This window comes from Bradyrhizobium sp. USDA 4341 (genome assembly GCF_054063755.1).
The window spans coordinates 6,662,844-6,774,092 of the sequence record NZ_JBSSGO010000002.1 but is presented as its reverse complement, the minus strand read 5'-3'; the positions used below and the strand labels follow the sequence as shown (position 1 = coordinate 6,774,092).

Genomic DNA, 111,249 nt, shown 5'->3' with positions numbered 1-111,249 from the left:
TTGCGCCGCGCCTCGGCCGAGGCGATGATCCCCTGCAGATCCTCGCGCTGATCTCGCAGCGCCTCGATCCGCTTGTCGATCTCGGGCAGGTTCGCCGGCTCCACCGGGCGCGGCGGCCGCGCGTCGATGGCCCCGATCGTCAGCCTGCCGCCCGCCTCGCCCTCCACGCGGAGCGAAGACGGATCGAGCCCCATCGGGAAATCCTTCGCGACGAGCGTGTTATCGCCGGCGGGCAGATCCAGCGTGATGACGCGGGTGACGCTCGCGCCATCGGGATAGACCGTCACGGCGTCGACCTGCGACGCCGCATCGAGATTGGCCGCATGGAGCGGCCCGGCAACCAGCGCACCCACCAGCACCAGGCTAGTGGTCACAAGACAGTTCGCAATCTTTCGCATCACATCCCTCCGGGAAACATTGCATCGCGCGAGACGAACGGCGCGGCCGACTCAGAGGCACGCCGTTTCTCGTGGTGAGACGCAGCGAGGAACGGACTGGTTCGATTGAGGTTTCCTTGCGGCGCGACCGTGGCGCGCTCGCGGCTGCCGGATGGCGCAGCGACGGCTTACACCCGTTAGCGGTCCGCCTTGCGCCGGATGAACAGGTAACTCGGCACGAAACCGGCAATCGTGATGGCGATCAGGATCCACCAGCCGCGCTGAAACGCCGCGATCCGGTCGGCCATCGAGACCGGCGTTGCAAGGATCGCGATAAAGATCGCGACGCCGATCGCAAGCGCGGCCTGCCGGATCATGTTGATGACACCGGAGCCGGTGGCGAACGACGACGGCGGCAGCGAACCGGCACCGACGCCCATCAGGGTCGGAAAGGTCAGCCCGACGCCGATGCCAGTGAACATCATCCCGACCACAAAGGCAGGCATGTCGGGGTCAACCCCAAGCAACGTTGCCCAGATCGCAAGACCGCCCGCGAACGACGCGATCCCGGCGGACACGACGGCCGCGGCGCCAAATCGCGCGATCAGGCGGCGGGCAAACAACAGCGAGGTGAACGGGACAAGCAGCGGACCCGGCGCGATCGCAAGGCCGGTCTTCAGCGCCGACCAGCCCCACACCGTTTGCTCCCACAACGCCACCGACAGCAGCATCGCGCCGAAGGCCGCCGAGTATGGCGCCATCACAAACGTCGCCCCGGTGAACGGCCGCACCTTGAACAACGTAGGATCGACGAAGGGATTCTTCGAGTTGAGGCAGTGCCACGTAAAGGCAGCGAGCGAGACGGCTGCGATGGCAAAGCCAAGCACGACGCCGCGCGACCCCCATCCCCAGTCATTGGCCTTCACGATCGCAAGGGTGAGCGCACCGATGCCGCAGGTGACCAGTAGCGCCGCCCATGAACTCGGACGCGGCACGTCATGGCCGGGCACTTCCGGCAGTTTCAGCCATCCGATGATCAGTGCGACGATGCCGATCGGGACATTGACGATGAAGATCCAGCGCCAGTCGAAGGTGACGAGCACGCCGCCCGCCAATGGCCCGAGCGCGGCGGCAAGGCCGCCGATCGCCGTCCAGGTCCGCACCGCGCCGGGACGCTGCTCGGGCGGGAACGACGCCAGCAGCAGGCCGATCGAGGTCGGGGTCATCAATGCTGCACCGGCGGCCTGCGCGATGCGGGCGACGACCAGCAATTCGACGTTGGGCGCGAGCGCACAGGCCGCCGACGCGGCCGTGAACAGCGCAACGCCGAGCAGGAAGCTCAGATTGCGGCTGTGGCGTTCGGCGAGCCGGCCGAAAAACACCAGCAGGGCCGCATAGACGATCGCGTAGCCATTGAGGATCCAGGACAAATCCTCCAGCGAGGCGCCGCGGAATTCCTGCGCGATGTTCGGCAACCCGACATTGACGATGAACAGGTCGAGGTTTGCGAGGCAGATGCCCACCGATACGATCGCGAGCACCTGGCGCGGCGTTGCTACGCGGGACCGCGGCCGCGCGTCAGTTCCGATAGCCAGCCCGATCGTCTCCGCCTCGATCTCCGACATCACACCCTCCAAATATGTGCATATGCATCTATTGCCATTAGGTGCATATGCATGTATCTGTCAAGCCTAGTTTGGAGGCAGCGATGGTGAAAACGGAACCCAGCCGGTGCAATCTCACGGCGTTGCGCAAGGCGACGCGGCGCGTGTCGCAGCTCTACGATCAGGTCCTGGCGACATCCGGCCTGCGCGGCACGCAACGCGCCATTCTGGTCCACATCAGACGTTCGGGCGCGCCGACGATTGGCGAGCTGGCCGCTGCGCTGGTGCTCGACCGCACCGCGCTCAACCACAACCTCAAGCCGCTGGAGCGCGACGGCCTTTTGACCATCGCCGTCGACAAGAATGACCGGCGCAGCCGCCTGGTTCGGCTGACCAAACGCGGCGAAGCCCGGCTTGACGAGTCGCAGGCCGCTTGGCGTGAGGCGCAGGAGCGCTTCGAGACCGCCTTTGGCACGAAACAGGCGGCCGATCTGAGGCAGACGCTCGAACTGATTTCCACGCTCGAGTTCGGCGAACGCGCGGCGGATTTGCCGGCAACATAACCGGCTTCAAACGGAAGTGGCCCGGCGTTACCGCCGGGCCACTCGTTCTGACACGATCAGGATCGATCGCGCTTAGCTGTAGATCTCGAACAGGCCTGCGCCGCCCTGACCACCGCCGATGCACATGGTCACGACGCCCCACTTGGCCTTGCGGCGACGGCCTTCCTGCAGCAGATGGCCGGTGAGCCGGGCGCCGGTCATGCCGAAGGGATGGCCGATCGCGATCGAGCCGCCGTTGACGTTGTACTTCTCGGGATCGATGCCGAGCTGGTCGCGCGAATAGAGGCACTGGCTGGCGAACGCCTCGTTGAGCTCCCAAAGATCGATGTCGTCGATCTTCAGGCCGTGGCGCTTGAGCAGCTTCGGCACGGCGAAGACCGGACCGATGCCCATCTCGTCGGGCTCGCAGCCGGCCGAGGCCCAGGCCACGAAGCGGCCCAGCGGGTTGAGGCCGCGCTTCTCGGCGTCCTTGGCTTCCATCAGCACCACGGCAGCGGCGCCGTCGGACAGCTGGCTGGCATTGCCGGCGGTGACGAACTTGCCCGGGCCCTTGACCGGCTCGAGCTTGGCAAGGCCTTCCAGCGTGGTTTCGGGGCGGTTGCACTCGTCGCGATCGACCACATAGTCGACGATCGACTCGGCCTTGGTCGCCTTGTCGACCACCTTCATCTTGGTCTTCATCGGGACGATTTCGTCCTTGAACTTGTTGGCTTGCTGCGCGGCTGCCATGCGGCGCTGCGACTCCAGCGAATACTCGTCCTGATATTCGCGGCTGAGCTTGTAGCGCTCGGCGACGATGTCGGCGGTATCGATCATCGCCATGAAGATGGCGGGCGCGGTCTTGAGCAGGTCGGGATCGATCGATTCCTTCGGCGAGCCGCCGCCGGGAATCGAGATGCTCTCGACGCCGCCGGCGACGATGCAATCGGAGCCGTCGGAGCGGATCGAGTTTGCAGCCATCGCGATGGTCTGCAGGCCCGACGAGCAGAAGCGGTTCACCGAGACACCGGCGGTCGACTTCGGCAGGCCGGCGAGCAGCGCCGCCTGGCGGCCGATGTTCGGCGCGCCATGCGCGCAATTGCCGAGATAGCAATCCTCGACATAGTCCTTGTCGACGCCGGCGCGCTCGACCGCGTGCTTGATGGCGTGCCCGGCCAGCGACATCGGCGGGGTGATGTTGAATCCGCCACGGCCGGACTTCGCCAGGCCAGTGCGCGCGTAGGAAACGATTACGGCTTCACGCATTGTTTTCTCCCTCTGAGATCGCCGGATAGTGGCGTGTCTTGACGCCTTCGTACACATATTTTGGACGCTGCAACAGGAATACCAGACGCCCCGGAACGGCAAACGCCGCCTCCGGGGCCGGAGACGGCGCCATGTTCCGCAGATCGGAATTTGGATTTGCTTGAACGAGATCCGGTGGTGACCACGAGTTCGCTTTGCCCCCTCTCCCGCTAGCGGCGGAGGGCTGGGGTGGGGGTTTTCCGCAATCGAGAGTCTTGGTTAGGAGAAAGCCCCCCACCCGGATCGCATCTATCGTTGCGATCCGACCTAAGAGCGAGCTTTGCTCGTCTCGACCCCGCAAGCGGGAGAGGTGAAGCGAGTGTGCGGACAAACCACCGATCGCAAAAACTAGAACGTCAGCGCCTTGGCCTGCTTCACCTGCGGCAGCGATTGCACCTTGGCGAGCAGATCCGCCGGCACCGCGCCGTCGACCTCGACCAGCGCGATGGCGTCGCCGCCCTGCTTGACGCGACCGAGATGGAAGGTCGCAATGTTGATCTTGGCATCGCCGAGCAGGCTTGCGAACGCGCCGATGAAGCCCGGCTTGTCCTCGTTGGTGACGTAGATCATCGACTTGCCGAACTCGGCGTCGACGCGGATGCCCTTGATGTCGACGAGGCGCGGCTTGCCGTCGGCGTAGACGGTGCCGGACACCGAACGCTCCTGGCGCTCGGTGGCGACGGTGACCGTGATCAGGCTTTCATAGTCGCTCTGCGCCGCGCGGACGACCTCGTCCACCACCATGCCGCGCTCCTTGGCAACGACAGGCGCCGACACCACGTTGACCTCGCCCAGCATCGGCCGCAGCAGGCCGGACAGCACCGCCGAGGTGATCGCCTTGATCTTCATCTCGGCGACGTGGCCCTCATAGGTGATCGTGGTCTTGAGGATGCCGCTCTCGGTGAGCTGGCCGGCGAACGAGCCAAGCTTCTCGGCGAGCTCGATGAACGGCCTCAGCTTCGGCGCCTCTTCCGCCGTGATCGAGGGGAAGTTGACCGCGTTCGAGATCGCGCCCGACAGCAGATAGTCCGACATCTGCTCGGCGACCTGCAGCGCGACGTTCTCCTGCGCCTCGGTGGTGGAGGCGCCGAGATGCGGGGTGCAGATCACGTTGGGATGGCCGAACAGCACGTTCGAGGTCGCCGGCTCCTCGACGAACACGTCGAAGGCGGCGCCCGCGACATGCTTGGAATTCAGCGCATCGACCAGCGCCTGCTCGTCGACCAGACCGCCCCGCGCGCAGTTGATGATGCGCACGCCCTTCTTCATCTTGGCGATCGCGGCCGCGTCGATCACGTTGCGGGTTTTCTCGGTCAGCGGCGTGTGCAGCGTGATGAAATCGGCGCGCTTGAGCAGATCGTCGAGCTCGACCTTCTCGACGCCGATGTCCTTGGCGCGCTCCGGCGACAGGAACGGATCGAACGCGATCACCTTCATGCGCAGGCCGAGCGCGCGGTCGGCGACGATTGAGCCGATATTGCCGCAGCCGATCACCCCGAGCGTCTTGGCGGTGATCTCGACGCCCATGAAGCGGTTCTTCTCCCACTTGCCGGCCTGGGTCGAGGCGTCGGCCTGCGGGATCTCGCGCGCCAGCGCCAGCATCAAGGTGATGGCGTGCTCGGCGGTCGTGATCGAATTGCCGAACGGCGTGTTCATCACGATGATGCCCTTGGCGGTCGCGGCCGGAATCTCGACATTGTCGACGCCGATGCCGGCGCGGCCGATCACCTTCAGCTTCGTCGCCTTCTCGATGATTTTGGCGGTCGCCTTGGTGGCCGAGCGGATCGCAAGGCCATCATAGTTGCCGATGATCTCGGCGAGCTTGTCCTTGTCCTTGCCGAGATTGGGCTGGAAATCGACCTCGACGCCGCGATCCTTGAAGATCTGCACGGCGGCGGGAGACAGCGCGTCGGAAATCAGAACCTTGGGTTTTGTCATGTGACTGTTCCTCTGCCCTGCAGCGGGCGGGTCTCTTGGACCAATGTGGTGAAGTCTCTGATCACTTCTCCCTCTCCCCGTTCTTGCGGGGAGAGGGTTGGGCTGAGGGGCAGCCACGGGCGAGGAACAAGCCGAGAAGGCCCCTCACCCGGATCGCTGCGCAATCCGACCTCTCCCCGTAAGAACGGGGAGAGGTGACAAGAGAAAGCTCATGCCGCCTTGGGCAGCGCTGCCTTGGTTTCGGCGAAGGCCCAGTCGATCCACTGCGTCAGCAGCTCGACGTCCTTTGCCTCGACGGTGGCGCCGCACCAGATCCGCAGGCCGGCCGGCGCATCGCGGTAATACGCGAAGTCGAAGCCGGCGTTCTCCTTCTCGACCAGCGCGACCAACTTCTTGCAGAAGTCGGCCTGGGCGTCTGACGGAAGCGAGGTGATCGCGGGATCGGTGAACTTCAGGCACACCGAGGTGTTGGAGCGGATCGCGGGATCCTTGGCCAGGAAGTCGATCCAGGGCGTTCGCGCCTTCCAGTCGGCGAGCGCCTTGGTGTTGGCATCGGCGCGCGCGATCAGCGCCTTCAGGCCGCCGATCGACTTCGCCCAGTTCAACGCGTCAAGATAATCCTCGACGCAGAGCATCGACGGCGTGTTGATGGTCTCGCCCTCGAAGATGCCCTGGTTGAGCTTGCCGCCCTTGGTGAGGCGGAAGATCTTCGGCAGCGGCCAGGCCGGCTTGTAGGTCTCGAGCCGTTCCACCGCACGCGGCGACAGGATCAGCATGCCGTGTGCCGCCTCGCCGCCGAGCGCCTTCTGCCAGGAGAAGGTGACGACGTCGAGCTTGGCGAAATCGAGCGGCTGCGCGAAGGCGGCCGAGGTCGCGTCGCAAATCGTGAGGCCTTCACGGGTTGCGCTGATCCAGTCGGCGTTCGGCACGCGCACGCCGGAAGTGGTGCCGTTCCAGGTGAAGACGACGTCGGACGCGGGGTCGACCTTGGCGAGATCGGGGATTTCACCGTAAGCCGCGTTCAGCTTGGTGACGTCCTTCAGCTTCAATTCCTTGACGATGTCGCTGACCCAGCCCTCGCCGAAGGATTCCCAGGCGAGCGTGGTGACGGGCCGCGCGCCGAGCAGCGACCACAGCGCCATCTCGACCGCGCCGGTGTCCGACGCCGGCACGATGCCGATCTTGTAGTCCGCAGGCACCTCGAGCACTTCGCGCGTCAGTTCGATCGCGAGCTTGAGCTTGGCCTTGCCGACCTTCGCACGATGCGAGCGGCCGAGGGCGGCGTCCTTGAGATTGTTGGGGTTCCAGCCGGGGCGCTTGGCGCAGGGGCCGGAGGAGAAATGCGGCACATTGGGCCGCGAAGCGGGCTTCGCTGCAGTCATAATCTACCCTTCCAGATAGCTGCCTCTCGGTGGGGAGAGGTTTCCCGCCGTCGGAAATAGTGGAAGGGCACCAAAACGTCAAGGAAGTTCCGACTTTTCCGGGACAGTCGGGGGATCACGGCTGATTGATGGGGCGTCCTCGACCTGCTGCATCGTCTCCTGATCGAGCAAATCCGCCGCGAGAGTCATGATCTTAACTGCCCTGCGCCGGCTCGATATTTTCAAAATGCTCTTATCGCCGGCCTGCACGATGTACTCGTTGCCGACCCGCACGATCGAATAGTCCGACATTCAAATCCCCAGTTGCCCGCCGCCCCGTGGGAGACGCCCGACATACCGGACTCGTTCCGACCCGTAAATTCACGGAGACCGGCTTAGTTTATTGGCTGTTAACCGGATCGCGCAGCAGCGGCTACCGCAGGCATTGTCGTGTGTGCGGCACAACTCGCGCAGGTCAGAAGCGAAGCGTCATGCCGACATGGCTGCGCGCGAATCCGAGCCGCTCATAGAAGCGCTGCGCATCGACGCGCGTGTGATACGTCAGCAACTCGACCAGCATGCAGCCTTGCGCGCGCGCCTCCGCGACCGCCCACTGCACGAGCAGCTCGCCAATGCCGCGGCTGCGGCAGTGTGTTGCGACGCGGACGTCCTCGAGCAGGCCGCGCGAAGAGCCCTGCGAGCTGATACCCGGCAGCACCGCGAGCTGCAGGCAGCCGATGACGGCGCCCTCCCCGTCGACGGCGACGACAAGCTGCAGGTTCGGATCACGCTCGACCCGCGCGAAGGCGTCGTAGTAGCTTGGCGGCAGCGGATCCGCGATCCGCTCGCGCGCACGGCCGAGCGGATCGTCCGCCAGCATGCCGACGATGGCGGCGACATCCTCGCGGCGAGCGCGGCGGATCGTGATCGATGAAGCTTCACGCATGGCGAGGTTTACCCGAGATCAGCGGACCGGCGGCAGAGCGAGCACATGCTCCGCGTCGGCGATCCAGCGGCGGGTCATGGGATAGCGCGCGAGCGCGAGGCCGCCATCCTCCGCCATGCGCGTATAGGCAAGCAGCGAGACGTCGGCGAGCGAGAACGCATCGCCGACCAGGAATTGCGCGCCGGCGAGATGCCGCTCCAAATGATCGAGCGCCACATAGCCGCGCTTGATGAGGTTCGGATCGATCTCCGACACGGCCTTGCCGAGATACACGGCCTGAAAGCGGCAGACGGCAACATAGGGCTCATGGCTGTTCTGCTCCCAGAACATCCAGGCATCCATCTGCGCCGCGCGATAGGGATCGCCGGGGATCAGATCGCTTCCGCGCGCGAGGTAGCGGATGATGGCGTCGGATTGCGCGAGCGTGCGGCCGTCATCCAGCTCGACCGTCGGCACCTGACCCCAACCGTTCAGCTTGAGGAATTCCGCCGTCCGGCTGCCGCCCTTCATGGTGTCGATCTCGACCCACGTGTAAGGCAGCGCCAGTTTGTCGCACACCCATTTCACCTTCAGGCAATTGCCCGAATTGGCGTCGCCGTAGATTTTCATCTGAGGTCGCTCCGCTTGCGGAGCAACATCGGATCAGCCGCACATTGCAGTGTCAAGCGACGCGGCGTGCGTCAGAACTTGTAGCCGATGGCGGCGCGTACGCTGTTCTGCGTGACCGACGTGTTCTTGACCGGGCTGAACTTGACGTATTCCCACTCGCCGCGCACGAAAACACAATTCCACAGCATGTATTCCAGGCCGAGACCAGCGGTCCAGCCGGCAACGTAGGCGTCCGTTTTCGCATCCGTCGCGGTTTGGGCAAACTGCGGGAGCGCAAAGGTGGTCGAACTTCCGTCAGCAAAGTTGATCGTTCTGTTCACGGAGCTTGTGACCGTGCGCGAAACGTCCATTCGGCCGACTGCAAGGCCGCCGAAGACGTAAGGCAGAAAGTCACCGGTTGCCCAACCTGCGCGGCCGCGGAATGTCATCTCGTCCTTGAGCTTCAGCGCAGCGCTTCCATTCAGCGACACGCCGTCGGCGGCAGACGCGCCGGCCGGCAGGACCAAGTTTGGCTGAGCGACTTGAATCGGACCCAGACTTCCGGAGGTCGTTGTCGTCAGCCCGGACCAATAGGTATAGTTTGCTTCGACACCCACCACGACGTCGTCAAACTGATAGTTGCGTCCGACAAACGCTCCGAAGCCCGAGCTTTGCGCATTGACCCGGCCCAGCAAATTAAATTGGGACGTCGGCCCCTGCAGCGTGGTGTTGCGGAAGATGGAATTGGTCAGGGAAGCAACGCTGCCCCCGAAGTCGGTGTTGATCCATGTCTGGCCGACCTGACCGCCGGCATACCAGCCGTCCCAGTTTCTGGTTGGCGCGCTGGAAGCGGGAAGACTGCCGCGAAGGAAATCAGGCATGTCGGCCGCCTGTGCGCCGGTCACCGCCCCGAACATCATCGCCGCCAGCAAGAACCTACGCATTGCAACGCTCCATCCCACTCACCGAATGCGCGTTGATCATCGCCTGTTAACCTTAACCAATCGTTGTCGCCGGCCGCTTTCGACCACTCAAGTTGCAGAAGCTCGCGACATGACACGGCAAAGAAAAACGGCGCGGGGTGATCCCGCGCCGTTTCAATCGTTAACCGAGAAGGCCCGAAATTAACCCTTGCGGATCAGCGGGGGCGGCGGCGGCGGGGGCAGCACGTCGCAGCAGGGCAAGGCGAAGCGCACGCCGAGCTTCACGTCCTGCGAGGTCATGTCGCGGAACTGGAAGCTCGAGGGACCGGCCGGCGTGCCGTCGAAGAAGTGACCCTGGCCGTGGCCGGCGGTGCCCATGTCGAGGTAGCGATAGGCCAGTTCAACCGTGAAGTTGTTGGTGACCTTGTAGGCGACACCGGCATGCAGCGCCCAGGCGAAGTTGGTCTTGGTCGCGCCGTCGGCGACGAAGGAACTGGTCAGGCCGGAGCCGCTCGGGAACGTGGCGACGTCGGAGAAGGCCGAGGTCTTGATCACCGCGGCACCGACACCGGCACCGATGAACGGGGTCAGGCAACCCCAGGTGCCGAGATCGGCGTAGATGTTCGCGAGGCCGACCCAGCTCTGGACGCCGCCATGATAGGTGTCGCCCAAAGAGCTCGGCCCGGGGAACGTGAAGAAGTCGGTGCCGTTGAAGCTCACCTTCGAGCGATACTCACCGGTGATGTCGGCGCGGAACCAGCTGTTGAACTGATAGCCGACGCCGACGCCGAACAGCATGCCGCTGTCGAAGCCGGTGCCGAACTGACTGAACGCGGTGCCGGGCGGCAGCGTGTCGTAGGCATTGGCGTGCAGCTTCGCCCGGGTGTTTGTCATGCCGATGTCGCCGCGCAGATACCAGCCGCCGAAGTCCTGGACCGGCGGAGGAGCATACGCCATCGGGGGCGGCGGCATGATCGGCATGTCGGCAGCGAACGCCACCGAAGACAGCAGGGATGCCGCGCCTGCGGCAATCAGGGTCGTTACGCTACGCATTGGCTTCGTCCTTTTGGGCCAGTGAGGCGACACGACAGCCCCACGTCTGAAACTCACGGGCCGGACGATGCCAGCAAATGTTTAAGCGGCACTTAACCCTAATTTTTAAGGTTGATTTTCTCTCACCTTTTGCTGCGGCTGGTGCTTATGGGTCCATAGAAGCGCGCGTGCGGCGGCGAAAGATGGCGATCTCGCCACAGGTGCTAATGAAGCGTTGACGCAGGCCCGCGGTTTGCAGCGCACGCGAGCGCTGAGTGTTAGCGATTGCTTAATGTGGAGCGGCGCCCTCGCCGCGCACGTTCAGCGAACGGCCTTCGGCATCTTCGGCAGGAACACCGCGAGCAGGCCGATCGCCGGCAGGAATGCGCACAGCTGATAGACGAAGGCGATCGAGGTGTGGCCCAGCACCGCGGCGCCGAGACCGCCGATGCCGAAGGCGACGCCGAAGAACACACCGGAGATCATGCCGAAGCGAAAAATGCCTCCGTGTCGTACGACACGGCGGTAGGGCAAACCAGTTGCATTAGCTAATGGCAGCGATGCGCTGTGGAGTTCTCATCGACGACCCGTCATCCTGAGGAGCGGCCGCTTGGCCGCGTCTCGAAGGATGAATCGGCCACCAGCCGGGCCGTGCATCCTTCGAGACGCGCGCAAGAGCGCGCTCCTCCAGCGACAAAGGCGAAGCCTTTGCGCGGGGATGACGGGACCGGCAGATGCGAGATTGGAATCAGCAGCCCTAAGCCGCCGCGGCGTGGCCGAGTGCGCTGACGATGTTGTCGACGACCTCTTCCACCAGGATGCGATCGTCGCCCTCGCCCATGACGCGGATCACCGGCTCGGTGCCGGAGGGGCGGATCAGCAGGCGGCCATGGCCGTTGAGGCGCTTCTCGCCGTCGGTGATCGCGGACTTGACCTCGGCGTCGTCGAGCGGCTTGCCGCTGCGATAGCGCACGTTCTTCAGTATTTGCGGCAACGGATCAAAGCGCCGGCAGATCTCCGACACCGGGCGGCGCAGCTTCTGCACCACGGCCAGTACCTGCAACGCAGCGACGAAGCCGTCGCCGGTGGTCGAATAGTCCGACATGATGATGTGGCCGGACGGCTCGCCGCCGAGATTGTAGCCGCCGCTCAGCATCTGCTCGAGCACATAGCGGTCGCCGACCGGGGTGCGGACCATCGAAATTCCGTGGCCCTGCAGGAAGCGCTCCAGTCCGAGATTGGACATCACGGTCGTGACGATGCCGGGCTTGGCGAGGCGCCCCTCTTCCTTCCAGCTCTGCGCGATCACCGCGAGCAGCTGGTCGCCGTCGACGATGTGGCCGCGCTCGTCGACCAGGATGACGCGATCGGCATCGCCATCGAGCGCTATGCCGATGTCGGCGCGCATCTCGCGCACCTTCCGCGACAGCGCTTCCGGCGAGGTCGAGCCGCATTCCTTGTTGATGTTGAAGCCGTCGGGTTCGACCCCGATCGGCACCACATCGGCGCCGAGCTCCCACAGCGCTTCCGGCACCACCTTGTAGGCGGCGCCATTGGCGCAATCGACCACGACGCGCAGGCCGTCGAGCGAGAGGTCGCGCGGCAGGGTGCGCTTGGCGAATTCGATGTAGCGGTCGTGGACGCCGTCGATGCGGCGGGCCCGGCCGAGGCTCGCGCTCTGCGCCAGGCGGCGGTCCAGCGATTCGTCGAGCAGCTGCTCGATCTGCTTCTCGACATCGTCGGAGAGCTTGAAGCCCTGCGGGCCGAACAGCTTGATGCCGTTGTCCTCGAAAAGATTATGCGACGCCGAGATCATGACGCCGAGATCGGCGCGCATCGACTTGGTCAGCATCGCGATCGCCGGCGTCGGCATCGGGCCGACCAGCAGCACGTCCATGCCGACCGAGGTGAAGCCTGCGACCATGGCGTATTCGATCATGTAGCCGGACAGCCGCGTGTCCTTGCCGATCACGACGCGATGGCGATGGTCGCCACGCTGAAACACCAACCCTGCGGCCTGCCCCACCTTGAGCGCGAGCTCCGGCGTAATCAGCCCATTGGCGCGGCCCCGAATTCCATCGGTCCCGAAATATTTGCGGCTCATGATACCCCCAACACGGACCTCTCGAACCACCCGGCGAGAGAGTCCTGAACGCCTACCAGTGTAGCGTGCATCGGCCTTATAGACTGCCAGGCGCTAAAATGACTTCAAAAAATATGATGAATCATTACCGCGGCTGAACCGCATTTTTCGGCATTAAGGCGCTGAAAAATATAACATTATGGCGCTTCAGGCAATCCCCGGGAACGAGTGCTGTCCCCTACCTCTTGCCGACTCGCTTGACGTGCTGGTCGCCCTTGCTGGGGGCCGGCTGGGTGACATTGACGGGGTCGGAACCGGGAAACGTCTCCTCCAGGCCCTCTTCCAGGGCCTCGTCGAGCCGGCGCTTTTCGGCATTGTCGTCTGGCTTCGGCTTGGAGCCTGATTGCGTCATCGTCCTCTCCCATCCGTCTTCAGATTTGGCGGGCCATCCAACCATGCTAGATGACGGCAAGACCGAACACCCGCAAGACGTCTGCATCGAACTTGCGACCAAGAAGAAGGGCCGGGAACGTCCATGAAGCACATTACCTGCATCGAAGACCTGCGCCAGCTGCACAAGCGCCGGGTGCCGAAGGCGTTTTTCGATTATGCGGACCGCGGCTCCTACACCGAGGACACGCTGCGAGCCAACACCGAGGACCTGCAGCAGATCAAGTTCCGCCAGCGCATCCTGGTCGATGTGTCCAAGCGCAGCCTGGCGACCACGATCCTCGGCGAGCCCTCGGCGATGCCGCTGATCCTGGCGCCGGTCGGCCTGCTCGGCATGCAGCATGGCGACGGCGAGATCTACGCCTGCCGCGCGGCGCAGGCGGCCGGCATCCCGTTCACCCAGAGCACGATGTCGATCTGCTCGATCGAGGACATCGCGGCCGCCGTCGACAAGCCGTTCTGGTTCCAGCTCTACGTCATGAAGGACCGCGGCTTCATCAAGTCGCTGATCGAGCGCGCCATCGCGGCGAAATGCTCGGCGCTGGTGTTGACCGTCGACCTGCAGGTGATCGGCCAGCGTCACCAGGACATCAAGAACGGCATGACGGTGCCGCCGGAGTGGTCGCTGTCGAAGCTGATCGACTTCGCGAGCAAGCCGTCATGGGTCGCCGGCGTGCTGCGCGGCAAGCGCCGCAGCTTCGGTAACATCGTCGGTCACGTCAAAGGCACCGAGGATCTGACCAAGCTGTCGGAATGGACCGCCTCGCAGTTCGACACCACGCTGAACTGGAAGGACATCGACTGGATCCGCAGCATCTGGCCGGGCAAGCTGATCCTCAAGGGCATCCTCGATGTCGAGGACGCCGAGCTCGCCGCCAAGACCGGCGCGCAGGCGATCGTGGTGTCCAACCATGGCGGCCGCCAGCTCGACGGCGCACCGTCCTCGATCGAGGTGCTGCCGGAGATCGTCGACGAGGTCGGCTCGAAGCTCGAGATCATGTTCGACGGCGGCATCCGCACCGGCATGGACATCATGCGCGCGCTCGCACTCGGCGCGAAGTCCTGCATGATCGGCCGCGCCTATGCCTACGGCCTCGGCGCCGGCGGCCAGGAAGGCGTCGCCAAGGCGCTCGACATCCTCGGCAAGGAGCTCACCACCACGATGGGGCTGTGCGGCGTCAACACCATCGCCGAGATCGACGACAAGGTGCTGGCGGTTTAGCGCGGCTACACACTCCCCGTCGTCCCGGGCAAGCGAAGCGCGACCCGGGATCCATAACCACAGCCGTGCAAGATTTGGACGGCTGTGGCCACAACACTGTTCAACAATGATGATCGGTGGTTATGGGTCCCGCTTTCGCCGGGACGACGTGTTGAAAGAGCTTCGCTTCGCGTCACATCGGCGGTGCGATGCCGTCGCGGCCGACATTGACGCGGTTGGCTTCCAGCGTGCCGTCGTCCTTCTTCACCGCGCCGAAGATGATGATCTTGGCGCCCGGCTTCAGCTCCGACTTGTCGCCGGAAACGAAGGTGACGACCGGGGTTCCCGGCGGCACCACGACCTTCTTCTCACCGTCCTTGTATTTCACCAGGATGTTCTGGCCGTTGGTGCCCTCCACCGTCTCGGCGACGGTGGCGTTGGTCATGGTCGAGTTGGCACGCAGGTCCCAGGGACGAAAACCTTCGGCGGCGCCGCGCTGGTCTTCCGGGAAGATGTGAACCGCGATCGCCTTCTGGGTTCCGTCCGGCTCGGGCATGGCGGTGACGCCGATATAGGAACCGGCCTTGATCTCCGACAGATCGGTCTTGGCGACGCCGAACACCGCGACGTTTTCGGTGGTGCGTACCTTCATATCGTCGCCGTCGCGCGACTTGATCGACAGCATCGCGCCATCGACGGCCTCGATGGTGCCGCGGATGCGCACCGTCGGCGGCTGCTGCGCCGATGCGGCCGAGGTGAAGGCAACGAGAAGCAATGCGGCGAACAGCGTCGATTTCGGCATGGTGTCCCTCATGGGTTTGGCTGGCGAATCAGGGAACACCGGGGAGTTGCAGGTATTCCGTGCGGCTACCTCCCCTTCGCAGGAGAAGTGACTCGCATGGCAACTACGGACCGGATGAGGGGGCCGTTACGGCGATAACGGACAGGTGATGCGCGTGAGTGTGCATGACCGCCGTGGCCAGATAGTCTTCGTCGTCCCGGGCAAGCCAACGGGTCGGCGCGAAGCGCCGCCCGATGACAGGCTCCGCGCGAGCCGGGACCCATAACCACGCCCCTACGAGATTTGGCGCGCTGTGGCTCCAGCTCTTCTCAACAATTATCATCGGTGGTTATGATACCGGCTCCCGTGTGCAATTGCGCACTAGGCTGGGGCGACGTGTTGAGAGACTGGCGTTCGCGTCACATCGGCGGCGTGAGGCCGTCGCGGCCGACGCTGACGCGGTCGGTTTCGAGCGAGCCGTCGGGCAACTTCTTCAAGAAGGCGATGACCTTGGCGCCGGCCTTCAGATCCGCCTTGTCGCCGGGAACATAGGTCACGACAGGTGTGTCGGGCGTGACCTGCACCTTCTTCTCGCCGTCCTTGTACTTGACCAGCAATGTATCACCGTCATTGCCGACGACTGATTCCGCGACGGTGGCGTTGGTCATGCTGCTGTTCGGCTTCAGATCATACGGCCGCGAGCCTTCGCCGGTGCCGCGCATGTTTTCGGGGAAGACGTGCACCTCGACCGCCTTCGGCACGCCGTCGGGCCCCGGCACCGTGGTCGTACCAATGAAGGAACCGACCTTGATGTCGGACAGTGCGATCTTGGTGAGGCCGAGCACCACCATATTGCCCGCCATGTGCAGCTTGACGTCCTCGCCGCTGCGCGACTTCACCGCTAGCGTATCGCCATCGACGCTCTCGACGGTTCCACGCACCCGCGTCGGCGTCGGCGGCTGCTGGGCAAGCGCGTAGAGCGTGGATGCCGTCACCATCGCGAGCGCAATGAACGGACGAGTGAAGTGGGAACGGCTGGCAGGCATGGTGATCTCCGGGAAGGAACGCGGGGGACTAACACGAGACACCGCTCCGGAGACGCTATTCCAGGCCTCAAGTCTTTGTGAGATCGGCTTCGACAAGCGCACGCAGCTCCGGCGTGACGTGCGGGCGCTGGCCGAACCACAGCTCGAAACCGCGAACCGCCTGGTGCAGCAGCATGCCGAGCCCGTCGGCGGTCTTCAGCCCCCGCGCCGCTGCCGCGGCAAGCAACGGCGTCACCAGCGGCACATAGACAAGATCGGAAACAACCGCGCTCTGCGGCAACAACGCGACATCGATCTCGAGCGCGGGCTGGCCATGCATGCCGAGCGACGTCGTGTTCACCAGCAAACCTGCGCGCGGCAAGAGCTCGCCGACCGTGTCCCACGTCGCCGGATGAACGCGCGCGCCGAACTGCTCTGCGAGCGCGCGGGCGCGGGCGATGGTGCGGTTGACCAGGTGCACGCGCGCAATCCCGCGCTCGATCAGGCCGAACACCACCGCACGCGCCGCGCCGCCGGCGCCGAGCACCAGCGCGTCCTCCGTCTTGTCCCAACCGGGCGCGCAGGCGTCTAGATTGTTGATGAAGCCTTCGACATCGGTGTTGGTCGAGCGCAGCTCGCCGTCGGCGAACCACAACGTGTTGGCGGCACCGACGGCGCGGGCGCGCGCGTCCGGTGCAGAGAGAGCCAGCGCGCGCTCCTTGTGCGGAATGGTGACGTTGGCGCCGACGAAGCCGCGCAACGACAGGCGGAACAGGAAATCCTTGAAATCCTCCGGCGGCACGGCCTCGATCACATAGCCGCCCTCGATGCCGAGCGTGCGCAGCCAGTAATGATGGATCAGCGGCGAGCGGGAATGCGCCGCCGGCCAGCCGATCAGGCACGCGGCGCGGGTATTGGCTTGGGGGTTGCCTTGGGTGTGGCCTTGGGTGTTGCCTTGGGATGTCATGGCCGTGACATCGGCCAAGGCAGCCGCGCTGTCAATCCATCCGCTTCGCGGTTGCGGCAACCAGCGCGCTGAGGGCGAACGCGGTGCCCGCGGCAAACCAGATCGCACCGAGATTGATCGAGCGGTAGGCAAGTGCCCCGAGCAGAGCGCCCGCGACCAGCGCCGCCCACAGCAATAGGTTCGGCAGCCAGGCCCACGGCGCACCGCCGGTCAGCGCGGCGGCGATCAGCTGCCCGGCCTTCACCAGCGCTCCCGTGACATAGGTTAGGCCAAGCCCGGCCCCGCCTTCGAGCTGGAACACGGCGTTCTCGAGCCCCATCGCCAGCACGATGGCGGCGACCGCCGTGTTCGGCACGCCGTAGGCATAGGCGATCGCCGCCGCCATCAGCAGCAGCGCCTCGACCAGCAGGATCAGGGGCTGGCGATGTGCGATGCGGCTGAGCACGACCAGGCTGCCGGTCGCAGCACCGGCGACGAACAGCACGATGAGCTCCAGCGCTTCCAGCGCATGCTGCCAGTGCCCCTCGGCCAAGATCACGCCAAGCCGCGTCGAGTTGCCGCTCATGAAGGACACGAACAGCCCGCCGAGATGCAGATAGCCGATGCCGTCGACATAGCCGGCCAGCGCGCTGAGCGCGCAGGCCAGCGCCAGGTTACGGCGGGATTCAAGCATGATGTCGTTGCGCCCCCATCAGGGACACAAGCTAGCGGCCTCCGGCCAACCTGCCAACGATCACGCCCGCGCGGGGCGTGATCGCAGCAGCAGTCTCACGCCGCGTCGCGATGCGCGGCGATGATCTGGTCGGCGGCGCGGCCCGTCACTTCGGCCATGCGGTCGAACTGGCGGGTGAACGTGCCGGCGCCGGCGGTGGCGGAGCGCAGCTCGACGATGAGGTCGCCGATCTCGGATTCCGGCATCGTGGCACGGACGCAGTCCCAGCCGCTCCAGCCCTCGCGGGTGTCGAAGCCGAGGATCTGGCCGCGGCGCGCCGACAGGATCGCGTTGACCTTGGCGGTCGCCTCGGTCGGGCAGACGATCTCCACCATATGGATCGGCTCCAGCAGCACCGGCTGGCACTGCGGCAGCGCCTCGCTGACGCCGGCCCGCGCCGCGGTACGGAACGCCAGGTCGGAGGAGTCGACGCTGTGATAGGAGCCGTCGGTCAGCGTGACGTCGACATCGATCACGGGAAAGCCGAGCGGCCCGCGGACCAGCGCGTCGACCACGCCCTCCTCCACCGCGCCGATATAGTTGCGCGGCACCGCGCCGCCGACCACCTTCTCGTGGAATTCGAAGCCGCTTCCGCGCGGCTTCGGCTTGATGTCGAGCACGACGTCGCCGAACTGACCGTGGCCGCCGGACTGCTTCTTGTGCCGTCCGCGCTGGGTGACGGCCTTGCGGATGGTCTCCTGATAGCCGATCGCCGGCGGATGCGATTTGACGTTGACGCCGTAGCGGTCCTTCAGCCGCTCCTGCGCGACGCGCAGATGCATCTCGCCCTGCCCCCACAGCACGGTGTCGTGGGTGCGTGGGTTCTGGATCATCGTCAGCGAGGGATCCTCCTCGTTCAACCGCAGCAGTGCCTGGCCGAGCTTGACGTCGTCCTTGCGGTCGGTCGCGGCGATCGAGATCGACAGCACCGCCGCCACCGGCTCGATCTTGACCAGCGAAGCCGGGGCGGTCTTGCCGCTCGAGACCGTATCGCCGGTCTTGATCGCATCGAGCTTGCCGAGCGCGACCGCGTCGCCGGCTTCGGCCTGCGGCCGCTTGCTGTCATGCGTACCCGAGACCGCGAGGATGCCGGAAACCCGCCCGCTCTCGCCGCTTGAGGATTGCAGCGTCGCGCCGTCGTCAAGCCGGCCTGCGAGCACGCGCGCCAGCGACAGCTTGCCGCCGTGCTGCAGATGCACGGTCTTGAACACATAGGCCAGCGCGTCCTTCTGGTCCTTGATGCCGAGCCGCGCGGCGGTCTCAGTAACGCCTGGCGCCTCGTGGCGCAGCGCCTTCATCAGGCGGAGCACGCCGTTCTCGCGGCTCGCCGCACCAAGCAGCACCGGACAGATCAGCCCTTCGCGCAGTTCGCGCGCGAGATCGTCGAACACGGCATCGCGCGGCGGCTGGATATCCTCCAGCAACTGCTCCATCAACGCATCGTCGTGATCGGCGAGCTTCTCCAGCATCGAGAAGCGCGCTTCCTTCTCGCGATCGAGATTGCCGCCTTCCAGCGCCATCACCTCCGACGGCTTGTGCTCGCGATAGACGAAGGCGCGCTCCAGCGCGAGATCGACGAAGCCTTCGATCAGATCGCCGTTCCAGATCGGGATCTGGCGCAGCACCAGCGGCACGCGCGAGGCCGGCTGCAGCGTCGCAAGCGTCTCGCGGACGCGCTTGTTGGCACGGTCGATCTTGTTCAGGAACAGAAAACGGGGAATCCCGAGCTCCTCGAGCTCACGCAGGATGATCTGCAGCTGCGGCAACTTCTTCTCGTCAGCCTCGCAGACCACGACCGCGGCATCGACTGCCGGCAACGCGGCACGCATGTCGTGCGCGAACTCGATCGAGCCGGGGCAATCGATAAAGGTGTAGCTGTCCCCCATAAAGGTGGTGGTCGCGGCCGTCAGGCCTACGCCCATCTTGTGTTGACGTGCCTCGGGGCTGGCATCGCCGACGGAGGTTCCGGCATCGACGCTGCCGGCAGTCTTGATGGCGCCAGTGCGCGCCAGGATCGCTTCCAGAAGTGTGGTTTTACCGCTTTGGAAAGGGCCCACCAGCGCGATGCACCGTGGACCTCGGGGACTTCTGACGTCTTGTCCCATTGCCGCCTCCTCGTGTTGGAGCTCGGCCCATGATTGGGTCGGCGACCGTTTATGGTCTGCCCGTCTCAGGATTTTGGCAAGCTGGAAAACTCGCTGCGGTGCGGCGGCAGCACGGCGCGCGGCGTAGAGCCGCGCGCGGATCGCTTAAGCCCGCTACCGTCCTTACCGCCCTGGACGCAGCTCCAGGCTCTCGAGACCGGCGGCGATGTTGACGCCGACCTGGCCCTGCACGCTGAGCGGCTGCAGGGCGATCGTGTTGTCGGAGCCGCCGACCAACACATTGCCGCCGACGCCGACACCGAGAGTCGCACTGCCTTGCGCGCCGGCGTAATTGCCGGACAGCGCACCCGGCCCGAGCCGCTCCACCGGTGCATAGACGCCCCAGGCCAGCGCCGATTCCTGGGTGATGCCGAGATCGATGCCGACCTTTTGGATGGTCGCGATGTAGCGATCCTCAGGCAGGCCATTGGCACGCAGCACGCAACCGAGATGGGTCACGGAGCCGACGATGAAGCCGACGCTCGCGCCACCGCGGCATTCCAGGACGCCGACCTGAACGCGCTGGCTCGGCTGTTGGGCGTCCGCGCCAACGATTGCGGTCAGCGTGGCGATGGCGGCACCGGCGAGGAGAGTGAAGCGACGCATGATGGGGAGTCTCCGGCTGAGAGGCATGACGCGAGCAGAGAGCAGAACGGCGCGGTGTCTGTGGCGCCTTTCGCATCCTATGCCACAACATCGATTGTGCAGCCAGAATTGCGGTGCTCGGCCACCGATTGTTAGGAGATGTTGCGGCGCTGCTATCCTCCTCCGGGCCTGCCGATTTGGTCGAGCAACGGACAGCAAACAGCAGACAACAAAAAAAGAGGCCCGCTTTCGCGGGCCTCTTTGATCGAACACCGACCGGCTTAGTGGTGGTGATGATGACGATGGTGACGATGATGCCGGCGAGGACCAGCGGTGCGGATCGGCTCGAGATCGATCCCGGCGATGCCGGCCGCAACGTTGAGGCCGGTCTGGCCCTGCACGCTGATCGGCTGCAGTGCATAGGCGTTGTTCGGGCCGCCGAACAGGAAGTTGCCGCCGGCACCGAGGCCGACCGACGCGTTGAGGCCGACGCCGCCGTAGCTACCGGCAAGCGCACCACGCGGAAGCTGCGTGGTCGGCGCGCTGACGGCCCAGGCGAGCTGGGTCGTCGCGGTGACACCGAGGTCGACGCCGATCCGCTTCACGGTCGCAACATAAGGCTCGGGACGGCGGCCGCCGCTCTGGAACACGCACTCGAGGCGGGCAACAGAGCCGACGACGAAGCCGACGTTCTCGCCGCCCTGGCATTGCAGAACCCCGGCCTGAACCTGCTGGGGTGCCGCGTTGGCGGTGGCGAACGGCGCCAGCAACGCAAGCGCTGCAAGGGTGAGAGTCGAAAGTCGCATTATCTGTCTCCGCAAGGTGAACTGAACTGAATTTGTGCGGCGGACAGAATGCAAGGGTCGTGTCCAAAACAAGGCAGTTCGCAAAGAGGCCGTAAAAACTTCCAGCGTGTGGCATCGATGTTCGTACACACACGCGTGACATGAGCGTGATGTGATTTGACTCACCAATTTTACCGCCGCGCGATCTCAGCACATAAAAGGAAACGCTCCCGCACCAGGTGCGGGAGCGTTTCTTGGTTTCTTAGTTCAGAACCGATTACCGCAGATTACCGCAGAAGCGCTGGATGCGCTTGCAGGCATCCTCGAGATCCGAGGTCTTGGTGGCGTACGAGATGCGGAACGCCGGTCCGAGACCGAACGCCGACCCCTGCACGACGGCGACGCCTTCGCTCTCGAGCAGCTCGGTGACGAACGCCTCGTCGTTGTCGATCACCTTGCCCGAGGGCGCCTTCTTGCCGATCGTGCCGGCGCAGGACGGATAGACGTAGAACGCGCCTTCCGGCCGCGGGCACTCGATGCCGTTCGCCTGGTTGAGCATCGACACCACGAGGTCGCGGCGCTCCTTGAACACCTTGTTGTTCGCGGCGATGAAGTCCTGCGGACCGTTGAGCGCCTCGACCGACGCCCACTGCGCGATCGACGACGGGTTCGAGGTCGACTGCGACTGGATCGTCGCCATCGCCTTGATCAGCTGCGCCGGGCCGCCGGCATAGCCGATGCGCCAGCCGGTCATGCAGTAGGCCTTCGACACGCCGTTCACGGTCAGCGTGCGCTCGTAAAGGCTCGGCTCGACCTGCGCCGCGGTGGTGAAGACGAAGTCGTCATAGACGAGGTGCTCGTACATGTCGTCGGTCATCACCCAGACATGCGGATGCCTGACCAGCACGTCGGTGATCGCCTTGAGCTCGCTCCTGGTATAGGCCGAGCCGGTCGGGTTCGACGGCGAGCACAGGATCACCCACTTGGTCTTCGGCGTGATCGCCTTCTCGAGATCTTCCGGGCGCAGCTTGAAGCCGGTCGAGGCGGGGCAAACCACCGGCACCGACTCGCCGCCGGCGAGCGCGACCATCTCGGGATAGCTGACCCAATACGGCGCCGGGATGATCACCTCGTCGCCCGGATTGATGGTCGCCATCAGCGCATTGTAGAGCACCTGCTTGCCGCCGGTGCCGACGATGATCTGGTTCGGCTTGTAGCTCAGGCCGTTCTCGCGCGAGAACTTGTTGATGATGGCTTCCTTGAGCTCCGGAATGCCGCCGACATCGGTGTACTTGGTCTTGCCGGCCTCGATCGCGTGGATCGCAGCCAGCTTGATGTTGGCAGGCGTGTCGAAGTCAGGCTCGCCGGCGCCGAGGCCGATGACGTTGCGGCCCGCGGCTTTCAGCGCGCGTGCTTTGTCCGTGACCGCGATCGTCGCGGACGGCTTCACACGGTCGAGCGCAGCGGACAGGAAGGCCATTATCATCTCCTGGCAAACGTCGTGAGCCGTTCGGCCACGACTTGATTTGAATGGGATCGCGGCACCCTAGGCCTGTCGCCGCTGCATCGCAAGAAGCTTGGCGATAAAGCACGAAAACTTTCCCTCATGGCTCGCAACATGCGCAATTTTCCGCAAGTTCCGGCCCCAAATGACTCATATCCGGCAAGCGCAGCTGCGGCCGCTCGAGCCTTGCCGGCAAGGCCTGCGGCCGTGTGCGCCAGCGCGGATTGCTCCGAGGACAATCGCCGCGCCGCGCGTGCCTGATGGTGCCGACGGAAGGCGGTCTCGTGCGGCCGCCGACGGACAGTCGCGCGATCGGGATGGCGCGTTAACGTTTGTGAATTACGGCGTGTCGGCCGCAGCATCGATGCCGTCGACCGGCACCGTGCACAGCGTCGCGCAGCCGTGATCCGAGTTGTTCTGCCGTGTTGATGGAATCGTTCTGCACGCGTGCAGTGCGGTAGACGTTTCGACTTTTTCCACGTTCCAGGGCTTGCGACGCACCCCTGTCGGCATCATTGTTTAGCGGCATTGCGGTGTGACAGGCCGCGCAATTTTCAAGCGTACCGTCTCAGACCAAGTGAACCTGACGCACCGAGTGAACCCCGACGCAATGTACAAGCTCTATTCGATGCAGCGCTCCGGCAACAGCTACAAGGTCCGGCTGGCGCTTGCGGTGCTGAACACGCCATACCAGGCGATCGAGATCGACATCCTGCGCGGCGAGAGCCGCACCCCGGACTTCCTGGCCAAGAATCCGAGCGGCCAGGTGCCGTTGCTCGAGGTCGCCGAAGGCCGCCATCTCGCCGAGTCCAACGCCATCCTCTGGTACGTCGCGATCGGCACGCCGCTGGCGCCGGAGTCGCGGATCGAGCGCGCCGAGGCGCTGCAATGGATGTTCTTCGAGCAGCACGCACTGGAGCCGAATATCGGCGCCGCCTATTTCTGGCTGTCGCTGGTCAAGGGCGGGCGCGACCTGCAGACGCACGCGCTGGAGGACTGGATGGAGCGCGGCTATGCGGCGCTGCAGGTGATGGAAAATCACCTCAAGGGGCACGCCTATTTCGCGGCCGAGCAGTTCACCGTCGCCGACATCGCCCTCTACGGCTACACCCACGTCGCCGACCGCTGCGACTTCGACCTGGCCACCTTTCCGTCGATCCGCGCCTGGCTGAAACGGGTCGAGCAGACCCCCGGATTTGTCTCGATGGATTGGCAGCCTGGTGCCGGGGCCGAGCCTCAGGCCCGCCTTGTGGCAGGCGTTTGAACGACCGGTCTGAATTCCGGGAATAGCGTGGAAATTGCCCAAATAACGGGCAAAACCCCCGCCGGGGCCGCATTTTCGCCGTTTTCGAGGAACGTCGCCGCCGCAATGTTGCCGGTGACGCTGGGCAGATTCGCTCGGATGTCGCGAGTGATTCGCTCGCGGCCTGAGGGATTTACACCATGAAACGGTGGTCCGGCACGGCAGGCTTCCATGGCCGCCCTGCCCCAGTGGCATCATCCCGTCTGACCAACGCGATCGCCGCGTCGCTCGCGCTTGGCGCGCTGACGCTGTGCCTGGTCGTCGCCGTGACGCTGCTGGCGAGCAACATCAGCATGGCGACATCGATCCCAGCGTAATCCGGCAATTCCTTTTGGCACCTGATCCGCGGCAAGGCGCGGGAGAGACAGCGGCGCGACATGATGAAGACCCCCGTGGGACTTGTGACTGTGACGCTGTCGGCGGCGATCCTGCTTGCAGCATCGCTCCTGATCGTGACCGGCACGCAGGGCGAGGACCGCGCGCACCCGGCACATGTGACGGCGCCTGCCGCCAAACCGGCCCCGCACCGCTAGCGCAAATGCGCTAGCTCCATTTGTGGAAGATGAAGAACGCGCCGGCGGCGATGAAGGCGAAGCCGAGCGCGTGATTCCAGCCCAGCGGCTCCTTCAGATACAACACCGAGAAGCCGGCGAACACGACCAGCGTGATCACCTCCTGCATGGTCTTGAGCTGCGCCGCGCTATAGACCTCGCTGCCCCAGCGATTGGCCGGCACCGCCAGCCAGTATTCGAAGAAGGCGATGCCCCAGCTCACCATGATGACAAGGGGGAGCGAATGATCCTTGAACTTGAGATGGCCGTACCAGGCGAAGGTCATGAAGACGTTCGAGGCAAACAGCATCAGGATCGGCAGCAGCGAAAGCGAAATGGCGGGCATCGATGTCCTCTTGCAAGCAAAGCACGCGGTAACCCGCAGGCCCGGAACCGGGTTCCATGCCGATCTGCATATCATTTGATTTGAAAGCAGCGAAAGCTGGTTCGGCCCGTGCAAGGGCCGCTTAACGGTCGGGGCGGAAATCCCGGCGCCGTTACGGAGCTATCGTCAAACTACCGCTTTATCGTTCGTTTGACAGATAGCGAGAACGCGCATGCGGTTCGATTGGCGTGCCATTTCAGGTCCGGCCCTGACGGCGATCACGGCGCTTGCCGCCTTCCTGATCGACCGTCTCCTTGTCCCCGTCCCCAATCCCGCGCCGCTGTTCGTCTGCATCGTGGCGCTCGCCAGCTCGATCAGCGGCATCAGCTCCGGGCTGATCTCCGCGGCGATCGCGGTGGCCGCCTCGGCGCTGTTCTTCCTCGACCATCGCGCGCTGCCCGGCTACGACGCCGCCGACGTCGCGCGGATGCTGATGCTGGCCGCGACCGCGGCCGGCACCGCTCTGATCACCGGAATGCTGCGGCAGAAATGGATCGACGCCTTTGCCGCGGACCAGCAGCATCACGCCACCTCGGCGCGGCTCGCCGCCGCGCTCGACCAGGTCGACATCGGCATCGTGCTGCTCGACGCCGACACCCGCGCCGAATTCATCAACCGCGCTTTCCGCGAATATTTCACGCTCTCCGACGCGCAGGCCGACAGCAAGCCGCCGTTCGTCGCGCTGATGTATCATGGCCGCGACACCGGCGCCTACGAATTGCCGGAAGACGAGCTGAGCGCGTTCATCGCCGAGCGCATCGCGATGATGCGATCAGGCGATTCCACGCCGATCAACCTCAATCTCGCCGACGGCCAGGTGCTGCGCTTCAGCTGCACGGCGCTGCCGGACGGCGGCCGCATGCTGAGCTATACGCCAGTGACCGACCTCGTGCGGCACACCGACGATCCCGCCAGGGCCGACGAATATCGCGCGCAGCGCGCCGGGCGCGAACGCCATCTGGCGCGGCTGCTGCGCGCCGCCGAGTGAGGCGCGACCACCTCCGCAATTGATCCCACGCGATAGCGACGGTAGAACCTTCGCGAGCGATGCGCAGACATCGTGCAACGCGGGATCATCCAAGGTTCGCTTATGTCCGACGACGTCACCATCCGCCTCGTCACGCGCGACGATTACGCCCAGTGGCTTCCGCTGTGGGACGGCTACAACGCCTTCTATGAACGGTCCGGACCGACTGCGCTCGCGCCCGAGATCACCGCGATGACGTGGCAGCGCTTCTTCGATGCCTACGAGCCGGTGCATGCGCTGGTCGCCGACGCCGGCGGCACGCTGCTCGGGCTGACGCACTATCTGTTTCACCGCTCGACCACGGCGATCGCGCCCACCTGCTATCTGCAGGATCTCTTCACCAGCCAGGCCGCGCGCGGCAAGGGCGTCGGCCGCGCCTTGATCAACGGCGTCTACGCGCAGGCGAAGCTCGCGGGATCGCCGCGCGTCTACTGGCAGACGCATGAGACCAACCACACCGCGATGCAGCTATATGACAAGGTCGCGGACAAGCCCGGCTTCGTCATCTATCGCAAGATCATCTGAGCGCGCCTGCGCGGCCTGTGGATGGAATGGAGATGTCACCGGCGCGTTACAAAGCCCGGCTAGGCTTCCGCTTGCGTAAGATCAGGCCCCCCGTCTCAGATCTTCGCCCCGAGCGGTCCCCGTCAGTCGCCGCGTCTGACCGGGACCGCTTTTTTTGTGACATTGCCATCCGCGACACTGCCATTTTTGCGACATTGCCATGCGTGATCGGCGGTAGGGCGGCACCTTGCGGCCTCTCGGCGTGCTTGTCACAATGCGCGGCATCCCTCGCCTATCCCACAGGATCGTCTCATGGAAATTCGTAATCTCGGCCGCTCCGGCCTGCGCGTGTCCGCGGTCGGCATCGGCTGTAACAATTTCGGCCAGCGCACCGATCTGGAAACCTCGCGCAAGGTGATCCACAAGGCGATCGATCTCGGCATCACCCTGTTCGACACCGCCGACATCTATGCCGGCATGGGCGGCTCGGAGACCGTGCTCGGCACCGTGCTGGGCGATCGCCGCAAGGACATCGTGCTCGCCACGAAATTCTCCAAGCCGATGGCGACCGACGGCACCAAACAGGGCGCCTCGCGGCGCTACATCATGTCGGCGGTCGAAGCGAGCCTTACCCGGCTGAAGACCGACTACATCGATCTCTACCAGCAGCATGATTATGATCCGCTGACCCCGATCGACGAGACGCTGCGCGCGCTCGACGATCTCGTGCGCCAGGGCAAGGTGCGCTACATCGGCAACTCGAACTTCCCGGCGTGGCGGATCGCAGAGGCAGAATACGTTGCGCGCGAGCTGAACGTGAACCGCTTCGTGTCCTGCCAGGACGAATACAGCCTCGTGGTGCGCGGCATCGAGAAGGACCTCTTGCCCGCGGCGCAGCAATACAATCTCGGCCTGCTGCCGTTCTTCCCGCTCGCGAGCGGTCTTCTGACCGGCAAGTACCAGCGCGGCACTGCTGCGCCCGCCGACACCCGCTTCGCCAAGGCGCCGGCCTTGAAGGACCGCTACGTCACACCACGTAACGAGGACATCGTCGAGCAGCTGCAGGCCTTCGCACAGGAGCGCGGCCACAGCATGCTCGAGCTCGCCTTCTCCTGGCTCGCCGCCCGCCCGCAAGTCGCAAGCGTCATCGCCGGCGCGACGCGTCCCGAGCAGATCGAGCAGAACGTGAAAGCAATCGGCTGGAAGCTAAGTGCGGAGGAGATGGCGGAGATCGATCGGATTACGAAGTAGCACTCGCTGTCGTCCCTGCGAAAGCAGGGACCCATAACCACAGATGTTCGGGGTGATGCTGCGCTGGGGCCCCAGCGCGTTCCAGCAACTCGCAACAGTGGTTATGGGTCCCGGCTCGCGCTTCGCTTGGCCGGGACGACAGCGTGGTTGGGACACACGCTTTAAGTAACCAGCCCCTTCATCGGCTTCACCGGGGCGCTGTCCGGGAACACGGCATCGGCCAGCACGCGCTCGCCGAGGCCGAACTGGTCGTGCAGTACGCCCTTGATCACGGCGCACAGGTCGGTGGTCGGGGCGAGGTCGCGGGCCTGGTAGAGATTGGCCGGCTTCAGGCCCGGCCAGTCGGTGATCATGCGGCCGCCATTGACTGCGCCGCCCGCGAGCAGCGCGATGGTGCCGGTGCCGTGGTCAGTGCCCTCGGTGCCGTTGATGCGCGCGGTACGCCCGAACTCGGTGGCGACCACGATCACGGTGTCGCGCCAGCGCGCGCCGAGGCCGCTCTGGAATTCCGCCAGCGCGCCGTCGAGGCCGCCGAGCAGCTGCGCAAGCCGGCCGACAGGCCCGCCTTCGTTGGCGTGGGTATCCCAGCCGTCGAACGCCAGCGCACCGATCCGCGGCCCGTCATCCGCCGCCATCAATTTGGCGGCGCCGCGCGCAACCAGCCGCATCGCCGCGACGCCGCCACCGCCGGGCTGCGGCTTCATCTCGTTGCCCTGCGCCTGCTTCTCGAGCTGCAAGCCCTGCGTCAGCGCGCTCGCCAGCGTCGGATCGCGATGCTGGTAGAGATCGAGCAGCCGCATTGCGGTGTCGTCGGCGGCCTGCGGCAGCGCGGTCGGCGCCCAGCCGACGGTCGGCGCTGCGCCGCGCAACACCAAGGGCGTGGTCGGACCGACCGCGAGCGCGCTCGTCACCCGCTCGCCCTTTGGCAATGCTTCGAGCGCGCGGTTGAGCCAGCCGGACTGCACCCGGCCGGGACCGGGGAAGCCGCTCTCCAGCACATCCTGACCGTCGAAGTGCGAGCGGTCGCGGTAGGAGGTCGCAACCGCATGAACCACCGCGGCCTGCTTGGCGCGATACATCCGCGCGAATTCCGGCATCGCCGGATGCAGGCCGAAGAAGGGATCGAGCATCACGGCCGCGTTCGGTCCGTCGGCTTTCAGCGCGATCGCGCCGTGCAGGCCGGCATAATCGGGGTCGCCTACCGGCGCCACGGTGGCAAGGCCGTCGAGCGCACCGCGCAGGATGATGACGACAAAGCGCGGATCGCGGCCATCGGCGGCGCGCGCAAATTTCGGCAAATAGGCCCAGGCCGCGAAGGAGGCGCCGCCGAGCAGCAGCGCGCGCCGCGACGTCGCCTGCATCATCAGGCTCTCGGAGCAATCCATGGTCATCTCCTCTGGAATTCCGGCGACATCAGCAGCAGCGCCAGCGCCTGTTGCCGCGATTCCGCGCGCTCGATGGTGCGCCGCGTCTCGGGCGACGCGGCATCCGCAGCGATCAGCTCGAGCAGGTCGCGCGGGTCGAACCGGTCGGCGAGCTGGGAGCCAAGCTGCGCCGAGATATCGAGCCTGAGCTTGATGCCTTCGGGCGCGGCCCACGCCGCTGCGGTATCCGGGAAACCGTTCGGTCCGGCTGGCGACCACAACGGCTGGCCGAGCACGTTGAGACCGTTGAGATAGCGGCCCGGATCCTCTGGATTGCGCGCCAGCAGCCGGCCGGAGGCGAGCAGGAATTCATAAGGCGAGCGCATTTTCGTCGGCGGCGCCTGCCACGCCTCGTTCGACTGAACGAGCGCGGTCGCCAGCGCCCTGAGATCGCCGTCGGTCCTGGTGAAGGTGTCCTGCAGCTTCGCCACCAGCGCCGGCGGCGGATCGTCGGCGACGAAGTGACGGGCAAATTTGGTCGCGATGAATTTCGCGGTCGAGGGATGCCGCGCGATGTCGGACAGCACGGCCTCGCCCTGTGCGAGGCCGGCCTGCGCGTAGATCTTGCCCAGCACCTGCTGCGGCCCGGGCTGGTGCGCATTGGCATTGAACACGAAGCTGCCGGGCGCACCTAGCTGGCCGCGGCGGCCGGCAAAGGTCCAGCCGGTGATGACACGCGCGAGTGCGGTCACGTCGTCCTGGGTATAGCCGCCGCCGACGCCGAGCGTATGCAGCTCCATGATCTCGCGCGCCAGATTCTCGTTGAGGCCGCGGTTGCGGTTGATGCCGGCGCGCGACTCCGGCCCGAGCGATTGCTGGTTGTCGAGAAAGAACAGCATCGCCGGATGTTGCTCGACGGTCTTCAGCATGTCTGAGAAACGACCGAGCACGTGCGGGCGGATCGCCTCGCGTTCGAACGAGCCGGCCCACATCCGCGCCAGCGCGCCCTTGTTGGCCGAGATGCAGAAGTGGTTGGACCAGAACACCACGAGCCGCTCGACGAAACCACAATCGGCGACCACGCCGCGTTGCAGCCGCGCCAGCGCCTCGGCGCGGAACGTCTTCTGGATGATGTTGAGCGGCTGCGCCGGCGGCTTGGGCGGACCGGCTACCGTCTGCATCGCCGGAGGCTGCATCGTCGCGGACGGCGTCATCGCCGCATTGGCGCTGTCGGCGGCCTGCGGTTGCATCGCCGGATCCTTGCCTGCGATCTCCTTCGCGGCAGTCGACAGCGACAGATTACGCCGCGGTTGCGGCTTCGCGTCCGGCCCCCGTGGCGGCGTCTCGCTCGCGCCTTGCTGCGCGGCTTTCGCGGCATTACGCGCCTGCTGGATCTCGAACTGATAGTCGAACACCTGCTTGCCGAGCTCTGGCGTCGAGAGCAGGCCCGGCACTTCGAGCAGCGCGCCGTTCGGACGCGCCAGTTCCGCCAGCACGAAACCGCGCGGATCGGAGGCCGCGTTGATGAAGTCGCCGGCCGCCCCGCCGCGGGCGCCAAATCCAAACCGGTTGAGAGCAATCAGCGCGGCTTGTGAATCACGGGCCATCAGAATTCCCTTAACGGCCTATCCCGGCTATATCTCTTGCCTGGCATCATAGCGCGGTCCGGGATGAACCCGAGATTAATTCGCGCATTAAATCGCGGTTAGAATGGACCTCACGTCACACGATCGTTCCGAACCAGCATCACCGCGCCGGCTTGCCTGCACGGCATGTGGCAGCGAATTCTCCTGCTCGCTCACGGGATCGTGCTGGTGTTCCGACGAAAGCTTTCGCCTGCCGATGCCGACCGACAGCAGCGACTGCCTCTGCCCCGCATGCTTGCGGAAGCTGGCGGAACAGCAGACAGCGGCGAGCACCACGTGAACGCACCCTGGACCGTCGACGCCGTCCTGCTCGACATGGACGGCACGCTGCTCGACACCGAGAAAGTCTACTTCGACAGCCTGGTCGCGGCACTGAATGCGTGCGGCTACACCGACGGCGTCGTCTCACTGTGCCATTCCATGGTCGGGCTGCCTGGCCCGGTCTGCGAAGCGATGCTGCGCGATCACTACGGCGCGGCGTTTCCGCTCGCCGAGGTCAATCGCGCCTTCATCGTCACCCGCGATCGCATGTTTGACGCCGGCCTGCCGCTCAAGCCCGGCACGATCGCGCTGCTCGACGGCCTTGCCGCAGCCGACTGCCGGACCGCGATCGTTACCTCGTCATCCCGCCGCACTGCCGAGCGCCATCTCACGCTCGCCGGAATCCGCGACCGCTTCGACACGCTGCTGACGCTCGATGACGTCACCCACGGCAAGCCGGACCCGGAGCTCTATCTGAAGGCAGCCGCGCGGCTCGACGTGACGCCGGCGGCCTGCATCGCGGTGGAAGATTCCAACCACGGCGTCACGGCCGCCCACGCCGCCGGCGCCATCACGCTGATGGTGCCCGACATGGCGCCGCCGACCGAAGCGACGCGCGCGAAATGCGCGGCGGTGCTGCCGGATCTCAATGCGGTGCTGGCGCTGCTGCAAGAGCGCGGCGCGCTCTAACCGTCATTGCGAGCGAAGCGAAGCAATCCATGTCACCACAAGTGGAGGCATGGATTGCTTCGTCGCTTCAGCGCAAAATTGCTCCGCAATTTTGTCGCGAGCTCCTCGCAATGACAGAGGCCGATCGGCCAAAGTGTGTGCTCATAAAGGTTCGCTTCTGGGGATGAAGCGGATGCCAGTCGGCTCGGCCGCCACCGACCCCTTTGACCCGAAGCGGACGAATCGGGCGTTGCAAAATCCTATCTCGCGCCGGAGTATAGTGCCGCTCAATGGTTGTAGCCTGCGCCTAAAGCACTTGGCCCGTTCCGTAACTTGGGATGTTCTATGAGTTATGACTTGATGGTGTTTGAGCCTTCTGTCGCCCCGAAAGAAAGGCAGAAATTCCTCGCATGGTACGGGCAACAGACAAAATGGTCGGAAGGCCACAGCTACAACGATCCAAGCGTGTCGACACCGTCTCTTCAGGCGTATTTCCAAGACATTATAGATATTTTTCCGGCAATGAACGGACCATTCAGATCCGACGACTTTGACAACCCCAAAGTGACAGATCATTGCGTGGGGCGAAACGTAATCTATTCTGCATTTGCATGGTCATGTGCAGAGGAAGCGTATGGTGTTGTCCGCCAACTGGCTGCAAAACATCGAATAGGCTTCTTCGATGTGAGCGCGGAAAATGGCGATATCATCCTGCCAGCTGAATAGTGGCTCTCTTTAGGATGTTACTTGGCTATGACCGCTTGTGGCCCAATGCCGACGTGCATTCAGACCGGATTCCATGTCGCCTTTTTGAGAACTAAGCGGACGCGGTCCTAGCCCCGCTTCCGCCCCGGCTTCACCATCGCCGTCTCGATCAGCGTGCGCGCGGCCTCGCCGGCGGTTTCCATGTAGCTGGCGTCGCGATGCAGCAGCACGACGGCGAATGATCCGTCCAGCAGCAGCAGGATCTGCCGCGCCAGCTTGAGCGGATCGGCGATCCCCTGCTCCGCGAAAGTCGCGCGCAGCCAGTCTTCGAACTTCTTCTTGTGCGCGGCACCGATCCGGATCGCGGGATGGCCGGGCATGTTGGCAAGCTCGGCGGAGGTGCGCAGGAAGCCGCAGCCTTTCCATTTCGGATGCCGCGCCGAGCGCGCGAGGTTCTTGAAGATCGCCTCGAGCTTCACCGGCAGCCCGCCCTCGGCCTCGGCGAACCATTTGCGGAACAGCGCAAGGTTGGGCTGGTCGCGCGCGGCAAGATAGGCGGCGACGAGGTCATCCTTGCTCTTGAAGTGATAATACAGCGTGCGCTTGGTGAGGCCGGCCTTGGCGGCGACCTCGTCGACGCTGACGCGGCGGATGCCTTCACTGTAGAACAGCGAATTTGCCGCCTGGACGATGCGCTCGCGGGTGGGCTCGGAGGGTCTGGGCATCCGTCGTATGTATACTCACCAGTGAATATACACAAATTCCGGCAGCCTTTAGGTTCGGCCCCACGAACACCCATGCCGGAGACTGCGCCATGCCCGACCCCATCCTGCTCGCAATCGACGACGGGATCGCCCTGATCACGCTGAACCGCCCCGCGCAGCTCAACGCGCTCAATTATCAGCTGATCGATCAGCTGATGGCGGCGCTCGACCGCATCGAGGGCGACGCCGGCGTGCGCGCCGTGATCCTGACCGGCGCCGGCGGGCGCGCCTTCTCGGCGGGCGCCGACATCCACCAGTTCTCAGAGAGCGTGAAGCAGGGAGCTGCGGTCGCGGTGCGCGACTTCGTCCGCCGCGGCCAGGCCATGACCGCGCGGCTCGAAGCGTTCAAGAAGCCTGTCATCGCCGCGGTCAACGGGCTCGCCTTCGGCGGCGGCTGCGAGATCACCGAGGCCGTGCACCTCGCCATCGCCAGCGACCGCGCGCTGTTTGCAAAACCCGAGATCAAGCTCGGCATGCCCCCGACCTTCGGCGGCACGCAGCGGCTGCCGCGGCTGGCGGGACGCAAGCGCGCCCTCGAACTGCTGCTGGCAGGCGATCCGTTCCCGCCCGAGCACGCACGCGAGATCGGCCTCGTCAACCGGATCGTGCCGCACGATCAATTGCTGGCAACCGCGCGCGAGCTCGCCGGGCGCATCGTCAGGCATTCGCCCGATGCCGTCGCCGGCACCATCACCGCGGTGACGCGCGGGCTCAACATGCCGATTGCCGAGGGCCTGCTGGTCGAGAGCGAGCAGTTCGCCGCGCTGGTGCCGAGCCGCGATCTCGCCGAGGGGCTCGCGGCATGGAAGGAACGGCGGCCGGCGAAGTATGTCGGGGCGTGAGTTGGCTCCATCAACTCGTCATGCCCGGGCTTGACCCGGGCATCCACAACTTTCCGTGCCAAAGACGTGGATGGCCGGGTCAAGCCCGACCATGACAGAGGATAGACCCCTTGCGCCCTACCGCACCACCGCCGCGGTCTGCCCGAACAGCAGCTTGCGCTCCTCCTCGGTGCGGATCGCGGGCTGGCCGAAGTTCGGGTTGACCTCCTTCGCCTTGGCATAGGCGCGCTCGGTCGCCGGGCGCTTGCCGATCGTCTCCAGCCAGCGCTTCAGATGCGGGAAGTCGTCGATCTCCTGGCCCTGGTTCTTGTAGGGCACGACCCAGGGATAGCTTGCCATGTCGGCGATCGAATAGTCGCCGGCGATGAATTCGCGGTCGGCGAGCCGCTTGTTGAGCACGCCGTAGAGCCGATTGGTCTCGTTGACATAGCGATCGATCGCGTAAGGCAGCTTCTCGACCGCGTAGTTGCGGAAGTGATGGTTCTGCCCGGCCATCGGCCCAAGCCCGCCCATCTGCCAGAACGTCCACTGGATCGCGTCATAGCGGCCGTACAGATCCGCAGGCAGAAATTTTCCGGTCTTCTCGGCGAGATAAAGCAGGATCGCACCGGACTCGAACAGCTGTAGCGGCTTGCCGCCGCCCTTCGGCGCGTGATCAACGATGGCCGGAATGCGGTTGTTCGGCGCGACCTGGAGGAAATCCGGCTTGAACTGATCGCCCTTGCCGATGTTCACCGGGAAGATCTTGTATTCCAATCCGGTCTCTTCGAGGAACATCGTGATCTTGTGGCCGTTCGGCGTGGACCAGTAGTGGAGGTCGATCATGGGCGTGATCCTGTATTTCCAGGGATTGCTGACGCATCGCGAGAAAGATGCGAATGCATGAAGTTGCGCGCATAACCGCACCCAAGTCAATGGCGCGCGCATTGCAACGCGCGCGAATGTGATCTGCAAACCACGCAAGCGCCCGATTGAGCCGCGCCGCGATTGCTCCTAGGCTCGGCGTGTTTGGTATTGAAGAATTTTCAGAACATGGGGGATTTTGATGACACGGGATTTGGCGCGACGTGATTTCCTGAAAGGCTCGGCGGCGATCGCCGGCGCTGCGGCTGCGGGCGCGTTCTCCTGCGTCGAGATCGCGAGCGCGGCACCGATCGAGGTGCCGACCGTGGACAAGCTGTCGATCCGCGTGCTGGTCGATTCCAGCTACGATTTGTTCTTCAAGCCGAAGCAGGCGGCCGGCGTCACCATCGCGCCGCCACCGCGCACCGCCGACTACCAGAAGTCGCTGCACAATGAATGGGGCCTGTCGCTGTGGCTGGAGTCGGAGGCCAAGGGCGCGCAGCGCACGCTGATGCTCGACTATGGCTACACGCCGGAAGTGCTGCTCAACAACATGGCGCTGGTCGGCGTCGATCCGGCGAAGATCGACGCGCTGATCGTGAGCCACGGGCACTACGACCATTTCGGCGGCCTCAACGGCTTCCTCGACAAATTCCGCGACAGACTGCAAGCCGACGTGAAACTCTATGCCGGCGGCGAGGACAATTTCTGCCACCGCGTCGCCGCGACGCCCACCAAGGGCCAGTTCGCCGATTTCGGCACGCTGGATCGCCGCCAGCTCGCGGCGCAGCGCGTCACCACCGTGCTGTGCGAGACGCCGACCGTGATCGCCGGCCACGCGTTCACGACCGGCAAGATCAACCGCCGCAGCATCGAGCGCGTGCTGCCCAACACCTGGGTCGAGTTCAGCATGAAGGACGGGCTCGGCTGCAATGCCAGCCACTATCTGCCGGCCGAGCTCGAGGGCAAGATCGTGCCCGACGAGCACATCCACGAGCACGCCACCTGCTTCAACGTGAAGGATTTCGGCCTGGTCGTGATCTCGTCCTGCGGACATGTCGGCATCGTCAATTCGGTGAAGCAGGCGCAGGAGGTCTCGGGCATCCAGAAGGTGCACGCGATCGTCGGCGGCTTCCACCTCGGCCCGGCGCCGAAAGACTACCTCACCGAGGTGGTCGCCGAGATCAAGAAGCTCGACCCCGACGTGGTGGTCCCGATGCACTGTTCCGGGCTCAATTTCGTGCAGGAGGCGACCGCGCAGATGGGCGACAAGGTGTTGGTCACGACAACCGGCAGCCGCCTCTCCTTCGGCATATGATCGCGCCGATCCTGCGGGGCTTCGCATGCGCCGGCGCCGGCCTCTTGCTGACGCTGGCGTCAGCACTGGCCGGCGATGCGCCAGCGCAATCGACGCGCTCGGCTGCCGAAATCATGGACATCCTGATGTGGAACCGGGAGCCGGTCGGCGGCCCGTTCGCGCTGACCGACCAGACCGGGCATGTCCGCACCGACAGCGATTTCCGCGGCCGGCTGATGCTGGTCTATTTCGGCTTCACCTATTGCCCCGACGTCTGTCCGACCGATCTGCAAGCGATCGCGCTGGCGCTCGACAAGCTCGGCCCTGACGGCGATCAAGTGCAACCGATCTTCATCACGGTCGATCCCGAGCGCGACACCGCGGCCCACCTCGCGGAGTACGTGCCGCTGTTTCACCCGCGGCTGATCGGGCTGACCGGCAGCGATGATGCGATCCGCAAGGTCGCCGATGCCTACAAGGTCTACTATGCCCGCGTGCCGCTCAAGGACGCCCGCGACTACACCGTCGACCACACCGCCTACATCTATTTGATGGACCGCGACGGCAATTATCTCGGCTTCTTCCCGCCGGGCACGTCGGCCGACCGCATGGTCGAGATCATTCGGCCACGGCTCGCCGAGCCGGCGCGCTAGCGCCGCAATGGGACTGGCCTCCCTCTCCCGCTTGCGGGGGAGGTGAAAGCGCATTAGCGGATTGGGCGACAGCCTCAATGCATCCGCCCATGCGCACGCAAAAACGTCTCGCCGATTTCAGTTACCATCACCCGCATGCCCTCGACCGAGGGACGGCGCGCAACATAGCCGCGGTCGACGGCGTCCTCCCAGATCGTCAGCCGCGGGCATGAGGTGCGCCAGACCTCGAGCACCTCGGTATAGGGCCGCGGCTCGCGCGCGACCCATTCCACGAGATCGAGCACCAGGGCGTCCGTGGTCTCAGTCATTTGCTCCTCGCCGGGGTCAGCAGGGATTCAAAATCGTCTGCGGTATTTCTGCGCTGCTTGGCCTCTGCCGGCAAACTGAGTTATCTTGCCCTTGCATCAGTTTTCCTGAGGGTTCATGCGGCGGCTGCTCTTTCTCAACGGCATCAAGGCATTCGAGGCCGCGGCGCGGACCGGCAGCTTCGCGGCGGCGGGCCACGAGCTCAACGTCTCGGCCGCCGCGATCAGCCGGATGGTGCATCTCCTGGAAGAGCGGCTCGGCGTCGCGCTGTTCGAGCGCAAGGCGAACCGCCTGGTCACCACACCGGCCGGCCGCGCCTATCAAGGCGGGCTGACGCCGATCTTCGACGCGCTGGCGAGCCTCACCGCACAGGTCACGGCCTCCGCGAGCGCGCGCGTGCTGACGGTCGGCGTCGGCCCGACGTTTGCGATGAAATGGATGATCCCGCACCTCGCCGAGTTCCGCAAAGCGGAGCCCGACATCGAGGTACGGATCACGACCGGCGGCATGGCGGTGCCGTTCGCCGACGATTGGAGCTGCGGCATCCAGCTCGGCGACGGCCAGTGGCCGGGCCTCGTTGCCGAGCCGCTGTTCGCCGCCGACCTGATGCCGGTGTGCACGGCGCGGCTCGCCAACACATTGAAGCGCCCTGCCGACCTCAAGGGACCGAGCCTGATCCGCGTCGCGCATTCGCCGGACGACTGGCCGTCCTGGCTGAAGGCCGCAGGCGTGCCGCGGGTGACGGCGCGCGGGCCGGAATTCCAGTTCTACGGCCAGGCGCTACAGGCAGCTAGTGACGGGCTCGGGATCACGATGGGCATCCGGCCCTATATCGACGACGATCTCGCCGCCGGCCGGCTGGTGGCGCCGTTTGCGCTCAGCGTGCCGAAGGGGATGCGCTGGTATCTCGTCTATCGCGGCTTCCACGCCGAGCAGCGCGATTTCGCCGCGTTCCGGCGCTGGATCATCCGCGCCGCCGCGGAACCCGCCGCCCGCCGCAAGGGAGCGCGCAATGCCTGACGAGATCATCGACACGCTGGTGATCGGCGGCGGCCAGGCCGGGCTCACCATGAGCCACCGGCTGAACCAGCGCGGCATCGCCCATCTGGTGCTGGAGCGGCGGCGGATCGCCGAGCGCTGGCGCAGCGAACGCTGGGACGGCCTGATGTTCCAGTTTCCGAACTGGTCGGTGCGGCTGCCGGAGTTTGCGTTTCCGCACAGCGATCCCGACGGCTTCTCGGACACCGCCTCCATCATCGCCTTCATCGAGGACTACGCCGCCTTCGTCGCGCCGCCGATCCGCTGCGGCGTCGAGGTCACAAGGCTGCGCCGCGACGCCGGCGGCTTCCTCGCCGAGATCGCCGGCGGCAGCATCGCCGCCCGCAACGTCGTGATTGCCACCGGCCCCTATCAACGGCCGCTGCGGCCCGACGTGCTGGGCGATCATCCCGGCCTGTTTCAGGTCCACGCCGGCGATTACAAAAATCCCGCGCAATTGCCTGATGGTGCGGTGCTGGTGATCGGTGCCGGCGCCTCGGGCGCGCAGATCACCGACGAGCTGGTGCGCGCCGGCCGCAATGTCTTCCTCTCGGTCGGGCGTCACAACCGCCTGCCGCGCCGCTATCGCGGCCGCGACCTGTTCTGGTGGCTGGCCGAGATGGGCGTCGACGAGACGCCGGTCGAGCAGCGCGGCCCGTCCCGCCTGCTGCCGGTGATTTCGGGCGCCCATGGCGGCCACACCGTCGATTTCCGCCGCTTCGCCGCCGACGGCGTGACGCTGCTCGGCCGCGTGACGGCGGCGCGCGACGGCATGATCGAGATCGCGCCCGATCTCGCCACCAACATCGCCAATGGCGACGCCTACTACGCGACATTCCTCGGGATCGTCGACGACTTCGTCGCGACACGCGGCCTCGATCATCCCGACGATCCCCTGGCGCGCGTCCGCCTGCCCGATCCGACGTGCCTTACCGCACCGCTACGCACGATCGACCTGGGCACTGAGCGGATCAGCAGCGTGATCTGGGCCACCGGCTATGGGCTCGATCTGAACTGGATCGACATACCGGTGCTGGACGCCGATGGAGCACCGCGACACCGCCACGGCGTCTCCGACGTGCCGGGCCTGTATTTTCTCGGCCTGCAATGGCTGTCGAAGATGAAATCCTCGTTCCTGTCAGGCGTCGGCGACGACGCGGCCGTGCTCGCCGATCACATCGCCGCCCGCGCCTAGCGCGTTGGTGCGGTTCGCCTCAAGAAACCGTGTCAAAACAAAACCTGGAACTCCATGGCTCCGCGGAAATAAACCGCGCGACTTGTGATCTGGTTCACATTGGGCACCGCGCGCCCATGCTTCCTATGACAAGGGGTATCCCGAGGTCGCCATGATTTACAGCGGTTTTGAGATCAAGTCGTTCGAGATGGGGAAGGGGCAATGGCACGCCAGGATTCAACGGGTCGATCAAAGGCCGGTCGTCATCGATGGCATGCCTTTTCCGATGCTCGACATCGGCTTTGCGTGGTCCGATCCGGATGCGGCGATCGACGACGCGAAGCGGACCATCGACCGGTTCCCACAGCGGTATGGCATGACAATACGGTCGGCGTGACCGGCAACGTCGTGGTCGCGATCGCCCCGCAATGCGAGCCGGATCCGGTCTGGCCGGCGCAGGTCAGAACCAGCTGCCCGGAATGCGCCGCCCGGCTCTCGCTGCTGCGCGTCATTCCCGGCCGCGCCGCCGAATACTGGACCATGCGCTGCGACGGCTGCGGCGGGATCCATCTCGACATCGTCGACCTGCCGCGCGCCTGACGCGCCACACCACTGCGGCCACCCTTACCTCGCCCGCTTGCGGGGAGAGGTCGAAATTCGCACAGCGAATTTCGGGTGAGGGGGTACAGGTCCCACGGCGTTCCGAGCTCGCGGAAGCGGCCCCTCACCCCAACCCTCTCCCCGTGAAGAACGGGGAGAGGGAGCGAGAGCGCAGAAGCCTGCTGACACCCTGCTGTCAGCAGCCTCGCCTGTGCGCCAATCCGGCCGTCGATTACCCTTTTCTCGCTGCCGGACTCGTCCCATATTCCGGGCATGGCGAAGACACCGAACACTCCGAAAAAGCCCGGCAAATCCCCCAAATCCAAGGCACACCGGCCCGAGGTCCAACCGATCGGACCAGCGCTTGCCGAACTGCTCAATCCCGCGATCAATCGCGGCGATGCCGGCATGGGTTCGGGCACCGGCCTGCAGCCGCCGCCGGACAATTCCTGGGACCGTCGCGCCGGCGGCGAGGCCGCCGCACATCGCGCACGCGCGTCGACGCGCGAGACCAGCGAGGACGTCGCCAGGCGCGACGCGTCCGGCCTCGAGGAAGCCCCGCAGGCCAATTACGGCACCTCGGCCACCATCCCGACGCTCGATCCGGAACTGGCGCGGCAGCTCGGCCTGCCGACGGCCGAGGACGATGACGAGGCGCTGGCCCGTCCGCCGCGCAGCAAGATGGAGGCGCTCGGCGTCAAGGCGACCGCCGACGCGCTGGAGAACCTGATCCGCGACGGCCGCCCGGAATTCCGCAGGGATGACGGCTCGATGCGGGTCTGGACCCCGCACCGGCCGCCGCGCCCGGAGAAATCCGAAGGCGGCGTGCGGTTCGAGATCAAGTCCTCCTACGAGCCCAAGGGCGACCAGCCGACCGCGATCGCGGAGTTGGTCGAGGGCATTGGGCGCAACGACCGCACCCAGGTGCTGCTCGGCGTCACCGGCTCGGGCAAGACCTACACCATGGCCAAGGTGATCGAGGCGACGCAGCGCCCGGCGCTGATCCTGGCGCCGAACAAGACGCTGGCCGCGCAGCTCTATGGCGAGTTCAAGAGCTTCTTCCCCGACAACGCGGTCGAGTATTTCGTCAGCTATTACGACTACTACCAGCCGGAAGCCTACGTTCCGCGCACCGACACCTACATCGAGAAGGATTCCTCGATCAACGAGCAGATCGACCGCATGCGCCACTCGGCGACGCGCGCGCTGCTCGAGCGCGACGACGTCATCATCGTTGCTTCGGTGTCCTGCATCTACGGTATCGGTTCGGTCGAGACCTACACCGCGATGACCTTCGCGCTGAAGAAGGGCGAGCGCATCGACCAGCGGCAGCTGATCGCCGACCTGGTCGCGCTGCAATACAAGCGGACCCAGGCCGACTTCACCCGCGGCACCTTCCGGGTCCGCGGCGACGTCATCGACATCTTCCCGGCGCACTATGAGGACCGCGCCTGGCGCGTGAACCTGTTCGGCGACACCATCGAGACCATCGAGGAGTTCGATCCGCTCACCGGCCACAAGCAGGACGAGCTCGAATTCATCAAGATGTACGCCAATTCGCACTATGTGACGCCGCGCCCGACGCTGGTACAGGCGATCAAGTCGATCAAATCAGAATTGAAGATGCGGCTCGACCAGCTCAACGACCAGGGCCGCCTGCTGGAAGCGCAGCGGCTGGAGCAGCGCACCACCTTCGATCTCGAGATGATGGAAGCGACCGGTAGCTGCGCCGGCATCGAGAACTATTCGCGCTATCTCACCGGCCGCCGCCCCGGCGAGCCGCCGCCGACGCTTTTCGAATACGTGCCCGACAACGCGCTTGTCTTCGCCGACGAAAGCCACGTCACCGTCCCCCAAATTGGCGGCATGTTCCGCGGCGACTTCCGCCGCAAGGCGACGTTAGCCGAATACGGCTTCCGCCTGCCCTCCTGCATGGACAACCGCCCGCTCCGCTTCGAGGAATGGGACATGATGCGGCCGCAGACGGTGGCGGTGTCGGCGACGCCGAGCGGCTGGGAGATCAACGAGTCCGGCGGCGTGTTCGTCGAGCAGGTGATCCGCCCGACCGGGCTGATCGATCCTCCTGTCAATATTCGCCCCGCCCGCACCCAGGTCGACGACCTCGTCGGCGAAGTGCGCGCCACCGCGCAGGCCGGCTACCGCTCGCTGATCACCGTGCTGACCAAGCGCATGGCGGAGGACCTCACGGAATATCTCCATGAGCAGGGCATCCGCGTCCGTTACATGCACTCTGATATCGACACCATCGAGCGCATCGAGATCATCCGGGATCTCAGGCTCGGTGCGTTCGACGCGCTGGTCGGCATCAATTTGCTGCGCGAGGGCCTCGACATTCCCGAATGCGCGCTGGTCGCGATCCTCGATGCCGACAAGGAAGGTTTTCTGCGCAGCGAAACATCCTTGATCCAGACCATCGGCCGTGCCGCGCGCAACGTCGACGGCAAGGTGATCCTCTATGCCGATCAGATGACCGGCTCGATGGAGCGCGCCATCGCCGAGACCAACCGCCGCCGCGAGAAGCAGGTCGAGTACAATACTGAACATGGCATCACGCCGGAGAGCGTCAAGAAGTCGATCGGCGACATCCTCAACTCGGTCTACGAGCGCGACCACGTGCTGGTCGAGATCGGCGACGGCGGCATGGCCGACGACGTGATCTCGATCGGGCATAATTTCGAGGCCGTGCTGGGCGACCTCGAAACCCGGATGCGCGAGGCCGCGGCCGACCTGAACTTCGAGGAAGCTGCCCGCCTGCGCGACGAGGTCAAGCGGCTGCGCGCCACCGAGATGGCCGTGGTCGACGATCCCACCGCCAAGCAGCGCAACGTGCAGAAGCAGGCCGGCGCCTATGCCGGCACCCGAAAATACGGCGATGCCGCCAACCTGCCGGTCGCCGCGCTGAAGAACAAGACCGCACAGACTTCAATCAAGGCGAGCCGCGGCGGCAAGTCCGGCTCACGGGTGCACAAGCCCGACCTCGACGAGATGCACGGCCCGGAATCGCTGCCCTTCCGCCCGAGCGACGCGCTGCCGGCCAAACCGTTCGGCACGACGAGCCGCATCATCCAGCCGAACGACTCACGACAATCAGGGCCGGAGTTTGGGCCAGCGCCGCGGAGCAGCGGGGGAGCGCCGGGCAAGCGCGGCGGGTGGAAGAAGCGGTAGACCATGACGCGCGCCGAGCTTCTCGCCTTCCTGCGGATGCATCGGCTCGCGGTGGTCAGCACGGTTCAAGACGGCGCGCCGCAGGCCGCCGTCGTGGGCATCGCGGTCAGCGACGATCTCGAAATCATCTTCGATACGCTGACCACCTCGCGCAAATACCAGAACCTCCGCGCCGATCCCCGTGCCGCGCTGGTGATCGGCTGGGATGCCGAGCAGACCGCGCAGCTCGAGGGCGTCGCCGACTTTCCGACCGGCGCGGAGTTGGCGGCGTGCAAGCGGGTGTATTTCGCCGCCTGGCCCGACGGCCCGGAGCGGGAGGCGTGGCCGAACATCGGCTATGTCCGCGTGAGGCCACGCTGGGTACGGTTCAGCGATTTTGGCGCGGTGCCGGCGCGGATTGAGGAGATTGAACTGGAGTAGATGCGTAGCGCTAGATATTTGGTTCGGTTTCGCTACGCTGGCCTCATGAAACTCGGCTTCGAAGAATCACAAACCTCCTACACCAGCGGCTCGCAAAGCGCCCGTGCATGGACCGAAGCCTGGGTCAAGGCTTGGGCCTATTGTCCGCATTGCGGCAATGCAAAGATGTCGCAGTTTCCCAACAACAGTCCAGTAGCCGACTTCCTGTGCGGATCGTGCAGCGAGGAGTTCGAGCTCAAGAGCCAGAAGGGCAAGTTCGGCCCGAAGGTTGCCGACGGCGCTTACAAGACGAAATGCGAACGTCTCGATGCGAGCAATAATCCGAATCTTCTACTGATGAACTACGACCTCAAGACGCTTGCGGTCGTCAATCTACTGATCGTTCCGAAGCACTTCTTTGTCCGGGACATCATCGAGGAGCGGAAGCCGCTGGCTGCGACCGCCCGGCGCGCTGGTTGGATCGGGTCCAATATCCTGCTCGGGAAGGTCCCGGAGTCCGGGAAAATCCACATCGTCCAGAACGGAGTCATTCGAGACAAGGAGTCGGTCCTTGCCGAATGGCAGAAGACGCTGTTTCTCAGGAGTGAGTCGCTGGAGTCACGAGGCTGGCTGCTCGACGTGATGAAATGCGTTGAATCGCTGGGCAAGCGCGACTTTACCCTTGAAGAGGTCTATGCCTTCGAACGGCATCTTGGTGTTCTGTACCCGGGCAACCAGAACGTCCGGCCGAAGATACGTCAGCAGCTTCAATTCTTGCGCGATCGTGGGTTTATCGAGTTCCTGGCACGGGGCATTTATCGCCTGAAATCTTGAGGAGTCGACATGGCTTGGTTTCTCAATTTCTACAGATGTGAACGTTGCCGACGCCGTTGGACCGATGAATGGTCCTGCACGTGTGACGACGACTGCCCTCACTGCGGCGCTCGCCACATGACGCCGACCAGGAGCGAAGACCTAACCGAGTTCATCGAGGAAGAGAACGGCGAATTCGTCGTGATCCGTTCGCCCGATACGGCAGAGCATGATCCCGACTATCAAGAGGTCGGACGCTTCTCTACGCGCGCGCAAGCGGAGAGATTCTTAGCCCCAACTGAGCAGGGATAGCTGTCGGACAGACTCAACCGGTCATTCGACGCCGAATGCCGGATGATAGCTAACATCCCCTTTCGGCGGCTCGTCCTTCAGCACCAGCCGCTGAAAATACGGACTCGGCTTGCCGCCAGAGGTCAGCGCGGGATCGCTGACAAAGCCGAAGCGGCGGTAATCGGCGGGATCGCCGAGCAGGACGCAGCCGTCGGCATTCAGTGCAGCAAGCCGCGCCAGTCCCTCGCGGATCAATGCGCCGCCGATGCCCTGGCGTTGCATCTCCGCCGTGACCGAGACCGGGCCGAGGCCGTACCAGCGACCGGGCATGCGATCGATTTGCACCGGCGAGAAGGCGACGTGGCCGACGATGCGTCCGTCATCCGACGTTGCCACCAGCGAGATTGTCAGCGCGCCGGCCTGGCGCAGCGCCCCGACGATGCGGGCTTCGGTGCCGCTGCTGTGCGGTGCTTTCGCGAATGCGGCCGTCGTGATGCGGCTGATCGCGGCGGCGGCGTCATCGCGTTCGTCCCTGATCTGCATGCGCGCAGATAAGGCCGATCGGTGGCGAAGCGCAAGCTCAGCCCACACTGACGACCGCGACCGCCAGCAGCGACATCATGATCATCGTGGTCATGAGTTGCAGCGAGACGCCTGGCTGGCTTCGCCACTGCGCGATCTTCTCGGAGAACGACAGACTCGCGTCGAAGAACATCGGCGCCGTGGCGTGCGCGAACCGCTTCGGAAATCTTGCGGCAAGCTGTGGCGTGATCGCGGCGTAGACCAGCGAGGCGAGCACGACGAAGATGGCAGCGCCATAGCGTTCGCCGACGATCTCGCGCGCGCCGACGATCTTCAGCATCAGCACGGCGGCGGCGAAGGTCGGCAGGCCCTGCAGGATGGCGGTGAGCGCAAAGCCTTCGAGCCGGTTCTGCGCAGGCGATTTCGGTGCAGCGATGGCATTCATGGCGGCGATCCCTTCTCAATCGGGTGATCCGATGCCGCCACGCTAGCCGCGCGCCCTCGCCTGCGGCGTGATGCAGGTCACGCCGGAAACGGGATCGCTACCTACGGGTCTGTTTGATGTGCGAAGCGGAATCTCACCCACGTCGTCCCGGGCAAGCGCAGCGCGACCCGGGACCCATAACCACGGGCAGGAATTGTTGTCCCGCGCTGTGGCCCCAGCATGCTTCAACAACGTAACCCTGTGGTTATGGGTCCCGGCTTTCGCCGGGACGACGGCAGAGCTTACCGCGCGATCTGGAATTCTACCCGGACCGCTTGTTGCTGGTGTTCTGAATCAGATTGCCGTGTGCGGCCTGCTCGCGGATGTTGTGCTTCTCGTCGTCGCGATGGCCCTTGGTGGTGTCGAGGGGAACGCCGGGGGCGCTGCCGGGGCCCTTGTGGCTCTGGTTGTCGTCGGGAACGGGCTGGATATTCCCGGTCTTTGGTTTCGTCATCATCGTCTCCGTTACGCAAGGAGACAACGCCGCCCGCGCGGGCGGCGTTCCCGGAACGTGAGTCACGTTCCCGGAACGTGGCTTCACGCAACCGAGCTCACAGCTTCTCCTGCTGCGAGGGCTGCACCTGTTGCTGTTGGCGCTGACGTTCCTGCTCCTTGGCGTGATGGCGGCCGTAGAGGCATCCGGCGGCAGCGCCGAGCATGCCGTGGTGGCCGGCATAATGACCGGCGACACCGCCGACGACCGCGCCCTTGATGCAGCCCTTGGCGTCGGCGGGCGAGGTGGCGGCGAGCGCACTGACGGCAAGGGCGGAAGCGAGAAGAATCGATTTCATGATACGGCTCCGATGGAATTCTTAAGGCATCAACGGCCAGGCGGCCCCGCCGGTTCCCGCCGCTTCCGGGCCAACGTGAAACGCCCGGGGAGTTCTCACGAATTCGCGGCTACCTGCCCCCGCGTGCGCTTCACGTCTTCGAGACGCGATCAGTTCAGTTTCATCAGTTCAGTTTCCTGCCATGTCGGGATGGCACCCCGGCGCACCGCATGCATGTTGTGCCGCAATGCACGCTCCGGTTGCCGAACCTAATCGCGTCTCGTGCGTCAAAACATATGTTTGAGAGTGGAACGCTTCGGTTCACAATGCGGGCCAGGGCCAGTCAAAGGCGAGTCGGACAGAACCGGCGGAGTCGAATATGGGCGAGGATTTGAACCGGCAACGCGTCTTGAACTTCCTCGACGTCTATTATGCCGGCGGCATCGAGGGCGCGCTCGATCGCTGCAGCGACGACGTCGCGTTTCTCGCCAACGCCCCGATCGACATTCTTCCGCATATGGGCCAGCACCGCGGCAAGGCCGCGCTGCGCCAGATGTGGACCACGATCCACGAGCGCTATTCCGACATGCGCTACGAGGCGCCGATGGTGGTGGCCGAAGGCGACAAGGTCGCAGCCCAGCTGCGGGTGTTCTTCCGCAAGCGCAACAACGCCCGCGTGGTGCAGTTCGACGTCGCGGTGTTCTACACGCTGCGCGACGGCAAAATCACCGACATCCGCGAGATCATCGACACATTCGACCTCGTCCAGCAGGTGCTGGAGCGTGATGTCGCAGCGGCGCTGACCGGGCAAATCGCGGGCTAGAGCATTTTCGGTTCTGATTGAATCAGAACCGAAGCTCTAGATTCTTGTTTTGACGCGTTTTCTTCACGCGAACCGGTGTCCACTTCGCTCGAAAACGCTCTAGCTCCCGGAACACGGGGCAACCCACGCCGGCGTCCCGCCCCGCAAATTCGTCCCCGCCGGCGTTGAACCTCGAAGGCCCGGCGCTGACCTATCACTGGGCTTGTTGCGGTCGGGGCTGAAATCACCATGAAAGTCGCATTGCTCGCTGTGCTTGGCCTTGCACTGGGCGCCCTTGGCGGCGCCGCTCTCGGCATCGGAGCCGGGCTCGCCTGGATCGGACTGGCCAAAACCTCAGGTCTCGACAGCGGAACGCTGGTGTTTTTCACCTTCATGCCGCTCGGCGCCGCGATCGGTGGCATCGGCGGCGCGCTGCTGTTCGCGGTGGTGGCGATCCGCGACGCCGAGATCGTGATCGAGCGGCAGCCGCTGCGGCAGCGCGACCGCTGAATTGCGGTGGCCGGAGCGTTTTCGAGCGAAGTGGACACCGGTTCGCGTAAAGAAAACGCGTCAAAACTAGAATCGAGAACCCGTTCCGATGCAATCGGAACGGGGTTCTGCGGACGGGCGGTCACATTCCGGTCAAAACCGGCGCAATTGTGCATTGCAAAAAAGTCATTTGCGTTTTGGCCGTTCCGCCCTATTTGAGGCCGTAATAGTGACGTGCAGCAACCTGGCAGGGCGTCGACGCTGACCGCCTGCCATTCGTTTGCTTTGAAAATCCAGTTTCAGGACGAGACCAAAATGACAGAGCACAGCCTCTGGCGTTTTTCGCGCGCATTGCATCGCGCGATCAACGAACGCCAGCTTGCAGACATCGAGCCGCTGCTCGATGACGAGGTCGAATGGGCCATCTATGGGCCGATCGACCTGTTTTCCTTCTTCGGCTCGCGCCGCGGCAAGGCCGCCGTGCTCGAGGTGATCAGGCAGATCGGCGAGAACCTGAGGGTTCACCGCTTCGATCGGGAGTCCATCATGCTGGGCGCGGATTCCGCGGCCTCGATGCTGCGCTATTCGCTGACGGCATTGGACTCCAACAAGCCGATCTCGCTCAGGATCGCGCATTTCGCGCAGTTCAAGGCCGGCAAGCTCACGAGCTTCCGCGTGCTGGTCGACAGTTTCGACCTGGTCGAGCAGACCGTCGGCTACCCGATCCATTTGCCGCGCATCGCGGTCTGACGGCGCCACGATTTCACGCCTTCGTCATGTCCGGGGCCGCGCCTTCGCGTTAAGGCGCCCCGGCCGCCGCGGCCTGTTTTGCCAGCCCCGAACGGCCGCGCCTGGGACGTTTGTCCCGGACATGACGATCACGCGTTGATCAGTTGCCTTCGCAGCGCCGTTGCCACAATTTTGCGCCAAGAAAACCGCATGTTGCGGCGCTGGAATTTGCGGGCTGGGAATGACTTCTACATCACGATTTGGCTGGACAAGGCTGCCGGTGCTGGCGGCCGGCTTCAGCGTGGCAATAGCGTTTTCGGCCACGGCGCAGACCTCACCATGGGCGATCGTTCCCGCCGCCCAAGAGATAGCGAAGGACAGCGCGAAAGGCGCCCCCGCTGACGATGCCGAGGCTGCGGCCGACGAAGCGCCGCCGGCGGCCGATGCCAATGACGCCGACATCCTGAAGGACATCGACCAGAGCAAGCTCGACTGGAGCCAGCTCGACACCGATTCCACCAGCCTGCCCACGCTGGCGCCGAAGAGTGCGGCCAAACCCAGCAGCATCGCCGGCAACGATCCGTCCTGGTCGACCAACAACAACACCAACGGCTCGTCGGCGGTGTCGGTCAAGCAGTCGGTCTCGCCGTTCCTCGACACCCGCATCGGCGCCGACATGACGGTCGCCAAACAGGGCACGATGACGACGTCGGAGCAATTGTCGGAGCGGCTCGCCAATGGCGGCAGCCTGCCGCAATCCGGCGGCTCGGCCTGGGCTTCGATCTCGACGGGTGGCGTAGCTTCGATCTGGGACAAGACCTCGGTCGAGGCGCGGGTCGATCCGGGCGCCGACCAGAGCAAGGTCGGCACCTCGCTCAGCAAATCGGTGCCGCTGTCGGAGCAGTATTCGCTGACCTTGCAGAGCGGCTACAATTTGATCCAGCAGGGCGTGGTGCCGGTGCCCGGCGTCGACGGCCACCCGTCGCGCAGCTACGATACCGATCAGTCGGCACGCCTGTCCGTTACCGACACCGGCACCAGCATCACCGCAGGCCAGACGCTGTCGACCGCCGAGGACAGATGGCTGCGCCGGGTCGGCGCCGAGCAGAAGCTGTTCGACGGCGTCACCGTCTCCGGCTCGGTCGGCGAGACCGCCCAGGGCACGATCAACAAGAGCATCGGCGCCGGCTACAAGCGCTCATGGTGAACGATCTGTTAGCCCTGTCGCGCTAATGATCAGGCATTGCCCCAACTTGGCCCAGATGCGGTCAAATTCGGCGGCACTGATAGGTCCGTAACTTCATCAATTCGTCGTGCGGGGGACAAGCCGCGCTTCGCTATTGCGAACCAGGGGAAAGCCGATGAACGCCACCAACCGTACCGAGGAAGCCGCTGAAACGACTTCCGAGGTCGATTCCAACCTTGCTGCGGTCTCGGAAGTCGAAGCCGGCATCCGCGACTTCGTGCGCAACGACATCGCCTATCTGCGCCGGCCGGTGGCGAGCCCGGAGACCGCGCCGACCGACACCAATACCGATGCCACCGTCAGCAACGTCAACTCGCTGATCCAGCGCGTCGCCGGCACCTCGCTCGCCGAGATCGAGAAGCTGATCGGCGAGCTCGAGAGCCTGCGCGACCTGCTGCATGCCGAGGGCCAGCGCGTCCAGCGCGAAATCTCCGGCTATGCCCAGCTCAGCCAGGCCGCGATGAAGTCGACGCGCATGATCGCCGACAACGTCTCGCAGTGGAAGCGCGCCGCCGACGGCCTGCGCAACAGCTGATCCCGATCAGTTTTCCAGACTGATGGCCGCCGCCTCCCGACCAGGGGGCGGCGGCTTGGTTTTGCGTGGGCCGATTCAGCGCAGAACGATTCGTTATTCAGCGCGGTGTAAACTGCGCGGCATCAATTCTTGCAGAAGCCGATTTGAACTTGAGATGCCGAACCCGCGTCCAACCCGGAATTCGCATCCGGGCCGCGCCTTGCCGGGACGTCCATTTGGAGAGAATTCATGCAGAGCGTCCGGCCGGATAACGCCGCCGATCCGATTCCGCTGCGCCAGCCGCAGCAGGGTATCGGCACGATCATGATCCGGTTCCTCGGCATCCTGGCAGCCGCGACCGTCGTGATGGTGCTGATCTGGAATCGGTGAATTTCGGGATCGGGAGAAGTGTGACGCAGCCTGCCGACGGGTCACACTGAAAAGCGCGAATGCGCGCTACAGCGCCCGCTCGAGCGCCGTGGGTCACAGACGGTCGATCAGCGATCGATGCTCGCGGTGGTCTCGAAGGAATAATTGCCGTCGGCAAAGCCCTTCACGACCATTCCGGTGGCCAGCATCACGACAACTGTGACCGTCGCAAAGATAATGCCGACGAGTTTCAGCGCGCTGCGATCTGCCATAGTCGTCCCCAGGTGTTCGGCCCAAGTGCTCGTGCCCCCAGCCATAAGGCAGGGACAAAGGTTCAAAATGCGTTAGCAAAAAATGAGTTCCACGCAACGCACAACTACGTCGGCAGCAGAAGTAGCTGCCAACCATGGCGTTCGTGCAACATCAGAGGCGCCGGAGCAACATCAGGAACCGGGATTCCGGCGCGGCACAAAGGCGGTCGCGAGGAACGAGAACACCACCTCATTGCGCTGATTGACGCCGGTGTTGCGGGCTTCAAGGATGCCCCATTCCGGCCGCTTCTCGGACGTGCGCTTGGTCTCGATCTGGTTGGTGAAGCTGATGGTGTCGCCAGCCAGCACCGGGCGGATCCAGCGCAGCTCACGGAAGCCCGGCGAGGGTCCCCAGACCGCGACCGTCTCGCCGCGGGCGGCGGCTTCCGCGGCGAGCTGCTTGCCGTCGGCAACGAGCAGCTTCATGCAGACGCTGGCAACGTGCCAGCCCGATGCGGCGAGCCCGCCGAACAGCGACTTGCGCCCCTCCTCCTCGTCGAGATGGAAGCGCTGCGGATCGAACTGCGCGGCAAACCGCTTGATGTCTTCGGCGGTAAAGGTGAATGAGCCGAACTCGCGCCGTGCGCCGATCTCGATGTCTTCAAAAAAGCGCATGATGTCTCCTACGCGCTCGCAGCGTCACGGCGGCTGATCATGATCGGCGCCTCCATCTCGCACAGCATCTCGCCGCGCGCGTTGCGGATCGTACTCTTGAAGGTCACGATGCCGGTCTCGGGGCGGCTCTTCGAGACGCGCGCTTCGACGACATCGACATCCAGCGTCAAATCGTCACCCGGACGCAGCGGCGCCACCCAGCGCATCTCGTTGACCCCGGGCGCGCCCAGCGAGGCGGTGCGGCCGATGAAGCCGTCGAACATCATCCGCATCATCAGCGAGCCGAGATGCCAGCCCGAGCCCGACAGGCCGCGGAGCATGGATTTCTTCGCGGCCTCCTCGTCTAGATGCATCGGCTGCGGGTCGAATTCGGCGGCAAAGGCGAGGATCTCCTCGCGCGAAACATGGCGCGGGCCGAACGTGCCGAAACGGCCGGGCTTGAAGTCTTCGAAGGTCAGCGTGGTCATTGGGTGAGGATATGCTGGAGGGAAGCCCGATTGTGGCCGTTATTTGCAGCAATCACAACCAGCCCACTCGCATAGCTCGCCCCTGGACTGCCGGCGCCCGGTCCCGGGCCTGGCTTTGGCGAGACTGATTGGGCTTCTGCGGCATCGATCCCTTTGGGTACGGAGGCGCCTTGGCGCAGCCCCGAACCATTGGGCCCGGCGAAACGCCTCGTCCTGACCGACGCCTGCTGCGCAGGCCGCCGGGACGAAGTGATCGCGCCGGGGGTGACGCAGTAGGATGAACGAGACGCGAATCATATTTCGGCTGGCCGGGAGAACCATGATGTTCGATTTCCAGGATCTGTTTCAGTGGGACCGCTTCATTACGCCCACGATCATCAAGACGTTCTACTGGCTGGTGATCGCGGTCATCGTGCTGTTCGGAATCTCCGGCATCCTGTGGAGCCTCACGGCAATGGCGATCAGCCCGTTCGTCGGCTTCATCCAGTTGCTCGCGTCGATCGCCAGCATCTTCGTCGGCATCGTGTTGTCGCGCATCGCCGCCGAGTTCATCCTGATCGTGTTCCGGATCAACGAGCATCTCGGCGCGATCCGCGATCGGGATGGAGGCATGCACTGAGGCTTTGGGCCTCCCGCCGGATGCAGCCCGCCGCCCGGGCTGTGGTTAATCCGAAGTAGCACCCGCGCGCAAATGCCGATGAAAGTCCGAGCGGGATATTAAAACCGCTCGCGTATCTGTCTCCGCATTGCGCTTAAGACCAACGCGGGGGCGTCGTGAATTCGAGGAATGGTTTTATTGCCGTGAGGCCGGGTGAGCCGGGCTTTACGACCGAGGATATTCTTTGGGCTGTCGGCATCTGGTCGGTGATCCTGACCCTGGCGCCGGTGATCGCGTTCTATCTGCTGATGGTAGCGTAGAGCCGCCTGCTTCGTCATTGCGAGCGCAAGCCGAGGCAATCCGCGATTGCCTCGTTGCCTCAACACGCAAAAAACGCGCGAGTGCCGCGCGTTTCTTTCCAGTTCGAACCAAAGCGGCGTTGTTACGCCGCCTGCTTGTGCATCGCGCCGGACGCCGACGCCGTGCCGCGAATTGCCTTGATCGAGCGTTCGATCGCGGCCCACAGCCGATTGATCTCGGCGGCAGCGCGGCCTTCCGCATAATATTCGCGCGCGCCTTCACCCTGGCCGAGCGCCATCAGAAGGTCGGCGCGGTTGGTGATCTGGCCGCTCCACACCGGTGCGCGGAATTTCGCCAGCGCCTCACGCGCGATCGCGACGATGCGGCTTTCGGCGCCGTCACGCTGCGCAGGCGCGCCGTTGATCACGACGGCGTAGGGCTTGCGCATCGAGCGGCAGGTCTGAATCGTTTCCTGCACCGCGTTGACGTCGAACACGCCGGGCCGCGCCGGAATGATCACCATCGTGGCGTTCTTGATGGAGTCGTCGACCACAGCCGACAGATTCGGCGGCGTGTCGATGAACACCCATTCGATGCCGTCGCGCTTGGCTTGAGCAATGATCCCGCTGACCGAGTTCACCGCAGTCTTGATCGCCGGCTCGTTGGTGCCGCGCAATTTATGCCAGAGCGTCAGCGAGCCCTGCGGATCGGCGTCGATCAGCAGACAGGGCTTCGTTGCCTTGTGCACTTGCGCGGCGAGGTGAGCAGCCAGGGTACTTTTCCCCGAGCCCCCCTTACGCGAAGCGAAAACAATCACGTTCATACGTTGGCCTCCAGATTGACCCCAGGAGGCGAAAATGAATCAGCATGCTGATTCGCGAAAGAAGAAACTTCTTGCAATCCGCAAAGTGGCCAAGATTACCGGTACATTCTGCTTTTTGAGTCACACTCGACTTATGACACAACCGAAAATGGAGGCGCTAAGCGCTTGATAAGACTCACGCCTAGCGCCTTTCGGCAGTCTTGGCGCGCTGGCGCGCGATCCACTTGCGCTCGATCCAGCCGAGCAATTGCGCCGTCGGTCTCTGCAAGAGCGGGACATCCTGCGCGAACAAAAGGAGTCCGAGCGGCAGCATCCAGAGTCCGAGCACCGGCAGGAAGCTGAAGATGCCGCCGATGATCAGGAGGATCGCGAGCGGAATCCGCACGTAGCGCGATGACGGCTTGCGCAGCCACGCGACGAAGCGTGCCGGCCTTTCCGGAAGCTTGGCTTCGAACCAGGCGAAGTGCCGATCGATCTCTTGCTTGTCGTATTCGCTCACGCGCCTCACTCCATCCGTTCCGTCGCGAAACGGATTTGGCAAACAACACAAGCTCCAGAGATGATGCTGCGTGACAGCGTCACAAGGCGTCAGTCTGTCGCGCATGACGGTCTTGAAATTGCCGACGAGCGATCAGCACGCGCGCATGCACAACGGTTCGCGTCAAGACAACCGGGGCTCGTGGCTCTCGCGTGCGCGTGATGGGAACCAGCTCAATGGGCGGACGTCAGTGGGTAGACTTCTTCGCCTTGTGCGACTTGGAGACCTTCCGCTTCACAGCGACCGGCCGCCGTTCCACGCGCTCGCTCGCCTCGCGCGGCTCGGAATCTGCGCGGAAGAACACGCGGCAGGCCGGCGACAGCTGCGCCCTGTTCCTGATCATGCAGGCCGTGATGCGATCGACATCGGGAATCTCGGGGCCACAAAGCCGGAACGCGTCCGGCGTACAGGCCTGCTGCTGGTCCGGCGTGTAGGCCTCACCGCGGCCCGGCAGCAGCAGCAGCGCGGCAAAGGTGACCGCTGATATCAACGCAAACGAAAAACTCCTTGAACCGGCGGTCCCCATGCGTCCCCCCAAAGGTGTCACTAGGCGTCGTTAAGGCGTCGTTTCGGGGAGTGTGGGTGAACGCACGCAGAAGTGCAAGCAGGCGAGATGACACGCCACCGGCGATCAAGGGAGGCGGCAAGCTTGCGATGGCCCGAACTTGCGACGTCGCGTTGGGTGATGGTGTGGATGGTACAGTTGGGTGGGCTCGAACCACCGACCTCCTGTTCCACAGACAGGCGCTCTAACCAACTGAGCTACAACTGCATCCTGACGCACGGCCCCGCAAAAAGGGGGCGGCGATTTCGGCGGAAACTAGGTGCAACGCCTGCCTTTGGCAAGGCCGTAACGCGCTGATTTCCGCTCTTATCTCGGGCCATTCCACGGCCCCCGTCCAGCAAAAAGGCCCGGACCGCATCGGCCCGGGCCTTCCGCTATCTCATGCAGGCTGCGATCAGGCGGCCGGCTGCTGGTAGAACTTCGAGGCGCTGGCCTTGATCGGCTCGGCGGTCTCGCTGGCGACCTTCTGGCCGAGCTCGGCCAGCTCCTTGGCCTGCGCGGTGTAGGTCTCGAACTGCTTGCGGGCGTGCGAGGTCCACAGCTCGACTGCTTCGGTCGGCGACTTCACGCTGAACAGCTCCTGGGCGAAATCGAGCGAGGAGGTGGTGTTGGCCTTGAAGAACTCGATCAGCTTGGCCGAATACGCGGTGGCGCCCTTGTTCACCGAGGTGAACACGGCCTCGACCGTCGAGTTGTGGGTCTCGGCAGCATCCTTGAACTTGGCGTAGCTGTCGCGGGCCTGCAGCACGCCCTTTTCGGCGAACGCGCGCATCTGCTCGGGAACCTCGAACGGGATGATCGAGGCGGAAAACGGATCGGACGGGTTGGTCATACGTGTAATCCTTCGCAACGGGTGAGTAGATGTGACCATTGCGGACGTCCCGGAGACACAAAGGCCGGGAACGTTGAAATGGATCACGCTGCCTTGATTCACGGGAGTGCCCTTCGTCGGGCGCGCCTAATAAACACCCATATCATGTCAATTTTGTGCAACGCAACGTAAGATCGCGTGCGACGCCACATTTTTTATGTGGCGGAATATGGGATTACCGCGCCCGACCAGGGTTGGGTCTGCCACAGAGCCCATCAGCTCTTCGTCAGCTCTTGGGCTTGACCGCATCCATCGCGGCGCGGCTGACCGCCTGGCCCATTTCGCTGGCCTGCTCGGCGAGCGAGCGCATCTGGCCCTGCACATATTCGCTGTGCAGCCGCATGACCTCGGTGAGGTCCTTGGCCTTGAGCAGCGACTGGGCGTAGTCCAGCGAGGACTGCACGTTCTTCTCCGCGTAGCCGAGCGCCTTGGTGGAAAGCTCCTTGGCGCCGGCGCGCACCGTGGCGTTGCGCTCCTCGATCTTGCCGGCGGTGTCCCGTGCGTTGGTCACGAACTGCTCGAAAGCCTTGCGCGCCTGATCGAAGCTCGCCTCCGCCATCGACCGCATGTCCTTGGGAATCTCGAATTTGGGGATCTCGAAATGGTCACGCCCGTTGTCGCTCATGGTCGCTCTCCCTCGCTTGGTGGTCGGCCCGCCGGTTGGCCTTGCGGGCCCAAGGCAGAATACAAGGTAGAATAGACGGCAGAACATATCGTGGCACTGCAATCGCAGGTATGACGCGGCGCCGCCCTGGCTCCGCAACACGCTGTCGCAGCCGCCTCTCTCTCTACCCGACAACGCCAAACGGCTGTGGATCGTTCAGCCAAGTTAACGTTATCCCGGCTTAAGCCGGGGCACGCTGGCCGCGGACATGGACCTGCCGCCCCCCAGTTGCGATACTAACCTTCTGTTAAGGCTGTCGTCCTGCGGCCGCCGGCGCTCCGGCAAAGCTTAGGAAGAAGCCAAACCATGCGGTCAAATCTTGCGTGATGAGTGACGCGGAATTCCAGATCCAGGCGCTCGGCGATGTGCGGCTGGCGGACCATGCGGCAGGCGCCCTGCCGGCATGGCTGTGGTCGGCCGACGGCGCACGGATTCTGTGGGCCAATCCGGTCGGCGCGCAGGTATTCGGTGCCGCCAATGGCGCCGATCTGGCGAAGCGCGCCCTCGGCCCGGCCGATCCGCATCGCCGCCAGGTCGCGCGGCTCGGCCCGAGCCTCGACGCCGGCGGCGCGGTGCGGCTGGAGCGGCTGCGCGGCTTTGGCGCGGCGCCCGGCATGCTCGCGACCTGCGGCTGCAGGCGGATTGACCTGCCCGACGGCAGCCACGGCATCCTGATGAGCGCGCTCAATGCCTCTGGTCGCAACATGCCGCTCGCCGAGCGCTTGCTGCGGCTGGTGCAAGGCTTGCCGCGTCCGGCGGCCGCCTTCAACGGCGACGGACTTTTGGTCGCAACCAACGAGGCGGCGCGTTCGCTGCCCGGCCTGCACGATCTCACTGAAGCCGGCCTCGATGCCGCGCGCGACGAAGCGCTGGCGCAAGGCCGCGCGGCGGCGAGCGTTGCGATCGGCCGCGTCGTGCTGCAGCGGATCGGCCACGGCGCCGATCGCGCGCTGATCGCGCTGATCAAACCGGCGGCGCATCTCGCCGCCAAACCGGCCGCACCGATCGTGCCTGAGCCGATTGCGCCGGAGACGGCTGCACCGGAAGCACCGGTAGCGGCAGCAGCGCCGCAAGAGGCCGCAGCCGTGGAGCCGCCGCCAGCGCCTGCCGCCGTCGAACCGCCAACGGCGCATGAAGAAGCCCCCGCGCCCACAAGCGAAGCGCCGGCCAGCTTCACGCTGTTCGATGCGCTCGACCCGCAATTGGAAGAGCGCATCGCGATCGAGCCGATCGTCAGCGTGACTGAATCCGAACCCGCGGGCGTTGCTCCATCTCCCGCGCCGGAAGAGACGCACGTCGAGACCGCGCCCGTCGAGACCGCGGCATTCGACACCACGCCGGACGAAAGTCCCGCGGTCGAGGAGCCGTTATCGGAAGCGCTCATCGAAGTGCCCGCTGAGGCGCAGGTCGAAGCGCCTGCGCGCCCTGCTCCACCGCTCGCGTCGGCAGAGCTGACGCATGCGGAGCAAGCACCGGTCGAGACCGCGCCTCTCGACACCACGCCGGACGAAACTCCCGCGGTCGAGGAACCGTTATCGGAAGCGCTCGTCGAGGTGCCAGCTGAAGCACAGGTCGAAGCGCCCGCGCACCCTGCTCCACCGCTCGAGTCGGCCGAACTGGCGCATGCAGAGCAAGCACCGGTCGAGACCACACCTCTCGACGCCACACCTGACGAACTTGCCGCGGTCGAGGAACCGCTATCGGAAGCTCTGATCGAGGTGCCCGCTGCGGCACCGATCGAAGCGCCCAAGCCGGAGCCCATGCTCGATCTCGAAGAGACCGCACACGCACCGGCTCCAGAAATATCGGCGCCATCGGCCGAGCCCGTGCCCTCGCCCTATGCGATCGCGGATGTGCCAGCTCCGCCGCCTGCCGCCGAGCCGGCGCCCGCGACGCTGGCGCCGGTGCCGCCGCCATCCTGGCTCGACGAACCACTGCCGGTGCGGCGGCATCCGCTGCGCTTCATGTGGCAGATGGACCATGAGGCGCGCTTCTCGCTCGGCTCCGACGAATTCACCCGCCTGATCGGCCTGCACACCGCGGCAGGGTTCGGCCGTCTCTGGAGCGACATCGCCGAGAGCTTTGGCCTCGATCCCGAGGGCCGCGTCCTCAAGGCGTTCGCCAGCCGCGACACCTGGAGCGGCATCACGCTGCACTGGCCTGTCGACGGCGGCGGCCGGCTGCCGGTCGAACTGTCCGGCCTGCCGGTATTCGATCGCAACCGGAATTTCGCCGGCTACCGCGGCTTTGGTGTGTGTCGCGACCTCGACGGGCTTGCGCGACTCGCCGCATTGCGCCGCTATGAGTTCTTCAGCGGCTCGATCGCGCCGCGATCGCTGTCGGCCGACGTCGCGCCGGCGCCGCGCACCGCTGCGCCGCCCGGGCCCGTCGCGCCGCATGATGTTTCTCCGCCGCCCGACCCGACCGCTGCACCGCCCGAGGAATTGACCGAGCCGACAGCAGCAGAGACTTCACACCAAGCCGATCCGGATCACGCCGTGGAAACGCCGCAAGAAACGAAAGGAGGAACGCAGGAGGAAACGCACGACGTGCGTCACGACCCGCCGCAAAATGTGCTGCCGTTCCGCCTTGCCGGCGATACGCGGCCGCCGTCGTTGACGCCGGTCGAGAACAACGCCTTCAACGAGCTCGCGCGCCAATTGTCGGCGCGGCTCGAGAGCGAGGCCGGCCTCACCGCGACGACGAACGAGAGCGCCGCCACGGAGGCGGTTGCCGAAGAGCCGCCCGCCAGCGAACCGCCGCAGGAGGCGGAGGCGCCGCGGCCGAAAGAGACGTTCGCGCAACTGGAGACGCCGGCCGACGCGCCGAAGGCCGGTTGGCTCGCCGCGACGGAACCTGCACCGCGCGGAGAGTCCCGCCGCGACCGCGTGCTGCTCGATCTCTTGCCGGTCGGTATCCTGATCTACCGGCTCGACCGCCTGCTCTATGCCAACCACGCCTTCCTCGCCCGCATGGGCTATGACAGCCTCCACGCGCTGGAAGCTGCCGGCGGGCTGGATGCGCTCTATGTCGAGCCTGGCGTCTCGCAGGCGAGCAGCACCTCCGGCACAGGCACGCCGGTGACGATCTCCGCAAACCAGAACGCGGACGACGGCGCGCAGTCGGTGTCCGCGGAGGCACGGCTGCACACCATCACCTGGGACGACGATTCCGCGCTGGCGCTGATCTTCGCGCGCACGCTGGACGAAGACGCCGCGGTCGCGGCCGCGCTGTCCGATCCGGAGCCCGATCCCGAGCCCGTGGCTGCCGCCGAGCCGATGCTTGCGCCACTACCGCCGCAGGCCGGCCACGCCGACGCCGAGGAGCTCGGCGCGATCCTCGACACTGCGGCCGAAGGCATCATCATGTTCGATGCCGAGGGCAACATCCATTCCTGCAACCGCAGCGCGGAGGCGCTGTTCGGCTATGACGGCGACGAGTTCGTCACGCATAATCTCGCCGACCTGTTCGCGCCGGAAAGCCAGCACGGCATCTTCGACTATCTCACGAGCGTGAAATCGGCCGGCGTCGCCAGCCTGCTCGACCACGGCCGCGAGACGCTCGGCCGCGTGCGCCAGGGCGGCATCATCCCGCTGTCGGTGACGATGGGCCGCACCCGCGCCGACGGCCCGAATTTCTTCGCCGTGTTCCGCGATCTCTCGCAGACCAAGAAGAGCGAGGGCGAATTGCGCGAGGCGCGGCGGCTCGCCGAACGCGCGGCGAACGCCAAATCCGACATGCTGGCGCGGATCAGCCACGAGCTGCGCACGCCGCTCAACGCCGTCATCGGCTTTGCCGAGGTGATGATCGGCGAGCGCTTCGGCGCGCTCGGCAACGAGCGCTATGTCGAATACATGAAGGACATCCGCGCCTCCGGCGAGCGGGTGATCGCCATCGTCAACGACCTGCTCGACCTGTCGCGGATCGAGACCGGCAAGCTCGACCTCGCCTTCACCAGCCAGAACCTCAACGAGATGGTGGAGAGCTGTGTCGCCGTGATGCAGCCGCAGGCCAATCGCGAGCGCATCATCATCCGCACCTCGCTCGCGCACACGCTGCCGCCGGTGGTCGCCGACGCCCGCGCGCTGCGCCAGATCACGCTGAACCTGATCGGCAACTCGATCCATCTCGCCAATGCCGGCGGCCAGGTGATCGTCTCGACCGCGCTGTCGGATTTCGGCGAGGTGATGCTGCGCGTGCGCGACACCGGCCAGAGCCTCAACGACAACGAGGTCGCCGCCGCGCTGGAGCCGTTCCGCGCGCCGACGCCGTCCGATCAGGCCGGCTCCGGCGGCGTCAGCCTGTCGCTGACCAAGGCGCTGGTCGAAGCCAACCGCGCAAAATTCCAGATCCGGACCGGCGGCCGCACCGGCACGCTGATCGAGATCGTGTTCTCCCACGCCGCGGCGCGGGTGTGAGAGGCGGGCACGCTCCGTCGCCCGGGTCAGGAACGCACTGGCGGAGGGCCTCCCTCCCCCCTTGCGGGGGAGAGTTGGGGAGAGGGGTGGCCACACGGCACGCTCTCTCCGCTGTAATATTCTTCAACGCCACGCGGCCGAGATTGTGAGACCGACACTCATCTCGCTCGGGGGCCACCCCTCTCCCCACCCTCTCCCACGAGGGGAGAGGGAGCCTGGCCAGCGTGCCTACCTCACTGCGAAAATCTGTCGCGCCGGATCTGCACGATACGGCATAGATCTTGCTGCAATTCCGATTGTTTGAAATTCATGATCTTCCGAACCCAGCCCGCTTTCCGGGCATCTGGATCTGGCGGATGCGCTGCCTCGTCGTCGCCGACCTGCATTATTCATTGCCGCAGTTTGACTGGCTGCTGGCGGCCGCGCCGCAATTCGATCTGGTGATCTTCGCCGGCGATGCGCTCAACCTCGGCTCGGCGGTCGATTTCCGCGCCCAGATCGTCGTCGTCACGAAATACCTTGCGCGCCTCGCCGGCCTCACGCGCGTGATCTTCTGCTCGGGCAATCATGACCTCGACGAGCGCAACGCAGAGGGCGAGAAGGTTGCGCGATGGGTCGCCGCCGTCAGGGAATTCGGCGTGGCCTGCGACGGCGATAATCTGACCATCGGCGACACGCTGTTCACGGTGTGCCCGTGGTGGGACGGCCCGATGGTCAAGGCGCGGATCGACGACCAGCTGCGCGAGGCAGCCGCCATGCCGCACCGCCGCTGGGTCTGGGTGCATCACGCCCCGCCGGCGGATTCCCCGATCAGCTGGGGCGGCAAGCGCTTCTTCGGCGACGTCGAGCTGCTGCGCTGGATCGAACGCCACCACCCGGCGATGGTGATCTCGGGCCATGTGCATCAATCGCCGTTCATCCCGAACGGCTCGTGGTTCGACCGGATCGGGACGACCTGGGTATTCAATACCGGCCTGCAGCCCGGCCGGCCGCCGGTCTACATCGTGCTCGATCTCACTCAGGAGAAGGTTTTCTGGCTCGCCGCCGGCGACGCGCAGATCGTCGATCTCAACGCCCCCTTGCATCGGCCGGCAACGCCGCTCAGCGATGCGCCCGACTGGCTCACATCCTTGGATCGGATTGCCGATCCGAGCCTGGCGCGACCTGCATCGGCGGCAGGTTGATCATGCTCTGCAGCACTTCGCTGACCATCGCCAGATGGGTGCCGTGATCGGCATATTGATGCATCAGATCGGCAAGATAGGTCGTGGCGACATGCAGCCGTTGCGCCAGCAGCTGCGCGATCAGCAGCGCCAGCGCAGGCTGCTCCCGCAGGAACGACGCCGCATCGTCGAATTCGTACAGGACGCAGTCGGACGCCGCGCGCACCTTTGCGCTGTGCGGCCTGTCGAGCAGAACACTCATCTCGCCGAACACCGCGCCGGGCTCGTCGATCACCGCGACCAGACTGTCGCCCTTCACGACCTCGACCTTGCCCTCGAGCAGCACGAACAGATGACCTGTCTGGCCGCCCTCCTCGATGAAATCCGTGCCGGCCGGCAGGCTGCGCCTGCTCCCGCCGGTGCAGTGATCAAGGATCGCCCGCATGCTGTTTCGCCTCCGTCTGCTGTCAGACTAGGCGGAGATGTGGCCGAGGTGAACGAGATTAGCCGGGCGGTCTGCCCAAATTGTCGGCATGCCGTGCGTTAGGGACGCAGCGGCCGAAAGGCTCCCTCTCCCGCTTGCGGGGGAGGGTTGGGGTGGGGGCTCTCTCCGCTAGTCGCATTGCGGAGGGAGCCCCCACCCGGATCGCATCCGAAGATGCGATCCGACCTCCCCCGCAAGCGGGAGAGGTACACCGTTTCCGTGGCCCGACCGTCCAGCTGACTACTGCTTGATCTCCAGAGTCTGGCGCTTGCCGGCGGCGATCGAGAACGGCTTTTCCGCCTTCTGGCCGTCGGCATAGGTGGCGACCGCGACGTAGTCGCCGGCGCTGAGCGCGACGTTGTAGGTCGCCTCATAGCTCACCGAGACGCGCTTGCGCTCGTCATTGATGTCGCGCTCGGCACCGTAGATGTCGATCTCCTGGGCGCCGTCGGCCTTGATCCCGACCACGCCGGCGTTGAGGTTGACGGTGATCCGGGTCGGCGCGCCGGACTTCACCTCCGCGCGCGCCGTGCCCTTGGCCTCGCCGACCGTCACCATCACCTCGTAGCTGCCGCCGGGCAGATCGAACTTCGATTCGGCGTCGTATTCCTGCGCGACCTTCTCGCCCTCGTCACCGTCAGCCTTCGCCGGCTGGCGCACGGCAACCACGAGGTCCTTCTCGACCTTGGGGCCGCCCTCGGCATAGGTGGTGGTGACGATCAGCTTGCCGACGTCGAGGGTGAGCTGGACGTTGCTGGAGTCACCCGCGGCGACCGAGAACGGCTTGCTGGTCTTCGACTGCCCCTTGGTCAGGGTCAGCGTATAATTGCCCGCGGCGAGCACGAAGCGCGGCACCGCGTCGTACTCCTGCGCGATCAGTCTGCCGCCCTTGTCGGAGACCTGCCAGACCACGTCGTCGACCTTGCCTGCGCCGCCGGCCACCGAGCCCTCGCTGGTGACGTAACCGGCATCGAGGATGACGTCGAGCATCGCGGGCTTGCCGTTCTCGACCTTGAGCGGAAACTCGCGCTTGAGCTGCCGGTAGCTCACCTCCACGATGTAATCGCCGGGCGCGATGTTGTCGGCGAACGGCGCACCGTAGAAGGTGTTGACATGCTCGCCCTTCTCGCCTCCGGCGCGCTTGTAGACGCCCCAGTTGACGTCCTCGTCGCTGACCGGATCGAGCCCTTCGGCGAGCCGTGCCACGCCGCGAAGGTTCTTGCCGAGATACGGATCGGCGGCCGCCGGCTTTGGCGGCGCCTCGCTTGCGACCTTGGTGCCTTGCGTCGCCGCCACCGCCTTGGTCAGCGCGCCGGTCAGGCTCGCGGCGTTGCCGGCATCGAGATAGACGCCGCCGGTCGCGCGCGCGATGCATTGCAGCTGGCTCTTCGCCGCGGGATCGGCGACGTCGAGGCCGATGACATGGGCGGTGAAGCCGATGCCGGCCTTCTTCAGCTCGGCCGCGGCCGCGCACGGATCCGGTGCGCAGGTTTCGATCCCGTCGGAGACCAGGATCACATTGGCCTTGTTCTCGGTCGAGTGCAGCGCCTCGGCGGCGGCACGGAGCGAATCCGAGATCGGCGTCTTACCCTTCGGGTTGATGCCGTCGATCGCGGCCTTGATCCGCGCCGGATCGAACTTGCTGACCGGCACCATCAGCTCGATGTCCTTGCAGTCACCCTTCGAGCGATGGCCATAGACCATCACGCCGAGACGATCGGCGGGATTCCATTTCGACAGAATGGCATCGACCGCCTGTCGTGCAGCGGAGATCTTGCTCTGCCCATCGACCAGGCCCCACATCGAGCCGGATGCATCGAGCACGAGAATGGTGTCGGTCCCCTGCGCTTGCGCCTGCGCCTGGGCGCCATGAAGTGACAGCAACGCCAGGCCAAGCGACAGCAGGCCGGCAACGAACGAGCGGCGAAATATTTGAATCACGGATCGATCCTCGATGATGGAGACAATCGGGGGCAAAGACGGCTGCGACGGCGCGGAGTGTCGTGAGATCATTCGCACCTTGCCACAGCTGCGCCCTCCTTCGATCCGGATTTTGTTTTTTGTTGGCCGGATTGCTGATGCGATACACTTCCGGCGTGCACGCGACGAAACGCCAAAATGTCTTTGATTGGCGTCACTTGCGTCCGAACATTTGGACTATTGCGACAAGCATTTGGCCTGATGCGACACGCAGATGACGACTAAATTGCTTCCAGAGTCGCGCGCGTCGGCGTGAGCGTCATCACAGATGACGCTGCTTTGCACGCTGCCGTGCACTAGATCGCACTACTCCCACATGTCCGGCGCGACGCGCCCGGCGAAGGCGCAATCGATGACCCGATCCTGTCGATCACGGTCGACGATCAGTCGCAGCAGGTCCGGGCGCGAGTAGTGGCCGCCGATATCGCATAGCGCCTTGGCGGCGAGAACAACCTCCCGCGATCCGTCAGCGATCAGGATGGTCTCACCTTGCGCCGGCCCCGCGATAATCTCACCGCGTGGATCGATGATCACGCTGTCGCCGCTGTACTCGATCGTCGACAGCTCGCGATAGCGTTCGGGCGTCGCCTCGTGCGACCGCATGCCGCCCACGGCGATGACGTAGCAACCCGCCTGGGACGCGAACGCGCGTGACAGCAGGAGCTGTCGCGGCCACAGCGGCGTGGGTGACGGCGGTGCCACGGCGGGCTCTCGTCCCGGCCACGCGGCGACGTGGATCTGCGTTCCCTGCGCCGCCAGCGCATAGCCGGGCAACATGGTGTTGTGCTCCCAGCAATTGAGCCCGCTGATCCTGCCATAGGGCCGCTCATGAACCCGCAGGCCGACCGCGTCGCCATCGGCCCACACCGAACGCTCGTTGAAGGTCGGCTTGAGCTTGCGATGACGGCCGAGAATCCGCCCCTCGCGGCCAATGAACAGAAGCGTGCAGTAGACCGTGCCCTTCGTTACTGCGTCGCGTTCGGCAACGCCGATCACGACATCGATCCCGGCGCCCTCTGCGGCATCGCAGAGCCGGTCGGTGGCCGGCGATGGAATCTCGACGGCGCTATCGAGATATTCCGCCATGGCGCGAAAGGTGCTCGGACCGGTCGGTGCATGACAGAAGAACGGATAGCCCGGCAGCCAGGTCTCGCCGAACGCGGCGATCGTTGCCCCCATGGCACCGGCCTCGCGGATCAGGCGACAGGCCTTCTCCACCGACGCCTCGCGATCGAACGGTACCGCGGCGGCCTGGATCGCCGCGAGCCTGAAAATGCGTGTCGATTGCCATGGCCGGGTGCCGCATCACGCGACGCCCTTGCGGGCGGCATCGAGCGCACCCGCAAGCAGCTCGAGCGCCTTGACGCGCCGTCGCCGTGCAAGGCGTTCTTCGCCGACCTTGCGTTCATGCTCGCCGGCGATGAAGGCCTGGATGTCCGGCAGCAGACGAATGACGCCGCGGCTGCCCCACTGGCCATCCGGTATCTCGGTCGGAAACACCCAGACTTGCGGCGCCACATCCTCGTACGAACCACCGTCAGCGCGTACCACGGCAGCGGTCACGTCCTTCACCAAAGCCGCACGCGAGACTTCGGTGTACTGCCCCTCGGGCACCGTCGGCACGATGCGATAGCGTGGCGACGGCGACGGCTCGCCCGCCACATAGACGGCGGCCGGCCGATGCAGGAACACGACGGTGACGCCTTGCGCAACCTTGTTGGCCGGGTCGAATCCCTCGTGACCGATCAGGATATCGCCGAGCTCCTTGATGAGCCGCGCTTCCGCTGCCGGCTTCAGGGCTCCTTCGGGAATTGTGACGTCGATCATCGGCATTGAGAGACCTCCTGTTGTTGCCAACATGAGGTCTATGCGCGAGGTGCTTCCGGCAGCAGTGGCAGTATCGCCATTCTCAGGGCAAATTCGGACACGGCGTCGTCAGCCGGCAGGCGCCATGCGCGCGGTGACACGCGCAAATCGGCGCTGGTATTCGCGCGGCGAAAGCCCGGTTTCGCGCTTGAACAGGCGGCGAAAGGTCGACAGATCGTTGTAGCCGACACGCGCACTGACCGCGTCGAGCTTCAGCCGCCTGGATTCGATCAGGCGCTTGGCCACATCGACGCGCAGCGCCTGCAGATATTGCAGCGGGGCCTCGCCGACCGCGAGCTTGAAGCGGCGGTTCAGGGTGCGTTCGCTGACCGAAAGGTCGCGGGCCAGCCTGGCGAGGCTGAAGCCCCGCTGCAGCGACTTCTCCATCAGGCTTTGCGCCTGCGCCACCAGCGCGTCGGAATGCTGGGTGTCGTGCGTGCGGCTAGCATAGGACGCCTGCGAGACGCGATTGCCGTCGATCAGCATCAGCTTGCCGGTCTCGGCGGCCAGATCGGCGCCGGCGAACTCCTCGACCAGCCGAATCGCAAGATTGAGCGAGGTGGTCACCGCGCCCGAGCAGACGATCCGGTTCTGCTCGGTGAGGATCTCGGCGACGCGCAGATCCACCGCCGGGTAACGCATCGCGAAGGTCCGCCCCTTCGCCCAATGGGTGGTCGCGACCCGGCCGTCGAGCAGGCCGGCTTCGGCGAGGATGAAGCTGCCGGTGCAATAGGATGCGAGCAGGGTGCCGCGCTCATGTTGCCGCCGCAGCGCGGCGAGCAACGGCTCGACCGTATCGAGCCGGGCGAAGAAGCGCTCGATGTCGCCGACGAACGGTCCGGGGATCACCACCGCATCCGCCGCAGACCGCGCGCTGATCGGTCCATCGACGCCGATGATTTGGCCGGACGCGGTCTGCACCGGCCGGCCATTGAGTGACTCGACGCGCCACCGCAGCTGGGACGGCTTGCCGTTGTGGCGCTGCGGCCGCTTCGCCGCCACCGAATTGGCGGCCGTGAACACGTCGACAATGCCCGCAACGCCCGAAGCGAGGATACCGTCATAGACCCAAATCCGGATGAGTGGCATGGCCATGTCCGATCTTGCACAGAATGGGGCAATTCTGCCATTGCGCGCGCGAGCCGGCAAGCGACGGGCGCCGCGCCTTGACGCGGATGTATGACTCATCGGCCAAGCAACACACTGTGTGTCGTCCCGGCGAAGGCCGGGACCCATAACCACCGATGCGAATTGTTATGCGCGATCGCAACGACGAGTCCCGCCTTTAACATCCGCCGCGGCGTATGGGTCCCGGCTTTCGCCGGGACGACAGATGCATATGCGGCACCGTTCGCCGGGACCCCCTCAGATCTCCCGCGCAAATCGGCGAAAGCCCGGCGCGCCGGTCAGCGCCTCGAATGCCGCGTCGCGCTTCTCTTCGGCGAAGGCAAAGCTGGCTTTGGTGTAGCAGCGCTCGGCCGCGTGGTTGCCGATCACGAACGAGATCGATGCCCGCGAATAGCCGGCGGTGTTGCCGTCGGCGAGGGCGCGGGCGATCAGGGCCTGCACCAGGCCGCCGCCGCGATGCGACGCTTCGGCTGCGACGTGCTCGATCAGCCAGTCGCCCTCGCCGCCCTGAACCCAGCAATTGCGGGCATAGCCGCCGCGCGCGACGATGCCGTCAGCATCGGCACCGGTCTCGGCCGCGACCTCCTCGATCGCCGCGCGTGCGGCGACGACCGTTCCGGATGCAGGCATGGCGCACAGCGCGGCAGCCGGCACACCGTCGACCTCAGCAATCAGGAAATGGGCGACATGGTACCATGACCGCACCCGCGCCACGGCGAGCCGCGCCATGAACGCGAGACACTCCCCCTCCGGCCGGTCGAGCGCGATGTCGAACCAGCCGCGCGGCAACGGGCCGCGCTGCGCGGCCAGCACGATGCGGGCGATGAAGCTGGCGTCGTCGGATCGTGCGGGACGGATCGTGGATCGCCCCGCACTACACATCTCAGGTGTTCGTCAGCGCGACGCGGAATTCCGCCTCGGTCTTGGCCTTGACCTCGTCGAGCGTGACGCCGTCGGCGAGCTCGATCAGCGCCATGCCGTCCTTACCGTGCTTGTCGATGGTGAACACCGCAAGGTCGGTCACGACCATGTCGACCACGCGCTCGCCGGTCAGCGGCAGATTGCACTGCTTGAGCAGCTTCGCGCCGTCCTTGGCGGAATGCTCCATCACGACCACGACGCGCTTGACGCCGGCGACGAGGTCCATGGCGCCGCCCATGCCCTTCACCATCTTGCCGGGGATCATCCAGTTGGCGAGGTCGCCATTCTGCGCCACCTGCATGGCGCCGAGGATCGACAGATCGATATGACCGCCGCGCACCATGCCGAAGGAATCGGCCGACGAGAAATAGCTGGTCGACGGCAATTCGCTCACGGTCTGCTTGCCGGCATTGATGAGGTCGGCATCCACCTCGTCCTCATAAGGGAACGGTCCCATGCCGAGCATGCCGTTCTCGCTCTGCAGGTTCACGTCGACGCCGTCGGGGATGTAGTTCGAGACCAGCGTCGGGATGCCGATGCCGAGATTGACGTAATAGCCGTCGCGCAACTCCTTGGCGGCGCGGGCGGCCATCTGTTCACGGGTCCAGGCCATGAGGCTCTCCTGAAGAGTTATGTCTTAGTTGCGCATGATCTTGCCGGAAAACCGGTGCCCGGTTTTCCGGATCATGCGTTAAGCGGCGGGCCGCGGACGGGTGTTGCGGAACTCGATCCGCTTCTTGCCGGTCCCGACCTCGATGATGCGTTTGACGAAAATGCCGGGGGTGTGGATGTGGTCCGGGTCGATCTCGCCGGCCGGCACCAGATGCTCGACCTCGGCGACGGTGACCTTCGCGGCGGTCGCCATCATCGGGTTAAAGTTGCGCGCGGTCTTGCGGTAGACGAGGTTGCCGGCGGTGTCGCCCTTCCAGGCGTGCACGATGGCGACGTCGGCGAACAGGCCGCGTTCCATGATGTACTTCTCGCCGTCGAATTCCTTCACTTCCTTGCCTTCGGCGATCAGCGTGCCGACGCCGGTCTTGGTGTAGAAGGCCGGGATGCCGGCGCCGCCGGCGCGGATGCGCTCGGCCAGCGTGCCCTGCGGGTTGAACTCGAGCTCGAGTTCGCCAGCGAGATATTGCTGGGCGAACAGCTTGTTCTCGCCGACATAGGACGAGATCATCTTCTTGATCTGGCGCGTCTCCAGCAGCCGGCTGAGGCCGATGCCGTCGACGCCGGCATTGTTGGAGACGACGGTGAGGCCCTTGACGCCGGAATCGCGGATCGCGTCCGACAGGGTCTCGGCGATGCCGCAGAGGCCGAAGCCGCCCGACATGATCATCATGCCGTCCTTGAGGAGACCATCGAGTGCCGATTTGGCGTCGGGATAAACCTTGTTCATGCAATGAATACCTGATGGAGGGCGCGGAACGGCTCTGTCCAGCGGATTATTAGGCGAAATCTTCGCAATGCGTCAATCACGGCCCCGTGCGGCGACGGGCGGCGGCCTGCGACATCAACATGGCCTTGAAAGCGACAAGAAAACCCTTCAAGTTGCGTGGGTTGGCACCGGCTTCCATTGCGCAGCCGGCAGTGTTCGACGACGACCCGACAAAACTCAACCCGACCCGGATATGTCATTGACGATGGCCCAAGGAATTAAGCGCCTGGGGATGCCGATCGCGGCGCTTCTCGGCCTGGCGCTCGTGGGGCTGGTCGCAACGTCCTGGTTCCTCAACCGGGACGCGCTGCGGAGCGCGGTGGAAGCGCAGATTCGCGCCGTGACCGGGCTCGAGCTCGTCGTCAACGGGCCGATCGACGTTTCGGTGTTTCCCGGCAGCTATGTCTCCTTTCACAATGTCGGGCTGAAGGGCGCCGATACCACCGATCCGGCCTTGCAGGTCGACGTGCTGACCGCGAACCTGCGCCTGCTGCCGCTGTTGCTGCGGCGGTTCGAGATTGCCGACGTCATGATGCTCCGCCCGCACATCCATGTGGTTCGCGACGGCGCCGGCGAAAGCAACTGGACCCCGTTCGTCGAGACCATCGCCAAGACGATGACGCCCGGCGCCGAGAACCAGGTGTCGTTCTCGGAAATCCGGATCCAGGACGGCGAGCTGAATTACGAGGACGGGACCAACCACATCTCCGAACAGCTCGGCGATATCGATCTTTCGCTGGCCTGGCCTTCCATCTCGCGTTCGTTTGCCGCAACCGGCCAGTTCGACTGGCGCGGCGAGCGCGTCGACGGCTCGATCAGCGCCAGCGATTTCGTCGCGCTGCTGTCCGGCGACCGCTCCGGCCTCAAGGCACGGCTTGCCAGCGCGCCGCTGAAGATTGCGTTCGACGGAACCGTCGCCAACCGCACCAGCGTGATGATGGAAGGCACAGCCACGATGGACTCACCGTCGCTGCGCAACGCGTTGCGCTGGATGGGCCAGGCGCCGCCCGGCGGCGGCGGCGGCTTCGGCCGCTTCGCACTGAAGGCTCGCGCCAATGTGGTCGGCGGCTCGGTCGCGCTCACAAATGTCAATGTCGAGCTCGACGGCAACGTCGCCGAGGGCGTGATGACCTACGCCAATAACGGCCGGCAGACGCTGCAGGCGACGCTTGCCGCCGGCAATCTCGATTTCACGCCCTACATCTCGACGTTCCGCCTGCTGGCCAGCGGCCAGCGCGACTGGAACAGGCAGCTGTTCGACCTCTCCTCGCTGTCGTCGACCGATCTCGACATGCGCCTGTCGGCCGCCAAGGTGACGGTCGGCCCGTCCAAGCTCGGCCGCACCGCGTTCGGCGCCAATCTGCGCGGCGGCGCGCTCGCGCTCAGCGTCGGCGAGGCGCAGATGTATGGCGGCATCGCCAAGGGCTCGTTCGCGATCGCGCGCTCGGATGCGGTCGCCGACGTCAGGGCGCAATTCCAGTTCACCGATGTCGATCTGCAGGCCTGTGCCAGCGAACTGTTCGGCATCAACAAGCTGTCCGGCCGCGGCAACCTCAACGTCTCGCTGACGGCTTCCGGCTCGAGCCCGTTCGGGCTCGCGTCGTCGCTGGACGGCACCGCGACGTTGAACGGGCACGACGGCGCGATCGCCGGCTTCAATGTCGAGCAATTGCTGCGGCGGCTGGAGAAGCGGCCGCTGTCCGGCGGCGGCAATTTCCGCTCCGGCTCGACGCCCTATGACAATCTCAGCGTCTCGGTGAAATTCGCCGACGGCGTCGCGACCGCCGACGACATCCATGTCGAGAGCCCCGCGGCGAAGATCACGCTGACCGGCACCGCCTCGGTGCCGTCGCGCGAGTACGATCTCAAGGGCGTCGCCAGCCTGACCTCGGCGGCTGCGGGCAGCACCGCGTTCGATCTGCCCTTCGTGATTCAAGGCCCGTGGGACGATCCGCTGATCTTTCCCGATCCGGAAAGCCTGATCCGCCGCTCGCCGGCATCCGCCCCGCTGCTCGACGCCGTGAAGGATCGCAAGACCCGCGACGCGGTGCGCTCGGTGATCGAGCGCTTCACCGGCGGAGCCGCACGGCCCGCGGCCGCGCCCGACGCCGCGGCCGGCGCACCCGCCAACGCACCGGCGACAGCGGCCGAGAATGCCAAATCGAACTGACCACAGTCGAACTGATCGATCCATTCACTTTCCGCATCAATGCGGCGCGACTGATCCACGCTCTCCCGCGAGCCCCCTACAGAAGTCGTCGATGCGGCATCTTTATCGGGTCACGGGCATGCGCTAGTGTTTTCCCCAACCGGTTAAAAAAGCCGGCCTCATGAGGGGAGAAGAACGTGAGATCCAAGGTTATCGGTGCGCTATCAATGGCGGTCGCTGCGGTCGGCCTGTTCGCCGCAACTGCACCCGCTCTGGCCCAGGGCAAGACGATCACCGTCTGGTGGGGCAAGGGATTCTACAAGTCCGAAGACGACGCGCTGCTCGATACGATCAAGAAATTCGAAGCCAAGACCGGCATCAAGGTCGAACTGTCGCAATACGCGATCCAGGACATGATTCCGAAGACCGTTGCCGCGCTGGATTCCGGCACCGTGCCCGACGTCGCCTATTCCGACACCTACGATGTGCAGGCCCAGGGCAAGTGGGCCTTCGAGGGCAAGCTCGAAGACCTGTCCGACATCATGCTGCCGATGAAGGACGCCTTCGCGCCGAACACGCTGGAAGCGGCCCTGCTCTACAATGACGTCACCAAGAAGAAGTCCTATTACGGCTTCCCGCTCAAGCAGCAGAGCATGCACGTCCAGATCTGGGGCGACATGCTGGAGAAGGCCGGCTTCAAGGCCGATGACATCCCGACCAAGTGGGAGGATTACTGGACGTTCTGGTGCGACAAGGTGCAGCCGGGGATCCGCAAGGCGACCGGCCAGCGCATCTACGGCGTCGGCCAGCCGATGGGCGTGGAATCCACCGACTCGTTCCAGTCGTTCTACACCTTCATGGACGCCTATCACGTCAAGCTGGTCGACGATGACGGCAAGCTGCTGGTCGACGATCCCAAGGTGCGCGACGGCCTGATCCACGCGCTGAAGGATTACACCGACACCTACATCAGGGGCTGCACGCCGCCCTCCTCGACGACCTGGAAGGACCCGGACAACAACGTCGCCTTCCACAACAAGACGATCGTGATGACCCACAATTTCACCATCTCGATCGCGGCGAAGTGGTTCGAGGATTCGACCAACCCGGCGCTGACCGACGCGCAGCGCGCCGCCGGCAAGCAGGCCTACGAGCACGACATCATCACGGCGTCGTTCCCGAAGGCGCCGGACGGCTCGACGATCCGGTACCGCTCCGACGTCAAGACCGGGCTGATCTTCGCCAACGCCAAGAACAAGGCGGAAGGCAAGCAGTTCATCAGCTTCCTGATGCAGGAAGACAACGTCCGGCCCTATATCGAAGGTGCGCTCGGCCGCTGGTTCCCGGTGACCAAGGCCAGCCAGGCGAGCCCGTTCTGGCAGGCCGACCGGCATCGCAAGGCGGTCAGGAATCAGTTCACCGGCGGCACCGCACCGTTCGACTTTACCAAGAACTGGAAGTTCACCATCCTGAACAACGAGAACGTCTGGGCCAAGGCCATGAACCGCGTCGTCAGCGAGAAGGTGCCGGTGGACAAGGCCGTCGACGAACTGATCGCCCGCATCAAGCAGGTCGCGGGGTGACGTTGCGAGACCGGCTGCCGCAGCACATTTCCCTGGTCGTCCCTGCGAAAGCAGGGACCCATACGCCGCGGCGGTCGTTTTCGAGAATACTGGTCGACGGCTTTCGCACAACGACGAAAGCCGGTGGTTATGGGTCCCTGCTTTCGCAGGGACGACAGCGGGGTGTAGGGTAACGTATATGGCGATCACGCTCTCCGCATCCGATGTCCCCTCGCCGCCACTGTCGGCGCGGCTGTCGCCGCCGCAGGTCTGGGGCATCGTGCTGCTCGTGCCCTATCTGCTCGTCTTCCTCGCCTTCGTGGTCTATCCGGTCGGCTACGGCCTGTGGCTGGCGCGTCATCCGTCGAGCTATGTCGCGCTCTACAACGACCCGATCTTCGCGCGCGCGGCTGTCAACACGCTGATCTTCCTGGTCATCGGCATCAACATCAAGATGCTGATCGCGCTGTTCCTGTCCGGCTTCTTCGCCCAGCAGCGGCCCTGGATCAGGTGGCTGTCCGTCATCTTCATCCTGCCCTGGGCGGTGCCGTCGATCCCGACCATCCTGTCGGTGCGCTTCATGCTCAATCCCGAATGGGGCGTGGTCAACCAGCTGATCTTCAAGTTCACCGGCGACGACGGCCCGAACTGGCTGAACGATCCGGCGGTCGCGCTCGCGATGGCGATCGGCGTGCACATCTGGAAATCGCTGCCGTTCTGGACGCTGATCCTGCTGACCGGGCGGCTCGCCATCCCGCACGATCTGTACGAGGCATCCGACGTCGACGGCGCCAATTGGTGGCAGAAGTTCCGCTACATCACCTGGCCGTCGATGCAGACGCTCTACATCACCTGCACGCTGCTCTCGATGATCTGGACGCTCGGTGACTTCAACAGCGTCTATCTGCTCACCGGCGGCGGGCCCGCCGACCTCACCCACGTGCTGTCGACCCTCGGCATCCGCTATCTCAGGCTCGACCAGCTGTCGCTGGCGATGGCCTCGATCGTCTGCGCGATGCCGTTCGTGCTGCCGCTGGTCTATTACATGATGAAACGGTTGTCGCGATGAAGCTGCCCACCCTACGCGAAGTCGGCACCGAAGCCAAGCTGCTGCTGATCGGCATCCCGGTCTTCATCTGGACCATGATCCCGATCTACCACATGTTCGTGTTCGCGATCTCGCCGAAGGAGGACGCGTTCACCGGCAAGCTGTGGCCGACGCATCCGACGCTGCATAATTTCTCGATCGTGTTCCACCAGCAGCATTACTTCCTGCGCGACTTCTGGATCCAGTTCTGGAATTCGGCCGTGATCGCGGTGGCCGTCGGCGCGCTGACGCTGTTCGTCGCCACCGCCGCGGCATTCTCGATCTCGCGGCTGCGCGTGCCGGGCGGCCGGGCGGTGATGAACCTGGCGCTGTTCACCTATTTCATCCCGGCGGCGTTCCTCGCCGTGCCGATGTACCGCACCATGGGCACCTACGGCCTGCTCAACAATCACTGGTCGCTGATCCTGGCGATGGTGACGATCGCCGCGCCCTACGCGATCTGGGTACTGAAGCAGGCCTCCGACAAGCTGCCGGTCGAACTGGATGAAGCCGCGACGATGGACGGCGCCACCACGCTGCAACTGTTCCGCCTGGTCTATGTGCCGTTGATGATGCCCTCGCTGGTCGCGGTCGGCACCTATGCGATCCTGCTCGCCTGGAATGAATATCTCTACGCGTTCCTGCTGCTGTCGAAGGACACCGACATCACCTTGCCGGTCGCGCTCGGCAACTTCCTCGCCGCCGACGACTCGCCGTGGGAGCTCTTGATGACCACCGGCTTCATCTACGCGCTGCCACCGGCCGCGGTGTACTACGCCTTCAAGCGTTACATGGTCGGCGGGCTGACGGCCGGCGCGGTCAAGTCGTGAGGCTTACAGCGCGTTTTCGAGCGAAGTGGACACCGGTTCGCGTGAAGAAACGCGCCAAAATAGGAATCTAGAGCTTCGGTTCTGAGATCAGAACCGAAGCTCTAGAGCGGCGCGGCGCTCTCGCTGCGCGCGCTCGACAGTTTCGAGGCGAACGAGGCGACCACGATGATCACCGCGATCAGCGCGATCACCAGCGTGCAGATCGCGTTGATCTCGGGCTTCACGCCGAGCCGGACCTCGGAATAGATGCGGATCGGCAGCGTCGCCGAACCGGGACCGGTGGTGAAGCTCGCGATCACGACGTCGTCGAGCGACAGCGTGAAGGCCAGCATCCAGCCGGCTATGATCGCCGGCACGATCAGCGGCAGCGTCACCAGGAGGAACGCGCGCACCGGATCGCAGCCGAGGTCCATCGCGGCCTCCTCCAGGCTGCGGTCGAGGGTGGCCAGGCGCGACTGCACCACGACGGTGACGAAGCACATCGTCAGCGTGGTGTGGGCGATCGTCACCGTCCAGAAGCCGCGTTCGGCATTCAGCGCCACGAACAGCAGCAGCAGCGACAGGCCGGAGATCACCTCCGGCATGACCAGCGGCGAATACAGCATGCCGGAGAACAGCGCCCGCCCCCGGAACCGCTCCCCGCGCGCCAGCCCGACCGCCGCCAGCGTGCCCAGCAATGTCGCCAGCGTCGCCGACACCGCGGCGACCGACAGGCTCATCCACGCCGCCTCCAGCATGGCGCGATCGCTAAAGAACTCGTGGTACCAGCGCAGCGACCAGCCGCCCCACACAGTCACCAGCCGCGAGGCGTTGAAGGAGTAGATCACCAGGATGACGATCGGCAGATAAAGGAACGCAAGCCCGAGCGCCAGCGACGTCATGTTGAAGCGCGTCAACCTGGTGACGTTGCCAGTCATCAGCGATTACTCTCGAGCTGGCGGCGCTGCAGGCGGTCATAGAGCACGAGCGGCGGCACCAGCAGCAGCAACAATGCGACCGCCGCGGCTGACGCCACCGGCCAATCCTTGTTGGTGAAGAACTCGAGCCACAGCGTCTGCCCGATCATCAGCGAGTTGGAGCCGGCAAGCAGATCGGGGATCACGAACTCGCCGACAATCGGAATGAAGCAGAGCAGCGCGCCGGCGCCGACGCCCGGCAGCGACAGCGGGAACGTCACCAGCCAGAACGCCTGCAGCGGCGAGGCGCCGAGGTCGCCCGCGGCCTCCAGCAGCGACGCATCCATCTTCGAGAGCGTCGCATAGAGCGGCAGGATCATGAACGGCAGATAGGAATAGACGATGCCGAGATACATCGCGCTGTCGGTCGACAGCCAGACCACCGGCACGGACACGATATGCAGCGCCAGCAGGATCTGGTTGAGCAGGCCGTCATGCTGCAGGATGTTGATCCAGGCATAGATCCGGATCAAAAACGAGGTCCAGAACGGCACGATGACCAGCATCATCGCCACGCCCTGCCAGCGCTGCGGCAGCCGCGCCATGCCGTAGGCAATGGGATAGCCGATCAGGAGCAGGATCAGCGTCGAGGTCACGGCGACGACGAGGCTGCGCAGATAGGACAGGATGTACAGATTGTCCTGCAGCAGCAGGCGGAAATTATCGAACGACAATTGCGCAAAGGCGGCCGCCAGCGCCGCGCGGCCTTCCGTGAAATCGAACACCGGCGTATAGGGCGGCTGCGCGATCGCGGTCTGCGACAGGCTGATCTTCAGCACGAAGCCGAACGGCACCAGGAAGAACAGCACCATCCAGAGATAGGGCGCGATCGCGGCGAGCCGCGCCGGCCGGGCGAAGATGCGGCGCGCGCTCATTGCTCGAGCACCAGGCAGTCGTCGGCGGTGAACCACGCCACCACCCGCTGGCCGGCGAGATAGGCGTCGACATCGAGCCGCGCGGTGTTGGCCATCGACGAGCGCACCACCGCGCCCGTCTCCAGCTTCACCCGGTAGCTCGTCACGCCGCCGAGATAGTTGACGTCGGTGACGACGCCCTCCAGCCGGTTGATCGTCTGCGATGCACCCGCGTCCAAGGCCGGTGCGCGGCGCGACAGCTTGACCTTCTCGGGGCGGATCGCGACGCTGACGACCTCCTTGGTCACCGGCGGCCACAGCTCGCTGACCGCGAGCGTGCCTGCTTCCGCGGTCGAGACCGTCAACCGTCCATTCTCGCGGGCGGCAACCTGGCCGTTGAACAGATTGATGTCGCCGACGAACCCGGCGATCCAGCGCGACGCCGGCGCCTCATAGAGATTGCGCGGGGTGGCGACCTGGACCAGACGGCCGGCATCCATCACCCCGATCCGGCCGGCCATCGTCATCGCCTCCTCCTGATCGTGAGTGACGATGATGAAGGTCATCCCGAGCCGGCGCTGCAGCTCCATCAGCTCGCCTTGCGTGCTCTCGCGCAGCTTCTTGTCGAGCGCGGCGAGCGGCTCGTCGAGCAGCAGCACCTGCGGGCGGCGCGCCAGCGAGCGCGCCAGCGCGACGCGCTGCCGCTGTCCGCCGGAGAGCTGGTCGGGCTTGCGCTTCTCGAGCCCCTCAAGCTTGACGAGCGCCACCATCTCGGCAACGCGGGTCGCGATATCGCGACGCGCCATGCCGGCGCGCCTCAGGCCGAAGGCGACGTTGTCGCGCACCGACAGATGCGGGAACAGCGCGTAGTTCTGGAACATCATGTTGACGGGCCGCTCATGCGGCAGCACCTGGGCGATGTCGTTGCCGCCGAGCAGGATGCGGCCCTCGTCCGGGGTCTCGAAGCCTGCGAGCATACGCAGCAGCGTTGTCTTGCCGCAGCCGCTCGGGCCGAGCAGCGCGAAGAACTCGCCGGCGCGGACGTCGAGCGAGAGCCGGTCGACCGCGCGGAAATTACCGAACGACTTGGCGACGCCCTCGATCCGCAGCAGCGGCATGTCCGAGACGGCCGGTTCAGGCAACGGCTTTGCCGCCTCCCCACTCGCTTCGCCCGATGTCACGTCAAGAAGCCCCGATTCCCCGCAAGGTCCAATCCTGGCGGCAAGCTAGCGGCGGATCGCCACCGGCTCAACCGCCCCACGGACATCTCCCGCAATATTGTCGACGTCAGCGCCCCTGGCAGGGTGTGTACTCACCAACGCGTTGCGTCGGCTTTGAGGTACAAACCAGAAGGCACTGCCCAGTCTGAACCTTACCGCTTTTGACCCTTAGCCGACCTCACAGCTGGTAAGTGCGAAAGTGCTGCGCGCGCTGGACCGGATTCCCCCCAGTCGATCTCGCCGGTCAAGCATCGTTACCGCGGGCTAACGGAAATAGAGCAAAGACGTATGCGGCTTCTTTCCATTGCGCATCTTCATGCATCCGGTATTCCCATTCTCGAGGCCAGTTCCTCGATTTGAGAAGATGCCGAAGGGCGGCGTCGGCGATTTCCGGATCGTGAACTTGGAACAGCAGCTCTCGCACCTCATTCCACGTGCTGCGGGCCAAGAAGAGGGCGTTCTTTGCTCCCAGCTGTGTACAGCCGTACAATACGGCGGCTTCAATAGCATCTCCGATCTCGAATAGGAGTTTGCTCTCGGTCGGGCTTGGCATTCCGTTTTGGACCGTCTCTTCGATCAAAAGGCGGACACGTAAGTGCCATGGAAATAGCTCAGGGTGTGGGAACGCCAGCAAGGCGTCGTTCACGACAATGACTTCCGGTAGCCCATCACGCTCTGCGTCAAATAGTGTGAAGTGCGCCTCTGGTATTTGGATGCTGAAAGTCTTTCCCGTCATCGCTTAGCTCGGTGTCCCCGGTGCTGTAAGGTCGCCTGGAAGCAGATTGGCAGCCCAATTATCGCGCTGGCTCTTTCCGCAACGATACTCGCGACCTTCATTCAAGAGTACCACATCAAACTGAGACGTTTCTATTTTGTAAGCCAACCTCTGTTGGCGACCTCTCCCATTTCGCCGAATGTCGCTTCTTGGCCCAACTCGGACCTCCGGCGATGTCCGCTCTTGCGGTGCTGTTGAAGGCTAACCAGACGTAAGCCCCGAAGGGGCTCGTTGCCTTTATGAGTACATGCCCTAGACTTCGCGGCAAAGCTCGGGAGGACAACCGATGATTTGCGACCGCTACGGCCTGCCGCTGACCACCACCTCGGACCGTGCCGCCGCATACTATGTCGACGGCGTCGATCGCATGCTGGCGGCGCTGCACGGCGCCGACTCAGCGTTCGAGGCGGCGATCGCCGAAGATCCGGACTTCGCGTTGGCCCATCTCGGCCGTGCCCGCGTCCACCAACTCAACATGGAAGGCGCCGCGGCCCGCGCCAAGGCAAGCGATGCACGGCAGCGCGCGGCGGCCGCGAGCCCGCGCGAGCGCCAGCACATCGAGATCATCGCGTCCGTGATCGAGGGCCAGGGCAAGAAGGCGATGACAGCGGCCGAACAGCATCTCACCGAATATCCGCGCGATGCGCAGGTGCTCTCGCTGTTGCTCGGCGCCTTCGGCCTCTACGCCTTCTCCGGCCGCTCCGACCATGACGCCGCGCGCCTCGCGATCTCCGAACGCTACGCCAGCGACTATGGCGACGATTGGTGGTTCCTCACCTATCTCGGTTGGTCCAAGACCGAAGCCGGTGATGTCGTTTCGGGCCGTGCCGTCACCGAGCGCGGCTATGCGCTGAAGCCGGAGAACGCCGGCGCCGCGCACGCGGTGGCGCATGCGCTGTTCGAGCAAGGCGACGCGGCGGAAGGCCGCAGCTTCCTCTCCGCATGGCTGCCGGCGAATGATCGCACCAGCTTCCTGCAGGGCCATCTCGCCTGGCACCTCGCTCTGATCGCGATCGAGGAGGGCGACGCCGACGGCGCGCTCGCCATTTACGAGCAGCACATCAAGCCGGCGGGCCGGCCCTATCCGCCGCTCAATATCTACACCGACACGGCCTCGCTGCTGTGGCGGCTGTCAGTCGCCGGCAAGACCGGCCTCGAGCCGCACTGGAAGGATGTCGCCGCCTATGGCGATGGATTTTTCCCGAAGGCCGGCGCGCATTTCGCCGATGTGCACCATGCGCTGGTCGCGGCCACGACCAACAACGATGCGCTGGAGACGCGATTGGCAGAGATGGCGGCGCGCGACGCCGACGGCAAACTGGCACCCGGCCCTGCCGCGATCGGGCTCGGCCGGGGCGTTGCCGCCTTCGCCGCCGGCGACCATGAGCGCGCCGTGCGCATCCTTGCGCCGCTGATGCCCGAGCTGGTGCGGATCGGCGGCAGCCATGCGCAACGCGAATTGTGGGAGGACACCTTCATCGTCGCCTGCCTGCGCGCCGGCCAAGGCCGGCAAGCGACGAGCCTGATCTCGGAGCGGCTGCATCGCCGTCCATCCAAGCGCGATTTCGCCTGGTCGCAGGAGGCGGCGCGGCAATAGCCGAACCTTAAACCGCCTTCGCCATGAACGCCGCAAGCGCATCCTGATCGGCTTGCGGCATGGTCAGGCCGAGCTTGGAGCGGCGCCACAGGATATCGTCGGGAAAGCGCGCCCATTCCTTGCGCATGAGGTAGCGCACCTCAGCTCCAGTCAGCTCCGGGCCGAAGGCCGGGCCGAGATCGGCCTTCTCCTTCGCATCACCCAGGATGTCCTTCACGTTCAACCCGTAGGCGGCCACCAGCCGCCGCGCCTGCGCCTCGCTGAGGAAGCGCCAGCGGTCGCGCGCGATGTCGACCTCGGTCTCAAAGCGCTGCCACGCAAATTCGCCGCCCGGCAGCGGCACTGTTGCGGTCCAGCGCGGCGTCATCGGATAGAATCGCGTGAATTCCGAGACCGCTCGCTCGGCGCGGCGCCGCGAGGTGGTGACATCGCCACCGAAGATGGTGAGCAGCGGCGCCTTGCCGCGACGATAATCAAGCGATGCGGCACCATCGCTGATGCGCCGGCGCGCGGGCGCGACGACGGAATTGGCGCCGGAAATTGTTCGCAGCACATCGGCCGGGGTGATCTGCTCGCGAAAATAGCGATTGGCTGCGTCGCAGAGATAGGCCACTTCACGCACCCCCATCGCGACAATGGCGGGATCGCCCTTGAAGGGATGACTGATGCTGCCGATCAGGGTGAAATCGCGCTCATAGGGGCTGGCGAAGATCAATTGTCCGTCGGAGTGCTGGAACGCATAGACGTTGTCGCAGTCGAACAGACGGCGCACCACGATCTGGCTGATCTGCACGGTCGCAAGCGGTGGCGCCGGCACGCGCAACACGGTGTCGGCGACGGAGGCGGTCCATGCGCCGGTCGCGTTGACCAGCGACCGCGCCGCGATCACCCGGCGATAGCCGCGGTCGATCGTAACCAGCCGCCAGGTCTCGCCGCGCTCGGCCCGCGTCACGCGCGCACCCGTGCGGATATCGGCGCCGCGCGCCGCGGCATCCACCGCGTTGAGCACGACGAGCCGCGAATCGTCGACGACGCAGTCGGAATATTCGAACGCGGTTCCGAACGGCCGCTTCAGCGCATTGCCGACCGGATGGTGGGTGACATCCAGCGTCGTCGAGCGCGGCAGGCCGCTGCGCGAGGCCAACCGCTCGTAGAGCAGCAGCAACGACCGCAATTGCCACGGCGGCCGTTCGTCGGCATGCGCCGGGATGGCAAAGCGCGCCGGCCGCACCAGATGCGGCGCAATGCGCAGCAACACATCACGCTCCTTCAGCGCCCTGCGGACGCGGAAGAACTCGCGCCGTTCCAGCCCGGCCAGATCGCCATGGACCAGCCGCGGCGAGGCCTGCGACGCGCCGGAGCCGAGATCGCCCTGCTCCAGCAGGATCACGCGCAGGCCACGGCCGGCCGCATCACGCGCAATGCTCGTGCCGTTGAGGCCACCGCCGATGATCGCGACGTCACAGTCCGCCATAGACAACGCCTATCGCATTTCAATGCGAACGGAATACGTATTCGCACCCAAATTGCGTCAAGGCGTAGCGCTTAACGACATGATGTCTGGGTGAAGCGGTCTCACGGCATACTCCACCTCTCCCGCTTGCGGGGTGAGCGCATGTCTGCATGATTTCGGAATATTAGAATAATGCCCCTGAGTTGCCCGACGTGTCAAGTAGCCTGCTCGAACGCCGGCCGCCACCGGCTACTTTGCATGGGGTTGTTTTCGATATTTTGGCAGCGCTCCTCCTGCGACGGCCTCGCAAGCGGGAGAGGCACACTGTCTTCGCGACGGCTATCCAATCTGACTCCATCGCTAGTCCGCACCGACCGAGGCAAAGAAGTGTTCGGGGCCATCGACCTCGATCAGCTTCTTGCCTTCGATCACCCAGAACCGGTTGGCGACCGTCCGCACGAACTGGCGGTCGTGCGACACCAGAAGGCAGCTGGCCTGCTGCTCCATCAGTTCCTCCTCCAGCGCCTCCTGGCCCTCGATGTCGAGGTGGTTGGTCGGCTCGTCGAGCAGATAGAAGTTCGGCTGGGTAAGCCGTAGCACCAGCATGCCGAGACGGGCCTTCTGCCCGCCCGACAGCCGCCCGATCGGACGGCCCTGCATCTCGATCGAGAGCCCGGCGCCGGCGAGCAGGCCGCGCGCCCGCTGATCGCCGACCTCGAAACGCCGCGTCAGCATGCGCATCGGCGTGTCGCTGTCCACCAGATCGGCCAGCGCCTGATCGCAATAGCCAAGCACCAGCGACTCGGTGGCCCGAATCTCGGCAGCCGCGGCTTCGGGGGTCTCGATTGCCAGCCGCAGCGCCGCGACGAACCGGGTCTTGCCCGCGCCGTTCGGCCCGAGCAGCGCGATCCGGTCGCCCTTGCAGATGAACTGCTGGCCGGTCCTGAACAACGGCCTGCCGTCGGGGGTCGCGATCGCGGCGTTGTTCAGCCTGATCAGAACCTTGGCATGGGTGTCGCGGTTGGCGAGCCGGATCGTTCCGACCGAGCGTTCCACATGGGCCGGCTTCGCCGTCTCTTCGAGCTTCTCGGCGCGCTGCTTCAACTGCTTGGTCTTCGACAGCAGAAGGTCGCTGCCGGAGTTGATGCCGAGGTTGTTGAGCTTGGCGGCCTGCTGCCGGAGTTGCCGGACGGCCTTCATGTCGCGCTGAAAGCGCCGCTCGTCCGAGGCATCGAATTCGTCGAGCGACGCGCGCGCCGCGGTGTAGGGCAACGCGAACAGCTGCGACCGCTCCGGGCGCAGGAACAGCGTCCGGTTGGTGGTCGCATCGAGGAAGGCGCGATCGTGGCTTGCGATCACCACCGGCATCTCGCGCGGCAGCGCATTCAGCCAGGCTTCAAGCCGGCCGATCTTGGCGAGGTCGAGATGGTTGGTCGGCTCGTCGAGCAGCAGCACGTCGGGCTCGGTCACCAGCACACGGGCGAGCAGCGCAAGCCGCAGCCAGCCGCCGCTCAATTGTTTCAGCGGTCGCGCCCACAGCTCCTCGGGCACATCGAGCGATTGCAAGGCGACGTCGACCCGCCAGCTCTCGCCGGCGCGCTGCTCGCCGGGAAGCGCCTCGAGCACAGCGGCATGGAACGGGGTATCCAGCAGCCTCGGCGGCGCATCCTGCTCGATATGGCCGACGGTAAGGCCACGCGCGCGGGTGATGTCGCCTTCATTGGACTCCATGCTGCCTGCGATGCAGCGCAGCAGCGTGGATTTGCCGCGGCCGTTGGCGGCGACGAGGCCGATCCGGTCGCCGGCATTGACGACAAAATTCAGTTCGGAAAACAGCGGCGCGTTCAGCGTCACGCCGAGATTGCGTACATCGATGAGGGTCACGATCAATTCTCTGGTCTTGCCGGCAATCACGACATCATCCAGAGGCGTCCAGCCATCATCGGATGTGCGTGTCGGTGCGCGGCGAGGGATTCAAATGCAGGCGCGAACGCTCAAACGTTCGACGCCGCACGGCCACGAAGGGCAGACCAGGAAGAGATTTTACCCGAGTTTCCGGTCAGCCCTGCAAACGCATTTGCAGGGCGTTGACGGGGCCACGCCTGAGGTGGTGATCGATGAATGTCGCCACGACGCAGCCCTCCTTTCTCGGCAAGAATGTTGTGGTGGGCCGAGATTTAACCGGACGCGCCACGGATGGCAAGCGCCGCCGGCCGGGCCAGTCCGGCGGTTCAGGCCGATTTAGCCGGCCCTGCGCACGGTTTCGGCCAGCCGGTCGCCGCCGACCAGCGCGGCAAATTGACCGATCGGGGCCGGCCTGCCGATCAGATAGCCCTGCACCGCGTCGCAGCCTTCCTCGGAGAGGAAACTGAGCTGCCCCTCGGTCTCGACGCCTTCGGCGACGATCGACATTTCGAGGCCGTGACCGAGATCGATGACCGCGCGGACGATCGCGGCCGATTGCGGATTGCGGCCGAGATTGATGACGAAGGCGCGGTCGATCTTGATCTTGTCGAACGGAAACGCCTGCAGATAGCTCAGCGAGGAATAGCCGCTGCCGAAATCATCCATTGAGATGCGCACGCCGAGCGCCTTCAGCCGCCGCAGCAGCGACAGGCCACGGTCGAAATCCTCGATCAGCACGCCTTCGGTGATTTCGAGCTCGAGGCGATCGGGCGTCAGCCCGGTCTCGAGCAGGATCGAATGCACGAGTCCGACGAGGTCGCCATGGGTGAACTGCGCCGGCGACAGGTTCACCGCGATCTGCATCGGCACCGCCCAGGAGGCCGCCTCACGGCAGGCTTCGCGCAAAATCCATTCGCCCATTTCGACGATCAGGCCGCTTTCTTCCGCGAGCGGAATGAAGTCGCTGGGCGGCACGAAGCCGCGCTGCGGATGGTGCCAGCGCGCCAGCGCCTCGAAGCCGATGATCTGGCTGCCCGCAACGCTCGCGCCGGTGGCCGCCTGCGGCTGGTAGTAGAGCGACAATTCGCCGTTCTTGATCGCGACTGACAGCTCCTGATGCAGCACGCGGCGATCGCGGATCTGCTGGTCCATCTCCGGCTCGAAGATCGAGATCGTGCCGCGCGACTTGGCCTTGGCGCGGAACAGCGCCGCGCCCGAATTGGCCAGCAGCGAGGCGGCGTCGGATCCGTCGTGCGGGAACACCGCGATGCCGGTGGTGAGGCCGGTGCGCACCGATTTGCCGTCGATCGCGAAATCCTCACCCAACGCCTCGGCGGCCTGCTCGGCCAGCGCAATGCCGGCGGCCGGCTGCTGGCCGTCGATGATGAGGCCGAATTCGTCGCCGGACAGCCGCGCAACCACGCCGCCGCGCGCCACGGTCTGCAAGCGCTGCGCGACTTCGATCAGCACCTTGTCGCCCATCGCGTGGCCGTAGACGTCGTTGATCTCCTTCAGCCCGTCGAGGTCGACGCAGAGTACGGCGAACTCCTCGTCGGTGCCGTCGCAGGCCTCGATCATCTGGGTCAGCGCCTGCAGGAAGGCGGCGCGGTTCGGCAGATCGGTCAGGCCGTCATGGTAGGCCATGTGCGCCATGCGCGACTCGGTCTGGCGCCGATCGGTGACGTCCTCATGGGTCTTGATCAGATATTGCGGCTCGCCATGGTCGTCGAGCACGGTCATGCGGCGGGTCAGGAACAGCCGCAGGCCGTCCTTGGTCGAGATCGGGTGCTCCTCGGCGATCATGCTGCGCTTCCTGATCGCAGCCTCGTCGCGGGCGACGATCAGCTTGGCTTCACGCGCATTGAAGATGTCGGAAGCGGTGAGCCCGGCGGCGTCCTCGCGGCGGCGGTTGAGGATCGTCTCGGCGCTGCGGTTGGCCAGCAGATAGCGGCCGTCGCTGACGCGCTGCACGATCAGCGAGACCGGGATGTTGTCGACCACAAGCTCGAGGAATTTCCTGTTGTTCTCGAGCTCGCGCGACAGCGAACGGCGGTCGGTGACGTCCTCGAACAGCGCGATCAGGAATTCCGGATCGCCGGCCTCGTTGCGGGCGATCACGCGGTTCGACGCCAGGATGCGCCTCTCCGAGCCGCGTTCGACGAGGAATTCGCTGCGGTGATAGCCTTCCGGCGCGTCCAGCGCGGCGCGGTCGGCGGTGTCGATGCTGACAGCGGTCTCGGGACGGAAGATCTCGTCGGCGCGCTTGCCCACGATGTGATCGCGCGAGAAGCGCGAGAAGCGCTCGAACGCGCGGTTGGCGAAGATGTAGCGGCCGTCCTCGATGTTCTTGGCCGCGACGCAGACCGGGACGTTGTCGAGTACGGATTCGAGGAATTGCGTGGTCGAGGCGAGCTTGCGCGACAGCTTGCGCTGGTCGGTGCAATCGAGATGGGTCGCGACCGAGCCGCCGTTCGGCAGCGGAAAATATTTCACCAGCACCGACCGGCCGCCGGGCAGTTCGGTGACCAGCCCATCGGGCGCTGCGGCCCTGGCGAAGAAATCCTCGGCGCTGATGTCGAGCACGCCGCGGTCGCGGCGCAGCTCCAATAGCTCGGTGCCGGTCATGTTGCGCCTGATGTCGGCGCGCGACAGGCCGTAGATGTCGAGATAGCGGTCGTTGCAGAACACGATGCGCTCACGCGCATCGGTCATCACCACGCCCTGGTTCAGATGGTTGAGGGCGGGACGACACGAAGGCGTTGCGCCGCAGTTGCGCGCGCTTGGCCTTGCGCAGGGCCGAAAGGATCCACAGCCCGACCGCGCCGAGGAAGGACGCAACCACCACGCTGCCGATCAGGAGCTCCCAGACCACGCCGGGATCGAGGTCACCAAGGTAGGTCGACGGTGCGAAGGAAGCGGAGGCTGCCCGGGCTGCACCGACCGGCACGACGGCTGCGATCAGGCAAAGGACGGCCCTTGCCGGAATCGAATTCTTCCCGCCCGCCTGCCACTTCCTGCCAGCCATCAATCACCCGCGGATTACCGGGGCGAGTGTCCGGCTCCGGCGGTTTGGATCGGGTAAACGCATAGGGATGCAACCGGGAAATGCCACTTAATGTACGGCAATTGCCCTGACATGATTAATGCTGCCCTAACAGGGCATGGCTCCCCAACTATTTGAGATGGCCCAAGCACTTGCCTAATAAGCACTTGCCCAAAACGATGGGATCGGCTGAACGATGTTGGCGGCAACGGCGTGGCTGCGCGGAAATGTTCGGACCTGAAGGACGAGATGGACAGGGTTGATTGTGTGGTCGTCGGTGCGGGGGTGATCGGCCTCGCGGTGGCGCGCCGGCTGGCACAGGCCGGCCGCGAAGTGATTGTGATCGAGGAGGCCGAGGCGATCGGCACGGTGACCTCGTCGCGAAACAGCGAGGTGATCCACGCCGGCATCTACTACCGGGCCGGCAGCCTGATGGCGCGGATGTGCGTCAGCGGCAAGCGGGCGCTTTATCGTTACTGCGCCGAGCACGGCATCCCGCACAAGAATTGCGGCAAGCTGATCGTCGCCACGACGGCCAAAGAGACCGAAAAACTGCAGTCGATCCGGGCCCATGCCGAGGCCAACGGCGTCGACGACATGCAGCTATTGTCCGGCGAGGCGGCACGCGCGCTGGAGCCGGCACTGAACTGCGACGCGGCGCTGCTATCGCCCTCCACCGGGATCATCGACAGCCATGCCTACATGCTGGCGCTGCGCGGCGACGCCGAGGCGGCCGGAGCGGCATTCGCCTTCCATACGCCGCTGCTCCACGCCAGGGCCACGGCCAACGGGTTCGAGATCGAAGCCGGCGGCGCGGCGCCCATGACGCTGGCCTGCGATCTCCTGGTCAATGCCGCCGGCCTCGGCGCAACGGCCGTCGCGCGCAACGTCGAGGGCATGCCGATCGAGTTGATTCCAACGGCCTATTTGGCCAAGGGCAATTACTTCAGCTGCAGCGCCAGGGCGCCGTTCTCGCACCTGATCTATCCGGTGCCGGAGCCCGGCGGGCTCGGCGTGCACCTGACGCTCGACATGGCCGGACAGGCGAGGTTCGGCCCCGACGTCGAATGGATCGATCACATCGATTACGCCGTCGACCCTGATCGGGCCGAGCGGTTCTATCCGGCGATCCGGAAATACTGGCCGACCCTGCCGGACGGGGCGCTGATGCCGAGCTATTCGGGAATCCGGCCCAAGATCGTGCCGCCGGCGGTCGCCACCCAGGATTTCCTGATCCAGGGACCGGCCGATCACGGCGTCGCGGGCCTGATCAACCTGTTCGGGATCGAATCGCCCGGACTGACGTCATCGCTAGCGGTCGCCGACCATGTCGGCGAGCTGGCAGAGCTCTGAGCAAATGCAGCATGACCTCCCGGGGGATGCGCGCCGCGGCGTTCATCCCTCGGTAAAAGGCCAGACTATTTGCAAATTTGCGGAGGAACCGGCTTAGTGGACCGTGTCGTCGGCGGAAAGTCTCAACCGCTCGATTTGATCCTTGACCATCAACTTGCGGCGCTTGAGCTCGCAAATGTGGAGATCGTCTACGGAGGGGTGAACGAGTGCTTCGTGCAGTTCGTTCTCGAGTATTTTGTGCTTACGCTCCAGCTCAACGAGATGGGCCTGTATTGCCATTGCGAACACTCCTCGGTGCGTTAAACCTCAGGTTCGATCCGGACCAATAAGTCTACACGAGTGGGCGATGCTGTCGATAGGGGACGCGAAATGCCGCACGCACTCATTTCGGTTTATCTGTAACTAATCGTGACTATGGAACCGGTTCGGCTTGCGCCGCGCGCGCTCAGGGAGGATATTCCGGCGAGCGGCTGCTTCGGCCGCAACAACCTCGTCGTGCTTACCAGTCAATACACAACCATGAACGATCAGGATGAGCGCGAACTCCTCGCCGAGCTTGCGCGTCTGCAACAAGAGCACCGCGACCTCGATGCCGCGATCGACGCGCTGCATCAATCGCCGGCGCCGGATCTCTTGATGCTGCAACGCTTGAAGAAGCGGAAGCTGCAATTGCGCGACCGCATCGCCTTCATCGAAGATCAGATCACGCCCGACATCATCGCCTGACGCCCGTCTCTGCGGTTCGGCGGCCCGCTGGTTCAGGTCCGGCGGCGTTTTCCCCGTCATCCACAGCGCCCGACCGGCTTCACGTTCGCGGCAACGGACGCGGGCGTGCTTTTCGGCGCTTGACTCCAAAAGAACAAAATAAGAACATGCCGATCCAGCCGCCAGCCACCAGAGGGAGTTTCGCCATGTCCGCACCGCCTTCCCTGCCCGACAACAGCCGCTACGAGCAGGCCTGCGATCAGGCGATCGCGATGTGCGACGGCAACCTGCGCAGCACCATCAAGGCGCTGATCATGGCCAACGAATATCTCGAAGCCGAGCTCGAGGAATTGCAGGCCGCGATCGCGGCCGGCTGCGTGCCGGCGCGAACCCATGCGGCGAGCGACGCCGCCTGATCTTCAGGGAGCACAGCAATGGCTGACGTGACCTACTACGTGGCGCTGCCATTCATGCAGGACGACGACGGCACGCCGGTCGCCGGCAGTGCCGAGGAATGCCAGAGCTCGGCGATCGCGCTGCGCCGCGCGGAGACGATGTCGCGGATGCCCGGCAGCATCGGCGCCGTCGCGTTCAGCCGCACCGGCGATCCCGCGATCGGCGAATTCGGCGATGCCAAGCTGCTGCGGGCCTACGGCAATGTGCCGGAGGATCTGAGCGCGCTGTAACTTTCAGAATTCATGGCGCCGCTGCGCCTTGCGCACATACATCGCACGATCGGCCTCATCGAGCACGCGATCGGCATCCGAATGTGCGGTGAGGATCGCAACACCAGCGGAAGCGCCCGCGGAGACGCGGCTGCCGCGAAACACGAAGGTCAGGCGGTCGATCGCCTCTTCCAGCGCAGCGGCCTTGGCGCGGGCATCGGTCTCGCTGAGATTCCACAGCAGCACCGCGAACTCGTCGCCACCGAGACGGCCGATCACGTCGGAGGCGCGCACCTGGTCCGATATCGCGGCGACGATCGTCTTCAGCACCTCGTCACCTGCCGCGTGCCCGAACGCATCGTTGATCGGCTTGAGGCGATCGACGTCGAGCACGATCAGCGCGCCGGAGGCCTGATAACGCTTGATGAAGGAGAGCGAACGGACGAGCTCGCGCTCGAAGCCGCGCCGGTTCAGTATGTCGAGCAGGAAGTCGGTCTCGGCGGAGGCCTGCAGCTCCTCGATCCGGGCCTGGGCCCGCGCCAGCTGCGCCCGCAACCTGCGGATCGTGGATTTGTCGCCGGACGCGACCGCGCCCCGCGTGGAAGCTTCGGTTCCAGCCGCTTTGGTTCCAGTCCCCTTTGTTGCCGTCCTGCCGGGTTCGGATTTGCGCGCGGCGGGCGCGCCTTTTCGTCGTTTTGCCGCCCCGGAGGCCGCCGCCGTCGTCTTCTTCTTCATGCGCATCCTTGTTGAGGCCTGCTTATGAAGGCTTGCCGGGATTCACCAAGACAGGATAGTCCATTCTAACTCCCTTGCCACGCCTTGGATGACGCCCGGGCCGCCCCTATAATCCGGCCTATGCTTTTGGATTCCTGCACAGAATTGAAGAGATGACCGCTCCGATCGCCATCATCATGGGAAGCCAGTCCGACTGGGAGACCATGCGCCATGCCGCCGAGACCCTGGCCGCGCTGGGTATTGCCTGCGAAACGCGCATCGTTTCGGCGCACCGCACCCCCGACCGGCTCTATGCCTTTGCCAAGGGCGCCAAGGCGGCCGGGCACAAGGTGATCATCGCCGGCGCCGGCGGTGCCGCGCATCTGCCGGGCATGGCGGCCGCGCTGACGGAGCTTCCGGTGTTCGGGGTTCCCGTCGAGTCGAAGGCGCTGTCCGGCGTCGATTCGCTGTACTCGATCGTGCAGATGCCGGCCGGCATCCCGGTCGGGACGCTGGCGATCGGCAAGGCCGGTGCGATCAATGCCGCGTTGCTCGCGGCGAGCGTCCTTGCGCTCAACGATCCTGCATTGTCGGTTCGCCTTGCTGCCTGGCGCAAGCAGCAGACCGATGCGGTCAAGGAGCATCCGGAGGGCGCGGCGTGACGGCTTCGAACCTCGTGAAGCTGAAGCCGGGCGACACCATTGGAATCCTCGGCGGCGGACAATTGGGCCGGATGCTGGTGCTTGCCGCCGCGCGCCTCGGGCTCCGCTGCCAGGTGTTTTCGCCGGATCCGGACTCGCCGGCCTTCGACGTGGTGCAGAACGCGACCTGCGCGGAATATGCCGACGTCGAGGCGCTCGAGCTGTTCGCCAACGACGTCGACGTCGTCACCTATGAATTCGAGAATGTGCCGGCTGCGACCGCGATGGTGCTCGCCGCGCGCCGTCCGGTCCTGCCCGCACAGAAGATCCTCGAGACCACGCAGGACCGGCTGATCGAGAAAGATTTCGTCAGCAAGCTCGGGATCGGCACCGCCGATTATGCCGACGTCTCATCGGTCGCCACGCTGCGCGCAGCGATCGAGCGGATCGGCCTGCCTGCCGTGATCAAGACCCGCCGCTTCGGCTATGACGGCAAGGGCCAAGCCATCATCCGCGCCGGCGACGACCTCGAGCAGGTCTGGCAGGACCTCGGCACCAAATCGGCCATCCTCGAGGCCTTCGTGCCGTTCGAGCGCGAGATCTCGGTGATCGCGGCGCGCTCGGCTTCCGGCGAGGTCGAGTGCTTCGACGTCACCGAGAACGAGCACCGCGACCACATTTTGAAATTTTCCCGCGCGCCGGCCGCGATCCCCGACGAGCTTGCGGCGCAGGCGCGGGCGATCGCCGAAAAGATCGCCGCGGCGCTCGACTATGTCGGCGTGCTCGCGGTGGAGATGTTCGTGGTAACAGGCACGGACACACCGACTGTGCTGGTCAACGAGATCGCGCCGCGCGTACACAATTCCGGCCACTGGACGCTCGACGGCGCCTCGATCTCACAGTTCGAGCAGCACATCCGTGCGATCGCCGGCTGGCCGCTGGGCAAGCCGGTGCGCCACGGCGATGTCACCATGACCAACCTGATCGGCGACGACATCCTGAGCTATGAGCAGTGGCTCACCGTTCCCGGCGCCACCGTGCATCTGTACGGCAAGGGCACGCCGCGCCCTGGCCGCAAGATGGGGCACGTCACCGAAGTGACGCCGACCCGCAAGCCGTAATTAATTCCACACCGGCAGCCGCCTTCGACTCATCGATGGAAATGGGATCGTGGCGGCCACGATCCCATTAGAGCATCGGCTCTGATTGAATCAGAACCGATGCTCTAGTTTGTGCTTTGACGCGTTTTCTTCACGCGAACCGGCGTCCACTTCGCTCGAAAACGCTCTGGCGGATCATGCGGTCTTGACGCCGGCGACGATGCCGGTCGGCTCGTCGCTGAGCCAGCGATAGATCACGCCGCCGAGCGCGCCGCCGATCAGCGGCGCGACCCAGAACATCCAGAGCTGCCCCAGCGCCCAGCCGCCGACGAACAGAGCCGGCCCGGTGCTGCGCGCCGGGTTCACCGAGGTGTTGGTGACGGGAATGCTGACCAGATGGATCATCACCAGCGCGAGGCCGATGGCGAGCGGCGCGAAGCCGGCGGGCGCCTTGCCGTGGGTCGATCCCATGATGATGAACAGGAACATCATGGTCATCACCACTTCGGTGATGAAGCACACCACCATGCTGTAGTGGCCCGGTGAGTGCGCGTCATAGCCGTTGGAGGCGAAGCCCTTGGTCACGTCGAAGCCGGGGGCGCCGCTGGCGATCACATAGAGCAGCCAGGCCGCGATGATAGCGCCGGCGACCTGCGCGATGATGTAGGGCAGCACCTGGCCGCCGGGGAAACGCCCGCCCGCGGCGAGCCCGACCGTCACGGCCGGGTTGAGGTGGCAACCCGAAATATGGCCGATCGCATAGGCCATGGTCACCACACTGAGCCCGAAGGCCAATGACACGCCGACCAGGCCGATCCCGACCTGCGGAAAGCCGGCCGCGATCACCGCGCTGCCGCAGCCAGCGAATGTGAGCCAGAACGTACCGATCAGTTCGGCCGCGTATTTCTTCATGTCCATGTGGCATCTCCCCTATTTCCAATGTCCGGGTTATCTGAAACTCCGGGAGCGGCCCCGATCCTGGCGCCAAACCACCCAAATCAGGGCCGCACGAAGGCATTTTCGCCCCATTTCGTGGCTTTACTAGGCCCTAAAGTCACTCGACCGGTGGACATCTGCGCGTTTGTCTGATACATGCGCGCGCCTAGGGTTAAGAGGCAGGCCTTTTGCCGCCGCTTTACCTCGCCAGAATTCCGAACCGATCAATTCAAAAGAGGATGCCGCGTGCAGGTTCTCGTCCGCGATAACAATGTCGACCAAGCCCTGAAGGCGCTGAAGAAGAAGATGCAGCGCGAGGGCATTTTCCGCGAGATGAAGCTCCGCGGTCACTACGAAAAGCCCTCTGAGAAGAAGGCTCGCGAAAAGGCCGAAGCCGTGCGCCGCGCACGCAAGCTGGCGCGCAAGAAGCTGCAGCGCGAAGGCCTGCTGCCGATGAAGCCGAAGCCGGTGTTCGGCGCTGGTCCCGGTGGCGACCGTGGCGGCCGTCCCGGTGGTGCAGGCGCCGGTCGCGGACCGCGCTGAACCGTTTTGCCGATATGGAAGTCTAACAGCGCGGGCCACGGGCCCGCGTTGTTGTTTTGAAGCCAGCCGTGTTCCGGGGTACCCATGCAAAACGACCGGCAAGAGCACTTTGCATGATGGCCGTTCCGGCGCTCCGCTCCCCGCTCCCAGAAGCTGCGCACCGCCGTCGTGCCTCGCACCTCGTCATCATGGCCGTGGTTCTCGGCCTGCCGCTCGGGGGCTGTTCCTTCGACCTGGGATCATGGGGCTCGGACGACAAGCCGAAACAGGCTGCCGCTGCCGACAAGCCTGCTGCCGACACCATCACCCCACAGGACATCAACAGCGCCAAGGATCACGCCACGCGCGGCCAGATGCTGGCGCATTCCGGCAAGGTCGATGAGGCGCAGGCGGAATTCGAGCAGGCGCTGACCGCCGACCCTTACAACATCCAGGCGCTGTACGGCCGTGGCCTGATCTATCTGGGCCGCGGCCAACATCAGCAGGCGATCGACGATTTCACGGCGGCGAGCGGGCTGTCGCCGCAGAAGGCCGAGCCGCTGGTCGGCCGCGCCACCAGCTACCTCGCGCTCGACAAGGCCAAGCAGGCCGTCTCCGACCTCGACGAGGCCGTGCAGGCCGATCCCAGCAATGTTGCGGCGTGGAGCGCGCGCGGCCAGGCCTATGAACGGCTCGGCGACAGGGCCAAGGCAGCGGCGTCCTACAATCGCGCGCTCGCGCTGCGGCCAAATGACGGAAGCGCGCGCAGCGGGCTGGCGCGCACCGGCGGCTAGCGCGCTTTCGAACGAAGCGGATACTGCTTCGCTCGAAGCCGATGCGTCGAGAACGGTAGATCGGTGCTGCGCGTTACTTCGGCAGGACGGCGTGGAACATCGACTTCATGCCGGAGAACACGTCGTCCGTCACCGACGTGCGCTCGTTCTTCGGCGCCGGCATCGCAGCGTCGGCGCGCAGGTCGAGCGGGGCCTGCAACACCGGGACCGGAATGTCGGCCGGCGGCGTCAGCCGATTCGCATCCTGGGCATTGGCGGCGTAGGGCGGACGCGGCTGCGCGGCTTGATCGGCATTGTCGGTGGACGGGTTCGACACCATGATCGGCGGCGGCAACGGCCGGATCGCCGGGGCTGCCGCCGGACGCTGCTGGTCAGGCAGGCGGGCGAGATCGGTGCTGCGAGCGTCCAGGGACCGCACGGCATCCTGGGACCGCGCAGCATCCTGCGGACGCTCCTTGCGCAGCCGCTCGATGGCGGCACGCGCAAGATCGTTGGCATCGCGGGCTTCCTCCGGCGTGACGGCGGGCTCGACCGGCGCCGCGGCGGGCGCAGCCTTCGCGACCGCCTTCGGCGCTGCCGGATGATGGCGCGAGTCGGCGGGGATGCTGGCCGTCTCCGCCGGCGCATCAGCTTTGGTGTCGACAGATTTGGTATCAGCCGATTTGGAATCGGCGGGCTTCTCGGTGACGGTGGCCTTCTCCGACGCCGACCGCTCGATCAGGGTGCGCTCGGACATGCCCTTGGCCTTCACGCCGGCTTCCGGGAGGCTGCTGACCACGGTGGACTTTTCGGCGGGCTTGGCTTTCGGATCCGCCTTGGGATCCACGGCGGCGGTCACGGCTGCGGCATCCGGCGCTTGCGGCTTGGCCACGATGTAATGATTGACGATGTACGCCCCGATGATGGTCGCTGCCACCGAGGGTAAGATGTCCATCACGAATTTCTTCAGGTAACTCAGCATGACCTGCCACTCCCCACCCCGTTATTTCATGCTGGAACTTTGAGGCACATTCAGGGATCAACTGCGACGGATCGGTGGCAAACCCCCGTTCCGACGTCACCTTTGGTGTCACTTTGGTTTCAGCGGAGGCGCCCCCTGCGTAGGCCGCATCCGCCTTCTAGATCATCGTGCAGCCGTTAACGGGTTATGAATTTCCACAGCTTCGCGGACTCGGACCTGCCATTCGGCGCGCGCAGGGTTCCTTGCCGGGTTCGTGGCCAGGTTCTTGGGCGGGGTCAGGGCTTGAGTTCGACCTCGAGGAACACGATCTCGCTGGCCGTCTCGTTAAGCACGTCGTGCTGGACCCCGGCCTTGCGGAAATAGGACCTGCCGGCGCCGAGTTGTGCCTTCGAGCGCTCGCCGTTCGGCGCCACGATCGTCATCTCGCCTGCCGTGATCGGAACGATGACGTAGTCCATCTCATGGGTGTGATGGCCGGTGGCGCTGCCCGGCGCGAGCCGCCATTCGGTCACGCGGACCTCCGCCGTGTCCACCTGAACATCCGATTTGGCGCTGAGCATCGTCACTTCTCCAATTAGGGCACGAAAACCATGAACACGAACACGGCGAACACCACCATGTGAACGAGCCCGAACAGGATGTTGGTGCGGCCGGTTCCGAAGGTGAGCATGCTGACCATGAAGGTGAGCAGCAGGATCAGCATATCCTGGTTGCTGAGCCCGAGCACCAGCTGCTTGTCCAGCGCATAGGCGGCAACCGCCACCGCGGGAACCGTGAGCCCGATGGTGGCGATCGAGGAGCCGAGCGCGAGGTTGATGCTCTTCTGCAGGTCGTTCTTGCGCGCCGCCGACACCGCGGCAACGCTCTCCGGCAACAGGATCAGGGCCGCCACGACCAGACCGGCAAAGGCTGGCGGCGCGCCGATCTTGACGGTGACGACATCGACCACCAACGAGAATTTCTTGGCCAGCAGCACCACCGCCAGCAGCGAAACCAGCAGCAGGGCAACGCTGATCACCGTCATGCGGTCCGACATCACCTCGCCATGCGCCGCCGCCTCATTGGCGCCGCTGACGAAGTAGTCGCGGTGGCGGATGGTCTGGGTGTAGAGGAACACCGCATAAAGCAGCAGGGTCACGACGCTGATCACGGCGAGCTGTGCCGTGGAGTAGATCGGGCCCGGCGCGGTGAGCGTGAAATTCGGCATGTCGAGCGTGATGGTCGCGAGCACGAACAGCACGCTGAGGTAGAGGTTGGCGCCGGTGATCTGGAAATCCTGCTCGCGGTAGCGGATGCCGCCGATGAAGATGCAGAGCCCGACCAGGCCGTTGCAGACGATCATCACCACCGCAAACACGGTATCGCGTGCCAGGGTCGGCGCCGGCGTGTCGCCCAGCATGATGGTCGAGATCAGCGCCACCTCGATGACCGTCACCGCCAGCGTCAGCAGCAGCGTGCCGAACGGCTCGCCGATCCGCTCGGCAATCATCTCGGCATGGTGGACGGCCGCAAACACGGTGCCGAACAGGATCACCAGCAGCACGGCCGCGAACACCCAGCCCCCCGCCGATGGCGCGAAGCTGTAGCCGGAGGCGGAAACCGCGGCAAACAACAGCACCGCCAGAACGGGATACAGCCAGGCCGACCGTGGCATCGGTCCGTGTGCGCTCATCGTGGGGTCCCCTCACTTCGGTGACCTCGATTATGCGACAGACAATCGCCGCCGTCAGCCTCTTGCGGCGCCGATAAACCGCCTCGCGATATCCATCGCACCGAAATTGTCGAGATCGTCGTGCCCGCCGCCGGGCAGGCGGACGAATTGCTTGGGCTCGTGGGCGAGGCCGAACAGCCGCTCGCCCAAGCGGATCGGGATCGCCGGATCGTCGGTGCCGTGCATGATCAGGAGCGGTGCCGTGACGCCGGTGATTCGCCGGTCGGAATGGAATTGATCGCGCATCAGCAGGCTGACCGGCACATACCAGAAGAGCACGCCGGCGACGTCAACCGTCGAGGTATAAGGTGCCTCCAGGATCAGTCTGCCGATGGGGTGTTCGGCGGCGAGCGCGACCGCAACGCCGGTGCCGAGAGAGAATCCCCAGGCCACGATCTGCTCGGCGCGGTAGCGCGCGGTGGTGAACGCGTAGGCGGCCGCGGCGTCCTGCAGCAGCCCCTGCTCGCTCGGAGATCCGCTCGATCCGGCGTAGCCGCGGTACGACAACGCCACCAGCCCGGTCCCGTCGGCCGTGATGGCCTTGAAGCGTGCCACGCGGCCGGCGAGGAAATCGCCATTGCCCGGAAAGAACAGCACGACCGGCCGGCCCGGCTTCGCCGGCACGTGCCAGACGATGACCTTCTCGCCATCGGCCGCGGTCAGGACATGCTCCTCCGCTTCGGGAAGACCGGCGGCTGCGGGCGCCGTCCGCCCGACCGGCGGGATCGGAAACAGCAATTCGCGCTGCTTGACGTACAGCACCGCGAGTCCGCCGAGATAGACGACGGCCGCGGCGATCATGAGCCATTTCAGGATTGCGAGTGCCAGCGCCATCACCGGTGCCGCAGCTATGTCTTGCTGCGAAGCTTGAGCAGCTTCTCGACGTCAGCCTTGATGCTGTCGGGGATCGGCCGGCACGCGCACGCCACCGCATGCGCGACATGCCACTTGATGCGCTGCTCGCGCGTAGCGAGGAGCGGCATGCGATGGTCTCGATGCCACTCCCGGTTCAGCGCCATTTGCCGCCCGCCCTACATCGCCTTGACGATGTTCTCGGTGACCTTCTTGGCGTCGCCGAGCAGCATCATGGTGTTGTCGCGGTAGAACAGCGGGTTGTCGATGCCGGCATAGCCCGACGCCAGCGAGCGCTTGATGAACATCACGGTGCCGGCCTTCCAGACCTGCAGCACCGGCATGCCGTAGATCGGCGAGGTCTTGTCCTCTTCCGCCGCCGGGTTGGTGACGTCGTTGGCGCCGATCACAAACGCGATGTCGGCCTGCGCGAACTCCGAGTTGATGTCCTCGAGCTCGAACACCTCGTCATAGGGCACGTTGGCTTCGGCCAGCAGCACGTTCATGTGGCCGGGCATGCGCCCCGCCACCGGGTGAATGGCGTACTTCACCTCGACGCCTTCCTTCTTCAGGATATCCCCCATCTCGCGCAGCGCGTGCTGGGCCTGCGCCACCGCCATGCCGTAGCCGGGCACGATGATGACCTTGGAGGCGTTCTTCATGATGAAGGCGGCATCATCCGCCGAGCCGAGCTTGGCGGGCTTCTGCTCGCCGGAGCCGCCGCCGGCCGCCGCGGTCTCGCCGCCGAAGCCGCCGAGGATCACCGAGATGAACGAGCGGTTCATCGCGTGGCACATGATGTAGGACAGGATCGCACCCGACGAGCCGACCAGCGCGCCGGTGATGATCAGCGCCGAGTTGCCGAGCGTGAAGCCGATGCCGGCCGCGGCCCAGCCGGAGTACGAGTTCAGCATCGAGATCACGACCGGCATGTCGGCGCCGCCGATCGGGATGATCATCAAGACGCCGAGCGCCAGCGCGATGATCGTGATCAGCCAGAAGTCGAGCGCGCTGCCGCTCATCACCAGGCCGACGATGAAGAACACCAGCGCCAGGGCGAGCACGATGTTGATGACGTGGCGGAACGGCAGGATGATCGGCGCGCCGCTCATCCGGGCCGACAGCTTCAGGAACGCGATCACCGAGCCGGTGAAGGTCAAGGCGCCGATCGCAACGCCGAGCGACATCTCGACCAGGCTCTGCGGATGGATGTTGCCGGGCGTGCCGATATCGAACGCCTCGGGGGCGTAGAACGCGCCGGCGGCGACCAGCACCGCGGCCATGCCGACCAGCGAGTGGAACGCGGCGACGAGCTCCGGCATCGAGGTCATCGGCACCCGGCGCGCGATCACGGCGCCGATGCTGCCGCCGATCGCGATCGCGACGATGACCAAGAGCCAGGCGACGCCGTCGGCCGGCGGATGGCTCGCCAGCGTGGTGGCGACCGCGATCGCCATGCCGATCATGCCGAAGAAATTGCCCTGGCGCGACGATGCCGGGCTCGACAGGCCGCGCAGCGACAGGATGAACAGCACTCCCGCCACGAGATACAGAACAGCAGCCAGATTGGCGTTCATCTCAGGTCCCCCTTTGTCTTCGTCACCCCGAGGTGCACGCCGCTCACTTGGCTTTCTTCTTGTACATCGCCAGCATGCGCTGGGTGACCAGGAAGCCGCCGAAGATGTTCACGCAGGCGAAGATCAGCGCCACGAAGCCGAAGCCGCGGGCCCAGCCCGATCCGCTCGACACCATGCCGACGCCGACTGCGAGCAGCGCGCCGACCACGATCACCGAGGAGATCGCGTTGGTCACGCTCATCAGCGGGGTATGCAGCGCGGGGGTCACCGACCACACCACGAAATAGCCGACGAACACGGCAAGAACGAAGATCGACAGCCGGAACACGAACGGATCGACGGCCTGCGCGAGATGCTCCATGGCTTCTCTCCTTACTTCGGCTGGAAGTTGGGATGGATGACGGCGCCGTCTTTGGTCAGCGCGGTGGCCTTCACCAGCTCGTCGTCCCAATTGACCGCGAGCGCCTTGCTGGCCTTGTCGACCATCGTCTCGATGAACGAGAACAGGTTGCGCGCGTAGAGGCTCGAGGCCGAGGCGGCAACGCGGCCGGCGACATTGGTGTAGCCGACGATCTTGATGCCATCGGTCTCGACCACCTCGCCGGGCCTCGCGCCCTCGACATTGCCGCCGCGCTCGACCGCGAGATCGACCAGCACCGAGCCCGGCTTCATCGACTTGACCATCTCGCCCGAGACGAGCTTCGGCGCCGGACGGCCCGGGATCAGCGCGGTGGTGATCACGATGTCCTGCTTCTTGATATGCTCGGCGGTCAGCGCGGCCTGCTTGGCCTGATATTCCTTGGACATCTCCTTGGCGTAGCCGCCGGCGGTCTGCGCGTTCTTGAACTCCTCGTCCTCGACGGCGAGGAATTTGGCGCCCAAGCTCTCCACCTGCTCCTTGGTGGCGGGGCGCACGTCGGTCGCGGTGACGACGGCACCTAACCGGCGCGCGGTCGCGATCGCCTGCAGGCCGGCGACGCCGACGCCCATCACGAACACTTTGGCGGCCGGAATGGTGCCGGCGGCGGTCATCATCATCGGGAAGGCACGGCCGAACGCTTCGGCGCCCTCGATCACCGCCCGGTAGCCGGCGAGGTTGGCCTGCGAGGACAGCACGTCCATCACCTGGGCGCGGGTGATGCGCGGCATCAATTCCATCGCAAACGCCGACACGCCGGCATCGGCCATCGCCTTCAGCGCGGCCTCGTTGCCGTAGGGGTCCATGATCGCGATCACGAGCGCGCCGCGCTTGTACTTCGCCAGCTCGGAGGCCTCCGGCCGCTTCACCTTGATGATGATGTCGGCGTCCTTGAGCGCGTCGGCGCTGACGGTGGCGCCGGCCGCGACAAGCTCCGAATCGGGCAGCCCCGACTTGACGCCCGCGCCCGGCTCGACCGCGACCTCGGCGCCCAGCGCCTTGAACTTCTTGATGGTATCGGGCGAAACCGCAACCCGCGGCTCCGACGCATCGATTTCCTTGGCAACGGCGATCTTCATGGGCCCTCCGGCGGCGCGAGCGGCGCACGCGTCTTCAAACTAGCGTTATTTTCGCCAGATTGGATACCCGGTTTTTCCATCCGGGTTTCGACAGGAATTCCGGCACCGCCGCGGGACGGCGATGCTGCTAGCCGATCAGGGATCAGACCAGGAAATAGGCCATCAAGGCGAGGAGGATGGCGACGCTGATGGTGCCGTATTTGACCAGCACAATAAACCCTTCATAGGTCTGCTCATGCGCCACGTAATCGTTGCCGTCGGCGGTCGTATAGGCCACTTCGCTATGGTCTGCCATCGCTGTCCCCAGTCAGAAATTCGCGTTCTGCGAGCCATTACCGCAAACAGGTTGGCAGGGCAACGGCGTGGTCCCGATCGGGCGATTTGAACCGCAAATCGTCCCCGATTCACCCCTCGAGCGACGGCCCTGCGGCCGCCCTTGGAGCAGGATTGATCTCCCAAACGCGGGCGTCACGGGACGATCATGCCGCGAGGCGCAAAAAACGCTGCGCAAATCTGACCCGGGCCAGCCGGCAGGCAGATGGTCGTCAGCCCATCGTCTCCAATTCGTCGATCATGCCGGCGATGACGGACAGGCCGCCGTCCCAGAATTTCGGGTCCTTGGCGTCGAGCCCGAACGGCCGCAGCAGCTCGGAGTAATGCTTGGTGCCGCCGGCGGCGAGCATGTCGAGATAGCGCTCGGCGAAACCGTCGGATGCGTGCTCGTAGACCGCATAGAGCGAGTTCACCAGGCAATCGCCGAACGCATAGGCGTAGACGTAGAACGGCGAGTGGATGAAGTGCGGGATGTACATCCAGAACGTCTCGTAGCCCGGCTTGATCTCGATCGCGGGCCCCAGGCTCTCGGCCTGCACGCTGAGCCACAGCTCGCCGATCCGCGCGGCGGTCAGCTCGCCATTCTTGCGCTCGGTATGAACCGCACGCTCGAATGAATAGAACGCGATCTGCCGCACCACGGTGTTGATCATGTCCTCGACCTTGCCCGCGAGCAGCGCCTGGCGCTGCTTGGCGTTCCTGGTCTGCGACAACAGCCGCTTGAAGGTCAGCATCTCGCCGAACACGCTCGCGGTCTCCGCCAGCGTCAGCGGCGTCGGCGCCATCAGCGCGCCGTTCTTCGCCGCCAGCACCTGATGGACGCCATGGCCGAGCTCATGCGCCAACGTCATCACGTCGCGCGGCTTGCCCTGATAATTCATCAGCACATAGGGATGTGCCGACGGCGTGGTCGGATGCGAGAACGCACCGGGCGCCTTGCCTGGACGCACCGGCGCATCGATCCAGCGATCGCTGAAGAAGCGCTCCGCGATCTCGGCCATCTTGGGCGAGAAGCCGTTATAGGCCGACAGCACCATGTTGCGCGCCTCGGGCCAGGCGATGGTGCCGGTCGCCGCGAACGGCAGCGGCGCGTTGCGATCCCAGTGCGGCAGCTTCTTCTTTTTGAACCAGCCGGCCTTCAACGCGTAGTAGCGGTGCGACAGCTTCGGATAGGCCGCGCGCACCGAGGCGACCAGCGCATCGACCACCTCGCGCTCGACCCGGTTGTTGAGATGGCGGGAATCCGCGACGTCCTGGAAGCCGCGCCAGCGGTCGGAGATTTCCTTGTCCTTGGCCAGCGTGTTGGTGATCAGCGCGAAGGTGCGCTCATTGTCCTTGAAGGTCTTGGCGAGCGCCTGCGCCGCGGACTTGCGCTTGTCGCCGGCCTTGTCCTGCAACAGGTTGAGCGTCGGCTCGATCGCGAGTTCCTTGCCCGCGACCTTGAAGCGCAGGCCGGAGATGGTCTGGTCGAACAGCCGGTTCCAGGCCGCGTAGCCGCTCTGCGCCTTTTCGTGGAAGAGCTGCTCGACGCGATCCTCGAGTTGGTACGGCTTGTCCTTGCGCAGATCCTCGATCCACGGCCGGTAGTGGCCGAGCGTGGGCTCGGCCATCGCGCGCTCGATCACATCATCGTCAACCCGATTGAGCTCGAGCGAGAAGAACAGGAGATGCACCGAGGCGGCCGTCAGCCGCTCGGAGACGTCACCGTAGAACTTCGAGATCGCGGGATCGACGCTGTCGCCGGCATGGACCAGGCCGGCATAAGAGCCGAGACGGCCAGCCAGATCGTCGATCGCCTCATAACGGCGGATCGCCCCGGCCAGCCACTTTCCGCCGCCTTCCTTGCCGGTATTTTCGGCAAGCTTGCCCTTGTAGTCGGTCTCAAACGCGACGCAATCTGCATCCATTTTCTGCAAATCGCGTGCGACTTCCGGCGCGTCGATACCGGAGTAGAGATCTGCCAGATTCCATTCCGGAAGCTTGCCGGTCTTGCCGGCCGCCTGTTTCGCCGCCGGGCTGGCTGCGGCCGGTTTGCGTTGCGCGGCCGTCTTGCGCAGCGCGGCTTCCTTGCGGAGAGCAGACTTTCCGAGAGCAGACTTGCTGGGAGTGGGAGCAGACTTGCTGGGAGCAGACTTGAGGGAGGCAGTTTTGGAGCGCGAGGTCATCTTGTTCGTAACCTTACTTCAGTCGGAAAGATGTCGGCGGCGGCGGAATGAAAGCGGGTTTGCAAGGTTTAAGAGTGCGTTAATCGGCATCGGCGACATTGCCCCGATTCGAGACAGATAAACGTAGCGTGCGGGGAAAACCATGGCTGCCACCATTTTGATCGCCGATGATGACGCCGTACAGCGTCGTTTGGTTGAAAACATGGTGCAGAAGTGCGGCTATGAGCCCCTCGTCGTGGACAGTGGCGACGCGGCGATAGCGGCCCTGACCGCATCCGAGACGCAGGCGATCGATGCCGTCGTGCTCGACCTCGTGATGCCGGGCCTCGACGGTCTCGGAGTCCTCGCAAAAATTCGTGAAGCTGGTTTGAACGTCCCGGTCATCGTGCAGACCGCGCATGGCGGCATCGACAATGTGGTGTCGGCGATGCGCGCCGGTGCCCAGGATTTCGTCGTCAAGCCGGTCGGCTTCGAACGGCTGCAGGTCTGCCTGCGCAACGCCCTCAACGCATCGGCGCTGAAGGGCGAATTGCAGCGCATCCGCCACAGCCGCGAGGGCCGGCTGACCTTCTCCGACATCATCACCCGCAGCGAGGCGATGGCCGCCGTGCTGCGCACGGCACAGAAAGCCGCATCCTCGACCATCCCGGTGCTGATCGAGGGCGAGTCCGGCGTCGGCAAGGAACTGTTCGCGCGCGCCATCCATGGCAGCAGCGAGCGCAAGGCCAAGCCGTTCGTCGCGGTGAACTGCGGCGCGATCCCGGACAATCTCGTTGAATCGATCCTGTTCGGCCACGAGAAGGGCGCCTTCACCGGCGCCACCGAGCGTCACCAGGGCAAGTTCGTCGAGGCCCATGGCGGCACGTTGTTCCTCGACGAGGTCGGCGAATTGCCGCTGGCCACGCAGGTGAAACTGCTGCGCGCGCTGCAGGAAGGCACCGTCGAGGCGGTCGGCGGCCGCAAGCCGGTCAAGGTCGATGTCCGCATCATCTCGGCGACCAACCGCAAGCTGCTCGATCTCGTGAAGGCCGGCCAGTTCCGCGAGGACCTGTTCTACCGCCTGCACGTGCTGCCGCTGACCATTCCGGCGCTGCGGCAGCGGCGCGAAGACATCCCGCATCTGCTGCGGCATTTCCTGGCGCGGTTCTGCGCCGAGGAGAACCGCAACATCACCGGCATCAGCGGCGACGCGATGGCGCATCTGGCGCAGCTCGATTGGCCGGGCAACATCCGCCAGCTCGAGAACACGGTGTATCGCGCCGTGGTGATGAGCGATGGCGACCAGCTCGGGCTCGCCGACTTCCCGCAAGGAGCGTCGCATCCGGTGCCGGAAGGCAAAATGCTCCAGGGCGAGCCGCTGGTGGTGTCGCCGTCCACGGCGCCCGCCATGATCTCCGGTAATGAAATACCGACAACTACCGCCCTGCCGACAGCGGGCGGCCTCTCGATACTCAATGCCGCGGGCGAGGTGCGCCCGCTAGAAGATCTCGAGAACGAGATCATCCGGTTTGCGATTTCGCATTATCGCGGACAGATGTCGGAGGTCGCGCGTCGCCTCAAGATCGGCCGCTCGACCCTCTACCGCAAGCTCGACGAGGCCGCGGCCGGCACGCGCACAAGCGACGCCACCTAAACCCGAGGCCGACGAGGCCATACCAGGGAACCTTTTGAACCGTGTCCCGTCGGTGACAGACAAAGGCTTTACCGCGTGGCAAAAACGCACGGCCCGAGCGAAATCAGCTGCTTCGAGGTCAGTTTGTCGTGAGTTGCCCCGCAAGGCGCTGGCTGCATAAGAGGGGCAAATGTATCGTCTGCGTTAATTGCGTGCAGGCATACGAGTCGTTTGAGAAGCCGGCGCTTTCGCGCAAGCTATGAAACCGAATACCGATTTGAACTGTTCCAGATTCTGAGGGGCAGTTCCACCCAGGGGGTGCGAAAATGCGTGACTGTTCGAACAACCGTCGAGGATTTGACCGCGTATTGATGGCCGTCGCGGCGACCTTCCTCACGGTGTCCGCGAGCTCGGCCTTCGCGCAGGACACGCCTCGCTCCAGCGCCTCGGAACTGGCGATCGACGCCGCGATCCCGCGCCCCGAACCGGCCAATGTGCCGCCGCCCACCGCAAGCGATTTCAAGGCCGACACCACCGCCGCGCTGCCCGACGCAGCCAAGCCGGCGGACGTGAAGCCGGCCGAGGTGCAGGCCACCGAGGCCAAGCCCGTTGATGCCAAGCCGACAGAGCCGAGCGCGACGGCAAAGGCCGTCGAGCCGAAGCCCGCCGATGTCGTCACTGCGCCGGCGACGCAGCCCGCCGATACGCCCAAGACCGATGCACCGAAGACCGATACCGCGGTCGCACCGGCTGCGGCTGCACCCGCCCCTGCCACCGCAACGGCGCCTTCCGCAAGCCCCGCGCCGGCAACGGCCACGGCGCCCGCCGCCGCTCCGGCTCCCGCGACGGCGGCAGCTCCGGCGACTGAACCCGCGAAGGCTGCGAGCAACGTTGCCGCCGAGGATCAGGCGGTCGCCGACAAGCTGCGCGAACTGCTCGCCAACAAGTCGCTGCGCACCTTCGATCGCAAGAACGAGCGCGCCACCGCCGAGAAGTTCTATTCGGCCCGCGAATATGCACCCGTCTTCACCAGGGCCGGCAAGCTGACCGATGCCGGCAAGGGCGTCATCGCCCGCCTGAAGGATGCGGCCGCCGACGGCCTCGATGCCGCCGACTATCCGGTGCCGGATTTCACTGCTGCGACGACGCCCGATGCGCTGGCCGACGCCGAGCTGAAGCTCGCGGCCAGCATGCTGGACTATGCGCGCCAGGCCCAGAGCGGCCGCATGCACTGGTCGCAGGTGTCGGCGGACATCCTCTATCCGGAACACCCGATCGATCCGACTGAGGTGTTTGCGAATGTGACCTCGGCCAAGGATGCCTCCGCCGCGCTCGACGGCTACAACCCGCCGCAGAAGCTCTACAAGGAGCTGAAGAAGAAGCTCGCCGAGCTGCGCGGCCAGGGCGACGGCCCGGTAATCACGATCGCCGACGGCCCTGCGTTGAAATACGTCCCCGCGCGCAAGAAGCAGGCCGCGGTCGAGATGGACGATCCGCGCGTGCCGGACCTGCGCAACAAGCTCGGCATCACCGAGGATGCCGACAGCACCAGGTATGACGCGACGGTGGCGCGGGCGGTGGAGAAATTCCAGAGCAGCGTCGACCTCAAGGCGACCGGCGTGCTCGACGAGCGCACGGTGAAGGCGCTGAACAATCCGAAGCGCGACCGTCAGATCGACACCGTGCTCGTCAACATGGAGCGCTGGCGCTGGCTGCCGCGCCAGCTCGGCGCGGCCAATGTCGGCAATGCCTATGTGATCCTCAACATCCCCGACTATACGCTGAAGGTGATGCAGAACGGCGCGCAGGTCTGGACCACGCGCGTCGTCACCGGCAAGCCCGGCCAGCACGCCACGCCGCTTCTGACCGAAACGATGAAGTACATCACGGTCAACCCGACCTGGAACGTGCCGCCATCGATCATCTACAACGAGTATCTGCCGGCCCTGCAGCAGGATCCGACGGTGCTGCAGCGCATGGGCCTCAAGCTCGAGCGCAACCGCGACGGCTCGATCCACGTCTCGCAGCCGCCCGGTGAAGCCAACGCGCTCGGCCGCATCCGCTTCAATTTCCCGAACAAGTTCCTGGTCTATCAGCACGACACGCCGGACAAGTATTTGTTCGCGAAGGATGAGCGCGCCTTCAGCCACGGCTGCATGCGCGTGCAGAATCCGGATCAGTACGCGTCCGTGCTGCTCAACATCACCGAGCCGAACCAGCACTACACGCCGGAGCGGATCCGCAGCATGTACGGCTCGAGCGAAGTCGATCTGAAATTCCCGACGCCGATCCCGGTCAACATCACCTACCAGACCGCGTTCGTGGACGACGCCGGCAAGCTGCAAATCCGCAGGGACATCTACGGCCGCGACGCCGCCATGCTGTCGCTGCTCAAGAACAGCCGCGGCAAGGATCTCGAAACGGTGGTGGCGCACGCCCAGCCGAGCTACGCGCGGCCGCCGAGCAGCAGCCTGCCGCCTGGCGTCAACTTCGCCGGGGACAACAGCGGCTTTGGCTCCTCCGGACCGAACTTCTTCGAACGCCTGTTCGGTGGATTCGGCCAGCCGGAGCCGCAGCCGGTCCGCCGCGGCCAGGCCCAGCAGCAGCGCCGGGTTATCACCCGCTAATCTGCCTCTCCGCCCGATTGGGATAAATATTGAAGTAAAATCAACGATCTCGCTCAAAAAGCGAGATCGTTTACGTTAACCATTTGCGATGGGCTCCGGGAAACAGGGCTATCTTTTGCCACACTCGCCCAGTTAGTTAAGCCCAACTTGGGGGCGGGTCGGTAAACCTCGGTTAACCCTCCCGCTTTAAGAAAGCGTTCACCGTCTTCCGCAGGGGGTCTGCGAGGATGCCGACCGAACGCTCGTCGACTGGGTGGGCTCATAGTGCTGGCTGTTTTCGCACGCCGCTACAAACCGCTGTCGCTGCCTAAGGCCGGATACCAAGTCGGCCTGACCGCGCTATTGCTGTTGGCGGGCGCCGGCTCGGTGCACGATGCGACGGCGCTGAACCAGACCCGCACCCTCTCCTTCCACCACACCCATTCCGGCGAAGACCTCACCATCACCTTCAAGCGCGATGGCCGCTACGACGAAGCCGCGCTGAAGCAGCTCAATCACTTCCTGCGCGACTGGCGATCCCAGGATGAGACGGTGATGGATCGTCACCTCTTCGACATCCTCTGGGAAGTCTATAACGACGTCGGCGGCAAGCAGCCGATCCAGATCATCTCCGCCTATCGCGCCCCTGCCACCAACGCCATGCTCCGCCGCCGCTCCTCGGGCGTTGCGCGCCACAGCCAGCACATGCTGGGGCATGCGATGGACTTCTTCATTCCCGGCGTTCCGCTGGAGCAGATCCGCTTCGCCGGCCTGCGCCTGCAGCGCGGCGGCGTTGGCTTCTATCCGACCTCGGGCTCGCCCTTCGTGCATCTCGACACCGGCGGCATTCGCCACTGGCCGCGAATGACCCGCGAGCAGCTGGTCCGGGTGTTCCCCGACGGCCGCACCGTCCATGTCCCGACCGACGGCACGCCGCTGAAGGGCTATGAACTCGCCAAGGCCGACATCGAACGCCGCGGCAATGGCGACGATGCTGCGACCATCAGCAAGCCGACCCTGTTCGCAAAGCTGTTCGGGGCCGGCAAGTCGGGTGACGACGAAGACGAAGGTGGGGCCACCGTGAGCGACAAACCCCCCGCCACCGTGTTAGCGGCCGCTGCGCCCGCCAAATCTTCGGATACCAAATCCGCCGATCCCGTTCCGCTGCCGCGCGCCAAGCCGCAGCAGTTCGCCGCCGCCATCCAGCTCGCCGCCGCCGACGCGCAGCTCGTCCCGATGCCGAAGGCGAAGCCGGCGGTGCAGGTGGTGCAGACGGCCGAGAACACCGCACCGCAATCGCCCGCCGACATCATCAATGCCCGCGGTTTCTGGGGTGACGAGTCCGCGGCGCCGAAGCAGGCATCGGCCGCGCAGATCGCCGCGCTGAAGGCGCGCGAGGCGGTCGGCGGCTCCGATCCGCAGACCACCGCCAGCACGACCGAGAACTTCAACAAGGCGCTCGCTTATGCGCCGGCTGCGTCGTCGCCGGTCGACCGTGCCAATATCGTCGCCGCGACCGCGCCGATCCCGCGCAATGTGCGCCCGGCGCGCAATGCGGCGGCGCCGGCCACCGAAATCAACACCGTCGTTGCGAAGGGCACACCTAGCCAGGGCGTCATCACGACATCGGCGCGGATCTCGGCCGCCAAGGGCAACGACATCTGGATGCGCGTCGTGATGCTGGCGCCGAGCGCGAGCAGCGGCATGCTGACCACGGTGCTTGGCGACACCGACATGAACATGATGCGGCAGCATTTCGTGAAGCCGCAGGCCGCCGTCGCCATGACCTTCTCGGAAGATCCGATGATGGGCATGACCTGCGATCGCTTCTCGGGCTCGGCCACCGCCCTCTTGACGACCCAGTCCTTCGTGCTGCGCACCGCCTCGCTGCGCTAGGCTCTACGCACGATATCCCTTCAATCCCTTGATCAGCCGTTCAAGCCGGCAGCCCCGCCTTGAGCAGGCCAGCCTCATAGCGCGCCCGGTCGGGCTCGCGCTTGTAATGCTGGGTCGCAAGATGGGCGGCGACCGAGAAGGTCGGCTCGCGCTTCATCACCTCGGCGGCGTGCGCGGAGGCCGCCACGGCGTTGCCCATCTGCGCCAAGGTCGCTGCAAGGAAGGCGTGATGAGTGTGGTCGGGCCGCGTGATCCGCGAGAACGCTTCGGCGGCATCGGCGTATTTCTCGGCGCAATAGCTGGCGCGGCCGAGATGGCTCCAGAAGCGCTCCGGATGATACGGATTAAGGCGCATTGCCCGCTTGATCCAGTCGATGCCCTCCTCCGGCCGCCCGAGCCATGTCAGGAGCTCGCCCTGCTGCACGACGACGAGGTCGTAGTTCGGGTTGAGCGCGAGCGCGCGCTCCTGATGGAATGCCGCCTTGTCGTGGTCGTCGCGGTTGAGGTTCAGCGCGGCGAGGATCCGGTGCACGTCGCTGTCATTGTCGTCGAGCTTGAGCGCGATCTCGAGCTCGGCGCCCACCTGCGCGAAGGTCGCGTCGCGGTCGTCGCACCAATTGTAGACCCAGGTCTGGCCGAGCACGCAGGCCCGCCAGGCGTGCGCATGGGCGTAGTTGGGATCGAGCACGATGGCCCGCTCGAGCAAACGCTGCGCTTCCGTATTGTCGTCGCGGGCCGAGCGATGATGCAGCACCTTGGCGGCCAGCACGCACTCATAGGCCGCCATGTTGTCGGTCGGCTTGCGCTTGACGCGGTCGTGTGCGGCGGCCTCGACGCGCCCCGGCAAGGTCGCCGCGATCGCGCGCGTCATCTCGTCCTGGATGGCGAAGATATCGGCAAGCTCGCGGTCGTAGCGTTCGGCCCAGACGTGCCGGTCGGCCTCGGCATCAATCAGCTGCACCGTGACGCGGATTCGGCCGCCCGCCTTGCGCACGCTGCCCTCCAGCACATAGTCGACGGCGAATTCCTTCGCGACGTCCTGCACCTTCACGGCCTTGCCCTTGTACACGAAGGTCGAGTTGCGCGAGATCACGAGCAAATCGTGGAAGCGCGACAGCTCGGTGATGATGTCCTCGGTGAGCCCGTCGGCGAAGAATTCCTGCTCCGGATCGCCGCTCATGTTGACGAGCGGCAGCACCGCAATCGACGGCTTCTTGGCCATGACGGGAGCGGCCGCGGCGCCCTTCAGGCGATCGGCAACGGCCTCGGCATCCGGCTCGATATGGACGCGGAAAACCCGGATAGGGCGCGCGATGTTCTTGACGGTCTGATCGCCGAGATCCTCGAAGCTCAGATCTTCCAGACGATCGCCGACCTG

Annotated in this window: 113 protein-coding genes, 1 tRNA gene and 2 pseudogenes (2 of these 116 running past the window's edge); 47 read left to right on the top strand and 69 right to left on the bottom strand. The window is 65.1% G+C overall.

Going from position 1 to position 111,249, the window contains the following annotated elements:
• Together ACVIGB_RS38030 and ACVIGB_RS38025 are read right to left on the bottom strand one after the other, a co-directional pair.
• Positions 1-398, bottom strand: the 5' portion of a protein-coding gene (locus ACVIGB_RS38030) for a mucoidy inhibitor MuiA family protein (protein WP_456718838.1). The gene continues 1,264 nt to the left of window position 1, outside the view; the window shows 398 of its 1,662 coding nt (coding positions 1-398); its start codon is at positions 396-398; the stop codon falls past the left edge of the window.
• A 176-nt stretch (positions 399-574) separates the two neighbouring features.
• Positions 575-2,002 (bottom strand): MFS transporter, encoded by a 1,428-nt coding sequence (locus tag ACVIGB_RS38025; protein ID WP_456718839.1) that lies wholly within the window; start codon positions 2,000-2,002, stop codon positions 575-577.
• Between the two features lie 143 nt (positions 2,003-2,145).
• On the opposite strand from ACVIGB_RS38025, the gene ACVIGB_RS38020 reads away from it, so the two are divergent.
• The gene (locus ACVIGB_RS38020) at positions 2,146-2,544 is read left to right on the top strand and encodes a MarR family winged helix-turn-helix transcriptional regulator (protein ID WP_456718840.1); all 399 of its coding nucleotides are present in this window, start codon (positions 2,146-2,148) and stop codon (positions 2,542-2,544) included.
• Between the two features lie 72 nt (positions 2,545-2,616).
• Here ACVIGB_RS38020 and ACVIGB_RS38015 read toward each other — a convergent pair whose 3' ends face one another.
• From ACVIGB_RS38015 to ACVIGB_RS37965, 11 genes and pseudogenes are all read right to left on the bottom strand, one after another.
• Positions 2,617-3,789, bottom strand: coding sequence for a thiolase family protein (locus tag ACVIGB_RS38015; protein ID WP_456718841.1), 1,173 nt, complete (start codon positions 3,787-3,789; stop codon positions 2,617-2,619).
• 387 nt (positions 3,790-4,176) lie between these two features.
• Positions 4,177-5,766, bottom strand: coding sequence for a phosphoglycerate dehydrogenase (gene serA / locus ACVIGB_RS38010; RefSeq protein ID WP_456749278.1), 1,590 nt, complete (start codon positions 5,764-5,766; stop codon positions 4,177-4,179).
• Between the two features lie 209 nt (positions 5,767-5,975).
• Positions 5,976-7,148 (bottom strand): phosphoserine transaminase, encoded by a 1,173-nt coding sequence (locus ACVIGB_RS38005; RefSeq protein ID WP_092117395.1) that lies wholly within the window; start codon positions 7,146-7,148, stop codon positions 5,976-5,978.
• 78 nt (positions 7,149-7,226) lie between these two features.
• Positions 7,227-7,439 carry a hypothetical protein gene (locus tag ACVIGB_RS38000; protein ID WP_456718842.1) on the bottom strand — a complete coding sequence of 71 codons (213 nt, stop codon included), beginning with the start codon at positions 7,437-7,439 and terminating at the stop codon, positions 7,227-7,229.
• 163 nt (positions 7,440-7,602) lie between these two features.
• Positions 7,603-8,073, bottom strand: a complete 471-nt coding sequence (locus ACVIGB_RS37995) for a GNAT family N-acetyltransferase (RefSeq protein WP_456718843.1) — start codon at positions 8,071-8,073, stop codon at positions 7,603-7,605.
• An 18-nt stretch (positions 8,074-8,091) separates the two neighbouring features.
• On the bottom strand, positions 8,092-8,682 hold the full coding sequence (locus tag ACVIGB_RS37990; RefSeq protein WP_456718844.1) for a glutathione S-transferase family protein: 591 nt from the start codon (positions 8,680-8,682) through the stop codon (positions 8,092-8,094).
• 71 nt (positions 8,683-8,753) lie between these two features.
• On the bottom strand, positions 8,754-9,605 hold the full coding sequence (locus tag ACVIGB_RS37985; protein ID WP_456718845.1) for an outer membrane protein: 852 nt from the start codon (positions 9,603-9,605) through the stop codon (positions 8,754-8,756).
• 180 nt (positions 9,606-9,785) lie between these two features.
• Positions 9,786-10,637, bottom strand: coding sequence for an outer membrane protein (locus ACVIGB_RS37980; protein WP_171947755.1), 852 nt, complete (start codon positions 10,635-10,637; stop codon positions 9,786-9,788).
• Between the two features lie 300 nt (positions 10,638-10,937).
• A pseudogene (locus ACVIGB_RS37975) lies at positions 10,938-11,111 on the bottom strand (MFS transporter); the annotation flags it as partial.
• 262 nt (positions 11,112-11,373) lie between these two features.
• Entirely contained in the window at positions 11,374-12,720 is a 1,347-nt protein-coding gene (glmM, locus tag ACVIGB_RS37970) for a phosphoglucosamine mutase (protein WP_092117402.1), read from the bottom strand.
• 217 nt (positions 12,721-12,937) lie between these two features.
• Entirely contained in the window at positions 12,938-13,111 is a 174-nt protein-coding gene (locus tag ACVIGB_RS37965) for a hypothetical protein (protein ID WP_456718846.1), read from the bottom strand.
• A 123-nt stretch (positions 13,112-13,234) separates the two neighbouring features.
• Here ACVIGB_RS37965 and ACVIGB_RS37960 point away from each other — a divergent pair, with 123 nt between their 5' ends.
• Complete coding sequence (locus ACVIGB_RS37960; RefSeq protein WP_456718847.1) at positions 13,235-14,371, top strand: alpha-hydroxy acid oxidase; 1,137 nt, start codon at positions 13,235-13,237, stop codon at positions 14,369-14,371.
• 172 nt (positions 14,372-14,543) lie between these two features.
• Here ACVIGB_RS37960 and ACVIGB_RS37955 read toward each other — a convergent pair whose 3' ends face one another.
• From ACVIGB_RS37955 to ACVIGB_RS37920, 8 genes are all read right to left on the bottom strand, one after another.
• Positions 14,544-15,152 (bottom strand): hypothetical protein, encoded by a 609-nt coding sequence (locus ACVIGB_RS37955; protein WP_456718848.1) that lies wholly within the window; start codon positions 15,150-15,152, stop codon positions 14,544-14,546.
• 398 nt (positions 15,153-15,550) lie between these two features.
• Positions 15,551-16,129, bottom strand: coding sequence for a hypothetical protein (locus tag ACVIGB_RS37950; RefSeq protein WP_456724979.1), 579 nt, complete (start codon positions 16,127-16,129; stop codon positions 15,551-15,553).
• A 115-nt stretch (positions 16,130-16,244) separates the two neighbouring features.
• Positions 16,245-17,123 (bottom strand): shikimate dehydrogenase, encoded by an 879-nt coding sequence (locus ACVIGB_RS37945; RefSeq protein WP_456718849.1) that lies wholly within the window; start codon positions 17,121-17,123, stop codon positions 16,245-16,247.
• Positions 17,124-17,154: 31 nt separating this feature from the next.
• Entirely contained in the window at positions 17,155-17,796 is a 642-nt protein-coding gene (locus ACVIGB_RS37940; RefSeq protein WP_456718850.1) for a YoaK family protein, read from the bottom strand.
• Positions 17,797-17,891: 95 nt separating this feature from the next.
• Positions 17,892-19,940, bottom strand: coding sequence for an elongation factor G (locus tag ACVIGB_RS37935; RefSeq protein ID WP_456718851.1), 2,049 nt, complete (start codon positions 19,938-19,940; stop codon positions 17,892-17,894).
• A gap of 162 nt (positions 19,941-20,102) precedes the next feature.
• Complete coding sequence (locus tag ACVIGB_RS37930; protein ID WP_097673135.1) at positions 20,103-20,585, bottom strand: DUF992 domain-containing protein; 483 nt, start codon at positions 20,583-20,585, stop codon at positions 20,103-20,105.
• A 260-nt stretch (positions 20,586-20,845) separates the two neighbouring features.
• Positions 20,846-21,370 carry a DUF992 domain-containing protein gene (locus tag ACVIGB_RS37925; protein WP_456718852.1) on the bottom strand — a complete coding sequence of 175 codons (525 nt, stop codon included), beginning with the start codon at positions 21,368-21,370 and terminating at the stop codon, positions 20,846-20,848.
• Positions 21,371-21,626: 256 nt separating this feature from the next.
• On the bottom strand, positions 21,627-22,829 hold the full coding sequence (locus ACVIGB_RS37920; protein WP_092117420.1) for a pyridoxal phosphate-dependent aminotransferase: 1,203 nt from the start codon (positions 22,827-22,829) through the stop codon (positions 21,627-21,629).
• Between the two features lie 634 nt (positions 22,830-23,463).
• Between ACVIGB_RS37920 and ACVIGB_RS37915 the strand changes: the two genes are divergently transcribed.
• The 3 genes from ACVIGB_RS37915 to ACVIGB_RS37905 all read left to right on the top strand — a co-directional run bounded on the left by ACVIGB_RS37915 (position 23,464) and on the right by ACVIGB_RS37905 (position 24,689).
• Complete coding sequence (locus tag ACVIGB_RS37915) at positions 23,464-24,117, top strand: glutathione S-transferase family protein (RefSeq protein ID WP_456724980.1); 654 nt, start codon at positions 23,464-23,466, stop codon at positions 24,115-24,117.
• A gap of 179 nt (positions 24,118-24,296) precedes the next feature.
• Positions 24,297-24,473 carry a hypothetical protein gene (locus ACVIGB_RS37910; RefSeq protein ID WP_173640895.1) on the top strand — a complete coding sequence of 59 codons (177 nt, stop codon included), beginning with the start codon at positions 24,297-24,299 and terminating at the stop codon, positions 24,471-24,473.
• Between the two features lie 75 nt (positions 24,474-24,548).
• Positions 24,549-24,689 carry a hypothetical protein gene (locus tag ACVIGB_RS37905; RefSeq protein ID WP_212316522.1) on the top strand — a complete coding sequence of 47 codons (141 nt, stop codon included), beginning with the start codon at positions 24,549-24,551 and terminating at the stop codon, positions 24,687-24,689.
• Between the two features lie 10 nt (positions 24,690-24,699).
• On the opposite strand, the gene ACVIGB_RS37900 is transcribed toward ACVIGB_RS37905, so the two are convergent.
• Complete coding sequence (locus ACVIGB_RS37900; protein ID WP_456718854.1) at positions 24,700-25,053, bottom strand: DMT family protein; 354 nt, start codon at positions 25,051-25,053, stop codon at positions 24,700-24,702.
• Positions 25,054-25,264: 211 nt separating this feature from the next.
• Between ACVIGB_RS37900 and ACVIGB_RS37895 the strand changes: the two genes are divergently transcribed.
• The 3 genes from ACVIGB_RS37895 to ACVIGB_RS37885 all read left to right on the top strand — a co-directional run bounded on the left by ACVIGB_RS37895 (position 25,265) and on the right by ACVIGB_RS37885 (position 27,874).
• Complete coding sequence (locus ACVIGB_RS37895; RefSeq protein ID WP_456718855.1) at positions 25,265-26,080, top strand: PAS-domain containing protein; 816 nt, start codon at positions 25,265-25,267, stop codon at positions 26,078-26,080.
• Between the two features lie 102 nt (positions 26,081-26,182).
• Positions 26,183-26,644 carry an N-acetyltransferase family protein gene (locus tag ACVIGB_RS37890; RefSeq protein WP_456718856.1) on the top strand — a complete coding sequence of 154 codons (462 nt, stop codon included), beginning with the start codon at positions 26,183-26,185 and terminating at the stop codon, positions 26,642-26,644.
• 291 nt (positions 26,645-26,935) lie between these two features.
• Positions 26,936-27,874 (top strand): aldo/keto reductase, encoded by a 939-nt coding sequence (locus ACVIGB_RS37885; RefSeq protein ID WP_456718857.1) that lies wholly within the window; start codon positions 26,936-26,938, stop codon positions 27,872-27,874.
• Positions 27,875-28,035: 161 nt separating this feature from the next.
• Here the strand turns inward: ACVIGB_RS37885 and ACVIGB_RS37880 are convergent, their stop codons facing one another.
• Positions 28,036-29,265: a DUF1501 domain-containing protein gene (locus ACVIGB_RS37880; protein ID WP_456718858.1), complete on the bottom strand. Its 1,230-nt coding sequence runs from the start codon at positions 29,263-29,265 to the stop codon at positions 28,036-28,038.
• On the bottom strand, positions 29,262-30,845 hold the full coding sequence (locus ACVIGB_RS37875; RefSeq protein ID WP_456749277.1) for a DUF1800 family protein: 1,584 nt from the start codon (positions 30,843-30,845) through the stop codon (positions 29,262-29,264). Before ACVIGB_RS37875 ends, ACVIGB_RS37880 begins: the two co-directional genes overlap by 4 nt.
• 315 nt (positions 30,846-31,160) lie before the next feature.
• Between ACVIGB_RS37875 and ACVIGB_RS37870 the strand changes: the two genes are divergently transcribed.
• Positions 31,161-31,835 (top strand): HAD family hydrolase, encoded by a 675-nt coding sequence (locus ACVIGB_RS37870; RefSeq protein ID WP_456718859.1) that lies wholly within the window; start codon positions 31,161-31,163, stop codon positions 31,833-31,835.
• A 324-nt stretch (positions 31,836-32,159) separates the two neighbouring features.
• Complete coding sequence (locus tag ACVIGB_RS37865) at positions 32,160-32,540, top strand: hypothetical protein (protein WP_456718860.1); 381 nt, start codon at positions 32,160-32,162, stop codon at positions 32,538-32,540.
• 107 nt (positions 32,541-32,647) lie between these two features.
• On the opposite strand, the gene ACVIGB_RS37860 is transcribed toward ACVIGB_RS37865, so the two are convergent.
• Positions 32,648-33,244 carry a TetR/AcrR family transcriptional regulator gene (locus tag ACVIGB_RS37860; protein WP_456718861.1) on the bottom strand — a complete coding sequence of 199 codons (597 nt, stop codon included), beginning with the start codon at positions 33,242-33,244 and terminating at the stop codon, positions 32,648-32,650.
• A gap of 89 nt (positions 33,245-33,333) precedes the next feature.
• Between ACVIGB_RS37860 and ACVIGB_RS37855 the strand changes: the two genes are divergently transcribed.
• Positions 33,334-34,125, top strand: coding sequence for a crotonase/enoyl-CoA hydratase family protein (locus ACVIGB_RS37855; RefSeq protein ID WP_456718862.1), 792 nt, complete (start codon positions 33,334-33,336; stop codon positions 34,123-34,125).
• A 117-nt stretch (positions 34,126-34,242) separates the two neighbouring features.
• Here the strand turns inward: ACVIGB_RS37855 and ACVIGB_RS37850 are convergent, their stop codons facing one another.
• Entirely contained in the window at positions 34,243-34,950 is a 708-nt protein-coding gene (locus tag ACVIGB_RS37850; protein WP_456718863.1) for a glutathione binding-like protein, read from the bottom strand.
• 220 nt (positions 34,951-35,170) lie between these two features.
• Between ACVIGB_RS37850 and ACVIGB_RS37845 the strand changes: the two genes are divergently transcribed.
• Together ACVIGB_RS37845 and ACVIGB_RS37840 are read left to right on the top strand one after the other, a co-directional pair.
• Positions 35,171-36,286 (top strand): MBL fold metallo-hydrolase, encoded by a 1,116-nt coding sequence (locus ACVIGB_RS37845; protein WP_456718864.1) that lies wholly within the window; start codon positions 35,171-35,173, stop codon positions 36,284-36,286.
• Positions 36,283-36,918, top strand: coding sequence for an SCO family protein (locus tag ACVIGB_RS37840; protein ID WP_456718865.1), 636 nt, complete (start codon positions 36,283-36,285; stop codon positions 36,916-36,918). Before ACVIGB_RS37845 ends, ACVIGB_RS37840 begins: the two co-directional genes overlap by 4 nt.
• Before the next feature lie 74 nt (positions 36,919-36,992).
• Here ACVIGB_RS37840 and ACVIGB_RS37835 read toward each other — a convergent pair whose 3' ends face one another.
• Positions 36,993-37,226, bottom strand: coding sequence for a hypothetical protein (locus ACVIGB_RS37835; RefSeq protein WP_456718866.1), 234 nt, complete (start codon positions 37,224-37,226; stop codon positions 36,993-36,995).
• A 115-nt stretch (positions 37,227-37,341) separates the two neighbouring features.
• Here ACVIGB_RS37835 and ACVIGB_RS37830 point away from each other — a divergent pair, with 115 nt between their 5' ends.
• From ACVIGB_RS37830 to ACVIGB_RS37800, 7 genes are all read left to right on the top strand, one after another.
• On the top strand, positions 37,342-38,244 hold the full coding sequence (locus ACVIGB_RS37830) for a LysR substrate-binding domain-containing protein (RefSeq protein ID WP_456718867.1): 903 nt from the start codon (positions 37,342-37,344) through the stop codon (positions 38,242-38,244).
• Positions 38,237-39,457, top strand: a complete 1,221-nt coding sequence (locus ACVIGB_RS37825) for an NAD(P)-binding domain-containing protein (RefSeq protein ID WP_456718868.1) — start codon at positions 38,237-38,239, stop codon at positions 39,455-39,457. Before ACVIGB_RS37830 ends, ACVIGB_RS37825 begins: the two co-directional genes overlap by 8 nt.
• Before the next feature lie 151 nt (positions 39,458-39,608).
• Entirely contained in the window at positions 39,609-39,833 is a 225-nt protein-coding gene (locus tag ACVIGB_RS37820) for a hypothetical protein (protein WP_092117460.1), read from the top strand.
• A complete protein-coding gene (locus ACVIGB_RS37815) occupies positions 39,830-40,036 on the top strand; it encodes a hypothetical protein (RefSeq protein ID WP_456659244.1) in 207 nt (68 codons plus the stop codon). The genes ACVIGB_RS37820 and ACVIGB_RS37815 overlap by 4 nt, the downstream gene beginning before the upstream one ends.
• Before the next feature lie 273 nt (positions 40,037-40,309).
• Entirely contained in the window at positions 40,310-43,222 is a 2,913-nt protein-coding gene (gene uvrB, locus ACVIGB_RS37810; RefSeq protein ID WP_456718869.1) for an excinuclease ABC subunit UvrB, read from the top strand.
• 3 nt (positions 43,223-43,225) lie between these two features.
• Positions 43,226-43,642: a pyridoxamine 5'-phosphate oxidase family protein gene (locus ACVIGB_RS37805; protein ID WP_092117464.1), complete on the top strand. Its 417-nt coding sequence runs from the start codon at positions 43,226-43,228 to the stop codon at positions 43,640-43,642.
• Between the two features lie 45 nt (positions 43,643-43,687).
• Positions 43,688-44,455 carry a DpnI domain-containing protein gene (locus ACVIGB_RS37800; protein ID WP_092117466.1) on the top strand — a complete coding sequence of 256 codons (768 nt, stop codon included), beginning with the start codon at positions 43,688-43,690 and terminating at the stop codon, positions 44,453-44,455.
• 312 nt (positions 44,456-44,767) lie between these two features.
• Here ACVIGB_RS37800 and ACVIGB_RS37795 read toward each other — a convergent pair whose 3' ends face one another.
• The 4 genes from ACVIGB_RS37795 to ACVIGB_RS37780 form a co-directional block, all read right to left on the bottom strand.
• On the bottom strand, positions 44,768-45,268 hold the full coding sequence (locus ACVIGB_RS37795) for a GNAT family N-acetyltransferase (protein ID WP_456718870.1): 501 nt from the start codon (positions 45,266-45,268) through the stop codon (positions 44,768-44,770).
• Between the two features lie 37 nt (positions 45,269-45,305).
• Positions 45,306-45,692 carry a hypothetical protein gene (locus tag ACVIGB_RS37790; protein WP_456718871.1) on the bottom strand — a complete coding sequence of 129 codons (387 nt, stop codon included), beginning with the start codon at positions 45,690-45,692 and terminating at the stop codon, positions 45,306-45,308.
• A 301-nt stretch (positions 45,693-45,993) separates the two neighbouring features.
• A complete protein-coding gene (locus tag ACVIGB_RS37785) occupies positions 45,994-46,185 on the bottom strand; it encodes a hypothetical protein (protein WP_456718872.1) in 192 nt (63 codons plus the stop codon).
• A 97-nt stretch (positions 46,186-46,282) separates the two neighbouring features.
• Positions 46,283-46,522 carry a hypothetical protein gene (locus tag ACVIGB_RS37780; RefSeq protein ID WP_456718873.1) on the bottom strand — a complete coding sequence of 80 codons (240 nt, stop codon included), beginning with the start codon at positions 46,520-46,522 and terminating at the stop codon, positions 46,283-46,285.
• Between the two features lie 358 nt (positions 46,523-46,880).
• Here ACVIGB_RS37780 and ACVIGB_RS37775 point away from each other — a divergent pair, with 358 nt between their 5' ends.
• The 6 genes from ACVIGB_RS37775 (at position 46,881) to ACVIGB_RS37750 (ending at position 50,671) form a co-directional block, all read left to right on the top strand.
• Entirely contained in the window at positions 46,881-47,324 is a 444-nt protein-coding gene (locus tag ACVIGB_RS37775) for a nuclear transport factor 2 family protein (protein ID WP_456718874.1), read from the top strand.
• 228 nt (positions 47,325-47,552) lie between these two features.
• Positions 47,553-47,813, top strand: a complete 261-nt coding sequence (locus ACVIGB_RS37770; RefSeq protein ID WP_456718875.1) for a hypothetical protein — start codon at positions 47,553-47,555, stop codon at positions 47,811-47,813.
• A 294-nt stretch (positions 47,814-48,107) separates the two neighbouring features.
• Positions 48,108-48,542 (top strand): nuclear transport factor 2 family protein, encoded by a 435-nt coding sequence (locus tag ACVIGB_RS37765; protein WP_171947760.1) that lies wholly within the window; start codon positions 48,108-48,110, stop codon positions 48,540-48,542.
• Positions 48,543-48,762: 220 nt separating this feature from the next.
• Positions 48,763-49,728, top strand: a complete 966-nt coding sequence (locus ACVIGB_RS37760; RefSeq protein WP_456718876.1) for a hypothetical protein — start codon at positions 48,763-48,765, stop codon at positions 49,726-49,728.
• A gap of 154 nt (positions 49,729-49,882) precedes the next feature.
• Positions 49,883-50,302 (top strand): hypothetical protein, encoded by a 420-nt coding sequence (locus ACVIGB_RS37755; RefSeq protein ID WP_092117486.1) that lies wholly within the window; start codon positions 49,883-49,885, stop codon positions 50,300-50,302.
• Between the two features lie 228 nt (positions 50,303-50,530).
• Complete coding sequence (locus ACVIGB_RS37750) at positions 50,531-50,671, top strand: hypothetical protein (protein WP_173640867.1); 141 nt, start codon at positions 50,531-50,533, stop codon at positions 50,669-50,671.
• 107 nt (positions 50,672-50,778) lie between these two features.
• Here ACVIGB_RS37750 and ACVIGB_RS37745 read toward each other — a convergent pair whose 3' ends face one another.
• The 3 genes from ACVIGB_RS37745 to ACVIGB_RS37735 form a co-directional block, all read right to left on the bottom strand.
• Positions 50,779-50,922, bottom strand: a complete 144-nt coding sequence (locus tag ACVIGB_RS37745; RefSeq protein WP_016841369.1) for a hypothetical protein — start codon at positions 50,920-50,922, stop codon at positions 50,779-50,781.
• 171 nt (positions 50,923-51,093) lie between these two features.
• Entirely contained in the window at positions 51,094-51,576 is a 483-nt protein-coding gene (locus ACVIGB_RS37740; protein WP_456718877.1) for a MaoC family dehydratase, read from the bottom strand.
• An 8-nt stretch (positions 51,577-51,584) separates the two neighbouring features.
• Positions 51,585-52,043: a MaoC family dehydratase gene (locus ACVIGB_RS37735; protein WP_092117490.1), complete on the bottom strand. Its 459-nt coding sequence runs from the start codon at positions 52,041-52,043 to the stop codon at positions 51,585-51,587.
• 322 nt (positions 52,044-52,365) lie between these two features.
• Between ACVIGB_RS37735 and ACVIGB_RS37730 the strand changes: the two genes are divergently transcribed.
• Both ACVIGB_RS37730 and ACVIGB_RS37725 read left to right on the top strand, forming a co-directional pair.
• On the top strand, positions 52,366-52,662 hold the full coding sequence (locus tag ACVIGB_RS37730; protein WP_092126096.1) for a DUF4282 domain-containing protein: 297 nt from the start codon (positions 52,366-52,368) through the stop codon (positions 52,660-52,662).
• Between the two features lie 155 nt (positions 52,663-52,817).
• Positions 52,818-52,961 carry a hypothetical protein gene (locus ACVIGB_RS37725; RefSeq protein ID WP_171947763.1) on the top strand — a complete coding sequence of 48 codons (144 nt, stop codon included), beginning with the start codon at positions 52,818-52,820 and terminating at the stop codon, positions 52,959-52,961.
• Positions 52,962-53,083: 122 nt separating this feature from the next.
• Here ACVIGB_RS37725 and ACVIGB_RS37720 read toward each other — a convergent pair whose 3' ends face one another.
• The 6 genes from ACVIGB_RS37720 to ACVIGB_RS37695 form a co-directional block, all read right to left on the bottom strand.
• Positions 53,084-53,764, bottom strand: a complete 681-nt coding sequence (locus ACVIGB_RS37720; protein ID WP_021081815.1) for a ParA family protein — start codon at positions 53,762-53,764, stop codon at positions 53,084-53,086.
• Between the two features lie 181 nt (positions 53,765-53,945).
• Positions 53,946-54,272 carry a hypothetical protein gene (locus ACVIGB_RS37715; RefSeq protein ID WP_456718878.1) on the bottom strand — a complete coding sequence of 109 codons (327 nt, stop codon included), beginning with the start codon at positions 54,270-54,272 and terminating at the stop codon, positions 53,946-53,948.
• 217 nt (positions 54,273-54,489) lie between these two features.
• Complete coding sequence (locus ACVIGB_RS37710) at positions 54,490-54,792, bottom strand: hypothetical protein (RefSeq protein ID WP_456718879.1); 303 nt, start codon at positions 54,790-54,792, stop codon at positions 54,490-54,492.
• A 205-nt stretch (positions 54,793-54,997) separates the two neighbouring features.
• A tRNA-His gene (locus ACVIGB_RS37705) sits at positions 54,998-55,074 on the bottom strand.
• A 187-nt stretch (positions 55,075-55,261) separates the two neighbouring features.
• Positions 55,262-55,699 (bottom strand): phasin, encoded by a 438-nt coding sequence (locus ACVIGB_RS37700; RefSeq protein ID WP_456718880.1) that lies wholly within the window; start codon positions 55,697-55,699, stop codon positions 55,262-55,264.
• 265 nt (positions 55,700-55,964) lie between these two features.
• Positions 55,965-56,363, bottom strand: coding sequence for a phasin family protein (locus ACVIGB_RS37695; RefSeq protein WP_092123550.1), 399 nt, complete (start codon positions 56,361-56,363; stop codon positions 55,965-55,967).
• Positions 56,364-56,728: 365 nt separating this feature from the next.
• On the opposite strand from ACVIGB_RS37695, the gene ACVIGB_RS37690 reads away from it, so the two are divergent.
• Positions 56,729-60,820 (top strand): PAS domain-containing protein, encoded by a 4,092-nt coding sequence (locus tag ACVIGB_RS37690; RefSeq protein WP_456718881.1) that lies wholly within the window; start codon positions 56,729-56,731, stop codon positions 60,818-60,820.
• 356 nt (positions 60,821-61,176) lie between these two features.
• Positions 61,177-62,004 carry a metallophosphoesterase family protein gene (locus ACVIGB_RS37685; RefSeq protein ID WP_092126665.1) on the top strand — a complete coding sequence of 276 codons (828 nt, stop codon included), beginning with the start codon at positions 61,177-61,179 and terminating at the stop codon, positions 62,002-62,004.
• Here the strand turns inward: ACVIGB_RS37685 and ACVIGB_RS37680 are convergent.
• The 8 genes from ACVIGB_RS37680 to ACVIGB_RS37645 form a co-directional block, all read right to left on the bottom strand.
• Entirely contained in the window at positions 61,943-62,428 is a 486-nt protein-coding gene (locus ACVIGB_RS37680) for a cyclic nucleotide-binding domain-containing protein (RefSeq protein ID WP_092123548.1), read from the bottom strand. The two genes, ACVIGB_RS37685 and ACVIGB_RS37680, sit on opposite strands and share 62 nt — an antisense overlap.
• Before the next feature lie 279 nt (positions 62,429-62,707).
• On the bottom strand, positions 62,708-64,408 hold the full coding sequence (locus tag ACVIGB_RS37675; RefSeq protein ID WP_456718882.1) for a vWA domain-containing protein: 1,701 nt from the start codon (positions 64,406-64,408) through the stop codon (positions 62,708-62,710).
• A 345-nt stretch (positions 64,409-64,753) separates the two neighbouring features.
• Positions 64,754-65,665: a carbon-nitrogen hydrolase family protein gene (locus ACVIGB_RS37670; RefSeq protein ID WP_456718883.1), complete on the bottom strand. Its 912-nt coding sequence runs from the start codon at positions 65,663-65,665 to the stop codon at positions 64,754-64,756.
• 87 nt (positions 65,666-65,752) lie between these two features.
• Entirely contained in the window at positions 65,753-66,280 is a 528-nt protein-coding gene (locus tag ACVIGB_RS37665) for a Tautomerase enzyme (RefSeq protein ID WP_176533657.1), read from the bottom strand.
• Positions 66,281-66,382: 102 nt separating this feature from the next.
• Positions 66,383-67,408, bottom strand: a complete 1,026-nt coding sequence (locus tag ACVIGB_RS37660; RefSeq protein ID WP_456718884.1) for a GlxA family transcriptional regulator — start codon at positions 67,406-67,408, stop codon at positions 66,383-66,385.
• Positions 67,409-67,678: 270 nt separating this feature from the next.
• Positions 67,679-68,323 carry a GNAT family N-acetyltransferase gene (locus ACVIGB_RS37655; RefSeq protein WP_456718885.1) on the bottom strand — a complete coding sequence of 215 codons (645 nt, stop codon included), beginning with the start codon at positions 68,321-68,323 and terminating at the stop codon, positions 67,679-67,681.
• Position 68,324: 1 nt separating this feature from the next.
• Complete coding sequence (locus ACVIGB_RS37650; protein WP_092123540.1) at positions 68,325-68,975, bottom strand: 3-oxoacid CoA-transferase subunit B; 651 nt, start codon at positions 68,973-68,975, stop codon at positions 68,325-68,327.
• Between the two features lie 78 nt (positions 68,976-69,053).
• Positions 69,054-69,761: a CoA transferase subunit A gene (locus ACVIGB_RS37645; RefSeq protein WP_092123538.1), complete on the bottom strand. Its 708-nt coding sequence runs from the start codon at positions 69,759-69,761 to the stop codon at positions 69,054-69,056.
• Positions 69,762-70,005: 244 nt separating this feature from the next.
• On the opposite strand from ACVIGB_RS37645, the gene ACVIGB_RS37640 reads away from it, so the two are divergent.
• From ACVIGB_RS37640 to ACVIGB_RS37625, 4 genes are all read left to right on the top strand, one after another.
• Positions 70,006-71,970 carry an AsmA family protein gene (locus tag ACVIGB_RS37640; protein WP_456718886.1) on the top strand — a complete coding sequence of 655 codons (1,965 nt, stop codon included), beginning with the start codon at positions 70,006-70,008 and terminating at the stop codon, positions 71,968-71,970.
• A 176-nt stretch (positions 71,971-72,146) separates the two neighbouring features.
• The gene (locus ACVIGB_RS37635; protein ID WP_456718887.1) at positions 72,147-73,532 is read left to right on the top strand and encodes an ABC transporter substrate-binding protein; all 1,386 of its coding nucleotides are present in this window, start codon (positions 72,147-72,149) and stop codon (positions 73,530-73,532) included.
• Between the two features lie 178 nt (positions 73,533-73,710).
• Complete coding sequence (locus ACVIGB_RS37630; RefSeq protein WP_092123532.1) at positions 73,711-74,580, top strand: carbohydrate ABC transporter permease; 870 nt, start codon at positions 73,711-73,713, stop codon at positions 74,578-74,580.
• Positions 74,577-75,428: a carbohydrate ABC transporter permease gene (locus ACVIGB_RS37625; RefSeq protein ID WP_092123530.1), complete on the top strand. Its 852-nt coding sequence runs from the start codon at positions 74,577-74,579 to the stop codon at positions 75,426-75,428. Before ACVIGB_RS37630 ends, ACVIGB_RS37625 begins: the two co-directional genes overlap by 4 nt.
• Before the next feature lie 101 nt (positions 75,429-75,529).
• Here the strand turns inward: ACVIGB_RS37625 and ACVIGB_RS37620 are convergent, their stop codons facing one another.
• From ACVIGB_RS37620 to ACVIGB_RS37605, 4 genes are all read right to left on the bottom strand, one after another.
• A complete protein-coding gene (locus ACVIGB_RS37620; RefSeq protein WP_456718888.1) occupies positions 75,530-76,345 on the bottom strand; it encodes an ABC transporter permease in 816 nt (271 codons plus the stop codon).
• Entirely contained in the window at positions 76,345-77,259 is a 915-nt protein-coding gene (locus ACVIGB_RS37615; protein ID WP_456718889.1) for an ABC transporter permease, read from the bottom strand. Before ACVIGB_RS37615 ends, ACVIGB_RS37620 begins: the two co-directional genes overlap by 1 nt.
• Positions 77,256-78,356 (bottom strand): ABC transporter ATP-binding protein, encoded by a 1,101-nt coding sequence (locus ACVIGB_RS37610; RefSeq protein WP_244549992.1) that lies wholly within the window; start codon positions 78,354-78,356, stop codon positions 77,256-77,258. The genes ACVIGB_RS37615 and ACVIGB_RS37610 overlap by 4 nt, the downstream gene beginning before the upstream one ends.
• A gap of 346 nt (positions 78,357-78,702) precedes the next feature.
• Positions 78,703-79,194: a DUF695 domain-containing protein gene (locus ACVIGB_RS37605; protein WP_456718890.1), complete on the bottom strand. Its 492-nt coding sequence runs from the start codon at positions 79,192-79,194 to the stop codon at positions 78,703-78,705.
• Between the two features lie 406 nt (positions 79,195-79,600).
• On the opposite strand from ACVIGB_RS37605, the gene ACVIGB_RS37600 reads away from it, so the two are divergent.
• A complete protein-coding gene (locus tag ACVIGB_RS37600; protein ID WP_456724981.1) occupies positions 79,601-80,830 on the top strand; it encodes a tetratricopeptide repeat protein in 1,230 nt (409 codons plus the stop codon).
• A gap of 7 nt (positions 80,831-80,837) precedes the next feature.
• Here ACVIGB_RS37600 and ACVIGB_RS37595 read toward each other — a convergent pair whose 3' ends face one another.
• The 3 genes and pseudogenes from ACVIGB_RS37595 to ACVIGB_RS37585 form a co-directional block, all read right to left on the bottom strand.
• The gene (locus ACVIGB_RS37595) at positions 80,838-82,304 is read right to left on the bottom strand and encodes a glycerol-3-phosphate dehydrogenase (RefSeq protein ID WP_456718891.1); all 1,467 of its coding nucleotides are present in this window, start codon (positions 82,302-82,304) and stop codon (positions 80,838-80,840) included.
• A 339-nt stretch (positions 82,305-82,643) separates the two neighbouring features.
• Positions 82,644-84,167: an ABC-F family ATP-binding cassette domain-containing protein gene (locus ACVIGB_RS37590; protein ID WP_456718892.1), complete on the bottom strand. Its 1,524-nt coding sequence runs from the start codon at positions 84,165-84,167 to the stop codon at positions 82,644-82,646.
• 357 nt (positions 84,168-84,524) lie between these two features.
• Positions 84,525-87,213 (bottom strand): annotated as a pseudogene (locus ACVIGB_RS37585) (sensor domain-containing protein).
• A 231-nt stretch (positions 87,214-87,444) separates the two neighbouring features.
• On the opposite strand from ACVIGB_RS37585, the gene ACVIGB_RS37580 reads away from it, so the two are divergent.
• Positions 87,445-88,584, top strand: coding sequence for an NAD(P)/FAD-dependent oxidoreductase (locus tag ACVIGB_RS37580; protein ID WP_456718894.1), 1,140 nt, complete (start codon positions 87,445-87,447; stop codon positions 88,582-88,584).
• A gap of 93 nt (positions 88,585-88,677) precedes the next feature.
• On the opposite strand, the gene ACVIGB_RS37575 is transcribed toward ACVIGB_RS37580, so the two are convergent.
• Positions 88,678-88,863 carry a YdcH family protein gene (locus ACVIGB_RS37575; protein ID WP_050422666.1) on the bottom strand — a complete coding sequence of 62 codons (186 nt, stop codon included), beginning with the start codon at positions 88,861-88,863 and terminating at the stop codon, positions 88,678-88,680.
• 240 nt (positions 88,864-89,103) lie between these two features.
• Between ACVIGB_RS37575 and ACVIGB_RS37570 the strand changes: the two genes are divergently transcribed.
• The 3 genes from ACVIGB_RS37570 to ACVIGB_RS37560 all read left to right on the top strand — a co-directional run bounded on the left by ACVIGB_RS37570 (position 89,104) and on the right by ACVIGB_RS37560 (position 89,975).
• Positions 89,104-89,310 carry a YdcH family protein gene (locus ACVIGB_RS37570; protein ID WP_024583705.1) on the top strand — a complete coding sequence of 69 codons (207 nt, stop codon included), beginning with the start codon at positions 89,104-89,106 and terminating at the stop codon, positions 89,308-89,310.
• A 185-nt stretch (positions 89,311-89,495) separates the two neighbouring features.
• Entirely contained in the window at positions 89,496-89,705 is a 210-nt protein-coding gene (locus ACVIGB_RS37565) for a hypothetical protein (RefSeq protein WP_092123514.1), read from the top strand.
• An 18-nt stretch (positions 89,706-89,723) separates the two neighbouring features.
• On the top strand, positions 89,724-89,975 hold the full coding sequence (locus ACVIGB_RS37560; protein WP_050422668.1) for a hypothetical protein: 252 nt from the start codon (positions 89,724-89,726) through the stop codon (positions 89,973-89,975).
• A gap of 3 nt (positions 89,976-89,978) precedes the next feature.
• Here ACVIGB_RS37560 and ACVIGB_RS37555 read toward each other — a convergent pair whose 3' ends face one another.
• Positions 89,979-90,695: a GGDEF domain-containing protein gene (locus ACVIGB_RS37555; protein WP_456718895.1), complete on the bottom strand. Its 717-nt coding sequence runs from the start codon at positions 90,693-90,695 to the stop codon at positions 89,979-89,981.
• A 146-nt stretch (positions 90,696-90,841) separates the two neighbouring features.
• On the opposite strand from ACVIGB_RS37555, the gene purE reads away from it, so the two are divergent.
• Together purE and ACVIGB_RS37545 are read left to right on the top strand one after the other, a co-directional pair.
• A complete protein-coding gene (purE, locus tag ACVIGB_RS37550) occupies positions 90,842-91,330 on the top strand; it encodes a 5-(carboxyamino)imidazole ribonucleotide mutase (RefSeq protein WP_456749276.1) in 489 nt (162 codons plus the stop codon).
• Complete coding sequence (locus tag ACVIGB_RS37545; protein ID WP_456724982.1) at positions 91,327-92,430, top strand: 5-(carboxyamino)imidazole ribonucleotide synthase; 1,104 nt, start codon at positions 91,327-91,329, stop codon at positions 92,428-92,430. Before purE ends, ACVIGB_RS37545 begins: the two co-directional genes overlap by 4 nt.
• 174 nt (positions 92,431-92,604) lie before the next feature.
• On the opposite strand, the gene aqpZ is transcribed toward ACVIGB_RS37545, so the two are convergent.
• Positions 92,605-93,327, bottom strand: coding sequence for an aquaporin Z (aqpZ, locus tag ACVIGB_RS37540; protein ID WP_092123506.1), 723 nt, complete (start codon positions 93,325-93,327; stop codon positions 92,605-92,607).
• 264 nt (positions 93,328-93,591) lie between these two features.
• Here aqpZ and rpsU point away from each other — a divergent pair, with 264 nt between their 5' ends.
• Both rpsU and ACVIGB_RS37530 read left to right on the top strand, forming a co-directional pair.
• A complete protein-coding gene (gene rpsU / locus ACVIGB_RS37535; RefSeq protein ID WP_021078544.1) occupies positions 93,592-93,888 on the top strand; it encodes a 30S ribosomal protein S21 in 297 nt (98 codons plus the stop codon).
• 113 nt (positions 93,889-94,001) lie between these two features.
• Positions 94,002-94,661: a tetratricopeptide repeat protein gene (locus tag ACVIGB_RS37530; RefSeq protein ID WP_456718896.1), complete on the top strand. Its 660-nt coding sequence runs from the start codon at positions 94,002-94,004 to the stop codon at positions 94,659-94,661.
• A gap of 73 nt (positions 94,662-94,734) precedes the next feature.
• On the opposite strand, the gene ACVIGB_RS37525 is transcribed toward ACVIGB_RS37530, so the two are convergent.
• The 10 genes from ACVIGB_RS37525 to ACVIGB_RS37480 all read right to left on the bottom strand — a co-directional run bounded on the left by ACVIGB_RS37525 (position 94,735) and on the right by ACVIGB_RS37480 (position 103,757).
• Positions 94,735-95,622 carry a hypothetical protein gene (locus ACVIGB_RS37525; RefSeq protein WP_456718897.1) on the bottom strand — a complete coding sequence of 296 codons (888 nt, stop codon included), beginning with the start codon at positions 95,620-95,622 and terminating at the stop codon, positions 94,735-94,737.
• A gap of 275 nt (positions 95,623-95,897) precedes the next feature.
• The gene (locus ACVIGB_RS37520; protein WP_092123500.1) at positions 95,898-96,182 is read right to left on the bottom strand and encodes a cupin domain-containing protein; all 285 of its coding nucleotides are present in this window, start codon (positions 96,180-96,182) and stop codon (positions 95,898-95,900) included.
• A gap of 14 nt (positions 96,183-96,196) precedes the next feature.
• Positions 96,197-97,294 carry a calcium:proton antiporter gene (locus ACVIGB_RS37515; protein ID WP_456718898.1) on the bottom strand — a complete coding sequence of 366 codons (1,098 nt, stop codon included), beginning with the start codon at positions 97,292-97,294 and terminating at the stop codon, positions 96,197-96,199.
• Between the two features lie 54 nt (positions 97,295-97,348).
• Positions 97,349-98,167 carry an alpha/beta hydrolase gene (locus tag ACVIGB_RS37510; protein WP_456718899.1) on the bottom strand — a complete coding sequence of 273 codons (819 nt, stop codon included), beginning with the start codon at positions 98,165-98,167 and terminating at the stop codon, positions 97,349-97,351.
• 14 nt (positions 98,168-98,181) lie between these two features.
• Positions 98,182-98,316, bottom strand: coding sequence for a hypothetical protein (locus tag ACVIGB_RS37505; protein WP_456718900.1), 135 nt, complete (start codon positions 98,314-98,316; stop codon positions 98,182-98,184).
• Positions 98,317-98,364: 48 nt separating this feature from the next.
• Positions 98,365-99,762, bottom strand: coding sequence for an NAD(P)(+) transhydrogenase (Re/Si-specific) subunit beta (locus tag ACVIGB_RS37500; RefSeq protein WP_092116272.1), 1,398 nt, complete (start codon positions 99,760-99,762; stop codon positions 98,365-98,367).
• A gap of 43 nt (positions 99,763-99,805) precedes the next feature.
• Entirely contained in the window at positions 99,806-100,123 is a 318-nt protein-coding gene (locus ACVIGB_RS37495) for a proton-translocating transhydrogenase family protein (protein WP_016841609.1), read from the bottom strand.
• 11 nt (positions 100,124-100,134) lie between these two features.
• Positions 100,135-101,259, bottom strand: a complete 1,125-nt coding sequence (locus tag ACVIGB_RS37490; protein WP_342713340.1) for a Re/Si-specific NAD(P)(+) transhydrogenase subunit alpha — start codon at positions 101,257-101,259, stop codon at positions 100,135-100,137.
• Positions 101,260-101,401: 142 nt separating this feature from the next.
• Complete coding sequence (locus ACVIGB_RS37485; RefSeq protein ID WP_092123491.1) at positions 101,402-101,554, bottom strand: aa3-type cytochrome c oxidase subunit IV; 153 nt, start codon at positions 101,552-101,554, stop codon at positions 101,402-101,404.
• A 250-nt stretch (positions 101,555-101,804) separates the two neighbouring features.
• On the bottom strand, positions 101,805-103,757 hold the full coding sequence (locus ACVIGB_RS37480) for a M3 family oligoendopeptidase (RefSeq protein WP_456718901.1): 1,953 nt from the start codon (positions 103,755-103,757) through the stop codon (positions 101,805-101,807).
• Between ACVIGB_RS37480 and ACVIGB_RS37475 the strand changes: the two genes are divergently transcribed.
• From ACVIGB_RS37475 to ACVIGB_RS37460, 4 genes are all read left to right on the top strand, one after another.
• Entirely contained in the window at positions 103,642-103,878 is a 237-nt protein-coding gene (locus tag ACVIGB_RS37475; RefSeq protein ID WP_456749275.1) for a pentapeptide repeat-containing protein, read from the top strand. The two genes, ACVIGB_RS37480 and ACVIGB_RS37475, sit on opposite strands and share 116 nt — an antisense overlap.
• 21 nt (positions 103,879-103,899) lie before the next feature.
• Entirely contained in the window at positions 103,900-105,390 is a 1,491-nt protein-coding gene (locus tag ACVIGB_RS37470; RefSeq protein WP_456718903.1) for a sigma-54-dependent transcriptional regulator, read from the top strand.
• A gap of 305 nt (positions 105,391-105,695) precedes the next feature.
• Positions 105,696-107,996, top strand: a complete 2,301-nt coding sequence (locus tag ACVIGB_RS37465; protein ID WP_456718904.1) for a L,D-transpeptidase scaffold domain-containing protein — start codon at positions 105,696-105,698, stop codon at positions 107,994-107,996.
• A gap of 264 nt (positions 107,997-108,260) precedes the next feature.
• On the top strand, positions 108,261-109,871 hold the full coding sequence (locus tag ACVIGB_RS37460; RefSeq protein WP_456718905.1) for a DUF882 domain-containing protein: 1,611 nt from the start codon (positions 108,261-108,263) through the stop codon (positions 109,869-109,871).
• Between the two features lie 40 nt (positions 109,872-109,911).
• Here the strand turns inward: ACVIGB_RS37460 and ACVIGB_RS37455 are convergent, their stop codons facing one another.
• On the bottom strand, positions 109,912-111,249 hold the 3' portion of the coding sequence (locus ACVIGB_RS37455) for an adenylate/guanylate cyclase domain-containing protein (RefSeq protein ID WP_456718906.1). It continues 429 nt past the right edge of the window; the window shows 1,338 of its 1,767 coding nt (coding positions 430-1,767); its start codon lies off the right edge, out of view; it ends in the stop codon at positions 109,912-109,914.

Excerpts from the sequence above, each read along its gene's own strand:
- ACVIGB_RS37530 (WP_456718896.1), top strand. The coding sequence starts at position 94,002 with ATGATGGCCGTTCCGGCGCTCCGCTCCCCGCTCCCAGAAGCTGCGCAC.
- ACVIGB_RS37520 (WP_092123500.1), bottom strand. The coding sequence starts at position 96,182 with ATGCTCAGCGCCAAATCGGATGTTCAGGTGGACACGGCGGAGGTCCGC.
- ACVIGB_RS37765 (WP_171947760.1), top strand. The coding sequence starts at position 48,108 with ATGACAGAGCACAGCCTCTGGCGTTTTTCGCGCGCATTGCATCGCGCG.
- ACVIGB_RS37940 (WP_456718850.1), bottom strand. The coding sequence starts at position 17,796 with ATGCTTGAATCCCGCCGTAACCTGGCGCTGGCCTGCGCGCTCAGCGCG.
- ACVIGB_RS37985 (WP_456718845.1), bottom strand. The coding sequence starts at position 9,605 with ATGCGTAGGTTCTTGCTGGCGGCGATGATGTTCGGGGCGGTGACCGGC.
- ACVIGB_RS37615 (WP_456718889.1), bottom strand. The coding sequence starts at position 77,259 with ATGAGCGCGCGCCGCATCTTCGCCCGGCCGGCGCGGCTCGCCGCGATC.
- ACVIGB_RS37895 (WP_456718855.1), top strand. The coding sequence starts at position 25,265 with ATGCGGTTCGATTGGCGTGCCATTTCAGGTCCGGCCCTGACGGCGATC.
- ACVIGB_RS37910 (WP_173640895.1), top strand. The coding sequence starts at position 24,297 with ATGAAACGGTGGTCCGGCACGGCAGGCTTCCATGGCCGCCCTGCCCCA.
- ACVIGB_RS37935 (WP_456718851.1), bottom strand. The coding sequence starts at position 19,940 with ATGGGACAAGACGTCAGAAGTCCCCGAGGTCCACGGTGCATCGCGCTG.
- ACVIGB_RS37880 (WP_456718858.1), bottom strand. The coding sequence starts at position 29,265 with ATGACCATGGATTGCTCCGAGAGCCTGATGATGCAGGCGACGTCGCGG.
- ACVIGB_RS37925 (WP_456718852.1), bottom strand. The coding sequence starts at position 21,370 with ATGCGACTTTCGACTCTCACCCTTGCAGCGCTTGCGTTGCTGGCGCCG.
- uvrB (WP_456718869.1), top strand. The coding sequence starts at position 40,310 with ATGGCGAAGACACCGAACACTCCGAAAAAGCCCGGCAAATCCCCCAAA.
- ACVIGB_RS37855 (WP_456718862.1), top strand. The coding sequence starts at position 33,334 with ATGCCCGACCCCATCCTGCTCGCAATCGACGACGGGATCGCCCTGATC.
- ACVIGB_RS37850 (WP_456718863.1), bottom strand. The coding sequence starts at position 34,950 with ATGATCGACCTCCACTACTGGTCCACGCCGAACGGCCACAAGATCACG.
- ACVIGB_RS37680 (WP_092123548.1), bottom strand. The coding sequence starts at position 62,428 with ATGCGGGCGATCCTTGATCACTGCACCGGCGGGAGCAGGCGCAGCCTG.
- ACVIGB_RS37570 (WP_024583705.1), top strand. The coding sequence starts at position 89,104 with ATGAACGATCAGGATGAGCGCGAACTCCTCGCCGAGCTTGCGCGTCTG.
- ACVIGB_RS37950 (WP_456724979.1), bottom strand. The coding sequence starts at position 16,129 with ATGGTGACGGCATCCACGCTCTACGCGCTTGCCCAGCAGCCGCCGACG.
- ACVIGB_RS37525 (WP_456718897.1), bottom strand. The coding sequence starts at position 95,622 with ATGCTGAGTTACCTGAAGAAATTCGTGATGGACATCTTACCCTCGGTG.
- ACVIGB_RS37780 (WP_456718873.1), bottom strand. The coding sequence starts at position 46,522 with ATGAAATCGATTCTTCTCGCTTCCGCCCTTGCCGTCAGTGCGCTCGCC.
- ACVIGB_RS37945 (WP_456718849.1), bottom strand. The coding sequence starts at position 17,123 with ATGACATCCCAAGGCAACACCCAAGGCCACACCCAAGGCAACCCCCAA.
- ACVIGB_RS37915 (WP_456724980.1), top strand. The coding sequence starts at position 23,464 with ATGTACAAGCTCTATTCGATGCAGCGCTCCGGCAACAGCTACAAGGTC.
- ACVIGB_RS37700 (WP_456718880.1), bottom strand. The coding sequence starts at position 55,699 with ATGACCAACCCGTCCGATCCGTTTTCCGCCTCGATCATCCCGTTCGAG.
- ACVIGB_RS37865 (WP_456718860.1), top strand. The coding sequence starts at position 32,160 with ATGAGTTATGACTTGATGGTGTTTGAGCCTTCTGTCGCCCCGAAAGAA.
- ACVIGB_RS37965 (WP_456718846.1), bottom strand. The coding sequence starts at position 13,111 with ATGACGCAATCAGGCTCCAAGCCGAAGCCAGACGACAATGCCGAAAAG.
- ACVIGB_RS37860 (WP_456718861.1), bottom strand. The coding sequence starts at position 33,244 with ATGCCCAGACCCTCCGAGCCCACCCGCGAGCGCATCGTCCAGGCGGCA.
- ACVIGB_RS37800 (WP_092117466.1), top strand. The coding sequence starts at position 43,688 with ATGAAACTCGGCTTCGAAGAATCACAAACCTCCTACACCAGCGGCTCG.
- ACVIGB_RS37620 (WP_456718888.1), bottom strand. The coding sequence starts at position 76,345 with ATGACTGGCAACGTCACCAGGTTGACGCGCTTCAACATGACGTCGCTG.
- ACVIGB_RS37500 (WP_092116272.1), bottom strand. The coding sequence starts at position 99,762 with ATGAACGCCAATCTGGCTGCTGTTCTGTATCTCGTGGCGGGAGTGCTG.
- ACVIGB_RS37795 (WP_456718870.1), bottom strand. The coding sequence starts at position 45,268 with ATGCAGATCAGGGACGAACGCGATGACGCCGCCGCCGCGATCAGCCGC.
- ACVIGB_RS37495 (WP_016841609.1), bottom strand. The coding sequence starts at position 100,123 with ATGGAGCATCTCGCGCAGGCCGTCGATCCGTTCGTGTTCCGGCTGTCG.
- ACVIGB_RS37630 (WP_092123532.1), top strand. The coding sequence starts at position 73,711 with ATGGCGATCACGCTCTCCGCATCCGATGTCCCCTCGCCGCCACTGTCG.
- ACVIGB_RS37645 (WP_092123538.1), bottom strand. The coding sequence starts at position 69,761 with ATGAACAAGGTTTATCCCGACGCCAAATCGGCACTCGATGGTCTCCTC.
- ACVIGB_RS37730 (WP_092126096.1), top strand. The coding sequence starts at position 52,366 with ATGTTCGATTTCCAGGATCTGTTTCAGTGGGACCGCTTCATTACGCCC.
- ACVIGB_RS37755 (WP_092117486.1), top strand. The coding sequence starts at position 49,883 with ATGAACGCCACCAACCGTACCGAGGAAGCCGCTGAAACGACTTCCGAG.
- ACVIGB_RS37575 (WP_050422666.1), bottom strand. The coding sequence starts at position 88,863 with ATGGCAATACAGGCCCATCTCGTTGAGCTGGAGCGTAAGCACAAAATA.
- ACVIGB_RS37785 (WP_456718872.1), bottom strand. The coding sequence starts at position 46,185 with ATGACGAAACCAAAGACCGGGAATATCCAGCCCGTTCCCGACGACAAC.
- ACVIGB_RS37960 (WP_456718847.1), top strand. The coding sequence starts at position 13,235 with ATGAAGCACATTACCTGCATCGAAGACCTGCGCCAGCTGCACAAGCGC.
- ACVIGB_RS37560 (WP_050422668.1), top strand. The coding sequence starts at position 89,724 with ATGGCTGACGTGACCTACTACGTGGCGCTGCCATTCATGCAGGACGAC.
- ACVIGB_RS37605 (WP_456718890.1), bottom strand. The coding sequence starts at position 79,194 with ATGACGGGAAAGACTTTCAGCATCCAAATACCAGAGGCGCACTTCACA.
- ACVIGB_RS37595 (WP_456718891.1), bottom strand. The coding sequence starts at position 82,304 with ATGGCGGACTGTGACGTCGCGATCATCGGCGGTGGCCTCAACGGCACG.
- ACVIGB_RS37465 (WP_456718904.1), top strand. The coding sequence starts at position 105,696 with ATGCGTGACTGTTCGAACAACCGTCGAGGATTTGACCGCGTATTGATG.
- ACVIGB_RS38005 (WP_092117395.1), bottom strand. The coding sequence starts at position 7,148 with ATGACTGCAGCGAAGCCCGCTTCGCGGCCCAATGTGCCGCATTTCTCC.
- purE (WP_456749276.1), top strand. The coding sequence starts at position 90,842 with ATGACCGCTCCGATCGCCATCATCATGGGAAGCCAGTCCGACTGGGAG.
- ACVIGB_RS37690 (WP_456718881.1), top strand. The coding sequence starts at position 56,729 with ATGAGTGACGCGGAATTCCAGATCCAGGCGCTCGGCGATGTGCGGCTG.
- ACVIGB_RS37640 (WP_456718886.1), top strand. The coding sequence starts at position 70,006 with ATGGCCCAAGGAATTAAGCGCCTGGGGATGCCGATCGCGGCGCTTCTC.
- ACVIGB_RS37835 (WP_456718866.1), bottom strand. The coding sequence starts at position 37,226 with ATGACTGAGACCACGGACGCCCTGGTGCTCGATCTCGTGGAATGGGTC.
- ACVIGB_RS37995 (WP_456718843.1), bottom strand. The coding sequence starts at position 8,073 with ATGCGTGAAGCTTCATCGATCACGATCCGCCGCGCTCGCCGCGAGGAT.
- ACVIGB_RS37885 (WP_456718857.1), top strand. The coding sequence starts at position 26,936 with ATGGAAATTCGTAATCTCGGCCGCTCCGGCCTGCGCGTGTCCGCGGTC.
- ACVIGB_RS37470 (WP_456718903.1), top strand. The coding sequence starts at position 103,900 with ATGGCTGCCACCATTTTGATCGCCGATGATGACGCCGTACAGCGTCGT.
- ACVIGB_RS37660 (WP_456718884.1), bottom strand. The coding sequence starts at position 67,408 with ATGGCCATGCCACTCATCCGGATTTGGGTCTATGACGGTATCCTCGCT.
- ACVIGB_RS37750 (WP_173640867.1), top strand. The coding sequence starts at position 50,531 with ATGCAGAGCGTCCGGCCGGATAACGCCGCCGATCCGATTCCGCTGCGC.
- ACVIGB_RS37555 (WP_456718895.1), bottom strand. The coding sequence starts at position 90,695 with ATGCGCATGAAGAAGAAGACGACGGCGGCGGCCTCCGGGGCGGCAAAA.
- ACVIGB_RS37510 (WP_456718899.1), bottom strand. The coding sequence starts at position 98,167 with ATGGCGCTGGCACTCGCAATCCTGAAATGGCTCATGATCGCCGCGGCC.
- aqpZ (WP_092123506.1), bottom strand. The coding sequence starts at position 93,327 with ATGGACATGAAGAAATACGCGGCCGAACTGATCGGTACGTTCTGGCTC.
- ACVIGB_RS37655 (WP_456718885.1), bottom strand. The coding sequence starts at position 68,323 with ATGTGTAGTGCGGGGCGATCCACGATCCGTCCCGCACGATCCGACGAC.
- ACVIGB_RS37505 (WP_456718900.1), bottom strand. The coding sequence starts at position 98,316 with ATGCCGCTCCTCGCTACGCGCGAGCAGCGCATCAAGTGGCATGTCGCG.
- ACVIGB_RS38000 (WP_456718842.1), bottom strand. The coding sequence starts at position 7,439 with ATGTCGGACTATTCGATCGTGCGGGTCGGCAACGAGTACATCGTGCAG.
- ACVIGB_RS37485 (WP_092123491.1), bottom strand. The coding sequence starts at position 101,554 with ATGGCAGACCATAGCGAAGTGGCCTATACGACCGCCGACGGCAACGAT.
- ACVIGB_RS37625 (WP_092123530.1), top strand. The coding sequence starts at position 74,577 with ATGAAGCTGCCCACCCTACGCGAAGTCGGCACCGAAGCCAAGCTGCTG.
- ACVIGB_RS37610 (WP_244549992.1), bottom strand. The coding sequence starts at position 78,356 with ATGCCGCTGCTGCGGATCGAGGGCGTCGCCAAGTCGTTCGGTAATTTC.
- ACVIGB_RS37820 (WP_092117460.1), top strand. The coding sequence starts at position 39,609 with ATGATTTACAGCGGTTTTGAGATCAAGTCGTTCGAGATGGGGAAGGGG.
- ACVIGB_RS38015 (WP_456718841.1), bottom strand. The coding sequence starts at position 3,789 with ATGCGTGAAGCCGTAATCGTTTCCTACGCGCGCACTGGCCTGGCGAAG.
- ACVIGB_RS37920 (WP_092117420.1), bottom strand. The coding sequence starts at position 22,829 with ATGGCCTTCCTGTCCGCTGCGCTCGACCGTGTGAAGCCGTCCGCGACG.
- ACVIGB_RS37745 (WP_016841369.1), bottom strand. The coding sequence starts at position 50,922 with ATGGCAGATCGCAGCGCGCTGAAACTCGTCGGCATTATCTTTGCGACG.
- ACVIGB_RS37720 (WP_021081815.1), bottom strand. The coding sequence starts at position 53,764 with ATGAACGTGATTGTTTTCGCTTCGCGTAAGGGGGGCTCGGGGAAAAGT.
- ACVIGB_RS37990 (WP_456718844.1), bottom strand. The coding sequence starts at position 8,682 with ATGAAAATCTACGGCGACGCCAATTCGGGCAATTGCCTGAAGGTGAAA.
- ACVIGB_RS37955 (WP_456718848.1), bottom strand. The coding sequence starts at position 15,152 with ATGCCGAAATCGACGCTGTTCGCCGCATTGCTTCTCGTTGCCTTCACC.
- glmM (WP_092117402.1), bottom strand. The coding sequence starts at position 12,720 with ATGAGCCGCAAATATTTCGGGACCGATGGAATTCGGGGCCGCGCCAAT.
- ACVIGB_RS37980 (WP_171947755.1), bottom strand. The coding sequence starts at position 10,637 with ATGCGTAGCGTAACGACCCTGATTGCCGCAGGCGCGGCATCCCTGCTG.
- ACVIGB_RS37735 (WP_092117490.1), bottom strand. The coding sequence starts at position 52,043 with ATGACCACGCTGACCTTCGAAGACTTCAAGCCCGGCCGTTTCGGCACG.
- ACVIGB_RS37890 (WP_456718856.1), top strand. The coding sequence starts at position 26,183 with ATGTCCGACGACGTCACCATCCGCCTCGTCACGCGCGACGATTACGCC.
- ACVIGB_RS37830 (WP_456718867.1), top strand. The coding sequence starts at position 37,342 with ATGCGGCGGCTGCTCTTTCTCAACGGCATCAAGGCATTCGAGGCCGCG.
- ACVIGB_RS37875 (WP_456749277.1), bottom strand. The coding sequence starts at position 30,845 with ATGGCCCGTGATTCACAAGCCGCGCTGATTGCTCTCAACCGGTTTGGA.
- ACVIGB_RS37930 (WP_097673135.1), bottom strand. The coding sequence starts at position 20,585 with ATGCGTCGCTTCACTCTCCTCGCCGGTGCCGCCATCGCCACGCTGACC.
- ACVIGB_RS37600 (WP_456724981.1), top strand. The coding sequence starts at position 79,601 with ATGCTGGCGGCGCTGCACGGCGCCGACTCAGCGTTCGAGGCGGCGATC.
- ACVIGB_RS37565 (WP_092123514.1), top strand. The coding sequence starts at position 89,496 with ATGTCCGCACCGCCTTCCCTGCCCGACAACAGCCGCTACGAGCAGGCC.
- ACVIGB_RS37665 (WP_176533657.1), bottom strand. The coding sequence starts at position 66,280 with ATGCCGATGATCGACGTCACAATTCCCGAAGGAGCCCTGAAGCCGGCA.
- ACVIGB_RS38025 (WP_456718839.1), bottom strand. The coding sequence starts at position 2,002 with ATGTCGGAGATCGAGGCGGAGACGATCGGGCTGGCTATCGGAACTGAC.
- ACVIGB_RS37790 (WP_456718871.1), bottom strand. The coding sequence starts at position 45,692 with ATGAATGCCATCGCTGCACCGAAATCGCCTGCGCAGAACCGGCTCGAA.
- ACVIGB_RS37515 (WP_456718898.1), bottom strand. The coding sequence starts at position 97,294 with ATGAGCGCACACGGACCGATGCCACGGTCGGCCTGGCTGTATCCCGTT.
- ACVIGB_RS37740 (WP_456718877.1), bottom strand. The coding sequence starts at position 51,576 with ATGCGCTTTTTTGAAGACATCGAGATCGGCGCACGGCGCGAGTTCGGC.
- ACVIGB_RS37760 (WP_456718876.1), top strand. The coding sequence starts at position 48,763 with ATGACTTCTACATCACGATTTGGCTGGACAAGGCTGCCGGTGCTGGCG.
- ACVIGB_RS37825 (WP_456718868.1), top strand. The coding sequence starts at position 38,237 with ATGCCTGACGAGATCATCGACACGCTGGTGATCGGCGGCGGCCAGGCC.
- ACVIGB_RS37840 (WP_456718865.1), top strand. The coding sequence starts at position 36,283 with ATGATCGCGCCGATCCTGCGGGGCTTCGCATGCGCCGGCGCCGGCCTC.
- ACVIGB_RS37480 (WP_456718901.1), bottom strand. The coding sequence starts at position 103,757 with ATGACCTCGCGCTCCAAAACTGCCTCCCTCAAGTCTGCTCCCAGCAAG.
- ACVIGB_RS37685 (WP_092126665.1), top strand. The coding sequence starts at position 61,177 with ATGCGCTGCCTCGTCGTCGCCGACCTGCATTATTCATTGCCGCAGTTT.
- ACVIGB_RS37805 (WP_092117464.1), top strand. The coding sequence starts at position 43,226 with ATGACGCGCGCCGAGCTTCTCGCCTTCCTGCGGATGCATCGGCTCGCG.
- ACVIGB_RS37770 (WP_456718875.1), top strand. The coding sequence starts at position 47,553 with ATGAAAGTCGCATTGCTCGCTGTGCTTGGCCTTGCACTGGGCGCCCTT.
- ACVIGB_RS37695 (WP_092123550.1), bottom strand. The coding sequence starts at position 56,363 with ATGAGCGACAACGGGCGTGACCATTTCGAGATCCCCAAATTCGAGATT.
- ACVIGB_RS37650 (WP_092123540.1), bottom strand. The coding sequence starts at position 68,975 with ATGGCCTGGACCCGTGAACAGATGGCCGCCCGCGCCGCCAAGGAGTTG.
- ACVIGB_RS37490 (WP_342713340.1), bottom strand. The coding sequence starts at position 101,259 with ATGAAGATCGCCGTTGCCAAGGAAATCGATGCGTCGGAGCCGCGGGTT.
- ACVIGB_RS37845 (WP_456718864.1), top strand. The coding sequence starts at position 35,171 with ATGACACGGGATTTGGCGCGACGTGATTTCCTGAAAGGCTCGGCGGCG.
- ACVIGB_RS37775 (WP_456718874.1), top strand. The coding sequence starts at position 46,881 with ATGGGCGAGGATTTGAACCGGCAACGCGTCTTGAACTTCCTCGACGTC.
- serA (WP_456749278.1), bottom strand. The coding sequence starts at position 5,766 with ATGACAAAACCCAAGGTTCTGATTTCCGACGCGCTGTCTCCCGCCGCC.
- ACVIGB_RS37900 (WP_456718854.1), bottom strand. The coding sequence starts at position 25,053 with ATGCCCGCCATTTCGCTTTCGCTGCTGCCGATCCTGATGCTGTTTGCC.